Source organism: Roseovarius nubinhibens ISM, assembly GCF_000152625.1.
Lineage (GTDB): Bacteria > Pseudomonadota > Alphaproteobacteria > Rhodobacterales > Rhodobacteraceae > Roseovarius > Roseovarius nubinhibens.
Genome location: NZ_CH724156.1, coordinates 8966 through 121052 on the forward strand (window position 1 = coordinate 8966; position 112087 = coordinate 121052).

112 protein-coding genes and 1 tRNA gene (1 of these 113 only partly in view) are annotated in these 112087 nt (G+C 65.0%); 44 read left to right on the forward strand and 69 right to left on the reverse strand.

All coding sequences use genetic code 11. The features are described 5' to 3' along the window. Window positions 1-33: 33 nt before the first annotated feature. From ISM_RS00060 to ISM_RS00075, 4 genes are all read right to left on the reverse strand, one after another. A complete protein-coding gene (locus ISM_RS00060; RefSeq protein ID WP_009812042.1) occupies window positions 34-303 on the reverse strand; it encodes a DksA/TraR family C4-type zinc finger protein in 270 nt (89 codons plus the stop codon). A gap of 57 nt (window positions 304-360) precedes the next feature. Further along, window positions 361-1383, reverse strand: a complete 1023-nt coding sequence (locus tag ISM_RS00065) for an alpha/beta hydrolase (RefSeq protein WP_009812043.1) — start codon at window positions 1381-1383, stop codon at window positions 361-363. 108 nt (window positions 1384-1491) lie between these two features. Beyond that, on the reverse strand, window positions 1492-2388 hold the full coding sequence (gene rpoH / locus ISM_RS00070; RefSeq protein ID WP_009812044.1) for an RNA polymerase sigma factor RpoH: 897 nt from the start codon (window positions 2386-2388) through the stop codon (window positions 1492-1494). A 177-nt stretch (window positions 2389-2565) separates the two neighbouring features. Then, complete coding sequence (locus tag ISM_RS00075; protein WP_009812045.1) at window positions 2566-3591, reverse strand: pseudouridine synthase; 1026 nt, start codon at window positions 3589-3591, stop codon at window positions 2566-2568. On the opposite strand from ISM_RS00075, the gene ISM_RS00080 reads away from it, so the two are divergent. After that, window positions 3590-3916, forward strand: coding sequence for a DUF6476 family protein (locus ISM_RS00080; protein WP_009812046.1), 327 nt, complete (start codon window positions 3590-3592; stop codon window positions 3914-3916). The two genes, ISM_RS00075 and ISM_RS00080, sit on opposite strands and share 2 nt — an antisense overlap. A gap of 45 nt (window positions 3917-3961) precedes the next feature. Here the strand turns inward: ISM_RS00080 and ISM_RS00085 are convergent. Beyond that, window positions 3962-4038 (reverse strand) — tRNA-His (locus ISM_RS00085). A gap of 191 nt (window positions 4039-4229) precedes the next feature. On the opposite strand from ISM_RS00085, the gene ISM_RS00090 reads away from it, so the two are divergent. After that, window positions 4230-4415, forward strand: a complete 186-nt coding sequence (locus ISM_RS00090; RefSeq protein WP_009812047.1) for a DUF6324 family protein — start codon at window positions 4230-4232, stop codon at window positions 4413-4415. A gap of 6 nt (window positions 4416-4421) precedes the next feature. Here ISM_RS00090 and ISM_RS00095 read toward each other — a convergent pair whose 3' ends face one another. Further along, entirely contained in the window at window positions 4422-4880 is a 459-nt protein-coding gene (locus tag ISM_RS00095; RefSeq protein ID WP_009812048.1) for an MmcB family DNA repair protein, read from the reverse strand. A gap of 173 nt (window positions 4881-5053) precedes the next feature. On the opposite strand from ISM_RS00095, the gene ISM_RS00100 reads away from it, so the two are divergent. Both ISM_RS00100 and ISM_RS00105 read left to right on the forward strand, forming a co-directional pair. Beyond that, complete coding sequence (locus ISM_RS00100; RefSeq protein ID WP_009812049.1) at window positions 5054-6379, forward strand: hypothetical protein; 1326 nt, start codon at window positions 5054-5056, stop codon at window positions 6377-6379. Continuing rightward, window positions 6376-7164: a COG3904 family protein gene (locus ISM_RS00105; protein WP_009812050.1), complete on the forward strand. Its 789-nt coding sequence runs from the start codon at window positions 6376-6378 to the stop codon at window positions 7162-7164. The genes ISM_RS00100 and ISM_RS00105 overlap by 4 nt, the downstream gene beginning before the upstream one ends. A gap of 273 nt (window positions 7165-7437) precedes the next feature. Here ISM_RS00105 and ISM_RS00110 read toward each other — a convergent pair whose 3' ends face one another. From ISM_RS00110 to ISM_RS00190, 17 genes are all read right to left on the reverse strand, one after another. After that, the gene (locus tag ISM_RS00110; protein ID WP_040618194.1) at window positions 7438-7764 is read right to left on the reverse strand and encodes a hypothetical protein; all 327 of its coding nucleotides are present in this window, start codon (window positions 7762-7764) and stop codon (window positions 7438-7440) included. Window positions 7765-7969: 205 nt separating this feature from the next. After that, on the reverse strand, window positions 7970-8452 hold the full coding sequence (gene nusB, locus ISM_RS00115) for a transcription antitermination factor NusB (protein ID WP_009812052.1): 483 nt from the start codon (window positions 8450-8452) through the stop codon (window positions 7970-7972). Beyond that, complete coding sequence (locus ISM_RS00120) at window positions 8449-8994, reverse strand: 6,7-dimethyl-8-ribityllumazine synthase (protein WP_009812053.1); 546 nt, start codon at window positions 8992-8994, stop codon at window positions 8449-8451. The genes nusB and ISM_RS00120 overlap by 4 nt, the downstream gene beginning before the upstream one ends. Then, a complete protein-coding gene (ribB, locus tag ISM_RS00125) occupies window positions 8994-10160 on the reverse strand; it encodes a 3,4-dihydroxy-2-butanone-4-phosphate synthase (RefSeq protein ID WP_009812054.1) in 1167 nt (388 codons plus the stop codon). The genes ISM_RS00120 and ribB overlap by 1 nt, the downstream gene beginning before the upstream one ends. 118 nt (window positions 10161-10278) lie before the next feature. Then, window positions 10279-11679: a UDP-N-acetylmuramoyl-L-alanine--D-glutamate ligase gene (murD, locus tag ISM_RS00130; protein WP_009812055.1), complete on the reverse strand. Its 1401-nt coding sequence runs from the start codon at window positions 11677-11679 to the stop codon at window positions 10279-10281. Window positions 11680-11866: 187 nt separating this feature from the next. Beyond that, window positions 11867-12949 carry a phospho-N-acetylmuramoyl-pentapeptide-transferase gene (mraY, locus tag ISM_RS00135; RefSeq protein ID WP_009812056.1) on the reverse strand — a complete coding sequence of 361 codons (1083 nt, stop codon included), beginning with the start codon at window positions 12947-12949 and terminating at the stop codon, window positions 11867-11869. Between the two features lie 3 nt (window positions 12950-12952). Continuing rightward, window positions 12953-14398, reverse strand: coding sequence for a UDP-N-acetylmuramoyl-tripeptide--D-alanyl-D-alanine ligase (locus ISM_RS00140; RefSeq protein ID WP_009812057.1), 1446 nt, complete (start codon window positions 14396-14398; stop codon window positions 12953-12955). Then, the gene (locus ISM_RS00145) at window positions 14395-15870 is read right to left on the reverse strand and encodes a UDP-N-acetylmuramoyl-L-alanyl-D-glutamate--2,6-diaminopimelate ligase (RefSeq protein WP_040617719.1); all 1476 of its coding nucleotides are present in this window, start codon (window positions 15868-15870) and stop codon (window positions 14395-14397) included. Before ISM_RS00145 ends, ISM_RS00140 begins: the two co-directional genes overlap by 4 nt. A gap of 25 nt (window positions 15871-15895) precedes the next feature. Then, complete coding sequence (locus ISM_RS00150; protein ID WP_009812059.1) at window positions 15896-17677, reverse strand: peptidoglycan D,D-transpeptidase FtsI family protein; 1782 nt, start codon at window positions 17675-17677, stop codon at window positions 15896-15898. Then, complete coding sequence (ftsL, locus tag ISM_RS00155; protein WP_009812060.1) at window positions 17674-18036, reverse strand: cell division protein FtsL; 363 nt, start codon at window positions 18034-18036, stop codon at window positions 17674-17676. Before ftsL ends, ISM_RS00150 begins: the two co-directional genes overlap by 4 nt. Next, the gene (gene rsmH / locus ISM_RS00160; RefSeq protein WP_040617721.1) at window positions 18036-19031 is read right to left on the reverse strand and encodes a 16S rRNA (cytosine(1402)-N(4))-methyltransferase RsmH; all 996 of its coding nucleotides are present in this window, start codon (window positions 19029-19031) and stop codon (window positions 18036-18038) included. The genes ftsL and rsmH overlap by 1 nt, the downstream gene beginning before the upstream one ends. Before the next feature lie 3 nt (window positions 19032-19034). Continuing rightward, complete coding sequence (gene mraZ / locus ISM_RS00165) at window positions 19035-19538, reverse strand: division/cell wall cluster transcriptional repressor MraZ (protein ID WP_050754085.1); 504 nt, start codon at window positions 19536-19538, stop codon at window positions 19035-19037. 846 nt (window positions 19539-20384) lie between these two features. Then, window positions 20385-21374 (reverse strand): acryloyl-CoA reductase, encoded by a 990-nt coding sequence (gene acuI / locus ISM_RS00170; protein ID WP_009812063.1) that lies wholly within the window; start codon window positions 21372-21374, stop codon window positions 20385-20387. A 78-nt stretch (window positions 21375-21452) separates the two neighbouring features. Then, window positions 21453-22562, reverse strand: a complete 1110-nt coding sequence (locus ISM_RS00175) for a dimethylsulfoniopropionate demethylase (protein WP_040617722.1) — start codon at window positions 22560-22562, stop codon at window positions 21453-21455. Then, complete coding sequence (locus ISM_RS00180; RefSeq protein ID WP_040617723.1) at window positions 22559-23074, reverse strand: DinB family protein; 516 nt, start codon at window positions 23072-23074, stop codon at window positions 22559-22561. The genes ISM_RS00175 and ISM_RS00180 overlap by 4 nt, the downstream gene beginning before the upstream one ends. Before the next feature lie 30 nt (window positions 23075-23104). Then, window positions 23105-23740: a DUF1326 domain-containing protein gene (locus ISM_RS00185; RefSeq protein WP_009812066.1), complete on the reverse strand. Its 636-nt coding sequence runs from the start codon at window positions 23738-23740 to the stop codon at window positions 23105-23107. A gap of 3 nt (window positions 23741-23743) precedes the next feature. Beyond that, window positions 23744-24544 carry a DUF2182 domain-containing protein gene (locus ISM_RS00190; RefSeq protein ID WP_009812067.1) on the reverse strand — a complete coding sequence of 267 codons (801 nt, stop codon included), beginning with the start codon at window positions 24542-24544 and terminating at the stop codon, window positions 23744-23746. Window positions 24545-24603: 59 nt separating this feature from the next. On the opposite strand from ISM_RS00190, the gene ISM_RS00195 reads away from it, so the two are divergent. Beyond that, a complete protein-coding gene (locus ISM_RS00195; RefSeq protein ID WP_009812068.1) occupies window positions 24604-25332 on the forward strand; it encodes a FadR/GntR family transcriptional regulator in 729 nt (242 codons plus the stop codon). 37 nt (window positions 25333-25369) lie between these two features. On the opposite strand, the gene ISM_RS00200 is transcribed toward ISM_RS00195, so the two are convergent. Genes ISM_RS00200 through ISM_RS00210 form a run of 3 tightly spaced genes read right to left on the reverse strand, consistent with a single transcriptional unit; the run spans window position 25370 to window position 27618 of the window. Continuing rightward, entirely contained in the window at window positions 25370-26026 is a 657-nt protein-coding gene (locus ISM_RS00200) for a 5-formyltetrahydrofolate cyclo-ligase (RefSeq protein WP_009812069.1), read from the reverse strand. Window positions 26027-26066: 40 nt separating this feature from the next. Beyond that, entirely contained in the window at window positions 26067-26318 is a 252-nt protein-coding gene (locus ISM_RS00205) for a DUF2842 domain-containing protein (RefSeq protein ID WP_009812070.1), read from the reverse strand. A gap of 4 nt (window positions 26319-26322) precedes the next feature. Next, the gene (locus ISM_RS00210) at window positions 26323-27618 is read right to left on the reverse strand and encodes an adenylosuccinate synthase (protein ID WP_009812071.1); all 1296 of its coding nucleotides are present in this window, start codon (window positions 27616-27618) and stop codon (window positions 26323-26325) included. Between the two features lie 224 nt (window positions 27619-27842). Here ISM_RS00210 and ISM_RS00215 point away from each other — a divergent pair, with 224 nt between their 5' ends. Both ISM_RS00215 and ISM_RS17605 read left to right on the forward strand, forming a co-directional pair. Beyond that, a complete protein-coding gene (locus ISM_RS00215; protein ID WP_009812072.1) occupies window positions 27843-28241 on the forward strand; it encodes a DUF6524 family protein in 399 nt (132 codons plus the stop codon). A gap of 166 nt (window positions 28242-28407) precedes the next feature. Then, window positions 28408-29283 (forward strand): GGDEF domain-containing protein, encoded by an 876-nt coding sequence (locus tag ISM_RS17605; protein ID WP_050754086.1) that lies wholly within the window; start codon window positions 28408-28410, stop codon window positions 29281-29283. A 15-nt stretch (window positions 29284-29298) separates the two neighbouring features. Here ISM_RS17605 and ISM_RS00225 read toward each other — a convergent pair whose 3' ends face one another. Then, window positions 29299-30474 carry a M20 aminoacylase family protein gene (locus ISM_RS00225; protein WP_009812074.1) on the reverse strand — a complete coding sequence of 392 codons (1176 nt, stop codon included), beginning with the start codon at window positions 30472-30474 and terminating at the stop codon, window positions 29299-29301. Window positions 30475-30552: 78 nt separating this feature from the next. After that, window positions 30553-32103: an ABC transporter ATP-binding protein gene (locus ISM_RS00230; RefSeq protein ID WP_009812075.1), complete on the reverse strand. Its 1551-nt coding sequence runs from the start codon at window positions 32101-32103 to the stop codon at window positions 30553-30555. Window positions 32104-32293: 190 nt separating this feature from the next. Here ISM_RS00230 and ISM_RS00235 point away from each other — a divergent pair, with 190 nt between their 5' ends. From ISM_RS00235 to ISM_RS00245, 3 genes are read left to right on the forward strand one after another with little or no spacing between them, the layout of a single operon-like run. Then, window positions 32294-34054: a peptide ABC transporter substrate-binding protein gene (locus tag ISM_RS00235; protein WP_254655622.1), complete on the forward strand. Its 1761-nt coding sequence runs from the start codon at window positions 32294-32296 to the stop codon at window positions 34052-34054. Window positions 34055-34099: 45 nt separating this feature from the next. Beyond that, entirely contained in the window at window positions 34100-35107 is a 1008-nt protein-coding gene (locus tag ISM_RS00240; RefSeq protein WP_009812077.1) for an ABC transporter permease, read from the forward strand. After that, on the forward strand, window positions 35100-35966 hold the full coding sequence (locus ISM_RS00245) for an ABC transporter permease (protein ID WP_009812078.1): 867 nt from the start codon (window positions 35100-35102) through the stop codon (window positions 35964-35966). Before ISM_RS00240 ends, ISM_RS00245 begins: the two co-directional genes overlap by 8 nt. Here ISM_RS00245 and ISM_RS00250 read toward each other — a convergent pair. Both ISM_RS00250 and ISM_RS00255 read right to left on the reverse strand, forming a co-directional pair. Then, entirely contained in the window at window positions 35963-37243 is a 1281-nt protein-coding gene (locus tag ISM_RS00250) for a DUF3422 family protein (RefSeq protein ID WP_009812079.1), read from the reverse strand. The two genes, ISM_RS00245 and ISM_RS00250, sit on opposite strands and share 4 nt — an antisense overlap. A gap of 126 nt (window positions 37244-37369) precedes the next feature. Further along, window positions 37370-37768, reverse strand: a complete 399-nt coding sequence (locus tag ISM_RS00255) for a winged helix-turn-helix transcriptional regulator (RefSeq protein WP_009812080.1) — start codon at window positions 37766-37768, stop codon at window positions 37370-37372. A gap of 115 nt (window positions 37769-37883) precedes the next feature. Between ISM_RS00255 and ISM_RS00260 the strand changes: the two genes are divergently transcribed. Continuing rightward, window positions 37884-38447: a flavodoxin family protein gene (locus tag ISM_RS00260; protein WP_040618198.1), complete on the forward strand. Its 564-nt coding sequence runs from the start codon at window positions 37884-37886 to the stop codon at window positions 38445-38447. A gap of 34 nt (window positions 38448-38481) precedes the next feature. Here ISM_RS00260 and ISM_RS00265 read toward each other — a convergent pair whose 3' ends face one another. Further along, window positions 38482-38973, reverse strand: a complete 492-nt coding sequence (locus tag ISM_RS00265; protein WP_009812082.1) for a MarR family winged helix-turn-helix transcriptional regulator — start codon at window positions 38971-38973, stop codon at window positions 38482-38484. Between the two features lie 93 nt (window positions 38974-39066). Between ISM_RS00265 and ISM_RS00270 the strand changes: the two genes are divergently transcribed. After that, the gene (locus ISM_RS00270) at window positions 39067-39948 is read left to right on the forward strand and encodes an EamA family transporter (protein ID WP_009812083.1); all 882 of its coding nucleotides are present in this window, start codon (window positions 39067-39069) and stop codon (window positions 39946-39948) included. Window positions 39949-40014: 66 nt separating this feature from the next. Here ISM_RS00270 and ISM_RS00275 read toward each other — a convergent pair whose 3' ends face one another. From ISM_RS00275 to ISM_RS17610, 3 genes are all read right to left on the reverse strand, one after another. Next, window positions 40015-41445: an NAD(P)(+) transhydrogenase (Re/Si-specific) subunit beta gene (locus ISM_RS00275; protein ID WP_009812084.1), complete on the reverse strand. Its 1431-nt coding sequence runs from the start codon at window positions 41443-41445 to the stop codon at window positions 40015-40017. 13 nt (window positions 41446-41458) lie between these two features. Further along, window positions 41459-43033: a Re/Si-specific NAD(P)(+) transhydrogenase subunit alpha gene (locus ISM_RS00280; RefSeq protein WP_040618199.1), complete on the reverse strand. Its 1575-nt coding sequence runs from the start codon at window positions 43031-43033 to the stop codon at window positions 41459-41461. Between the two features lie 411 nt (window positions 43034-43444). Further along, entirely contained in the window at window positions 43445-44848 is a 1404-nt protein-coding gene (locus ISM_RS17610) for a PAS domain S-box protein (protein ID WP_009812086.1), read from the reverse strand. Window positions 44849-45020: 172 nt separating this feature from the next. Between ISM_RS17610 and ISM_RS00290 the strand changes: the two genes are divergently transcribed. Beyond that, complete coding sequence (locus tag ISM_RS00290; protein WP_009812087.1) at window positions 45021-45386, forward strand: MmcQ/YjbR family DNA-binding protein; 366 nt, start codon at window positions 45021-45023, stop codon at window positions 45384-45386. On the opposite strand, the gene ISM_RS00295 is transcribed toward ISM_RS00290, so the two are convergent. After that, window positions 45383-46153: a gamma-glutamyl-gamma-aminobutyrate hydrolase family protein gene (locus ISM_RS00295; RefSeq protein ID WP_009812088.1), complete on the reverse strand. Its 771-nt coding sequence runs from the start codon at window positions 46151-46153 to the stop codon at window positions 45383-45385. The two genes, ISM_RS00290 and ISM_RS00295, sit on opposite strands and share 4 nt — an antisense overlap. A 161-nt stretch (window positions 46154-46314) precedes the next feature. After that, complete coding sequence (locus ISM_RS00300) at window positions 46315-46620, reverse strand: hypothetical protein (protein ID WP_040617724.1); 306 nt, start codon at window positions 46618-46620, stop codon at window positions 46315-46317. A gap of 106 nt (window positions 46621-46726) precedes the next feature. On the opposite strand from ISM_RS00300, the gene pepN reads away from it, so the two are divergent. Beyond that, window positions 46727-49279: an aminopeptidase N gene (gene pepN / locus ISM_RS00305; RefSeq protein ID WP_009812090.1), complete on the forward strand. Its 2553-nt coding sequence runs from the start codon at window positions 46727-46729 to the stop codon at window positions 49277-49279. A gap of 28 nt (window positions 49280-49307) precedes the next feature. On the opposite strand, the gene ISM_RS00310 is transcribed toward pepN, so the two are convergent. Next, a complete protein-coding gene (locus ISM_RS00310) occupies window positions 49308-50195 on the reverse strand; it encodes a transglycosylase SLT domain-containing protein (protein ID WP_009812091.1) in 888 nt (295 codons plus the stop codon). Window positions 50196-50383: 188 nt separating this feature from the next. Between ISM_RS00310 and ISM_RS00315 the strand changes: the two genes are divergently transcribed. The 3 genes from ISM_RS00315 (at window position 50384) to ISM_RS00325 (ending at window position 54947) form a co-directional block, all read left to right on the forward strand. Continuing rightward, window positions 50384-51691 carry a hypothetical protein gene (locus ISM_RS00315; protein ID WP_009812092.1) on the forward strand — a complete coding sequence of 436 codons (1308 nt, stop codon included), beginning with the start codon at window positions 50384-50386 and terminating at the stop codon, window positions 51689-51691. A 71-nt stretch (window positions 51692-51762) separates the two neighbouring features. Further along, window positions 51763-53274 carry an Asp-tRNA(Asn)/Glu-tRNA(Gln) amidotransferase subunit GatB gene (gene gatB, locus ISM_RS00320; protein WP_009812093.1) on the forward strand — a complete coding sequence of 504 codons (1512 nt, stop codon included), beginning with the start codon at window positions 51763-51765 and terminating at the stop codon, window positions 53272-53274. A 209-nt stretch (window positions 53275-53483) separates the two neighbouring features. Next, window positions 53484-54947: a S1C family serine protease gene (locus ISM_RS00325; protein ID WP_009812094.1), complete on the forward strand. Its 1464-nt coding sequence runs from the start codon at window positions 53484-53486 to the stop codon at window positions 54945-54947. A 13-nt stretch (window positions 54948-54960) separates the two neighbouring features. On the opposite strand, the gene ISM_RS00330 is transcribed toward ISM_RS00325, so the two are convergent. Continuing rightward, window positions 54961-56181, reverse strand: a complete 1221-nt coding sequence (locus tag ISM_RS00330) for a GTP-binding protein (protein ID WP_009812095.1) — start codon at window positions 56179-56181, stop codon at window positions 54961-54963. A gap of 333 nt (window positions 56182-56514) precedes the next feature. Between ISM_RS00330 and ISM_RS00335 the strand changes: the two genes are divergently transcribed. Further along, entirely contained in the window at window positions 56515-57000 is a 486-nt protein-coding gene (locus ISM_RS00335; RefSeq protein WP_009812096.1) for a thioesterase family protein, read from the forward strand. Between the two features lie 32 nt (window positions 57001-57032). Next, the gene (locus ISM_RS00340) at window positions 57033-57476 is read left to right on the forward strand and encodes a DUF4177 domain-containing protein (protein ID WP_009812097.1); all 444 of its coding nucleotides are present in this window, start codon (window positions 57033-57035) and stop codon (window positions 57474-57476) included. Here ISM_RS00340 and ISM_RS00345 read toward each other — a convergent pair. Continuing rightward, window positions 57473-57730, reverse strand: a complete 258-nt coding sequence (locus ISM_RS00345; protein WP_040617725.1) for a BolA family protein — start codon at window positions 57728-57730, stop codon at window positions 57473-57475. The two genes, ISM_RS00340 and ISM_RS00345, sit on opposite strands and share 4 nt — an antisense overlap. Before the next feature lie 74 nt (window positions 57731-57804). Here ISM_RS00345 and ISM_RS00350 point away from each other — a divergent pair, with 74 nt between their 5' ends. Further along, a complete protein-coding gene (locus ISM_RS00350; RefSeq protein ID WP_040618203.1) occupies window positions 57805-58428 on the forward strand; it encodes a DnaJ domain-containing protein in 624 nt (207 codons plus the stop codon). A gap of 82 nt (window positions 58429-58510) precedes the next feature. On the opposite strand, the gene msrB is transcribed toward ISM_RS00350, so the two are convergent. From msrB to ISM_RS00375, 4 genes are all read right to left on the reverse strand, one after another. Further along, window positions 58511-58990 (reverse strand): peptide-methionine (R)-S-oxide reductase MsrB, encoded by a 480-nt coding sequence (msrB, locus tag ISM_RS00355; RefSeq protein WP_040617726.1) that lies wholly within the window; start codon window positions 58988-58990, stop codon window positions 58511-58513. A 94-nt stretch (window positions 58991-59084) separates the two neighbouring features. After that, entirely contained in the window at window positions 59085-59636 is a 552-nt protein-coding gene (locus ISM_RS00360; protein WP_009812101.1) for a fasciclin domain-containing protein, read from the reverse strand. 175 nt (window positions 59637-59811) lie between these two features. Further along, complete coding sequence (locus ISM_RS00370) at window positions 59812-60495, reverse strand: anti-sigma factor (protein WP_009812102.1); 684 nt, start codon at window positions 60493-60495, stop codon at window positions 59812-59814. Further along, window positions 60492-61040, reverse strand: a complete 549-nt coding sequence (locus ISM_RS00375; protein WP_009812103.1) for a sigma-70 family RNA polymerase sigma factor — start codon at window positions 61038-61040, stop codon at window positions 60492-60494. Before ISM_RS00375 ends, ISM_RS00370 begins: the two co-directional genes overlap by 4 nt. Before the next feature lie 132 nt (window positions 61041-61172). Here ISM_RS00375 and cobS point away from each other — a divergent pair, with 132 nt between their 5' ends. The 3 genes from cobS to cobT all read left to right on the forward strand — a co-directional run bounded on the left by cobS (window position 61173) and on the right by cobT (window position 64541). Further along, window positions 61173-62159 carry a cobaltochelatase subunit CobS gene (gene cobS / locus ISM_RS00380; protein ID WP_009812104.1) on the forward strand — a complete coding sequence of 329 codons (987 nt, stop codon included), beginning with the start codon at window positions 61173-61175 and terminating at the stop codon, window positions 62157-62159. Beyond that, window positions 62156-62599: a hypothetical protein gene (locus ISM_RS00385; protein WP_009812105.1), complete on the forward strand. Its 444-nt coding sequence runs from the start codon at window positions 62156-62158 to the stop codon at window positions 62597-62599. The genes cobS and ISM_RS00385 overlap by 4 nt, the downstream gene beginning before the upstream one ends. 67 nt (window positions 62600-62666) lie before the next feature. Then, entirely contained in the window at window positions 62667-64541 is a 1875-nt protein-coding gene (gene cobT, locus ISM_RS00390) for a cobaltochelatase subunit CobT (RefSeq protein WP_009812106.1), read from the forward strand. A gap of 24 nt (window positions 64542-64565) precedes the next feature. On the opposite strand, the gene ISM_RS00395 is transcribed toward cobT, so the two are convergent. Then, a complete protein-coding gene (locus ISM_RS00395) occupies window positions 64566-65108 on the reverse strand; it encodes a DUF1036 domain-containing protein (protein ID WP_156783280.1) in 543 nt (180 codons plus the stop codon). A 225-nt stretch (window positions 65109-65333) separates the two neighbouring features. On the opposite strand from ISM_RS00395, the gene ISM_RS00400 reads away from it, so the two are divergent. Together ISM_RS00400 and ISM_RS00405 are read left to right on the forward strand one after the other, a co-directional pair. Further along, entirely contained in the window at window positions 65334-67136 is a 1803-nt protein-coding gene (locus tag ISM_RS00400) for an aminopeptidase P family protein (RefSeq protein ID WP_009812108.1), read from the forward strand. 71 nt (window positions 67137-67207) lie between these two features. Then, entirely contained in the window at window positions 67208-67549 is a 342-nt protein-coding gene (locus ISM_RS00405) for a DUF427 domain-containing protein (RefSeq protein WP_009812109.1), read from the forward strand. 87 nt (window positions 67550-67636) lie between these two features. Here ISM_RS00405 and ISM_RS00410 read toward each other — a convergent pair whose 3' ends face one another. Further along, window positions 67637-69328 (reverse strand): chloride channel protein, encoded by a 1692-nt coding sequence (locus ISM_RS00410; protein ID WP_009812110.1) that lies wholly within the window; start codon window positions 69326-69328, stop codon window positions 67637-67639. 77 nt (window positions 69329-69405) lie between these two features. On the opposite strand from ISM_RS00410, the gene ISM_RS00415 reads away from it, so the two are divergent. Beyond that, window positions 69406-70785, forward strand: coding sequence for an FAD-binding oxidoreductase (locus ISM_RS00415; protein ID WP_009812111.1), 1380 nt, complete (start codon window positions 69406-69408; stop codon window positions 70783-70785). 12 nt (window positions 70786-70797) lie between these two features. Here the strand turns inward: ISM_RS00415 and ISM_RS17615 are convergent, their stop codons facing one another. Beyond that, window positions 70798-71610 (reverse strand): hypothetical protein, encoded by an 813-nt coding sequence (locus ISM_RS17615; RefSeq protein WP_009812112.1) that lies wholly within the window; start codon window positions 71608-71610, stop codon window positions 70798-70800. 238 nt (window positions 71611-71848) lie between these two features. Between ISM_RS17615 and ISM_RS00425 the strand changes: the two genes are divergently transcribed. The 11 genes from ISM_RS00425 (at window position 71849) to ISM_RS00475 (ending at window position 81829) form a co-directional block, all read left to right on the forward strand. Next, the gene (locus tag ISM_RS00425) at window positions 71849-72283 is read left to right on the forward strand and encodes a tellurite resistance TerB family protein (protein WP_009812113.1); all 435 of its coding nucleotides are present in this window, start codon (window positions 71849-71851) and stop codon (window positions 72281-72283) included. Between the two features lie 3 nt (window positions 72284-72286). Continuing rightward, window positions 72287-72727: a tellurite resistance TerB family protein gene (locus ISM_RS00430; protein WP_009812114.1), complete on the forward strand. Its 441-nt coding sequence runs from the start codon at window positions 72287-72289 to the stop codon at window positions 72725-72727. After that, window positions 72724-73482 carry a phosphate/phosphite/phosphonate ABC transporter substrate-binding protein gene (locus ISM_RS00435; protein WP_009812115.1) on the forward strand — a complete coding sequence of 253 codons (759 nt, stop codon included), beginning with the start codon at window positions 72724-72726 and terminating at the stop codon, window positions 73480-73482. The genes ISM_RS00430 and ISM_RS00435 overlap by 4 nt, the downstream gene beginning before the upstream one ends. A gap of 114 nt (window positions 73483-73596) precedes the next feature. Further along, window positions 73597-74373: an ABC transporter ATP-binding protein gene (locus ISM_RS00440; RefSeq protein WP_009812116.1), complete on the forward strand. Its 777-nt coding sequence runs from the start codon at window positions 73597-73599 to the stop codon at window positions 74371-74373. A 43-nt stretch (window positions 74374-74416) separates the two neighbouring features. After that, window positions 74417-75133, forward strand: coding sequence for a transporter substrate-binding domain-containing protein (locus tag ISM_RS00445; protein WP_009812117.1), 717 nt, complete (start codon window positions 74417-74419; stop codon window positions 75131-75133). 53 nt (window positions 75134-75186) lie between these two features. Beyond that, window positions 75187-76071, forward strand: coding sequence for an ABC transporter permease (locus ISM_RS00450; protein ID WP_009812118.1), 885 nt, complete (start codon window positions 75187-75189; stop codon window positions 76069-76071). After that, window positions 76068-76874: an ABC transporter permease gene (locus ISM_RS00455; protein ID WP_009812119.1), complete on the forward strand. Its 807-nt coding sequence runs from the start codon at window positions 76068-76070 to the stop codon at window positions 76872-76874. The genes ISM_RS00450 and ISM_RS00455 overlap by 4 nt, the downstream gene beginning before the upstream one ends. 215 nt (window positions 76875-77089) lie before the next feature. Next, a complete protein-coding gene (locus ISM_RS00460) occupies window positions 77090-78403 on the forward strand; it encodes a glutamine synthetase family protein (protein WP_040617731.1) in 1314 nt (437 codons plus the stop codon). Window positions 78404-78480: 77 nt separating this feature from the next. Continuing rightward, window positions 78481-79158 (forward strand): type 1 glutamine amidotransferase, encoded by a 678-nt coding sequence (locus ISM_RS00465; protein ID WP_009812121.1) that lies wholly within the window; start codon window positions 78481-78483, stop codon window positions 79156-79158. Beyond that, window positions 79158-80516: a glutamine synthetase family protein gene (locus tag ISM_RS00470; RefSeq protein ID WP_009812122.1), complete on the forward strand. Its 1359-nt coding sequence runs from the start codon at window positions 79158-79160 to the stop codon at window positions 80514-80516. The genes ISM_RS00465 and ISM_RS00470 overlap by 1 nt, the downstream gene beginning before the upstream one ends. Before the next feature lie 8 nt (window positions 80517-80524). Then, window positions 80525-81829 carry an NAD(P)/FAD-dependent oxidoreductase gene (locus ISM_RS00475; protein ID WP_009812123.1) on the forward strand — a complete coding sequence of 435 codons (1305 nt, stop codon included), beginning with the start codon at window positions 80525-80527 and terminating at the stop codon, window positions 81827-81829. Here ISM_RS00475 and ISM_RS00480 read toward each other — a convergent pair. Continuing rightward, complete coding sequence (locus tag ISM_RS00480) at window positions 81826-82152, reverse strand: antibiotic biosynthesis monooxygenase family protein (RefSeq protein ID WP_009812124.1); 327 nt, start codon at window positions 82150-82152, stop codon at window positions 81826-81828. The genes ISM_RS00475 and ISM_RS00480 overlap by 4 nt on opposite strands. A 113-nt stretch (window positions 82153-82265) precedes the next feature. Here ISM_RS00480 and ISM_RS00485 point away from each other — a divergent pair, with 113 nt between their 5' ends. Next, the gene (locus ISM_RS00485; RefSeq protein ID WP_009812125.1) at window positions 82266-82922 is read left to right on the forward strand and encodes a hypothetical protein; all 657 of its coding nucleotides are present in this window, start codon (window positions 82266-82268) and stop codon (window positions 82920-82922) included. A gap of 18 nt (window positions 82923-82940) precedes the next feature. Here the strand turns inward: ISM_RS00485 and ISM_RS00490 are convergent, their stop codons facing one another. Next, the gene (locus ISM_RS00490) at window positions 82941-85232 is read right to left on the reverse strand and encodes a glycosyl hydrolase family 28-related protein (protein ID WP_009812126.1); all 2292 of its coding nucleotides are present in this window, start codon (window positions 85230-85232) and stop codon (window positions 82941-82943) included. A 231-nt stretch (window positions 85233-85463) separates the two neighbouring features. Between ISM_RS00490 and ISM_RS00495 the strand changes: the two genes are divergently transcribed. After that, entirely contained in the window at window positions 85464-85910 is a 447-nt protein-coding gene (locus ISM_RS00495) for a DMT family transporter (protein WP_009812127.1), read from the forward strand. A gap of 173 nt (window positions 85911-86083) precedes the next feature. Here ISM_RS00495 and ISM_RS00500 read toward each other — a convergent pair whose 3' ends face one another. The 5 genes from ISM_RS00500 to proS form a co-directional block, all read right to left on the reverse strand. Then, window positions 86084-87061 (reverse strand): Ldh family oxidoreductase, encoded by a 978-nt coding sequence (locus ISM_RS00500; RefSeq protein WP_009812128.1) that lies wholly within the window; start codon window positions 87059-87061, stop codon window positions 86084-86086. 32 nt (window positions 87062-87093) lie between these two features. Next, window positions 87094-87777 carry an ABC transporter ATP-binding protein gene (locus ISM_RS00505; protein ID WP_009812129.1) on the reverse strand — a complete coding sequence of 228 codons (684 nt, stop codon included), beginning with the start codon at window positions 87775-87777 and terminating at the stop codon, window positions 87094-87096. Continuing rightward, complete coding sequence (locus ISM_RS00510) at window positions 87770-89059, reverse strand: lipoprotein-releasing ABC transporter permease subunit (protein WP_040617732.1); 1290 nt, start codon at window positions 89057-89059, stop codon at window positions 87770-87772. Before ISM_RS00510 ends, ISM_RS00505 begins: the two co-directional genes overlap by 8 nt. 54 nt (window positions 89060-89113) lie before the next feature. Beyond that, complete coding sequence (locus ISM_RS00515; RefSeq protein WP_254655623.1) at window positions 89114-89632, reverse strand: DUF2937 family protein; 519 nt, start codon at window positions 89630-89632, stop codon at window positions 89114-89116. A gap of 102 nt (window positions 89633-89734) precedes the next feature. Beyond that, complete coding sequence (gene proS / locus ISM_RS00520) at window positions 89735-91093, reverse strand: proline--tRNA ligase (RefSeq protein WP_009812132.1); 1359 nt, start codon at window positions 91091-91093, stop codon at window positions 89735-89737. Between the two features lie 157 nt (window positions 91094-91250). Between proS and ISM_RS00525 the strand changes: the two genes are divergently transcribed. Genes ISM_RS00525 through ISM_RS00540 form a run of 4 tightly spaced genes read left to right on the forward strand, consistent with a single transcriptional unit; the run spans window position 91251 to window position 96794 of the window. After that, entirely contained in the window at window positions 91251-92318 is a 1068-nt protein-coding gene (locus ISM_RS00525; protein ID WP_040617733.1) for an AI-2E family transporter, read from the forward strand. Beyond that, window positions 92318-92992 (forward strand): P-loop NTPase family protein, encoded by a 675-nt coding sequence (locus ISM_RS00530; RefSeq protein WP_009812134.1) that lies wholly within the window; start codon window positions 92318-92320, stop codon window positions 92990-92992. The genes ISM_RS00525 and ISM_RS00530 overlap by 1 nt, the downstream gene beginning before the upstream one ends. Window positions 92993-93042: 50 nt before the next feature. Next, window positions 93043-95217: an RNA degradosome polyphosphate kinase gene (locus ISM_RS00535; RefSeq protein WP_040618206.1), complete on the forward strand. Its 2175-nt coding sequence runs from the start codon at window positions 93043-93045 to the stop codon at window positions 95215-95217. A 50-nt stretch (window positions 95218-95267) separates the two neighbouring features. Further along, complete coding sequence (locus tag ISM_RS00540; protein WP_009812136.1) at window positions 95268-96794, forward strand: Ppx/GppA family phosphatase; 1527 nt, start codon at window positions 95268-95270, stop codon at window positions 96792-96794. A 6-nt stretch (window positions 96795-96800) separates the two neighbouring features. On the opposite strand, the gene ISM_RS00545 is transcribed toward ISM_RS00540, so the two are convergent. The 5 genes from ISM_RS00545 to ISM_RS00565 all read right to left on the reverse strand — a co-directional run bounded on the left by ISM_RS00545 (window position 96801) and on the right by ISM_RS00565 (window position 100174). Further along, on the reverse strand, window positions 96801-97196 hold the full coding sequence (locus ISM_RS00545; protein WP_040617734.1) for a hypothetical protein: 396 nt from the start codon (window positions 97194-97196) through the stop codon (window positions 96801-96803). 88 nt (window positions 97197-97284) lie between these two features. Next, window positions 97285-98307, reverse strand: coding sequence for an endonuclease/exonuclease/phosphatase family protein (locus tag ISM_RS00550; protein WP_009812138.1), 1023 nt, complete (start codon window positions 98305-98307; stop codon window positions 97285-97287). Beyond that, the gene (locus tag ISM_RS00555; protein ID WP_009812139.1) at window positions 98288-98986 is read right to left on the reverse strand and encodes a molecular chaperone DjiA; all 699 of its coding nucleotides are present in this window, start codon (window positions 98984-98986) and stop codon (window positions 98288-98290) included. The genes ISM_RS00550 and ISM_RS00555 overlap by 20 nt, the downstream gene beginning before the upstream one ends. 94 nt (window positions 98987-99080) lie before the next feature. Then, complete coding sequence (locus ISM_RS00560) at window positions 99081-99566, reverse strand: GNAT family N-acetyltransferase (protein ID WP_009812140.1); 486 nt, start codon at window positions 99564-99566, stop codon at window positions 99081-99083. Next, window positions 99563-100174 (reverse strand): VOC family protein, encoded by a 612-nt coding sequence (locus ISM_RS00565; RefSeq protein ID WP_009812141.1) that lies wholly within the window; start codon window positions 100172-100174, stop codon window positions 99563-99565. The genes ISM_RS00560 and ISM_RS00565 overlap by 4 nt, the downstream gene beginning before the upstream one ends. A gap of 120 nt (window positions 100175-100294) precedes the next feature. Here ISM_RS00565 and nhaA point away from each other — a divergent pair, with 120 nt between their 5' ends. After that, window positions 100295-101491, forward strand: a complete 1197-nt coding sequence (nhaA, locus tag ISM_RS00570; protein WP_009812142.1) for a Na+/H+ antiporter NhaA — start codon at window positions 100295-100297, stop codon at window positions 101489-101491. Here the strand turns inward: nhaA and recN are convergent. The 11 genes from recN to murC all read right to left on the reverse strand — a co-directional run. Next, window positions 101488-103140, reverse strand: coding sequence for a DNA repair protein RecN (gene recN / locus ISM_RS00575; protein ID WP_009812143.1), 1653 nt, complete (start codon window positions 103138-103140; stop codon window positions 101488-101490). The genes nhaA and recN overlap by 4 nt on opposite strands. Before the next feature lie 54 nt (window positions 103141-103194). Continuing rightward, window positions 103195-104046 (reverse strand): outer membrane protein assembly factor BamD, encoded by an 852-nt coding sequence (locus ISM_RS00580; protein ID WP_009812144.1) that lies wholly within the window; start codon window positions 104044-104046, stop codon window positions 103195-103197. Window positions 104047-104239: 193 nt separating this feature from the next. Further along, the gene (gene lpxC, locus ISM_RS00585) at window positions 104240-105160 is read right to left on the reverse strand and encodes a UDP-3-O-acyl-N-acetylglucosamine deacetylase (RefSeq protein ID WP_009812145.1); all 921 of its coding nucleotides are present in this window, start codon (window positions 105158-105160) and stop codon (window positions 104240-104242) included. A gap of 243 nt (window positions 105161-105403) precedes the next feature. Beyond that, window positions 105404-107050, reverse strand: coding sequence for a cell division protein FtsZ (gene ftsZ / locus ISM_RS00590; protein ID WP_009812146.1), 1647 nt, complete (start codon window positions 107048-107050; stop codon window positions 105404-105406). Window positions 107051-107222: 172 nt separating this feature from the next. Continuing rightward, window positions 107223-108554, reverse strand: a complete 1332-nt coding sequence (gene ftsA, locus ISM_RS00595) for a cell division protein FtsA (RefSeq protein ID WP_009812147.1) — start codon at window positions 108552-108554, stop codon at window positions 107223-107225. Further along, complete coding sequence (locus ISM_RS00600; protein ID WP_040617735.1) at window positions 108551-109441, reverse strand: cell division protein FtsQ/DivIB; 891 nt, start codon at window positions 109439-109441, stop codon at window positions 108551-108553. The genes ftsA and ISM_RS00600 overlap by 4 nt, the downstream gene beginning before the upstream one ends. After that, entirely contained in the window at window positions 109429-110319 is an 891-nt protein-coding gene (locus tag ISM_RS00605; RefSeq protein WP_083780948.1) for a D-alanine--D-alanine ligase, read from the reverse strand. Before ISM_RS00605 ends, ISM_RS00600 begins: the two co-directional genes overlap by 13 nt. 70 nt (window positions 110320-110389) lie before the next feature. After that, window positions 110390-111337: a UDP-N-acetylmuramate dehydrogenase gene (murB, locus tag ISM_RS00610; RefSeq protein ID WP_040617736.1), complete on the reverse strand. Its 948-nt coding sequence runs from the start codon at window positions 111335-111337 to the stop codon at window positions 110390-110392. A gap of 125 nt (window positions 111338-111462) precedes the next feature. Continuing rightward, window positions 111463-111747 (reverse strand): hypothetical protein, encoded by a 285-nt coding sequence (locus ISM_RS00615; RefSeq protein WP_009812151.1) that lies wholly within the window; start codon window positions 111745-111747, stop codon window positions 111463-111465. Window positions 111748-111765: 18 nt separating this feature from the next. Next, complete coding sequence (locus ISM_RS00620; RefSeq protein WP_009812152.1) at window positions 111766-112023, reverse strand: DUF2484 family protein; 258 nt, start codon at window positions 112021-112023, stop codon at window positions 111766-111768. Further along, window positions 112020-112087, reverse strand: the 3' end of a protein-coding gene (gene murC / locus ISM_RS00625) for a UDP-N-acetylmuramate--L-alanine ligase (RefSeq protein WP_009812153.1). 1345 nt of this gene lie beyond the right edge of the window; only the last 68 of its 1413 coding nucleotides appear in the window; its start codon lies beyond the right edge, outside the window; the stop codon is at window positions 112020-112022. The genes ISM_RS00620 and murC overlap by 4 nt, the downstream gene beginning before the upstream one ends.

Below are 112087 nucleotides of genomic sequence, written 5' to 3' on the forward strand. Positions count from 1 at the left end.
TCACCCGACCTCAGATCACGTCAACCAGACAGGTTACTTGAGCTGGCTGTCTTTCGAGCCGCGCCGGTTGATGCCGCCGCGCGGGGTGGCCTGAGCCTGCCGGTCGCTGGCGCAATCGATGCAGAGCTTGACGCCCGGAATGGCCTCACGGCGGGCCAGAGGGATCTCTTCTTCGCATTCGGCGCAATGGGTCAGGCTCTCGCCCTGCGGCTGTTTGCGCGCCTTGAGCCGGGCGAGCTCATCTGAAATGGAGGCTTCGATCTGTTCGCTGACCGCGCCATCGCGGGACCATACACCGGCCATCGCTCATCTCCTGATCATCACGGGTCTCACCGGCGACCGCCACGGGGATTTAAACCCTTAGGGCGTTGCCTTGAGCACCATATAATCCCCGAACCGTCCGCCGCCAGCCCCGGCCTGTTCGATCATGCCGCGCACGACGCCCACCGCCAGTGGCGAGGTGACCGCCACCGAATGCTTGAGAGGATCGCTGCCCTCGCCGCCAAGCTCGGTGAAATCCAGAAGCGAGACATTGAGCCCCTTGACCTGTTCGGCACTGTCGAGCCGCCCCAGACGCGCCTTGCGCCCGGTGATAAAGCTGATCAGGCCCAGCGCACGGTCCTCGCGCGAGGTGAAGATCACGAAGGGCTGCGGCAGCGTGCCGATCGCCTCGGCCTGTTTGCGGAAAAGATCGGGGTCGATGTCGGGCGACATGAGGGCGACGCCGCTGATCCGCGACAAGAGCCGCTTGTCGCCGCGCAGTGCCGCCTGTCGCAGAACTTCCATCGTCAGATGCGCGCCCATGGAATGCGCAAGGATGAAAACCTTGTCATTGCCCTGGCTCAACAGGCGCAGGGTTTCCTCCATGTCGTCGCGGGCAAAGAGCACGGAATCGCGGTCATAGGCATAGCCGCGCGGATCGCCCGCCGAGGGCCAGGAATAGAGCGCCGCGGGCGCGGTGACGCCGAAATCATTCTTGATCTGGGCAAAGCGGTAGAGCGCATCCGAGAGCGTGTTGTTATAGCCATGCACGAAGAGCACGGTTTCGCTTTCGCCCGGCTTGCGACGGCGCAGCAGGTCGTTGCGCATTGCCGCGCCGCTGGCGAAATGGCGGCTCTCGGTGATCACGAAATCGGTGTTGGCGTCGGGCGTGTCATCGGGCCATTCGATCTGGCCAATCTTATGGGTCGGCGGCACGCTCACCGTCATGCCGACGAAATTGAGCTTGGTCGGGCGTTTCTCGCCAAAGCTGTTGCCCGGCTCGCGCAGATTGCGCTGTGTCGCGACATAGATCTGCTGCTGTTGCGCCGCCGGGCTCGGCGGGGCGACCCGCGCGACCGGACGCTCGCCACAGCCAGCGAGGCCGATACTCAGACATGCCAAAACAAGTGTCAGACGCACCCGGTAATCCCCCAAGAAAAATCCCGTCCCCCGGGCTGGGGGACGGGACTATAGTCTTGGCGTAGTCTGCCGATCCGGTCAAGGCGACGATCAGGCCGGGGTTAACATCCCCCGCTCCTGCGCGAGGCTGCGCATGCGTTTTTGCAGCTTCTCGAAGGCGCGGACCTCGATCTGACGGATGCGTTCGCGGCTCACCCCATATTCGGTGCTGAGATCCTCGAGCGTCACCGTCTCGTCATTGAGGCGGCGTTGCGACAGGATGTCCTTTTCGCGGTCGTTGAGCACATCCATCGCCTCGGTCAGCAGTTCGAGACGGGTTTCCATCTCGTTGCGCTTCTCATAATCGCCCGCCTGATCGGCATCCTCATCCTCGAGCCAATCCTGCCATTGCATCGTGCCCTCGCCTTCCGAGCCGACGGTGGCATTGAGCGAGGCATCGCCGCCCGACATGCGCCGGTTCATCGAGATCACCTCATCCTCGGTCACGCCGAGATCGGTGGCGATCCGCTTGACGTTGTCGGGATGCATGTCGCCCTCTTCGAGCGCGCCGATGCGGGCCTTGGCCTTGCGCAGGTTGAAGAAAAGCTTCTTCTGGGCGCTGGTGGTGCCGAGTTTGACCATCGACCAGCTGCGCAGGATGTATTCCTGAATGCTGGCGCGGATCCACCACATCGCATAGGTGGCGAGGCGGAAGCCTTTTTCCGGGTCAAAGCGTTTCACCGCCTGCATCAGGCCGACATTGGCCTCGGAAATGACTTCGGCCTGCGGCAGGCCGTAGCCGCGATAGCCCATGGCGATCTTGGCCGCGAGCCGCAGGTGGCTTGTGACCATCCGATGCGCCGCCTCGGTGTCCTGTTTTTCGACCCAGGCCTTGGCCAGCATATATTCTTCTTCCGGCTCAAGGAGCGGGAATTTGCGGATTTCCTGCAGATAGCGGTTGAGCCCGCCTTCCGGCGTCGGTGCCGGCAGATTTGCATAATTGCTCATGTTTCTGTCCCCTCTTTGCCCCTTAAGTTAAGGGAGTTAACATTCAGATAGGGTCGCCCTTGGGCCGGTTCAAGCCACTTAAGCGCGAAAGCTGAAGACAATATGAACCGCGCCCCGCCGTTTGGCGAGCTTTGCCGTCTTGCCTCACGCAGACGTGCGAATGATGTCAATCCGGGCTCAGCCCCGCAGCGCGGCCAAGAGCCCCGCCATATCCTCAGGCAAACGCGCGTCAAAGCGCAGAGGTTCCCCGCTGGCCGGGTGGATCACCCCGAGATGGCCCGCGTGAAGCGCCTGACGGTTGAACGTGGCCAGCGTCTCGGCCGCCTCGGCGGAAAACCCGCGTTTCGGCAATCCGCGCCGCCCGCCATAGACCGGATCGCCCAAGAGGCCATGCCCGGCATAGGCGAGATGGACGCGGATCTGATGGGTGCGCCCGGTTTCGAGACGGCATTCAATGAGCGCGACCGAGGCCGGATCGCCCAGCCGTTCGGTCACCTGGGCCCGCGTCACCGCATGTTTGCCGCCGTCAAACAGCACCGCCTGTTTTTGGCGATCGGTGCGGTGGCGGGCGAGCTGTGTGGTGATGCGCAGCACATTGCCCGGCTCGAACCCGACGCCGCGCAACCCGCCGAGACGCGGATCGGCCGCATCGGGCACGCCATAGACGATGGCCTGATAGACCCGCTCGGCACTATGGGCCTCGAACTGCGCGGCAAGCCCGTGATGCGCCTGATCGCTCTTGGCCACCACCAAAAGCCCGCTTGTGTCCTTGTCGATCCGGTGCACGATGCCGGGGCGACGCACGCCCCCCACCCCCGACAGATCGCCGCCGCAATGGTGCAGGAGCGCATTGACCAGCGTGCCGCGCGGCGTGCCCGGCGCGGGATGGACGACCATGCCCGCGGGCTTGTTCACCACCAGCAGATCCGCGTCCTCATAGACGATGTCGAGCGGGATGTTCTCGGGCAGGATGTCGCTTTCTTCGGCCACGGGCACGGTGATCACCACCTCGTCGCCCTCGGCCACCCGCGATTTCACATCGCGCGCCTCGGCCCCGTTGACCGAGACCGCCCCCTCTTCCACCAGACGTGCAAGCCGGGTGCGCGACAGATGGGCCTCCTCTGGCACATCGCGCGAAAGCGCCTTATCAAGGCGCGGCGGCGGATTGGCCGCGATTGTAAAGACAACTTGCGTGGATGCCATGGACGACACTCCTCAGCCGGTCGATCCGGCGACTTTGAAATATCTGCGCCTGTTGGTGACAGTGCTGACGGTTGTGACGATAGTGGGCCTTCTAGTGATCATCGCCCTGTTTGTCATCAGGTTCTCGTCCCTTGGCGAGGACCGCGCCGCGCCCAGCCCCGGATTTCCCACCGAGCTTGCCCTGCCCGCGGGCGAAACCGCCTCGGCCATCACGCGCGGCGACGGCTGGATCGCCGTTGTAACACAGGCGGGGCACATCCTGATCCTCGATGAAACAGGCCAAGACATCCTGCAGGAGATCGACGTCCCCGCCACGCGCGAGTGAGGCCCAGAAGGGCATCATATCAGGGCTGATCGACAGGGGGAGAAGTGGTACCGCCTCCCCGGCTTGAACGGGGGACCTCTAGATCCACAATCTAGCGCTCTAACCAACTGAGCTAAGGCGGCACTGGGGGGCGATTTAGCTGGCCCGTTGCGCGAATGCAAGAGGTCTTGCGCGGGAAATTCTCATCTTCTGTCGGGAAATTTCCGCAGGCCCGGTCTGGCCCTCGCCCCGGCCGCATCGGACAAACTGCGCTTGCCGCTTGTCAAACCTTGGGCAAAAGTTTACCTCACGCGGCACAAGTGCGGAGAGACCCATGGGCATCAATACAGAACGCGACATCGAAGCCAACCTGCAGATCGGCCCGACCGACGCCGGCATGGTCCGCCTGTTCATCGCGGCGGATGACATTGAGATCCCGATGGATTTCTCGCCCGAAGAGGCCGAAGAAATCGCCGGTGAGATCCTCGCCGCCGCCAAGGCCGCCGCTGCCGCGGGCTAAACCCGATCAGATCCTCGGATCGCGCAACGCCTGAAGCCGCTGGGCGGCATGGCGGGCGAATTTGCGTGTGAGCGCGCTGCGCCGCGCGCCGGGCAGTTTATGCTCGGGCGCCATGCGCAGGATCTCGGCATTATAGGCGTCCGCAATGATAAGCCCGGTGCCCTCGGGCAGCAGATCGGTGGGAAAAGCCTCGTCCACCGCCCAGAAATAGCGGTCGCACCATTCGAGATAGCCATCCCATTTCCGGTCGGTCTGAAAATCGACGCGGCTTGATTTGCACTCGATCACCCATATCTCGCCCTTTGGGCCGAGCGCCATGACATCGACGCGCTTGCCCCGCTCGGGCACGAATTCTTCGACCGAGGCGAAGCCATGGCCGCGCAGATGGCGGCAGACCCCCCGGGCCAGGGCCTGACCGGGTTGCAGCACGGGAACAGAGGCAAGGATGGCATCGCGATCAGACATGACCCCAATATGAACGAAGCGGGAACATTTTCAACCCCTGCCCCTGCGTCGCGCCGCTTTGACAGGTCCGAAATCCTGCCTATGGTGGTTGGGGCCGCTGCGAAATCCTTAACGCCATGCGGATCCGACCATTTATCACCGCGTTTCATTGCCATGAGAAAGGCCCTTTCCCGATGACCAGACCCACCCCCGATCCCGACAGAAGCGGCGGGCGCGATCTGCGCATGGCGCGCGAGCTTGAGGGCCATGTCACCTGGCTCGGCACGTTTTCCGGCACGGCGCTCGGCGTGCTCTCCGTGGCCTCCGGCATCTATACCTATCTCGGGGTGTCGTCGCTTCTCGATGACAATGGCGCGATGTCGGTTTTCGCCGCCATCGCCTATTCCGTGGCGGTTTCGGTCGGTATTTTCGTCTTTTGGTCCTATCTTCTGCGGCTCTTCCCGGCGGTGCGCACAGCGCAAGCGCGGGTGGCGTTGCTCGGGGCGATGGGGCTTGGCTCGGTGGCGATCATTGCCATGTCGAGCTGGCTCAACGCGGCGGCGCTGGCGGGATCGGCGGCGGTGGAACAGCATCTGGCCAAGACCGTGCAGGATTATCAAACCAGCCTTGAGCGGGCCCATGAGGTTGCCCTGACCGGTCAGGCGCTGGAACGCGATGTGGCGCGGGTGCGCCAGAGTTTCGAGGATCTGAGCGAACAGGAGGCCACCGGCGATCTGTCGGGGCTGGCCGGGCGTGGCGCGGTGTTCCGGGTGCTCCGGCAAAAAGCCGCCGAGCTGTCGGCGCTCGAGGCGCAGATTGCCAGCCAGACCCCGCGCGTCAATGACGCCTTTTCCGAGGGCAACGCGATCCTGAGCCGGATGCGCGCGCTCACCGTCGAGCAAGGCCCGGTCGAGGCCCGGTCGGTCGAGTTTTCCGAGGCCGCCGTGCGGCTGCAGGGGCTGATCACCCAGATGCGGCAACTGACGGTCGCGCCGCTGGTCGAACGCGCGGCGCAGGATCTCGCGGCCTCGGTGGTGCTGCCCGAGCTCGACAGCCGCAGCGCCGAGGGCCGCAATGATCAGGCCGCGACGATCAAATCGGTGCTCGAGGTTCTGGGCCAGCGGGCCGCCACGCTTGAACGTGCGGCGCAGGAGGTGAGCGCCCTGCCCGCCGCGCCCGAGGTGACCTATACGCCGGTGTCCTCCGCCGATGCGGTGATCCTCTATGCGCGCAATTTCATCCCCTCCTGGGCCGGGGCCATCGCCATCGACCTGCTGCCGGCGGTGCTCGTCTTTATTCTCGCGATCACGCAATCGGCGATCCGGCAGGGCCGCGACGGGGCCTCGGTCGAGGACACGATGACCCTGTCGGAGCTGCGTGCCGCCTTGCGGGCCGCGCGGGATGTGGATCTCGCCTTTGATGCCGAGCACCTGCCCGAGACGCGCAAGCCGCCCGAGGCCGAGAGCGCCAAAGAGACCCCGAGCGCCGAGGTCAAACCGTTTTCGGGATCGACGGGATGAGTGCACCGCCCGATCTAGAGACAGAGGCCACGCAAGAGCCCGAGGTGACGAGCCCACCGCTGGTGGCGCGGATCCTGACTGGGGTTCTGGTCTTGCAGCTGGGGCTGGGCGGGCTGCTGGTGCTGGGCGATGTGCAGATCGGTGCCTTTCCGGGATTTGGCCCGGAGGCGCCGCCGCTCAGCGATCCGGTGCGCCCCGGCGATCAACGCCGGGTCTTTCGCCCTGACCGCGACCGCCCGGGGACCCAGCCGGCGCGCCCGCCCGGCGATATTCCAGCGCGACTGACGCTAGACCAGATCGAGGGGACGACCTATCGGCTCGAGGGCGAGATTGCCCCGGGCGACGCGGCGCGGATGATCGAGCGGCTGGCGTCGCTCACACCGGCGGCAGAGCGCCTTGTGCTGCAATCCCCCGGCGGGGTGGTGCAGGAGGCGCTGGCGCTTGGGCGGCATATCCGAGAGGCGGGCCTCACCACGCAGATGCTCGCCGGTGAGTTCTGCTATTCCGCCTGCCCTTACGTGCTTGCCGCGGGCGCCACCCGCGACATTGACGACACGGCCCAAGTGGGTGTGCATCAACATTATTTCGGCGAGAGCACCATCCTGCCCGCGGCCTTTGCCGTCGAGGATATTCAGACCGGTCAGGGCGAGGTCGTGGGTTATCTCGTCGAGATGGGGATCGATCTGCGGGTCATGCAGCATGCGCTCACCACGCCGCCGGACGAAATCTATGTGCTCTTGCCCGAAGAGCTGCGCGACTACGGATTTATCGCCGACACAAATTAGCACCCTTGTCGTGGCCCCTCGAGCACCCTAAGTAGGGCTGTGGCGGGTGCTGCCCTTCTCGTGAACGGTTGCATTCCGGTGGCCTTAAGCAATTCCGAGGGAGCTGGCTCTGTCCGAGCCCTGGTTCGGTTACCCGGCGCCCACCTGTATATACAGGTCCTCGGGAATGAGATAACCAAACGGTCGCGTGCGGGCCCGCCACATTACCGCAAACATGAAGAGACCCCCTCGCGGGGGTCTTTTGCGTTTCAGCCTCTGGTGAAAGCGGTGGGATTAGCGGCGCAGGCCGGGCTTGCGGGACTGATCAGCGCGCACGCGGATGGCGATCATCTCTTGGTCCATCCGGGGGTGGCGATGGCCGCCACGCGGCTCGTCATCATCGTCATCGGTGCCGCCCGCGCTGATCGCGGCTTGCAGTCCCGAGAACACCGCGCCATTGCCGAGCCACAGCGGCACAAGCGCCAGCCAGCCAATGTCGGACTGCTGGATCGCGCCCCGGAGACCGGCCACATCGAACCACAGCGCCATGGCCAAAAACACCCCCGCAGCGGCAAAGCCGATCAGGATCGTGGTTTTGTAGGCGCGCAGCGGTTCTGGCATGAACGATTCCCCCCATTTCAGATAAAAACTATAGCGCATCGTTTCCGGGTCTCAAGCCGGATGAGCCATTTTCCGCAGGTCTTTCCCCTGTCTTGCGCAATTAATGCAAAGCCGGGTCGCGCGGCCCCTGACAACTGCCCAAAAAAAAAGCGCGCAGGTCAAACCTTGCGCGCTTTTTCTATGTCATCAGAGGGGGTAACCCGGCTCAGAACGCCTCGGGCCTCGCCTCGCGCGCCATGAAATCGAGCACGGCATTGACGAATTTCGGCTCGCGCCCCTCGGGGAAGAAGCTCTTGGCGATGTCGACATATTCGACGATCACCACCTTGGGCGGTGTGCCCTCTTGCATCAGCTCGGCGCCCGCCGCCCGGAACAGCGCCCGCAGCGTCGGGTCGATCCGGTCGATCGGCCATTTCGCCACCAGCGCCCGGTCGGTCATCTGGTCGATCTTGGCCTGCCACTGCACCGCGCCTTCGATGACATCGGCAAAATGCTCGGCATCGCCTTCCTGCATGTCGATCCCGTCATCGAATTCGGCGCCGAAGCGGAATTCTAGGAATTCGCGGCGGACCTCGTCGACGGAGAGCGAGGAATGTTCCATTTGGAAAAGTGCCTGCACCGCATAGAGACGCGCGGCCGAGCGCATTTTGCGCTGTTGGTTGCCGGAGATATTGGGTCTGTCGCTCATGCTGTCGGGGTGTCCTTGGGGTCGCCTGCGAGTTTGTATTCCTCTGCCGCCGGGGCAAAGCCCACGCCCTTGCGCGGAGCGCCCCATTTGCGCGTCAACGCCACGAGATGCAAGGCCGCAGCGGCGGCCCCTGCCCCTTTATTCATCTTTTCCGGATTGGCGCGGGCTTCGGCCTGGGCCATATTCTCGACCGTGAGGATGCCATTGCCGATGCAGAGCCCCTGCAGGCCGAGCAAGGTGATCGCCCGCGAGCTGTCATTGCAGACCGTGTCGTAATGGGTCGTCTCGCCGCGGATCACACAGCCCAGCGCCACGTAACCGTCGAAATTCGACAGCCGTTCGGCAATACCGATGGCGGTGGGAATTTCGAGCGCGCCGGGCACTTCGGCAATCTCATAGCTGCCGCCCGAGGCTTCGATCTCGGCCGTCGCCCCGGCGATCATCTGATCGGCGATGTCGCGGTAGAACGGCGCCACCACGATGAGCAGTTTCACCGGCTTGTCAAATTCGGCACGGGGCAAGGAATATTCGCTGGCAGCCATTAGTTCGTCTCCGCTTTGGCACCGCTGATCGGGCGGGTGCCGACAATGGAAATCCCGTAGGCATCGAGCCCGAGATAGCGCGTGTCGGGGCTGTCGGTGAGCAGGATCAGCTCATGCAGGCCCATATAGGACATGATCTGTGCGCCGAGCCCGGTGTGTTTGATGGTGCGCGGCGTGTCGTCATCCTCCATCTCGGAGGCGAGACGCGGCCGGGGCTGGCGGAAGAGGAACACGGCACCGCGCCCCTCGGCGGCGATGATCTCCATCGCGCGGGGCAGTTTGCCGGTGGGGCCGCTGCCCGTCGCCTCGAGCCCGATACCCAGCACATCCTCGAGCGCGTCGAGCGCATGGGTCCGGGCCAGCACCGGTGCGCCATCGGTGATGTCGCCCTTGCTCAGCACCACATGTTCGGTGCCGGTGATCTGATCGGCATAGATCGCCATGTCCCAGGCGCCGCCATGCGACGAGGTCACCTTTTCGCGGCGCACCTCATGGATCAGGTTGTCATGTTTGTGACGGTAGGCGATGAGATCGGAGATCGTGCCGATCTTCATCTCGTGTTTCTGCGCGAATTCCACCAGATCGGGCAGACGGGCCATGGTGCCATCGTCCTTCATGATCTCGCAGATCACCCCCGAGGGATGCAGCCCCGCCAGACGCGAAATATCGACCGCCGCCTCGGTGTGACCGGCGCGGACCAGCACCCCGCCCTTGCGCGCGCGCAGCGGAAAGACATGGCCCGGCGTGGCGATATCGGCGGCGGATTTCTGTTCATTGATCGCGGTGGCGATGGTGAGGGCGCGGTCAGCGGCGGAAATGCCGGTGCTCACCCCTTCGCGGGCCTCGATGGAGACGGTGAAGGCGGTCTCGTGGCGCGAGGAATTGTTCACCGCCATCATCGGCAGGCCCAGCGTTTCAACGCGTTCGGCGGTCATCGGCAGGCAGATCAGCCCGCGGCCATGGGTCGCCATGAAATTGATCGCGGCGGCGTCGGCATGTTCGGCGGGGATCACCAGATCGCCTTCGTTCTCGCGGTCCTCGTGATCGACGAGAATATACATCCGGCCGGCACGGGCCTCTTCGATGATCTCTTCGGTCGTGGCGATGGCGTCGCGAAGCCCTGCCTCGACGGGGCCGGGTTTCTCGAAGGGGACGGTATCGGACATGGGGCAGCCTCTGGTGGTGTCGGGCCCTCCGATACAAGAGCCGCGCCCCAGATGCCAGTGCAGAGTTGCACAGCCCCTCTGCGGGGCTGGTACTGGGCTGCTGCAAGGTTGAGGGGTATCAGCCGAGGTTGGCGCGCACCCGGGCGGTGAAATCATCGCCGCGCTGCTCGAAATTGTCGTATTGGTCAAAGCTCGCCGCCGCTGGGGCCAGCAGCACGCAATCGCCCGGTTCCGCCTCTTCCATGGCGCGGGCCACGGCGCGCTCCATCGTGGTGCAGATCTCGGTCTCGGTCTCGCCCAGATCGAGCGCGAACGCCGCCGCCTCGCGGCCAATCACATAGGCCTTGACCACATTGGCCAGCCCCGGCGCGAGGCCCGCAAGACCGCCCTCTTTTTGCAAGCCGCCGCAGATCCAGCGAATGCGGCCATAGGCCATGAGGGCGCGCGCGGCGCTGTCGACATTGGTGGCCTTGCTGTCATTGACAAAGCTCACGCCATTCTGTTCGGCGATGAGCTGGCTGCGATGCGGCAAGCCGCCAAAGCTCGCAAATCCGGCCTCGATCACCCGGGGCGCGAGGCCGAGAGCGCGGCAGGCGGCATAGGCGGCGCAAGCGTTTTGATGGTTATGGGCACCGGGCAAGCCCTTGATCTCGCGCAGGTCTATAGATCCGGCCTGTCGTCCCTTCCGGTATTCGCTCAGGAACCCCTTGCGGGCAAAGACCTGCCAGCCGGGACCGGTGAGCTTGGTGCCGGACGAGATGCGGATCACCCGGTCGTCGCTCGGCCCGACAGAGAGCTGGTTGGCGAGAAACCGGCCCTCGGCCTCGTCGACGCCGATCACCGCGCGATCGGGGCCGCCCTCGGAAAAGAGCCGCCGCTTGGCCGCGAAATAGCCGCCCATCCCGCCATGCCGGTCGAGATGATCGGGGCTCAGATTGGTGAAGACCGCCACATCGGGGGTGAGCGCGCGGGCGAGTTCGGTCTGGTAGCTCGACAGTTCCAGCACCACCACGCCGCCATCCTCGGGCGGGTCGATATCGAGCACGCCGCGCCCGATATTGCCCGCAAGCTGTGAGGCGCGCCCGGCTTCGCTCAGCACATGGTGGATGAGCGCCGAAGTGGTCGATTTGCCGTTCGAGCCGGTGACCGCCACCACGCGCGGCGGCGTGTCGAACTCATCAAATCCCTGCGCCGCGAAGGAGCGGAAGAAGAGCCCGATGTCATTGTCCACCGGCACGCCCGCCGCGAGGGCGGCGGCGATGACGCGGTTGGGTTCGGGATAGAGATGCGGGATGCCGGGGCTGGTGACCAAGAGCGCGATGTCGTCAAAGGCGCCTTGGCGGGACAGGTCGCTCACTTTGAACCCTTCGCCTGCGGCGATGTCGCGGGCCGCCTCATTGTCGTCCCAGCAGATCGGATGAGCGCCGCCCTCGCGCAGGGCGCGGGCCGCCGAGAGGCCTGAACGGCCCAGCCCGAGGACTGCGATCCGCTGCTCTTCCACCCCGATGACTGGTATCATTGGCCACCTCTATTCCTTGATGATCTATCGCTACAGCGGGCGGGGCGGAAGGTCCAGTATGGACAAATCCGGGCCGAAATCGCCCTGTCGGTAACCTGTCGGTATTGCGTCGGTAAGACGGCGGTGGGCGATGTCGCCCACGCGCCTGATTGAATCGCGCCCTTGGACGCCGATCTGGGCGGGCGGATTACCGGACCTTGAGCGTCGCCAGACCGATCAGCGCGAGGATCAGCGCCACGATCCAGAAGCGGATCACGATCTGCGGCTCGGACCAGCCTTTTTTCTCGTAATGGTGATGGATCGGGGCCATGAGAAACACCCGCTTGCCGGTGCGTTTGAAATAGAGCACCTGAATGATCACCGAGAGCGCCTCGACCACGAAGAGGCCGCCGATGATGGCGAGCACGATCTCGTGCTTGGTCACCACCGCGATGGCACCGAGCGCGCCACCGAGCGCAAGGCTGCCGGTGTCGCCCATAAAGACCGCGGCGGGCGGGGCGTTATACCACAAAAAGCCCAAGCCGCCGCCCACGAGCCCCGCGACAAAGATCAGGATTTCGCCAGTGCCCGGCACGTAATGCACATCGAGATATTCGGTAAAGTCGACCCGCCCCACCGCATAGGCGATGACGCCGAGCGATACCGAGGCGATCATCACCGGCATGATGGCCAGCCCGTCGAGCCCATCGGTGAGGTTCACCGCATTGGCCGAGCCGACGATCACGATCATCGCAAAGGGGATGAAGAACCAGCCGAGATTGAGCAGCACATCCTTGAACACCGGCAGCGCCAGCTGATGCTGCAGCGCCTCGGGGTGAAAGAGCGTCGCCACATAGGCGGCAACGGCCGAGATAAAGAAGCCGATGGCGAGGCGCACCTTGCCCGGCACGCCCTTGTGGTTGCCCTTGGAGACCTTGGCGTAGTCGTCGGCAAAGCCGATGAGACCAAAGCCCAGCGTGACCATCATCACCACCCAGACATAGGGGTTGTCGAGCCGCGCCCAGAGCAGCGTCGCGGTTAGCATCGCGCCGACGATCAACAGCCCGCCCATGGTCGGTGTGCCGGCCTTGGCGAAATGGGTCTCGGGGCCGTCTTCGCGGATCGGCTGGCCCTTGCCCTGACGGCGGCGCAGCACGTTGATCAGCGGCGGGCCGAAGAGGAAGCCGAAGAACAGCGCCGTGAGAAAGGCCCCACCGGCCCGGAATGTGATGTAGCGAAACAGGTTAAAGAGATCGCCACCGTCAGACAGGGCAGTCAGCCAATAGAGCATTGTTCAATCGTCCTCGTTATTATTGGGACGTCGACGACGCCCGATATTGCGCAGGCTCTCGGCCACAAGGCTCACTCGGCTGCCCTTGGAACCCTTGACCAGAACCACGTCGCCCGCATCCACCAGATCGGGGAGTTCTGCAACCATTTCCTCGGCCATATCGGCCCAGGTGCCCCGCTGTGCGCGGGGAAGCGCCTGCCAGAGGTGGCGCATCCGGGGGCCGACGCAATGCACCGTGTCGAGCTGGGCAATCAGCGGCCAGGTGGCGATGTCGGTATGCACCGCGATCTCATTGGGGCCAAGTTCGAGCATGTCGCCCAGAATGGCGATGCGCCGCCCGCGGGCGATGCGCCCGACATTGTCGCGCGGCGTGGCGGCAGCGAGCACTTCGAGCGCCGCCTCGAGCGAGGTCGGGTTGGCGTTGAACGCATCATCAATGAGATCGAGCACCCAGCCCTGCCGGGCCTCGTCCATCATCACATCTTCGCGGGTGCCGCGCCCGGCGGGCGGCTGCCAGAGCGCCAGATCGGGGGCGGCGCGGCCCGCGTCGCCGCCGAGCGCCGCCACGGCGGCCAGCGCCCCGAGCCCGTTCATCGCGAAATGCCGGCCCGCGCAGTCAAGTTTGAACAGCGCCGTCTCGCCCTGGATCTCGGCGCGGATCACCGTGCGATCGCCGGTGATCTGCACCGTATCGAGATGATAGTCGCGCGCCTTGGTGCCAAAGCGGCGGATGCTGGCCCCGGCGCGGGTCGCGGCCTCTTCGAGAATGGGGGTGGTGTCGAGATCGGCATTGACCACGGCGATGCCGCCCGGCTCCAGCCCCTCGAAAATCGCGGCCTTTTCGCGGGCGATGCCCTCGATATTCTCGAAGGCTTCGAGATGGGCGGCGGCGACGGTGGTGACCATCGCCACATGCGGCCGCGCCAGACGCGCCAAGGGCGCAATCTCGCCGGGGTGGTTCATGCCGATTTCGATCACCGCAAACTGGGTGTCGCGCGGCATCCGGGCCAGTGTCAGCGGCACGCCCCAATGGTTGTTATAGCTTGCCTCGGCGGCATGGGTGCGGCCCTGACGCGCCAGCACCGTGCGCAGCATTTCCTTGGTCGAGGTCTTGCCGACCGAGCCGGTGACGGCGACGACGCGCGCCTCGCTGCGGGCGCGGGCGGCGCGGCCCAAGGCCTCGAGTGCGGCCAGCACATCCTCGACGATCAACAGCGGCGCATCGGCGGCGACGCCCTCGGGGATATGGCTCACCAGCGCGGCCCCTGCCCCTTTGCCCAAGGCTTGCGCCACGAAATCATGGCCATCGCGGGCGGCCTTGAGCGCCACGAAGAGATCGCCTTCGGCCAAAGTCCGGGTGTCGATGGAGACGCCGGAGACCTGCCAGTCGCCTTGCGCTGTGCCGCCGGTGGCCTCGGCCGCCTCGCGGGCGGTCCAAAGCGCGCTCATGCGAGCCTCCCGTCAAGGGCGGCCACGGCGACGCTCGCCTGTTCGCAATCGTCGAAAGGCAGCACATCGTCGCCGACGGTCTGCCCGGTCTCATGGCCCTTGCCGAGGATCAGCAGCGCATCCCCCGGCCCCAGCATGTCGACGCCGCGCAGAATCGCCTCGGCCCGGTCGCCCATTTCGAGCGCCTCGGGACAGCCTTCGAGCACGGCGGCGCGGATCAGCGCCGGATCTTCGCTGCGCGGGTTGTCATCGGTGACGATGACCTGATCGGCATGTTCGCCCGCCGCGCGGCCCATCAGCGGGCGTTTGCCCGCGTCGCGGTCGCCACCGGCGCCGACGATGGCGATGAGACGGCCCATCACATGCGGGCGCAGGGCGCGGATCGCGGTGCCGACCGCATCGGGGGTATGGGCGTAATCGACAAAGACCGCCGCGCCGTTTTCGCGGGTCGCGGCCAGTTCCATCCGGCCCCGCACCGTGCGCATCTGCGGCAAGGTGTCAAAGACGCGCGACGGATCGGCCCCGGTGGCAATGGCGAGACCGGCGGCAAGCAGCAGGTTCTCGCCCTGAAACCCGCCGATGAGCGGCACGGTGGTCTGATAGGGGCGGCCTTCCCAGTCAAAGCGCATGGTCTGACCGGTGGTCTCGAACCGCTGGGCGCGCAGGATGAGATCGGCCTCGTCCTTGCGTCCGACGCAGAGGATGCCCTGCCCCCGGTGGCGGGCGATCTCGGCCATCTCGGCACCGCGCGGATCGTCGATATTGATCACCGCCGTGCCATCCTCGGGCAGGACGCGGGCAAAGAGCCCGGCCTTGGCGTCGAAATATTCGTCAAAGCTCGCGTGGTAATCGAGGTGATCCTGGGTGAAATTGGTAAAGCCCGCCGCGGCGAGCTGTACCCCGTCGAGACGGCGCTGGGCGAGCCCGTGGCTCGACGCTTCCATCGCGGCATGGGTAACACCAGCCGCCTGACATTCGGCCAGGACGCGGTGCAGGGTGATCGGTTCGGGCGTGGTATGGGCGAGCGGCACCTGATAGGCGCCCTCGACCCCGGTGGTGCCGAGATTGACCGCCTCAAAGCCCAGCTCGGCCCAGATCTGCCGGGTAAAGCTCGCCACCGAGGTTTTGCCATTGGTGCCGGTGACGGCGATCATGCATTCGGGCTGGCCGCCATACCAGAGCGCAGCGGCATAAGAGAGCGTCTGGCGCGGGTCTTCCGCCACCACCAGCGCCACCGCCGCCCCGTCGAGCAGATCGCGGGCCAGCGCCGCGCCCTCGGCATCGGTGAGCACGGCCGCCGCGCCGCGCTCGAGCGCGGTGGCGATAAAGCGCGCACCATGCACATTGGTGCCCGGCAAAGCGGCAAAGAGATGGCCCTCGCGGGTCTGTCGGCTGTCCACCGACAGGCCGGTGACAAGGGCCTGGGCACCGCCTTGGGCGGTCAGCCCCAACTCGGTCAAAGATTTACGCATGGCGTTCCCGCCCTCCACTGGCCGCTCAGTTCGATGTGAGCGTTATATCAGCCAATGGGGCGGGTTCAATCTCGGGTCTGAGGCCCAGAAGCGGCGCCACGCGGCCGATGATTTCGGCGGCGACCGGCACGGCGGTCCAGCCAGCAGTGCGGCGCGGTTCCTTGCCGGAGGTTTCCACCGGCTCGTCCAGCGTCACCACCAGCACATATTTCGGGTCATGCGCCGGGAAGATCGTGGCGAAGGTCGCGATCACCTTGTCGTCGTAATAGCCGCCGGTGGGCTTGGGTTTATCGGCGGTGCCGGTCTTGCCGCCCACCGCGTAGCCCGGCACTTCGCCCATGCTGGCGGTGCCTTCGCTGACCACTTTGCGCAGCATGTCACGCGCGGCGCGGGCGGATTTTTCGGACATGACCCGGTGGCCCGGCTCGACACGCGGTTTGTGCAGGAGCGTGGGTTTCACATAGGTGCCGCCATTGGCAATCGCCGCATAGCCTGCGGCGAGGTGCAGCGGGCTCGACGAGAGGCCGTGCCCATAGGAGATGGTCATGGTCGACAGCTCGTTCCAGCGGGCGGGCAGCAGCGGTTTGCCGCCCGCCGCCTCGATGATCTCGAACGGCGTCGGCTCGAAGAAGCCGAGCGATTTGAGGAACTCCTGCTGACGCGAGGCGCCGATCATCTGGGCGATGCGGGCGGTGCCGATGTTGGAGGATTTGACGATCACCGTCGTGGCGCTCAGCGAAGAGCCGTAATTGCGAAAATCGCGGATGCTGAACCCGTCCTGGCGCAGCGGGCCCTTGGTGTCGATCATCGTCTCGGGGTTGATGAGCCCGAGGTCCATGGCCTGTGCCACGGTGAAGATCTTGAAGGTCGAGCCGAGCTCGTAGACGCCCTGCACCGCGCGGTTGAACAGCGGGCTGTCGCTGGCATCGCCAGAGACCGCCGGGCGCGGCCGGTCGTTCGGGTCGAAATCGGGCAGCGAGGCGATGGAGATCACTTCGCCGGTGTGGACATCCATCAGCACCGCCGCCGCGCCCTTGGCGTTCATCAGGCGCATGCCGCCGTGGAGCACCTGTTCGATGGCGGATTGGATGGTGAGATCGATGGAGAGCTTGAGCGGCTCATGCCCCTGCGCCGGATCGCGCAGACGGTCGTCGTAGAAACGCTCGATCCCCGCCACGCCAATCACCTCGGCGGCATGGACGCCCTCGCGGCCAAAGCTCGCACCGCCGAGCACATGGGCGGCCAGCTTGCCATTGGGGTAGAGGCGCATTTCGCGCGGTCCAAAGAGCAGGCCCGGCTCGCCAATGTCATGCACGGCCTGGCGCTGTTCGGGGCTGATTTTCTTCTTGATCCACAGGAACTTGCGCTTGCCAGTGAAGTCGCGCATCAGCCGGTCCTGATCGAGATCGGGGAAGATCTTGACCAGCTCGCGCACGGCGCGTTCCGGTTCGATCATCTGCTGCGGCTGGGCATAGAGGCTGTGGGTATCGAAATTGGTCGCAAGGATGCGGCCCTTGCGGTCGACGATATCGGCGCGCTGGGCGAGGATCGAGGCACCCGCGGCGCTGGCACGCGGCTCGGCCGGTTCGGACTGGGCCAGAACCGCCATCCGCCCGCCGATCACGATGAAGGCGCAAAAGAACATGGCCCCCATGACCAAAAGCCGCCCCTCGGCGCGGCGGCGGTCGCGGTCGCGCATCTCTTCGTGGCGCAGGCGGATGTTCTCGCGTTCGATGGCGTCGGGGTTTTCGCCCTGATGGCGGGCCTTGAGGATACGGGCCAGAGGCCGAAGCGGGGTGCGGATCATTCTACGCTCTCCTGTGCGGACACATCCACGGAATTGCTCAGATCAATCGGCAGGCCTTCGAGCGCGCCTGCGACCGGCGGGTAGGCCACCTGATCGACGCGGCCGAACTGATGCGGCTGCAGCGGCAAGAGGCCAAGACGTTCGTAATTCAGCTCGGCCAGATCGCGGAGCCGGTCGGGACGGTTGAGATAGGCCCATTCCGCCTTGAGCACGCGCAGCCGCTGGCGGGTGCCGGCAATCTGCGTTTCGAGCCGTTCGGCCCGGTCCTGCGCGGCCTGGGTCTCGTAATTCTCGCGATAGGCCCAGAAGGCCAACCCGACGACGATCAAGGCGCTGAGGATATAGAAGAAGCTGCGCATCAGCGGCGCCCTCCGAGCTGTGGCATCCCGATGGCGCGGCGGTCGAGCGGCGCGGGCGGCGCATCGGTGCGCGTGGCGACCCGGAGCCGCGCCGAGCGGGCGCGCGGATTGCGGTCGATCTCGGCTTCGCTGGCCGAGGTGGCCTTGCGGCTCACTTGGGTGAATTGCGGGGCGACCTCAATGGTCTCGGGGGCGTGGCGGCTGCCCCGCCCGGCGCCGCCGAGCCGCGACTGGATAAACCGTTTGACCATGCGGTCCTCGATGGAGTGAAAGGTCACCACGGCGAGCTTGCCACCGGGTTTGAGCGCGCGTTCCGCCGCCGCCAGACCCTCGGCCAATTCGCCATATTCATCATTCACCGCGATGCGCAGCGCCTGAAACGAGCGGGTCGCGGGATGGGCCTGACCGGGCTTGGGGCGCGGCAGGCATTTTTCAACGATTTCAGAGAGTTGCAACGTGGTCACGATGGCCGCCTCTTCGCGGGCGCGGACGATGGCGCGGGCGATGCGGCGACTGGCGCGTTCCTCGCCATAGAGAAAGAGGATATCGGCCAGATCGCCCTCGTCGGCGCTGTTGACGATATGGGCGGCGGTCTCGCCCTCCTGGCTCATCCGCATGTCCAGCGGGCCGTCCTTCTGGAAGGAAAAGCCGCGCATCGGCTGATCGAGCTGCATCGACGACACACCGAGATCGAGCACCACCCCGTCGAGATCGGTGGCGTAATCGTCCATCTTGGAGAACACGCCGCGCACCAGCTCGAGCCGGTCGCCATACTCTGCGCCCCATTGGGCGGCGAGATCATGGGCCAGCGGATCGCGGTCGACACCGATGACCTTGTCGGCCCCGGCGGCGAGAAGATAGCGGGTATAACCGCCCGCCCCGAGCGTCCCGTCGAGCCAGGTGCCAGTGACCGGGGCCACCTCGGCAATCAGCGGTTCGATCAAAACGGGAATATGGGGGTCGCGGTCAGAGGGGGGTGTGGCAGCAGGTGACATCCCTCACTCCTTTGCAGCGTTGTCCAGGAAAATCAGCGGATCGAAGTCATCGGGCAGCTCGTCGAGCCATTCCTCGGTCCGGGCCAGCTCTTCCGCCTCGTAGGTTTCGGGCTTCCAGATCTGGAACGTGTCACCGGCGGCGATAAAGAAGGCCTCGTTGTCGAGATCGATCTTTTGCCGCAGCTTGGCAGGCAGCACAAGACGACCGGTTTCATCGACCGTGGTGGGAAAGCTCTGACCGTGAAAGAGGCGTTGGAGCATCTTGCGCTCCATCGAGCCACGCGGCAGGGCGTCGATCTTGGCATCCACCTCTTCGATGGCTTCGATCGTATAGCATTCGAGGTAATTGCGGCGGTGATCGCCATAGACGATGACCAGCTCGGGCGTGTCGCCATCGCGCCAGTTCGGATCGGACGCTTCCAGCACACGGCGAAACGAGGCCGGGATCGAGACCCTGCCCTTCGTATCTACCTTGTGATGGCTTTCGCCTCTGAACCTGCGGGCCACTTTGTCCTGTCCCTTGCGTGTTGCCTCCCGGAAACGAAACGACGGATAGAGCTGCTGCCACTGCCCTACCCGTCGCCCTCGTCCCGCTTAGCGGGGTGTCCAGCTGCGCGCGCCACCTGGGGGGATGTCTGCTCGCCCGCGCGCCGGATCTCTTCGTTTCTGATGAAGCGGGCGCCTGTATGAAACCTGACTTGGGAGTTTTGGTTGGGGTCTTGCTGCCCCTTGATCCCGTCCTCATCGTGTCTATAGGGATGCCATGGGAATTCATGGAGATCAACAAGTTTTTACGGGAAATCACCACAGGATGTTGTTCTGGAGGCCCTTAAAAAACAAGATGATGTGGCCGTTTTGGGAGATTTCGCACACAACCTAGCGGAAAGTGACTTGACCACACACAAGATATAGACAAGTCGCAGCGCCCAATTTTTTTCCCATATATTCCCGGGATTTCGGAGAATCTCAGTGAATCAAGGCCGCAGAGCCCGCTCTAGCAGCCCTGTCAGCCCGAGAAAACCCGGCAAATCACCCGGGGAACCCGCGATTTCCTGCCAAATCGCCCCAAGTGATTCGCAAATTGCCGCTCATCGGCCCATGAATTCCCGTGCCGCCCATGATTTCCCTGCTGATCTGCGCCGATCCGTGCCCTGTGCCCTGCTCTGGCGCTCTCTGCCCTGCTCTGGCCTGACCCACGCCGTCCCATGGCGTCCCAGCTGTCCCATGAGATCCCAGACCTCCCATGCCGTCCCATCCACCGCATGCGAAAGGGGCGCGCCCGCTGGCACGCCCCTCCCCTGTCTCTGTCGAACCTTGCGGCCCGCTGTGGGCCCGCTGTGGCCCCTGCCCCGATCAGGCGTTGACGTCGACCACCACGCGGCCCTTGACCTGACCCTTGAGGATGTCGCGGCCAAGCCCCGGCAGATCCGAGAGCGTCGCGGGCTGCACCATCGCCTCGAGCTTGTCCATCGGCAGATCGCGGGCGATGCGCTCCCAGGCGCGCACGCGGTTGTCATAGGGCTGCATCACGCTGTCGATGCCGAGAAGGTTCACGCCGCGCAGGATGAAGGGCGTGATGAGCGCGCCTTCGATCGCCGCGCCCCCCGCGAGACCGATGGCCGCGACCGAGCTGCCATATTCCATCTGCTTGAGCACCCGGCCCAGCATGGCGCCCGCCACCGCATCGACGCAGCCGCCCCAGCGTTCGCCTTCGAGCGGCTTGCGCGTCACCTCTTCGAACTCTTCACGACCGAGGATGTCGCTGGCCCCGAGATCGCGCAGGTAATCGGCCTGTTCGGCGCGGCCGGTGACCGCCGCCACCTTATGCCCGAGATTGGCGAGGATCGCGGTCGCCACGGACCCGACGCCGCCCGCAGCACCGGTGACCAGCACCGGCCCGGATTTGAGCCCCTGATCCTCGAGCGCCTGCACCGCGAGCATCGCGGTGAGACCGGCGGTGCCCACCGCCATCGCTTGCCGCGCATCGAGCCCCTCGGGCAGCGGCACCAGCCAATCGGCGCGCACCCGCGCCTTTTGCGCATAGCCGCCCCAATGCGCCTCGCCCACACGCCAGCCGGTGAGCACCACCTTGTCGCCGGGCTTGTACCGGTCGTCCGAGCTCTCCTCGACGGTGCCCGAGAAATCGATCCCCGGCACATGCGGGTAGTTGCGCACCAGCCCGCCGCCCGGCCCGATGCAGAGCCCGTCCTTGTAGTTCACGGTGGAATATTCCACCGCCACAGTCACCTCGCCCTGCGGCAGCTGCGCCAGATCGATCTCTTCCACCGAAGCGGATGTCTTGCCGCTCTCTTCGTCCTTGTTGACGACCAATGCCTTGAACATGTCTCTCTCCTCCATCTTATGTGAATGCCCTGACTGTGTGTCTTGGAGCCGCGGGGGCCGCGCCCCCGACCGCCCCTGTCAGAGCCAGAATTTTTCCTGCACCACAGCGGCGCGCTCTTCGCCCTTGATATCGACCCGCAGCTCGGTGCCCGCGTCCCAATGGGTCATCCGCACCATGCCGATGGCCACGTTGGTGTTGAAATCGGGCGACCAGGCGGCCGAGGTCACCTGACCGACCCGCTTGTCCCCGGCATAGAGCGGCCAGACCCGGTCACAGCCCGGCACCGGATCGCCGGCGATAGCGATGGGGCGGATCTGCTGCACCGGGCCTTCCTTGGCCACCCGCAACAGCGCATCCCGGCCGATACAGCCGATGGCGGTATGGGTGTTGCAGAACTTGCCCAGCCCGCATTCATGGGGCGTGTTGTCATCGGTCATGTCATTGCCATAGCTGAGCAGACCGCCCTCAATCCGCTCGATCCCGTTGGGACAGCCAGCGCGGACCTGCAGATCCTCGCCCGCCTTGAACAGCGCGTCCCAGAGCGGCATGCCGATGTCACCGCCCTCGACATAGATCTCGAACCCGCCCTGTTTGGAATAGCCCGAACGCGCGATGACCATGTCGCGGCCTTCGAAATCAAAGACCCCATAGCGGAAGAAGCGGATGTCGCGCACCGCATCGCCAAAGACCCGCGCCATCAACTCGTCCGATTTCGGCCCCTGTATGCCCAAGGGCGACACGTCTGGCTCATCCACCAGCACATCGAGCCGATAGCCATTGGCCACGCCCTTGACCCAGAGCAGCAGATCGCTGTCGGCGATGGAGATCCACCACCGATCCTCGGACAGCTTGACCGCCACCGGATCGTTGAGCATGCCGCCCGTCTCATCGACGATCGGCACGTAGTAGCATTGGCCAACGCCCATGCCGCGCAGATCGCGCGGGGTCAGCATCTGCATCAGCCGCGAGGCATCGGGGCCGCGCAGCTCGACCTGACGTTCGCAGGCCACGTCCCAGACCTGCACATGTTTCTTGAGATGGTGGTAATCCGCCTCGACGCTCTCGAACACGGTCGGCAGCAGCATCCGGTTGTAGACGGTATAGGCGCTGACGCCTTGCGCCTCGACCCCATCGGAAAAGGGCGTGCGGCGCAGGCGGCGGGTCTGGGAAATCATGGCTGGGCTCATCGGCCAACATCCTCTGGCATGACAAAGAGATCGGTATCCCCGGGGCGCGCCCCCGCCGCCGTCAGCATGGCGTGGATTTGCCCCCGGTGATGGGTTTGGTGGTTGAAGAAATGCGCGACGCATAGGCCCAGAGCCCGTGTCACATCGCGCCCCAGAGTGCCGGAATACCAAGCGAGATCGCTGGCAAGTTCCGCCACCCCAAGCGCATGCGCCCAAGCCAGAATGCGCGCATCCGTCTCGGCGCGCTGGGCTTTGAACGCCTCCCAATCGGCAAAGAGCGCGGCACTGCCGGTGACGCCGCAGGCCGGGGCCTCGCCCGCCTCAAAGCGCGACATCCAGGCCAGATCGGCCCAGAGCAGATGCGAAAACGTCCCCGCGATCGAGCCAAAGAACGCGCCGCGCTCTTCGGCCCGGGCTGCGGGCGACAGCGCCTCGGCCGCCGCCACAAGGTTCTGGTTTTGCCAGAGGTTGTAGCGCGCCATCAGCTGGCAAAACTCCGGAGAGACGGTCATTGGGGCAACGCTCCTGCCAAGACCCCGGCCCTAGCGGGCGGTGGGGCCGGACCAGTCGATGGGGCAGATTTCCGCGGATTTGCCGCCGAAATCCCAGACGCGGCCATAATCGCGCACCCGGCTCTTCTTGCCCTTGGCGGCGATGATGTCGGGGCCCATCCAATATTGCGAATTGGTGATGGTCACCGGCTGATCGGGGCTGGCGCCGTCGATCATCTCGATCTCGCCCTGGATCTTGCGGCCGATCTGGATGGCGCGGGTCTTGCCCTCGCGCTGGATCGCCACCGGCAGCCGTTCGACGCCGATGATTTCCGACACGAGCATGGTAAAGAGCCCGGTGGTGCCGCCCGCCTTGCCCGAGAAGATGGCGCAGATCGCGTCGAACGCCGCGTCGCTGGCGCGTTCGTCGACATAGAGCGCGACCTTCCAATTGCCCTCGCCCATGCGGCCCGGGATATCGGCGAGAATGCCGACATTGAGGTTCGACAGGTCTTCGCCGTCAAAGCTGCCTTCGTCGATGGCAATGGCCATCCAGGCGTGGCAATGGCCCTCGGTGGGCGGGTGCTGGCCAAGGCTCACCACGCAGGGGCAGAAGACTTCGCAGCTACAATTGAGGAACAACTCACCCTTGATCGCCCATTCCGGTGCGGTTTTCGTCTCACTCATCCTTTATCCTCCCAGGACATGCGGCGCGACCAGCCAGACCAGCCCGCCAAGTATCAGCAACACCCCAAATGGCCGCGCCACCGCGTGACCGATCTGAGGCAGTTTCTCCAAAATCATGTAGATCGTGGCGAGCCCCATCCAGGCGAGGTTCATCACCCCACCGGCAAAGCCCAGCACCATCAGGGGCCAGCAGCAGCCCACGCAATAGGCACCAAGCCCGAGCCCCATGCGCAGCCCGCCGAGCCCGCCGGCGCGCCAATGGCCGAGGAAATACATCATCGGGCTGTGGCAAACGCCGTGGCAGATTTCCTTGAGCCGGGTGAATTGGTAGAGCCCCGCCCCGATCAGCAAGAGCGCGCCAATCCAGGGCGCCCGCGCGATGCCCAGCATGTCGATCACCCCACCATAGAGAAGCGCCAGCTGCGCCCCGGTGATCAGCCCGGCAAAGCCCACCCAGATGAGGAAATACCCCGCCAAGACGCCGAGAAACCCGGCGCGGCTGCCATTGGCCGAGGCGATCAGATCCTCATAGCTGCGCAAGGTCGGCACCAAGGTCGGCAGCATCATCGCCGCCATCATGATCGCCCACATGGCAAAGAGCGGGCCGAAGTTCGCCATCGGCATATACATCGGCATGCGCGGGTCCATCTGGCGCATCCGTTCGCCCATCGCGCCGGGGCGGCCCAGCAGGTCGAGATCCATCTGCATCGCCATCGCATACATCGCATACCACGCCGCGAGGATCGCCGCGAAAAAGCCCAGCCAAGCCAGGTTGCGCAGGGGTATGGTCAGAATTCCGTGCATCGCGTATGTCCTAGACTCACCTCGGCACTCAAAATGTCAGACAATTGCGGACGGCACAAATGAAAATTGATCCGGACAAGAAAATCGACCTCTCGGCTCAGATCGCCAATGCCATTCGCGATGCCATCGTATCGGGGGATATGATCGTCGACGAACGGCTGCCCTCAGAGGCCGAGCTCTCGGATCAGTTTCAGGTGTCGCGGCCGACGGTGCGCGAGGCGCTCAAACGGCTGGCGGCGCAATCGCTCATTCGGACCCAGCGCGGCGCCACCGGCGGCGCCTTCGTCAACCGGCTGCGCTATGAAGAGGCCTATGGTCAGCAGGTCACCACCTCGACGCTGCTGCTGTCGATGAATGAGGTGAGTTTCGATGTGGCCTGCGAGGCGCGCTATGCGCTGGAGCGGGCCTGTGCGCCGCTCTCGGCCGAACGGCGCAGCCCCGATCACCTCGCCACGATGCGCGCCGAAATCCACCGCCAGGCCCAGCCCGGCCTCTCGGATGAAAGCTTCTGCGCCTCGGATGTGACCTTTCACCGGGCGCTGGTCGATGGCGCGGGCAACCCGGTGCTGAGCTATCAGCTCGCCGGGGCGGTCGAGGCGATGCAGCCCTTGATGAACATGATCACCTTCACCGCCCGGTCGCGCGAGGCCATTGTCGGGCTACACACGCGGATTGCCGATGCGCTCGAGGCGCATGATGCGGGCGGGGCGGATCAGGCGCTGGTCGAGCTCGAGGCCTATACGCTCACCCTTGGCCGCGATGTCATGGCGGCGCGCGCCAAAGGCTGACGCCGTTTCCCTCAAAGGGAAACGGGACGAAATCCTTTCAGGATTTCGGAAACTCGAGCCGCTCGCCCGAGCCGAGCATTGCCCGCTGCATCGGAATGTCCCAAGGCTGCGGAAAGATCGTCTTGATCCGGCAATCGGAAAACCCCACGCCGACCACGTCGGCCGCGAGCCCGGCCAAGGTCCGGTCGTAATAGCCGCCGCCATTGCCGAGCCGATAGCCCGCCCCGTCGAGCCCCAGCAGCGGTGCTATGACGAGATCGGGCGTGATCGGCGCGCCTGTCTCGGGCACCGGGATGTTCCACTGACCGCGCGTCATGGCCACACCGGGCCGCCAGCGGCGAAAGATCAGGGCGGCGTCTTTTTCCACCACCACGGGCAAGAGCATCTCGGCCCCGGCCCGGTCGGCCTCGGCCATCCAGTCGCGCAGATCGGGCTCGGCCCGGATCGGCCAGAAGACCGCGATGCGCCGCCCGGCAAGCGGGCCGAGCATCTCACCAAGCCCCGCCATGATCCGCGCCGATTGCGTCCGTAGCCCCGCGACCCCCAGCGCCGTGCGCGCCGCATAGAGCCGCGTGCGTTCGGCCCGGCGAAACCGGGCGACATCGCGCCATGTCTCTGGGTCGACCGGGTGACCGCCGATCAGCTCATGCTGAAAACAGGGCGGTGCACCGGGTCGGTCATCATCCTCTGCCATGGGCGACAGCGAAGCACAGCCCGCCTGCCCCGGCAAGCGATCAGTCTTCGGGGCCCGCATCGGGGTCGGCCTGACCGACCCCTTTGAAGATGAATTTGAACGGCAGCGCCCAGACAATGCCGAGCGCCACAAAGACCACCAGCTCGGTCAGCGCCGGCAACACCGGGTAGCGCCCGCGCAGCCAGTCGGTGAGCGTCACCGCCAGCACGATATAGAGCGGCAGCCCGATCAGCAGGATGACCAAGGCCCAGCGCCGCCGCGCCTTGTAACTCAGACCGGGTGCCTTCCCCATCGGATCAATCCGCGAAGGGATCGGTGACGAGGATCGTGTCCTCGCGCTCGGGGCTGGTCGACAGAAGCGCCACCGGACATTCGATGAGCTCTTCGACGCGGCGCACATATTTGATCGCATTGGCGGGCAGATCGGCCCAGCTGCGCGCGCCTTCGGTCGATTCGCTCCAGCCCGGCATTTCCTCATAGATCGGCTGGCAGCGCGCCTGCTCTTCGGCGGCGGTCGGCAGATAGTCGAGCCGCTTGCCGTCGAGATCATAGCCGACGCAGATCTTGAGCGTCTCGAACCCGTCGAGCACGTCGAGCTTGGTCAGCGAGATGCCGGTGACACCCGAGGTGGCGCAGGTCTGACGCACCAGGGCCGCATCGAACCAGCCACAGCGGCGCTTGCGCCCGGTGACGGTGCCGAACTCGTGGCCACGGGTGCCGAGACGGTTGCCATCCTCATCGTCGAGCTCGGTCGGGAACGGGCCTTCGCCCACGCGGGTGGTATAGGCCTTGACGATGCCGAGCACGTAATCGATCGAGCCGGGGCCGACGCCGACGCCTGTGGCGGCCTGACCGGCGATCACATTGGACGAGGTGACAAAGGGATAGGTGCCGAAATCAATGTCGAGCAGCGCGCCCTGCGCCCCTTCAAAGAGGATACGCTCGCCCTTTTTCTTGCGCTCGTTGAGCACTTTCCACACCGGTGCGGCATAGGGCAGGATCTCTTTGGCGATCTCCTTGAGCTGCGCGATAAGCCCGTCGCGGTCCACCGGCTCGATGCCGAGGCCGCGGCGCAGCGGGTCATGGTGCTGCAGCGCGCGGTCGACCCGCGCCTCGAGCGTGGCGTCATCGGCGAGATCGGCGACGCGCACCGCACGACGGCCGACCTTGTCCTCATAGGCCGGGCCGATGCCGCGACCGGTGGTGCCGATCTTGGTGCCCTTGCTGGCCGCTTCTTCACGGGCGCGGTCAAGCTCGCCATGGATCGGCAGGATGAGCGGCGTGTTCTCGGCGATCATCAGCGTCTCGGGCGTGATCTCGACGCCCTGCTCGCGGATCTTGGCGATCTCGGCCACGAGATGCCACGGGTCGAGCACCACGCCATTGCCAATGACCGACAGCTTGCCGCCGCGCACCACACCCGAGGGCAGCGCGTTGAGCTTGTAGACCTTGCCGTCGATGACAAGCGTATGGCCGGCGTTATGCCCGCCCTGAAACCGGGCGATCACATCGGCCCGCTCGCTGAGCCAATCGACGATCTTGCCTTTTCCCTCGTCACCCCATTGGGCGCCCACGACGACAACATTTGCCATGGTGATCCTTTCCGGACATCCATTTAGTAAAACCGGCTCCCCTATACCGGGCCAAGGGGGCCAGTGGAACCGCTAATTCAGAGAAAGCCGTGGCAAACTGTCCAAGCACGGGCGCCGCCACGCCAGAAGGGCCATCTGCGCGCCGGGCAAAAGGCTGGACATGATCTGCCGCCTGTCCCACTCTCAACTCCGATTCAGCCCGACCCAAGACGGAGAGCTCTCGCATGGCAGGCTTTTTTCTACGCTGGTTTCTGGCCTTTGCGCTTCTGGCGGCGACGTTCAATCCAACGGGCTATAGCTATGTCGGCTGGGCGCGCGACAATCTGAACGCGGAACTGCCGATGGTGGTGCTGGGCGGGCTGCTGCTTCTGGTGGGCTACATCATCTATCTGCGCGCCACGCTGCGCTCGATCGGAGCTTTCGGCATGCTCCTGGTGCTGGCGATTGCCGGGGCGCTGGTCTGGGTGCTCTATGATCTCGGGCTGTTGCGGCTCGAGGAAGGCGCGGCGCGGATCTGGCTCGGGCTCGGCATCCTGTCCTTGGTGCTCGGCATTGGCCTCAGCTGGAGCCACGTGCGCCGCCGGATCAGCGGTCAATCCGACATGGATGATGTGAGTGCTTGACCGATGCCCTGTCTTTGGGTGTTAATCCATATGTGTACATACGGAGATTTATGAAGGGTTAGGCGATAATCCGCACGTTTTGAAAGGGGACTTACGGAACTCCGCCACATTTAATCATTTGTTAATGTGTTCCTCCGAATTTGCCGGCTCTAGCCTGAGGAAACCCATGCCAAAGACCTTTGACGAAACCCTGTCTCGACCGCCTTCGGGTGGCATCGCCCAAGTGGCGCCCGACGGGCGTTTCCAATCGGTGTCGGCGCAGCTGGCGCATTTTCTCGGCTATAGTGTCGAGGCGCTCATCGGCAAGGGCATCGATGAGATCACCCACACGACCGACCATCTGCGCGAATGCGCCCAGCTCGAGTTGCTGCAGGCGCGCGGCGCGGGCAAGTTCAGCCTGCTCAAACGGTTTCGACATCCTGAACGCGGGCTGGTCTGGGCCGAACAGCTCGTGCTGCTCATGCCGCAGGTGGAGGGACGCCCGCCGGTGTTCGAGGTCCATGTCCGCGAACCGATGGTCAGCGACCAGACCCTGAACGAGCTGCACCGCCGCGCCTTTCGCGATCCGCTCACCGGGCTCTTGAACCGGGCGTCGATCTCGGAACAGATCGACAGCGCGATCATGGCCGGAAACCGGCTCGGGCGGAGCTTTGCGCTCTTGCTGCTCGACATCGACGGGTTCAAGCAGGTCAATGACACCCATGGCCATCTCGCCGGGGATGCGGTGATGCAACAGCTCGGGCGGCGGCTCAATGCGACGATGATCGAACGCGATCTCACCGGGCGGCTTGGCGGTGACGAATTCGTCATCCTGCTGCGCAGCGCCACCGATGATTTCGCGCTCAAGCGTGGGCAAAGGCAGGTGCTGCGCTGCTTTGATGCGCCTTTCACCCTGCCCAAGGGCGGCCAAGCCGACAAGATCGCGCTGGGCGCGAGCCTTGGCATGGCGGCCTTTCCGCGGGATGGCTGTACGGTGACCGGGCTGCTCACCCGCGCCGATCACCGCATGTATGAAGAAAAGCGCAGCCGCCTCAGCGCCTGAGGCGACCGCCCGGGATCAGCCCTGCCGCGGCAGCCGCTGCTCCACCAGCTCCGCCCACCAGCTACAGCCGGCGGGAATCACCGCATCGTTGAAATCATATTCCGCGTTATGAACCATGGCCGTGTCGCCATTGCCGACGAGGATATAGGCGCCGGGCCGCTCTTCGAGCATGAAGGCGAAATCCTCGCCGCCCATCACCAGAGGCGCGGTGTCGCATTGGCCGCTGATCGCCCGCGCGGCGCCTGCCGCATGATCGGTCTCGGCGGGATGGTTGACCATCACCGGATAGTTCCGCTCATAGCGCACCCGCGCCTCGGCCCCGAACCCCTGCGCCGTGGATTGTGCCAGCGCGGTGATCCGGCTCTCGGCGAGGTCGCGCAATGCGGGCGACATGGTGCGCACCGTGCCGCGCAGGGTCACGCTGTCGGGGATCACGTTGAACGCGTTGGAAGAGGTGGCGACCGAAGTGACCGAGACCACGAGCTGTTCGGTCGGATCGGCATTGCGCGCGGCCACCGTCTGCAGCGCCATGATGAGCTGGCTCGAGATCACCACCGGGTCGATCGTGTCATGCGGTTTCGCCGCATGGCCACCACGGCCCAGGATCTCGATCTCGATGAGGTCGGTGGCGGCAAAGAAATTGCCGGGCCGGATGGCGAATGTCCCCTCGGGCACGCCGGGCCAATTGTGCATGCCATAGACCTCTTCGATGCCGAACCGCTCCATCAGCCCGTCTTCGCACATCTCGCGCCCGCCGCCGCCGCCCTCTTCGGCGGGCTGAAAGATCACCACGCAAGTGCCGGAGAAATCGCGCGTTTCGCAGAGGTATTTCGCAGCCCCCAGCAGCATCGCCGTATGCCCGTCATGGCCACAGGCATGCATGACGCCGGGGGTCTTGCTCGCATAGGGCACGCCGGTCGCCTCGGGGATCGGCAGCGCATCCATATCGGCGCGCAGCCCGATGGTGCGCGCGTCATTGCCGGGCTGAGCGCCCTGCCCCCGGATCACGCCGACAACGCCGGTGCGCCCGATGCCTTCGACCACCTCGTCACAGCCGAACTCGCGCAGCTTTTCCGCCACCAGAGCCGCAGTGCGATGGGTGTCGAAGAGAAGCTCGGGATGGGCGTGAATGTCGCGTCGCCAGTCGGTGATTTCGGCGTGATGCGCGGTGAAGAAGGGTTTGACGGGCATGGGAGGTCCTTGGGCCAAGGGGGGGGATTCGTCGCGCAGCTTAGCCCCGATTGCCCCCGGCTGAACAGCCGTGCCCTCTCAGGCGTCTGCCATGCCTCCCGCCTCGGCCAGAAGCGCCCGGGTCACCGCATGGCGCGGCGCGCGCAGCACCTCTGCCGCGGGGCCCTCTTCGACGATCTCGCCGCCGGCCACCACGGCCACGCGATGGGCCAGTTCCGCCACCAGCGCCATATCATGACTGATGAGCAGCAGCGCCATGCCCCGCGCCGCCTGTTCGGCCTGCAAGAGCGCCACCATCTCGGCCCGCAGCACCGGGTCGAGCGCGCTCAGCGCCTCGTCGGCGATGAGCAGATCGGGCGCGAGGATGAGGGCGCGGGCCATGGCCGCCCGCTGCCGCTGCCCGCCCGAAACTGCGCCGGGCCGCCGCGTCAGCAGAGCGGCATCGAGCCCCAGCCGCGCAGATAGAGCCGTCGCCCTTTCCTCGGCCTCTGGCCGCGTCACGCCGAAATTGCACAGGCTGTCAGCGATCTGCGCGCCAAGGCTGCGGCGCGCGTCAAAGCTTTGCAGCGGGTCCTGAAAGATCATCTGAAACCGCGCCCGGTCGGCCCGCGACAGGCTCTGCCCCGCCCCCACCAGCATCCGGTCCTCCACCTGCACTTGGCCCCCCGAGAGCCTCTCGATCCCCAAAAGCGCCCGCGCGAGGCTCGTCTTGCCCGCCCCCGACGGGCCGATCAGCGCCAGACATTCGCCACGCCGCAGATCGAGCGCGACATCGCGCAGCGCCGCCTTTCGGCCGCCGCCCCGCGCGGGATAGTCGAGGCAGAGCCCCTCCGCCCGCAGCCACGGCGCCGTCTCAGGCGCGCGCCCTGCCTGAGGCCGCACAGGCGCGGACCCGAGCTTCTCCGCCACCGGCCCCTCACCCACGATCCGCCCCGCCTCGATCCGTGCCACCCGGTCGGCCAAGCGCCGCGCCACGCCCGCGTCATGGGTGATGAGCAGCACCGCCAGCCCCTCTTCGCGGCGCAACCGGTCAATGAGATCGAGAATGCCCGCCTGCGTCACCGGATCGAGCGCGGTCGTCGCCTCATCCGCGATCAAGAGCTTAGGCCCCCGCGCCAGCGCCAGCGCCAGCATCACCCGCTGCGCCATGCCACCCGAGAGCTCATGCGGATAAGCCTGCATCACCTCCGGGCCAAGCTCGACCCGGCGCAGCCACTCATGGGCCTGCGCCCGTGCCTCGCCCCGCCGCATCCCCGGCTGCAAACGCAGGCTCTCGATGAGCTGTGCGCCGATGCGCCGCCCCGGGGTCAGCGCCGCCGCCGCATCCTGAAACACCATGCCCGCCAGCCCGCCACGCAACTGCCGAAGCTCTGCCGGAGGGAGAGCCGTGAGATCGCGCCCATCGAGCCACACGCGCCCCGCAGTGATCCGATTGCCATCGAGCAGATCGAGCCGCAGCACCACCCGGCCCAGCACCGATTTCCCTGCGCCTGATGGCCCCAGCAGGCAGAGCACCTCGCCCGCCCCAATGGTCAGATCGATGCCTTTCAGAATCTCCGTCCCATCCGGGGCAGAGACGCCGAGGCCGCAGAGCGCCAGACGGGCCGGGACGGATGAGTTCTGCGGCACGGGGCGTCCTTCTTTCGGGGCTGCGACATCAACTTGCAGTTTAGCGGTTGATTTCCAGAAGAAAATATCAAAGCTTGTTCCCCGGGGGCCCGAGCGCCCCACGCCACGGGGCTTTTCCGTGGCCCAGACATTCAACCCCACTCGTCATGTCGCCCGGCGACGGCCCGGACAGAACGGCGCGGAGACGCATATGAACCTTTCCATCCCCCCCGCAAGCGCCCCCTCGGCGCGCCGGCGTCTCGCATCCGTGGCCCTGACGCTTGGCTGTCTCACCACGCCGCTCATGGCCCAATCGCAAGACACGGGCGAACGCGGCCGCGATGGCCGGCTCGAGATGATCTATTGGCAGGCCCCCTCGACGCTCAACCCCTATCTCTCGAGCGGCGCCAAGGACACCGAGGCGGCGAGCATCGTGCTCGAACCGCTGGCGCGTCATGATGCGACGGGCGCGATGGTGCCCTGGCTCGCCACCGAGATCCCGACGCTCGACAATGGCGGGGTGAGCGAGGATCTCACCCGCATCACCTGGACCCTGCGCGAGGGTATCACCTGGTCCGATGGCAGTGCCTTCACCGCCGAGGATGTGGCCTTTACCTGGCGCTATTGCACCGCCCCCGGCACCGGCTGTGCCCAGGCCGATATGTTCGACGATGTGGCCGAGGTGACCGCCCCCGATGCGCGCAGGGTCGAGATCCGCTTTTCCACCCCCAAACCCTATCCCTATCAGCCCTTTGTCGGCGCCCAGGCCCCGATCCTGCAGGCCGCGCAATTCGCCGAGTGTCTCGGCCCCGAAGCGGCGGGCTGTAGCGCGCAGAACTTTGCCCCGATCGGCACCGGGCCCTATCGCGTCGCCGAATTCCGCAGCAATGACACCGTGCTCTTCGAGGCCAACCCCGCCTATCGCGACCCCGCAAAACCGGCCTTTGCCGAGATTTCGCTCAAGGGCGGCGGCACCCCGACCGAGGCCGCCCGCGCGGTGCTCGAGGCGGGGGCGTTCGACTATGCCTGGAACCTGCAACTGCCGCCCGATCTGCTGAGCGCCATGGCGGCGGCGGGGCACGGCACGCCGGTGGTGGCCTTTGGCGCGGTGGTCGAACGGCTGGTGGTAAATTTCTCCGACCCCGACCCGGCGCTGGGCGAGGCGCGGGCAACCTTTCTTCAGCAACACCCGATCCTGTCGGACCGCCTCGTGCGCGAGGCGCTGAGCCTTGCCATCGACCGCGCCGCGCTGGTCGATCTGGGCTATGGCGACACCGGACGGGTGACCTGCAACATCCTGCCGCCGACGATGCTGGCGACCGAAGAGCCGCTCGCGCCCTGCCCGGCGCAGGATCTCGACGCGGCGCGCGCCCGGCTTGACGAGGCGGGCTGGACGGACAGCGATGGCGACGGCATCCGCGACAAGGACGGCACGCCGCTGCGCCTGTTGTTCCAGACCACCACCAACGCCGTGCGGCAGGATTTCCAGATGGCGCTCAAACATTGGTGGGGCGAGATCGGCATCGACACCGAGCTGCGCCATATCGATGCCTCGGTGTTCTTTGGCGGCGACACCGGCAGCCCCGACACGATGCAGAAATTCTTTGCCGATATTCAGATGTACGCGGCGAGCTTTACCGGCACCGACCCCGAGGCCTATCTCGCTGGCTGGACCTGTAGCTCTATCCCGCGCCCCGAAAACCAATGGCAAGGCAGCAACACCGGCCGCTGGTGTCATGCCGAGTTCGACGCGCTTCTGGCAACGCTGGCCCAGACCGCCGGGCTCGCGGCGCGCGCCGCGCTCATCCGGCAGCTCAACGATCTCTTGGTGCAGGATTACGCGGTCATTCCGCTGGTCGACCGGGGCCGGGTCTCGGCCCATCTGCATGATCTCAAGGGCGTGGTGATGAACAGCTGGGACAGCGAGTTCTGGAACATCGCCGACTGGCACAAGAGCCCGGTTTCGCGCTAGGCTGCACGGCGTGCGAGACCACAGAGGGACCAGCCAGGTGCCAGTTTGTTGACCTTCACCCTCCGCCGGCTCGGCTGGGCGATCCCGACGCTGCTCGTCATCGCGCTCGCGCTCTTTGCCCTGATCGATCTGGCCCCGGGCGATCCCTTGGCCCAGCTGCCCTTGGGCGTCTCGCCCGAGGTCGAGGCCGAGATGCGCGCGGCCCTCGGCATCGACCGCCCCGCGCCCGACCGCTTTGGCCTCTGGCTGCAACAGATGTTCTGGATCGAACCGGCGCAGGCGGTGAACGCGCTCTTTGGCACCGGCTGGGCCGAGGACATGCCGCGCCTGATCAGCTGGCAAAACCGCGCCCCGGTGATGCAGATCATCGGCGAACGCCTGCCCCAGACGCTCTGGGTGGTGGGCGCGGCCTATGTCGTGGGGCTGCTCCTTGCGGTGCCGCTGGGGATCATCGCGGCGCTGCGGCAGTATGCGCTCTTTGATCACCTGACGGGGGGCATTTCGGTGCTGGGCTATGCGCTGCCGCCGTTTTTCACCGGGGCGGTGCTGATCCTGCTTTTCACCACCACGCTGGGCTGGCTGCCGCTCTCCTATGACGGGTTGCACCGGGTCGAGGATTGGCCGAGCCTGCGCTATCAGCTCTGGCAGATGACCCTGCCGGTCATGGTGCTCAGCCTGCAGACCACGGCACTTTTGAGCCGCTACATGCGGGCCGCGATGCGTGACGAGCTGCGCGCGCCCTATGTGCTCTCGGCCCGCGCACGGGGCCTGTCAGAGCCACGGGTGATCTTGCTCCACGCCCTGCCCCGCGCTCTCGGCCCGGTGGTGAGCGTGGCGGCGCTTGGCCTGCCACAGGTCTTTGGCGGCGCGATCATCACCGAGCAAATTTTCCGGGTGAATGGCGTCGGTCACCTGCTCATCACCGCCCTGAAGGCGAGCGATTGGCCCGTGGTGCTCACCATCACCTTCCTGCTGGCGGTGCTGATCGTGCTCTGCAACCTTCTGGCCGATCTGCTCAACGCCTGGCTCGACCCAAAGCTGCGCCATGGATAGACGCCGCAGCCCCCGCCCGCGCCGTGCCCCGGCCCGCGCCGCCCGCGCCACGCTCGGGCTCATCCTGCTGCTGGTGCTGCTCGGGCCGCTGCTCTGGCCCCATGCCGCCGACGCGGTGGATTTCGGCCAGCGCAACGCCGCCCCTTCGCTCGCCCATCCCCTCGGCACCGATCAGCTTGGCCGTGACCTGCTGGCGCGGCTCTTCGAGGGCGGGCGGCTGACGCTGGCGGTGGGCGGCGCGGCCATGGCGCTATCGCTCCTCTTGGGCTGCGCCATTGGCCTCGCGGCAGGGCTCTTCCCGCGTCTCGACGGGCTCTTGATGCGGCTCACCGATCTCTTTCTGTCGCTGCCCTTGCTGCCGATCCTCTTGGTGGCGGTGATGCTCTTCCGCGACCGGCTGAGCGGCGCGTTTGGCCATGATGTCGGCCTCTTCCTGCTGGTGGTGCTGGGCATCGGGTTCACCTCCTGGATGATGACGGCGCGGGTGGTGCGCGGGCTGACCCAGACGCTGATGCGGCGCGACTTCATCATCGCCGCCCGTGTCGCAGGCGCCAGCACCGGCGCGCTCGTCACCCGGCATATCCTGCCCCATTGCGCCTCGGCGATCCTCGTCTCGGCCACCTTGGGCATCGCCAATGCCATTCTGCTGGAAAGCGCGCTGAGCTATCTCGGCCTCGGATTTCCCGCCGATATGCCGAGCTGGGGCCGCATGTTCACCGAAGGCCTGCCCTATCTGAGCGACCGGCCCGGCCGCGCCCTCTGGCCCGGCGCGATGATCTCACTCACCGTGCTCGCGGTGAGCTATCTGGGCGACGGGCTGCGCGACCGCATCGCCGACGAGATCCGCCTGCCCCGCTAATGCACCGCGCCGCGAATGCGCCGGATGATGAGCCAGACCGCCAGAATGATCGGCAAGGTCACCAGCGCCGTCAGCACCCCTTTGCTCATCCCCAGCCCCGCCGCCAGCGGATAGAGAAGATAGCCCGCCAGCGACACCGCGTAATAGCTGATCGCCACAACGCTGAGCCCCTCAACGGTCTTCTGCAGCTTGAGCTGCATATCGGCGCGCTGATCCATGCTCTCGAGCAGCGATTGGTTCTGCGCGCTGCGCTCGACCTCGACCCGTGTCCGCAAAAGCTCGCCCGCGCGCCGCGCCCGATCCGCCATCGCCGCGAGCCGCGCCTGCGTCGATTCCACCGTGCGCATCGCCGGCTGATAGCGCCGCATCATGAACTCGGTAAAGGTCTGCCGCCCCTCGAACCGCTCTTCGCGCAACACGTTGATCCGTTGCGTCACGATCCGCTCATAGGCCGCCGTCGCGCCAAAGCGGAACGAAGCCCGCGCCACCATCGCCTCGAGCTCGGCGGAAATGTCGAGAAGCACCCGCAACGTCTCTTCCGAGCTCGAGCCGCCGCCGGTCATCTCTTCGATCATCCGGCTGAGCCGTGCGTCAATTTCGCCCATCCGCGGCTCGAGCGACCGCACCCGCGAAAAGCCGAGCATCGACATCGACTTATAGGTCTCGATCTCGCAGAGCCTGGTGACGATGCGGCCCACCCGATTGGGCCCGATCGAGGGCGCGGCAATCACCAGAATGCGCTGATGCCCGGCCTCGTCTATGCGAAAATCCGACGCGATCACCGCCGCATTATCAAGCACCCGCGCCACCGCCACGCTCTCGGCCACGAAGTGATCGGCGATGGCCGCACGGGCGTTTTCCTTGTCCTTCCAAGGCACCACCCGGATCAGCGCCGAGGTGATCCGCACCCCGGGCGCCTCGGCCAGCCAATCCTCCGGCAGGACCGAGGCCTCGGCCGGATCGAACGGCCGCTGGCCCGCGCCTTCGGCAAAGACCGTGTAGGTCACAAACTCGGTATGGCTTTCCCAGCGCAGCGTATGGCGGCCGATCTTGCCGGAATAATGCGTGGCCCCGGGCTGTGGATGCGGTGCGCCATGGCGATCGAGAAGCGCCACCAGATGCGCCAGATCCTGATCCCGGTCGCGGGCCGCTGCCCCCTCTTCGCGCTTGATCGCCAGAAAGAGCCCCGTGGCCGGCACCGACATGGCCGGAAAGGGCCGCGCGTGAAGCTCGTTGGCAAGGCTATAGCGCAGCGGATGGTCGGCGATGGGCGGCATGTCTGGGATCCCCGTTGGTTCGCCACACACTAGGGATGATTCGCCCCGATGAAAAGGAATTCCTGTGACATCGCAAGGGCTTGGCCGCATACCATTGTATGCCGCAGTGCAGCGATCAGGCGCGGGTCACTCGGTAGCGCCCGCCTCCAGCGTCCAGCCCTCGCCCTGCCATTTCTCCGCCACCTGATGCAACCCGTCGAGCGCCCGGTGCAGCTCGGCCCCTCGGCAGCTCATCGCATAGGTCACCTGAGGCGGGATCGTCGGCACCACCTCGCGGGTGATCAGCCCCGCCGCCTCGAGACCGCGCAGCCGCTCGGTGAGCATCTTGGCCGAAATCCCCGGGATCTGCGTCTTGAGCGCGCCAAACCGCTGCGGCCCCTCGCTGCGCAAGAGCCACAGGATATAGAGCGTCCAGCGCCCGCTCACCGCCCGCAAAAGCGGGTCCATCGGGCATTGGCCGGGGGTATGCGCCAAATTTTTCGACGCCGCGCGGCCCTTAATTTCTTGATCCATCATGTCGTTCATGACATTTTTTCCTTAGTTACCAAAAGGTACCCACTTACGTTTTGTAAGTAAAGCCCTTACCTCCCCTCTCACACAAGGAACACACGCCCCGCGGGGCATCAGAATGGAGGCCAACATGGCAAATATCGAAATCGTCTACTTCTCTGGATATGGACATACCGACCGGCTCGCACAAGCGGTGGCCGATGGCGCGGGCAATTCCGCCCGGCTCTGGAAACTCTCCGAAAACGGCACCCTGCCCGACGACGCCTGGGAGGCGCTCGATCAGGCCGATGCCATCCTCTATGGCAGCCCCACCTACATGGGCGGCCCGGCCTGGCAGTTCAAACGCTTCGCCGATGACAGCTCGAAACGCTGGTTCGCCCGCGACTGGCAGGACAAGCTCGCCGGTGGCTTTACCAACTCGGCCAGCACCAATGGCGACAAGGGCTCGACCCTGGCCTATTTCAACACGCTCGCCTCGCAGCATGGCCAGATCTGGGTGAGCCTCGGTCAGGCGCCCTCCAACACGCTGGCCAGCACGCCTTCGGACATCAACTGGGGCGGCGGCTCGGTCGGTGTCACCGCCATCTCGCCCAGCGATTCCAGCCCGGACCAAGGCCCGCGCAACGGCGATCTCGACAGCGCCCGCGCCTTTGGCGCCCGCGTCGCCAGCCTCGCCGAGCGCTTCGCCGCCTGACACCCTGCCCCGAAAAACACCCTCCCGGCGTGCGTTACGCCGGGGGGCTCTGCGCCGCTTGCATCTGCCGCAACAGCCCGTCGAGCTGCGCCCGCTCCGCCGCATCGAGCCCCGCCAAGAGCCGCGCCTGCGTCGCCACATGCGCCTCGAGCATGCCCTCGATCCGCGCCAGCCCCTCTGCCGTCAGCCCAACCAGAACCGACCGCCGATCGCCCTCCTGCGCGATCCGCTCGACCAGCCCCGCCTTGACCAGCTGATCGATCCGGTTGGTCATCGTCCCCGAGGTCACCATGCTGCTCGCAATGAGATCGCCGGGTGACAACCGATAGGGCGCCCCGGCCCGCCGCAACGTCGCCAAGAGATCGAACCCCGCCGCATTGAGCCCATGCGCGCGAAAGGTCTTTTGCATCTCTGCACTCATCTCGAGCACCAGCCGCGACATCCGGCCGATGATCGCCATCGGCCCGGTGTCGAGATCGGGCCGCTCCCGCGCCCATTGCGCGATGATCTTGTCCACGTGATCCATGCACATACCCTGTGCGCGGGTTATCTTGACGTCAAGAGATTATCACATATCTTGACGTCAAGATTTCTTCTCTCCCCCGCGTCAGGACATCTCATGACCCGTCAAACCGATCTCGCCCTCACCGCGCTCGCCCCCGCCATCTGGGGCAGCACCTATATCGTCACCACCGAACTTCTGCCGCCGGGCCATCCGCTCGGCATGGCGATGCTGCGCGCCCTGCCCGCCGGGCTGCTGCTCATCTTGCTGCTGCGGCAAATGCCGCCGCGCCGCTGGCTCGGGCGGATCTTCCTGTTGGGCGCCCTGAACTTCACCCTCTTCTGGGGATTTCTCTTCCTTGCGGCCTATCGCCTGCCCGGCGGGGTGGCGGCGACGCTCGGCGCGGTGCAGCCGCTCTTTGTGCTCTTCCTGTCACGCGCGCTGCTGGGCAGCGCCACGCCGCCCGTCGCGATCCTCGCCGCCCTCGCCGGGATCGGCGGCGTCGGCCTGCTGGTGCTGTCGCCCGAGGCACAGCTCGATCCGGTGGGGATTGCCGCCGGGCTCGGCGGTGCGGCCAGCATGGCGCTCGGCATGGTGCTGAGCCGCCGCTGGACGCCGCCGGTCTCAGCCCTCACCTTCACCGCCTGGCAGCTCGCCGCCGGCGGGCTCCTGCTGCTGCCGCTGGCGCTCTGGCTGGAGCCGCCGCTGCCCGCGCTCGACCGCGGCGCTCTTCTTGGCCTGCTGTGGCTCGGGCTGGCGGGCGCGGTGCTGACCTATGCGATCTGGTTTCGCGGGCTGGCCCGGCTCGGCCCGGCGTCGCTCTCGGTGCTGGGCTTTGTCTCGCCGCTCTCGGCGGTGCTGCTCGGCTGGGCCATCGCGGGCCAGACCCTCAGCCCGCAACAGACCATCGGCGCCGCCACCGTGCTCGGCTCGGTCTGGCTCGGCCAATGGGCGCTGCGCCCGGCCCCCGCAAGGCCCGCGCCGCTGCGCGCCGCCTGACAGCCCCCGAAAACGCAAAACGCCCCGGCAGACACCGGGGCGTTTTCTTTTGTCTCACAGTCCCGATCAGAGACGGGTCAGCAGGCTCGACACGCTGTCCTTGGCATCGCCATAGAACATGCGGGTGTTCTCCTTGTAGAAGAGCGGGTTTTCGATACCGGAATACCCAGTACCCTGACCGCGTTTCGACACGAACACCTGCTTCGCCTTCCACACTTCGAGAACCGGCATCCCCGCGATGGGGCTGTTCGGGTCTTCCTGTGCGGCCGGGTTCACGATGTCGTTCGAGCCGATCACGATGACCACATCCGTCTCCGGAAAGTCCTCGTTGATCTCATCCATCTCGAGCACGATGTCATAGGGCACCTTGGCCTCGGCCAGCAGCACGTTCATATGCCCCGGCAGACGGCCCGCGACCGGGTGGATCGCAAAGCGCACCGATTTGCCCGCCGCCCGCAGCTTGCTGGTGAGCTCGCTCACCGCCTGCTGCGCCTGCGCCACCGCCATGCCATAGCCCGGCACGATGATCACGCTGTCGGCGTCCTTGAGTGCCGTGGCCACGCCATCGGCATCAATCGCCACCTGCTCGCCCTCGACCTCCATCGCCGGGCCGGTGGTGCCACCGAAACCGCCGAGGATGACGCTGACAAAGGAGCGGTTCATCGCCTTGCACATGATGTAGCTTAGGATCGCACCGGACGAACCGACGAGCGCACCGACCACGATCAACAGATCATTGCCGAGGCTAAAGCCGATCGCCGCCGCCGCCCAGCCCGAGTAGCTGTTGAGCATCGACACCACCACCGGCATATCGGCGCCGCCGATGCCCATGATCAGGTGATAACCGATGAAGAACGCCAAGAGCGTCATCACCAGCAGCGGCCAGAACGCGCCCGTGTTGAGATAGACGATCAGCAGGATGAAGGACGCAATCGCCGCCCCGGCGTTGAGCAGATGCCCACCCGGAAGCTTGGTCGCCGCCGAGCTGAGCTTGCCCGCCAGCTTGCCAAAGGCCACAACCGAACCGGTGAAGGTCACCGCGCCGATAAAGACGCCGAGAAATACTTCGACCCGCAGGATGTTGATCTCGACCGCATCTTTCTTGGCCAGAAGTGCGGCAAAGCCGGTGAGGTCCTTCTTTTCTGCGGCTTCCATCGCCAGAACCCGGCCCAGTTCGATATCGGCGTTAAAGCCGACAAAGACCGCCGCCAGACCGACGAGACTGTGCATCGCCGCCACAAGCTGCGGCATCTCGGTCATCTGGACGCGCTGCGCGACCATATAGCCGATGATCCCGCCGCCCGCGATGAGCAGCACCGACAACAGCCACAGGCCAGAGCCCGGCCCGATCAGCGTCGCAAAGATCGCGAGCCCCATGCCGACGATCCCGTACCAGACCGCGCGCTTGGCGCTTTCCTGGCCAGACAAGCCGCCCAGCGACAGGATGAAGAGGACAGCGGCAACAACATAGGCCGCAGTGGTAAATCCGAAATCCATTATCCCCTACTCCTTACGATTTCTGGAACATGGCGAGCATGCGCCGGGTCACGAGGAAGCCCCCGAAAATGTTGATCCCCGCCATGAAGACGCTGAGCGCCGCCAAGAGGATCACCAGGAAACTGCCCGATCCGATCTGCATCAACGCGCCGAGGATGATGATCGACGAGATCGCATTCGTCACCGCCATGAGCGGCGTGTGCAGGCTGTGGCTGACGTTCCAGATCACCTGGAAGCCGACAAAGACCGACAGAACGAAAACGATGAAATGTTGCATGAAACTCGCCGGGGCAACGGTGCCCACCAACAGCAGCAAGCCGCCGCTGACCGCCAGCAATGTCACCTGCTGCTTGGTCTGCGCCTTGAAGGCCGCCACTTCCTTGGCCCGTTTTTCTTCCGGGGTGAGTTCCTTGGGCGCGTCCTTCTTGGGCTGCGCCGCAATCGCCTGGATCTTCGGCGGCGGCGGCGGGAAGGTCACGTCACCCGCATGGGTCACGGTGGCGCCGCGGATCACGTCATCCTCCATGTCATGCACGATCACACCGTCCTTTTCAGGGGTCAGATCGGTGAGCATGTGGCGGATGTTCGTGGCATAGAGCGTCGAGGATTGCGACGCCATGCGGCTCGGGAAATCGGTATAGCCGATGATGGTCACGCCATTGTCGGTGACGATCTTCTCATCCATGACGGTGAGCTTGCAATTGCCGCCCTTTTCCGCCGCCAGATCGACGATCACGCTGCCCGGCTTCATCGCCTTGACCATATCCTCGGTCCACAGCTCCGGCGCTTCGCGGTTCGGGATGAGCGCGGTGGTGATGACGATGTCCATCTCCGGCGCCAGCTCGCGGAACTTGGCCAGCTGGGCCTCGCGGAACTCGGGGCTCGACACCGAGGCATAGCCGCCCGAGGACGACCCGTCGGCCTGCTCTTCTTCGAAATCGAGATAGACGAACTCGGCGCCCATCGATTCCACCTGCTCCGCCACTTCGGGCCGCACGTCGAACGCATAGGTCACAGCACCGAGCGAGGTCGAGGTCCCGATCGCCGCGAGACCCGCGACACCGGCCCCCACCACCAGAACTTTCGCCGGCGGCACCTTGCCCGCTGCGGTGATCTGCCCGGTGAAGAAACGGCCGTAATTGTTGCCCGCCTCGATCACCGCGCGATAGCCCGCGATATTGGCCATGGACGACAGCGCGTCCATCTTCTGCGCCCGGCTGATGCGCGGCACCATCTCCATGGCGACGACCGTCGCGCCCTTCTTGGCGGCGGCCTGCATCTGTTCTTCATTGCCACCGGGGTTGAAGAAGGAGATCAGCGTCTGCCCCTTGCGCAGCCGCTTGAGCTCGGCCTCGGTGGGCACCCGCACCTTGGCCACCACGTCGCAGGATTTCCACAGCGCGGCGGCCGTGTTGATCACCTCGACCCCGGCCGCCTTGTAATCCGCATCCGCAAACCCGGCCTTCTCGCCGGCCCCGGCCTCAATGGCACATTCATGGCCCAGTTTCTGCAGCTGCAGCGCCGAGTCCGGCGTCATCGCCACTCGGTTCTCACCGTCCAAAACTTCCTTGGGCGTTCCGATCTTCAAGACATGATCCCCCTTTTTTTCATCCCTACCCGGCGCCTGACGGACCAGTTCCGCCGATATGATTGTTGCGCTCTCCACCGGGTGTTCGCGCAATATTATTGCGCGCCCGACAAAATCGCCAGCGCATTTTTCTGCACTGCGACAATTCCGCCGCGCCCGATGGCCGACCTGCCCCTCCCAAAGCGGACGGTTTCGGCCTGACAAGCGTCGTTATTTCACATTTTCGGCATGGATACGATAACCTGATTTCCCTAAATCATGTGGGTCATCGCGGAATTTGCCCCAGATGCGGCGGTGCAGCGGTCAAAACGTCCCCTCAGACGCGCCTCCGGCCCAGCGATCCGGCCATGCCGCACCGCGCCGCGTTGCAGCATTCCCGCCACAGCCCGCCGCCGCAGAATCAGGCCCCTCTCAATCGAGCGTGTAGAACTCCGGCGCAATCGCCAGCTGCCAGCTCACCCGATCCGCCCCCAGCGCATAGACCGGTTCCGCCCCCAGCATCGAGGCCGCCAGCTTGGTCAGCACATCGGTGCCAAACCCGTGCGATGTCGGCGGCGCGGGGATCTCGATCCCGGTCTCGGCCCAGTTGACCTGCAAGAGCGTCCCGCCCTCCTCGGCCACCAGCTCCCAGCTCAGGGTGATCTCGCCCGCAGGCTGCGCCAGCCCGCCATATTTCGACGCGTTCGTCGCCAGCTCATGCAGCGCCATGCCGAGAACCTGCGCCGCCGTCACATCGACGGACACCTCCGGCCCCAGCAGATGCACCCGGCTCAGGTCGCTCACGAAAGGCCGCAGCTGCGACACCGCGAGACTGCGCAAGGACGCCGCCTGCCAGCGCCCCTGCACCAGCACATCGGTCGAGGTCACCAGCGATTGCAGCCGCGCCCCGAAAATATCGGCAAACTCCGCCAGGCTCGCCGCCTTGCGGGCGGTCTGGCGATGGATCGCATTGACCACGGTGAGCATGTTCTTGGCGCGGTGGATCACCTCGCGCGCCTCCGCCTCGCGGGCCTCTTCCTCGGCCCGCATCTCGGTCACATCGCGCAGGATGTTGGAGATCGCCACCACATCGCCATCCTGCCCCCGGATCGGCGAGGCCGTGACCCAAAGATCGAGCCGCCGCCCGTCGCGCCCGCGCATCTCCGCCTCGAAATCAGTGAGCTCACCGCTCAGAACATCGTCGCGATAGCGCCCCATGCTCTGCTCCCATTCCTCCGGATAGAGCATCCGCACCGACTGGCCGAGCACCTCTTCGGCCGCCAGCCCAAACAGCTCTTCCGCCGCATGGTTCCAGGTCAGGATCGCCCCGCTGAGATCATGGCTGAGGATCGCATCGCGCGACGACGCCACCAGCGCCGAGAGGATTTCCGCATCCCTTATCGCCTCGCGCGCGTCGCTCTGGCTGACATAGCGGGTGGTGATGTCGCGATGCTGGATCACCGCATAGGGCTGCCCGCCCTCGCCCATCAGGCGAAAACTGTAGAGCTCGAACCAGCGTTTCTTGCCCGGCGCGTGACAGGGGTATTCCGACCGGTAGGGCGTGCCGCTCTTGAGCGTTTCGCGCACCCCGCGCGCCACCGCCCCCGCCGCCGCATCCGACGCGGTGATGCCGCTTTGACAGATCTCGAAATAATTGGTGCCGATATACTGGCTCTCGGTGTCGCCGCCATTCTCTGCACAAAACCGCCGCCAGGCCGCGTTCACATGCTGCACCCGCCCCGCCGCGTCGATCACCACAACCACGTCAATCATCGCGTCAAGAAAGGCCGGTAGCCCCACCGGCAGAGCGATTTCATCCTGGCTCAGCAAAGTCATAAACGCGTCAAGATCTCTTCAGGGCTGTGAAATGCGGCAAAAACACAAGGAGCCCGCGGGCGCACAATAGCAAACCCGGCCAACCTATCGGGTTCGCCCTTTTGGCACAACGCCTTCCTGCCCTGCCATATCCGCCCTTGCGGCCTGCAACGCGCGGCGGCACCATGGCGCCATGACCCGAGACGAGTTCAACGCCTTCTGCGCCGCCCTGCCCGCCACCTCGCATGTGGTGCAATGGGGCAATGCCGATGTCTGGAAGGTCGGCGGCAAGGTCTTTGCCATCTGCGGCTGGAACGAGGGGCGCGACGCCTTCACCTTCAAAACCGGCGACATCGCCTATGAGGTGCTCCGCGATCAGCCCGGCCTGCGCCCGGCCCCCTACCTCGCCTCGCGCGGCATGAAATGGATACAGCAGTTCGACCGCCCCGGTCTCTCGGATGCCGAACTGCGCGACCATATCGAGGCGAGCTATCGCATGGCGATCGACCGGATGACCCGCAAGGCCCGCCGCGAATTGGGGCTGGAAACCTCGGCTTAGGCCGCGCTCCGCGCCCGTTCGCCCTGCGCCCAGGCCCGCGCCGCATCGCCAAAGGCGCTGAACAAGGGCCGCGACACCGGATCGGTGCAGGCGTTATACTCCGGATGCCACTGCACCCCCAGCGCAAAGCCCTTGGCCCCCTCGACATAGATCGCCTCGGGCGTGCCATCGGGCGCATGCCCGTCGATCACCACGCCCTTGCCCGGGCGCACGATGCCTTGGCCATGCAGCGTATTGGTCATCACCTCCACCGCGCCGAGCAGCCCGTGAAACGGCCCGCCCTCGCTGAACCGCACCACATGGCGCAGCGCGAATTTCTCTTCGAGCGTGCCATCGGGCGGCATCCGGTGGTTTTCCCGCCCCGGAAGCTCGCGGATCTCGGGATGCAGGCTGCCCCCCAGCGCCACGTTCATCTCCTGAAAGCCCCGGCAAATGCCGAGAACCGGCTGCCCGCGCTCGACACAGGCCCGCACCAGCGGCAGGGTGATCGCATCCCGCGCTCGATCAAACGCGCCATGCGCCGGGGTTTCATCCTCGCCATATTCGCTGGGATGGACATTGGGCCGCCCGCCGGTGAGCAAGAACCCGTCACAGACATCGAGCAATTCCTCGACCGTGACGAACCGTGGATCGGCGGCAATCGCCAGCGGCATACAGCCCGCCACCTCGGCCACGGCAGTGGTGTTCATCACCCCCACCGCATGCACGGGATAGCGATCCTCAAGTTCCTGAAAATTCCCGATGATCCCAATGACCGGACGCGCCATGATTGTCGATTCTCCTGACCTTCACAGGCATCCATACTACGGCGCAAGCGTCAAGAAAACGTCGCCAAGAGGCAAGACGCCTGTGCAGCGCCGCACATCCTGCCGCAAAATCAGGCCGGAGACACCGGCCTGATCAAGGCTTGGGCATTGCCGAGGCGATGTTACTCACCCGCGGGCACGGTCTGCGTCTCGGCGCCCTCGGTGGCGCCCGGCGTGGCCTCTGGCACGACGCCCGGCTCGGCCGGCGCCACTTCCGGCGCGCGGGTCTCATCGGCCTCTTGCTGCTGGACCACCCCGGCCGGGGCCTCCTCGCCCGAGGCGTCACGCGGCTCATTGCCATTGGCGACAAGCCAGATCCCGAGAATGCCGATCATCAGCACGCCAAAGAGAAAGGCCAGCGCCATCCCGCTCAGCGGCCCTTTGTGACGGCGTTCCTGTTCGTGAATATTGGTTTGCGGTGCGGACATCTGCTCCCTCCAATCGGTCAAAGGCGGCAGGCGGCCCATTGCACACCTGCCCTCGGGCACATAACGTCCCGCCGAAACAGAAGTTCCCAAGCCCAAGGACAGCAGGATGAAAGACGCAAGCCCCGCGCCGGTCTATCTCAAGGATTACACCCCCTTTTCCCATCTCGTGGACGAGGTGCATCTGACCTTTCAGCTCGAGCCCGCAAAAACCCGCGTCATCAGCCGCATCCGCTTTCGCCCCAACCCCGACGCCACCGCCGCGCCGCTGCGTCTCGATGGCGAAGGGCTGGTGCTGCTTTGGGCCAAGATCGACGGCAATCCCGTCACCCCCGAGGTGGACGAGGCCGGGCTCACCTGCACCGTGCCCGACGCGCCCTTCACCTGGGAGGCCGAGGTCGAGATCAACCCCGAGGCCAACACCGCGCTCGAAGGGCTCTACCGCTCTTCCGGCATGTATTGCACCCAATGCGAGGCGCAGGGCTTTCGCAAGATCACCTATTACCCCGACCGCCCCGATGTGATGAGCATCTTCACCGTCCGCATCGAAGGCGAGGAAAGCGTGCTGCTCTCCAATGGCAACCCGGTGGCCTCGGGCGATGGCTGGGCCGAATGGCACGATCCCTGGCCCAAACCCGCCTATCTCTTCGCGCTGGTGGCGGGAAATCTCGTCAACCACCCCGACCGTTTCACCACCGCCTCGGGCCGCGAGGTAGAATTGAATATCTGGGTGCGCCCCGGCGATGAAGGCAAATGCGCCTTCGGCATGGAGGCGCTGAAACGCTCCATGGCCTGGGATGAAGAGGTCTATGGCCGCGAATACGACTTGGACATCTTCAACATTGTCGCCGTGGATGACTTCAACATGGGCGCGATGGAAAACAAAGGCTTGAACATTTTCAACTCAAGCTGCGTTCTGGCCAGTCCCGAAACCTCGACGGACGCAAACTTTGAACGCATCGAAGCGATCATCGCGCATGAGTATTTCCACAACTGGACCGGCAACCGGATCACCTGCCGCGACTGGTTTCAGCTCTGCCTCAAAGAGGGTCTCACCGTCTACCGCGACGCCCAGTTCACCTCCGACATGCGCTCGGCCCCGGTGAAACGGATCGAGGACGTGATCGCGCTCCGCGCCCGGCAGTTCCGCGAGGACAACGGCCCGCTCGCCCACCCGGTGCGCCCCGCCTCCTTTGTCGAGATCAACAATTTCTACACCGCCACCGTCTATGAAAAAGGCGCCGAGCTCATCGGCATGCTGAAAACCCTCGTCGGCGACGAGGCTTATGCGCGCGCGCTCGATCTCTATTTCAGCCGCCACGATGGCGACGCCGCCACGATCGAGGATTGGCTCAAGGTGTTCGAAGATGTGACCGGCCGCGACCTGAGCCAGTTCAAACGCTGGTACGAACATGCCGGCACCCCGCGCCTGCATGTCACCGAGGATTATGAGGGCGACCGCTACACGCTCACCTTCCGGCAGGAAACGCCCCCCACCCCCGGCCAGCCCGAGAAACCGCCGCGCGTCATCCCCATCGCCCTTGGCCTGCTTGGCCCCAATGGCGACGAAATCCTGCCCACCCAAGTGCTCGAGATGACCGAGGCGGAGCAGAGCTTTACCTTCGACGGCATCCCGTCCCGCCCGACGCCCTCGATCCTGCGCGGCTTTTCCGCCCCGGTGATCCTGACCCGCCCGAGCAGCAACAGCGAACGCGCCTTCCTGCTCGCCCATGACACCGACCCGTTCAACAAATGGGAGGCCGGACGCGCCCTGGCCCGCGACGGGCTTCTGTCGATGATCACCAAGGGCGCCGCCCCCGATGATCTCTACCTCGACGCGGTGCTCACCATGGCCCGCGACGACAGTCTCGATCCCGCCTTCCGCGCCCTCGCCCTCGCCCTGCCGAGCCAGGACGACCTCGCCCAGTCGCTGCACGAAGCCGGGCACTCCCCCGACCCGCAGGCGATCTGGGACGCGCTCGAGACCCTGCGCCAGGCCCGCGCCCACAAGCTGCAGGACCTCGCGCCGCGCCTTTACGCGCAATATCAGGTCGAGGCCCCCTACGCCCCCGATGCCGAACAATCCGGCGCCCGCGCTCTCGCCAATGCGGCGCTCGGCCTGATCACCCGGCTCGATGGCGGTGCCCAGGCCCAGGCCCAGTTCGACCGCGCCGACAACATGACCCAGCAGCTCGCCGCGCTGGCCAACCTGCTGCAGGCCGGCCGGGGCGAGACCGCGCTCGCCGCCTTCTATGATCAATGGAAGGACGACCGTCTGGTGATCGACAAATGGTTCTCGCTGCAGGTGCTCCACGCCGCGCCCGACCGCGCCGCCGACATCACCCGGGCGCTCACCGAACATCCCGATTTCACCCCGCGCAACCCGAACCGCTTCCGCGCCACCCTGGGCGCGCTGGCGCAGAACCACGCAGGCTTTCACCATGCGAGCGGCGCGGGCTATGCGCTCTTGGCTCAGTGGCTCAAGACGCTCGATCCGATCAACCCGCAGACCACCGCCCGCATGTGCACCGCCTTTGAAACCTGGACGCGCTACGACGCCGCCCGTCAGGACAAGGCCCGCGATGCGTTGGAGGATCTGCTGGATCTCGACGGGCTGAGCCGCGACACGACCGAAATGGTCACCCGCATTCTCGAAGCCTAAGAGGGGTAGAGGCCGGGGACGGCAGGGATCAGTTGCGCCCTGCCGCTTCCTTTTCGGGGATGGTGGCGATCTCATCCTCGGAGGCGCCCGTGACCGACGCGACTTTCACAACCGCGGCAAGATCCTCAGGCCGTGGATTGGGCCGCGCATTGGGCCGCGTGCTCGCAGCCTCCTCCGCCGCCGCCGCCGCAATCTGCGCGCCGAAATGCGCAGGCCGCGCCTTGGGCCGCTGGGTCAGACCGACGCAATAGGGCTGCTTGCGCATCCAGCGCTTCATATCCTCGCGCTTGGCCCGGCTGTGGAACGGCCCCCAATCGGCGGCCACGCCCCGCATCCCCGCCGACACAACGCCATCGCGCGGCACTGTCACCGCCATGATCCGCGTCGCACAGGCAAGGTTGAGCGCCCCGTTCTTGAGCGCCCCGCCGCTGCGCGCCTGACAGCCATAACCGCGCGCCGTGGCGGGCAGAATCTGCAACAGCCCGTACCATTTGCCGCCACCGCCCACCGCATCGGGACGATAGGTGCTCTCATGCTTGGCCAGGGTCGACATCAGCCCGACCCAGAACGCCCGCCGGTCGGCGGCGCTCGCCATCGGATAGGCCGGGCACCAATTGGCAATGTCACGCGGCACCGTGTTGACCAGCGGCTTGCCATGGGTCTTGAGCGCCCCAAGCGCCGCGCGCGTCCACATGTCCGAGCCGCGCCGCCCCTGCCAGCGGGTCTGCGGCAAGGTCTCGAGCCGCGCCTGAGGCCGCGACATCGCCCATTCGGGGCGCGGCATGGCGGGCAGTTCATCAGGCGTTGTGATCATGCCAGAGGCCGCTGACGCCACCGAGGTCGGCATCAAGACCGCCCCTGACGACAGGCCCTCGCCCGCCACGACGGGGGTCGCCACACCAAAACCGGCGCCCAAACCGCTGCACAGAATCGCAAGGCAAATATGTCGTAATCTGGCTTTCATCGCCGCAAGACTTCCCCAAAGCCGCCGGAAAATCAATCTGACCCCCGAAAGCTCCACGCGATGACCTTTGACGGGTCATTATTATGCCCAGAATCGCCGTCACTTTCGGGCCAAGCCAACGATAATAAACGGATGCCAGAATGCCTGTGACACGCCTCATCAAACGCGCCCTCGCCACCCAGACCGCCCAGTTCCTGCGGCGGCCCTCCGGCGCGGATTGGGACGGCCAAACCCAACTGTCACAACAAGAAATTGACCATATGGCACAGCGCATCCTGCTCCCGTCGCTGCCCGTCTCGGACGAGGAAATGGCCCGTGCCCAGTTTCAGGACCGGGGTCAGAAAATGGCCCGTCAGGAAAACTGGCCGGCGCTTTCGGCGGCAATCCGCGCAGCAGACGAGACCCGGCTCGCCACACCGGGCGGTGAGATGGCCACAATGCTGCTCGCTTACGGCGCACGCGGCGATGTGACCGCCGCCGCCGAGGACGCGCTCTATGATGGGGTGGTGCCGCCGAGCCATGGCATCGACGCGCTCGAAGAGGCCGCCCAAGAGCTGCCCGGCGACTATCCCACCGCCCTCGTCACGGCGCTCGCGCATATGGACATCGGGCTCGCCTGGCGCAACTTGCCAAAGGCCATCACCCAGATCGACATCACCGACCGCGCCGCCCGCACCCATCACCATTTCGCCCGCGCCGCCCAGCTTCTCGCCCCCCATTGCGGCCTCACCCATGACGCGCCGTCGCTGGCCGCCGCGCAATGCGCCCTGCTCGCCGGGCAAACCCCGTCGCAGCGTCAGGTGGCCGATGATTACGAGGCGCTGATCCGGCTCGATCCCAACAGCCCGAAACATCTCCGCGCCATGGGCCGGGCGCTGCTGCCCGAATGCGGCGGCTCGCTGGCACAGCTCGAACTCGAGGCCCGCCGCGCCGCCACCCTCACCCAGTCGATCTGGGGCGCCGGCGGCTACACTTGGGTCCATCTCGACGCGCTGGCGCTTGACCCCGACGCGCTGATCCGGCTCGACGCCGAGTTTTTCGCCGATGGCATGCGCGACATCCTCGCCCGCCGCAAGAACCAGCATATCGCCAATCTCCTCGCCGCCTATTGCGCCGCCGCGCTCAAGGGCGCGCCCGGTGCCCCCGGTGCCACGCCAGACAGCGCCGCCACCAACGCCGCCAAGGTAGACCCCGCCACGGGCACCGCCCTGCGCGCGCTCTTCGAATGGGTGCTCTCCACCCATCTGCAGGAATTGCACCCGCTGATCTGGACCGAGGCGCTGCACCGTCCGGGCCTCGCCACAGCACTGCCCTCGCGCCGCTCGCTGGTGCGCGCGGGCCGTCACGCGGCGCTTGGCATGATCGCCACGGTCTTCGCCGACAAGCTCGCCAATGGCCGCTCGATCGCCTTTTCCACCGCCGGCATGTATCAGCTCGACCCGATGTAAGCCCATTCTGCCTTGCCCCCTCGCCCGCCCTGTCCTAGAACGCCCACGTTCTGAACAGCCATGGTGCGACGATGCTTGACCTCACATATGACACGCCAAAGCCCAAGGTGATCGCCGGGGCCAAACAGGATTGGGAACTGGTGATCGGGATGGAAGTCCACGCCCAGGTCGCCAGCCGGGCCAAGCTTTTCTCGGGCGCCTCCACCCAATTCGGCGCCGAGCCGAACTCGAACGTGGCCTTCGTCGACGCCGCCATGCCCGGCATGCTGCCGGTGATCAACGAATTCTGCGTCGAACAGACCGTGCGCACCGGGCTCGGGCTCAAGGCGGACATCAACCTGAAATCCGCCTTCGACCGCAAGAACTACTTCTACCCCGACCTGCCGCAAGGCTATCAGATCAGCCAGCTCTACCATCCGATTGTCGGCGAAGGCGAAATCCTCGTCGATCTCGAGCCTGGCATCGCGCGCCTCGTGCGCATCGAACGCATCCATATGGAACAGGACGCGGGCAAATCGATCCACGACATGGACCCCAACATGTCCTTCGTCGATCTCAACCGGACCGGCGTCTGCCTGATGGAGATCGTCTCGCGCCCCGACATCCGCGGCCCCGAAGAGGCCGCCGCCTATGTCGGCAAGCTGCGCCAGATCCTGCGCTACCTCGGCACTTGCGACGGCAACATGCAAAACGGCAACCTGCGCGCCGATGTGAACGTCTCCATCTGCCAGCCCGGCGCCTACGAGAGGTTCCGCGAAACCGGTGATTTCTCGCATCTCGGCACCCGCTGCGAAATCAAGAACATGAACTCGATGCGCTTTATCCAGGCCGCGATCGAGGTCGAAGCCCGCCGTCAGATCGCCATCGTCGAAGCAGGCGGCGCGGTGGTGCAGGAAACCCGGCTCTACGACCCGGACCGCAACGAAACCCGCTCGATGCGCTCCAAGGAAGAGGCCCATGACTACCGCTACTTCCCCGATCCCGACCTGCTGCCGCTCGAAATCGAACAGGCTTGGGTCGACGAGATCAAGGCCTCCCTGCCCGAGCTCCCCGACGAGAAAAAAGCACGTTTCGTGACCGCCTTCGGGCTGAGCGAATATGACGCCAGCGTGCTCACCGCCGATGTCGCCAACGCCGCCTATTTCGAAGAGGCCGCCCAGGACCGCGACGGCAAGCTGGTGGCAAACTGGGTCATCAACGAGCTTTTCGGCCGCCTCAAGAAGGACGACCGCGACATCACCGACTGCCCGGTGACCCCGGCCCAGCTCGGCGGCATCGTCGATCTCATCGCCTCCGACGCCATCTCCGGCAAGATCGCCAAGGATCTCTTCGAGATCGTCTACACCGAAGGCGGCGACCCGGCCCAGATCGTCGAAGAACGCGGCATGAAACAGGTGACCGACACCGGCGCCATCGAGACCGCCGTCGATCAGATCATCGCCGACAACCCGGCCCAGGTCGAAAAGGCCAAACAGAACCCCAAGCTCGCCGGCTGGTTCGTCGGTCAGGTGATGAAAGCCACGGGCGGCAAGGCCAACCCCAAAGCCGTCAACGAAATCGTCGCCGCCAAGCTCGGCCTCTAAAGCCAAGGTAACGACAAACAGACATAACACGGGCCGGGATCACCCCCGGCCCGTTTTCTTTCTGCCCCCCAAGCCACGCCTCACCGTGCCGGGGCACGCCCTACCTGCGCCCGGCCAATTCTTTCGATGGCGTCCTCCGGCACGGGGCTTGACCCACCCCAGCCCTCCGCTCATTCTGTCACAATAGCTAGCACACGACAGGATTTCCCGTGGCCCGCATATTCAAGATAGTCATATTCGCAGTATTCTCACTCACCTCCGCTGCAGGCGCACAGCCCTACGCCCAGCTCCTTGAAGAGTTTCACGCCCGCCCCTTCGTCTATGAAGACAAGCGGTTTCTTCAGGCCGCCCTCGCCTTTGAAGGCAGCTACCTCGGCCTCTGGGATGGCGATTGGGGAAAGAACAGCCAATCGGCCATGCGAAAATGGACCTACCGGGAATTCAATGAAAGCCCCAGCAACTACCACGCAGCCCTGCTCGCCTTCTCTCTGGCACAACGCATGGATAGCGACGGCTGGGACATGCGTTACCTGCCTGAGAACAGACAATCCTTGATCTGGCCCTACACGACGATCACCATCGATCCCCCGTCAGACCATTTCCTGAATTTCCGGCACAGCCGCAGCAGCCTCTCTATGTCTTACGGGAGGCTCCCCCAGAAGACGGCGTCGAGCATCCATGACTACACCGGGGATCAGCATCAATCCTCGAGCGATCTATACACCGTCCGCAAGACCAATTTTGCCGTGACCAGCGCGCGCAAGGCCGATGGCTCGACCCTCTATACCCGCTCCGATTTCGTCGACGGGGCATGGTCGACGATCATGCTCTATGCAGGTCCAAAGGATGCCAACATCCTCAACGCCGTCGCGGGCAGCATTACCTTGGGCAGAACCGGTCCTCTGACGATGGCTGACAATGGACGGCTCGAAGGCTCGCTCCTGGCGCTGGCAAGGCTTCTGGACGAGGAGAGCGACGACACCGGCGACGCTGTCGCCTCCGCCTCAAGCCCATCGGCACCTCCCGCCGCGCCCCCCGCAGGCGGCGACAGCACTGCCAGCAACGCATCCTCTGGCAGCGGCTTTGTCGTCTCCGCCGCCGGTCATATCCTCACCAATGCCCATGTCGTCGAAGGCTGCCGCCGCTTCACGGTAGATGGCAGCCCTGCCATGCTCTTGGCCAGTTCCGAGCAATATGACCTCGCCCTGTTGCAATCTCCCGAAGCCGCGTCTCGACCGGTGGCCACGTTTTCCGCCGCCTCGGCCAAGCTCAACTCGGATGTGACCGCGGTGGGCTTCCCCTATGCGGGGCTTCTCGGCGGGCTAAACGTGACCCGTGGGACGGTCTCCTCTCTCAAGGGCATGGGCGGCGATCTGGTCACCATGCAAATCTCCGCCCCTGTGCAAAGCGGCAATTCCGGCGGTCCCTTGCTCGCCGCCGATGGTGAGGTGGTCGGCGTGGTGGTGGCCAAGCTCGACGCAGTCAAAGTCGCTGACCTGATGGGCGACCTGCCGCAGAATGTGAATTTTGCCATTCGCGGGGAAATCGCCACGCTGTTCTTGTCCCAGAACGGCGTCGAGCCCAAGCTGAGCCTCGACGACAGCCCACTCAGCCCCGAAATGCTGGCCCGGCAGGCTCAGGGGTTCACCACTTTCATTGAATGCGGCCCCTGAGCCAACCGCCCCCCTATTCCGCCGCCTCGACCCGACGCCAGCCGGGAAACGGGTCCGCCATCCCGGCGAGCGCGGCCAGCGCCTCGGGGCCGCGCGCCGCTTCCTCGGGCACTAGGGCCGCATCGAGCCGCGCCCGCAGCGCGGGCCAGTCGATGCCGCTGCCGATGAACACGATCTCCTGCCGCCGGTCGCCCCAGGGCTCCTGCCAATGCGCCTGCATATAGGCCCGCGCGCTGTCGTGATCGGGGCGGCGCGCCTCGGGCACGCTGGCCCACCACTGGCCCAAGGGCGCCACCGACGACAGCGCTCCCGCCAGCGAAAACTCGGCCACCCATTCGGGCCGCGTCGCGATCCAGAAATGCCCCTTGGCCCGGATCACCCCCGGCAAATCACCGTTCAACACCCCGTGGATCGCCGCTGGCACAAAGGGCCGCCGCGCCCGGTACACATAGCTCGTGACGCCGTATTCCTCGGTCTCCGGCACATGGTCGGCAAAGCCATAGAGCTCCTTGGCCCAGAGCGGATGCTCATGCGCCCGATCAAAGTCAAAAAGCCCGGTGTCGAGCACCAGAGCCGGCGCCACCTCCGACCGGTCGGTCTCGATGATCTTGGCATCGGCATTGAGGCTGCGAATGATCTTGCGCGCCGCATCGACCCGCTCGGGCCCGGCATCGCTCACCTTGTTGAGCACGATCACATCGGCAAACTCGATCTGATCGGTGAGCAGATGCACCAGCGTCCGCTCATCGCCTTCGCCCATGACCTCGCCCCGGTCGTGCAGGAAATCATGGCTGGCGTAATCGCGCAAAAGGTTCACCGCATCCACCACCGTCACCATCGTGTCGAGCCGCGCCACATCCGACAGGCAGTCCCCCGCCTCGTCGCGAAACTCAAACGTCGCCGCCACCGGCAGCGGCTCGGAAATCCCCGTCGACTCGATGAGCAGGTAATCAAACCGCCCCTCTGCCGCGAGCCGGCGCACCTCGACCAAGAGATCGTCGCGCAGCGTGCAGCAGATGCAACCGTTCGACATCTCGACCAGCGTCTCATCGGTGCGCGACAGCTCGGTATCGGCGCGCACCAGATCGGCGTCGATATTGACCTCCGACATGTCATTGACGATGACCGCCACCCGGCGCCCCTCGCGGTTGTTGAGCACCCGGTTGAGCAGGGTTGTCTTCCCCGCCCCGAGAAATCCGGACAAAACGGTCACGGGCAGTCGGTTGTCACGCATTGGTAAAACTCCTGTTTGGGCGGCCGGCGCGGCCTGGGTCACGTCGCGAATCTGTTATAGTATAACATCACAACTCGCAACCCAGTCCGCCCCCCGGACCGCACCCCGCCTGACCTGCCACCAAAGGGTTAACGCCCAAGCCCCCTGGCCGCCGCCCGGCCCAAACCCGCACTGTCGTGATACCGACGCAATACCGACGTGCTGCCGACGCCGCATTTCGCGGCCCGGACACAGGTTAACGACGATCCACAGCGCCAGCGGCCTTTCTCTTTGCAATCCGCCCCCCCACGCCCTATTTCCTGAGGGGAGCAGAGCAAATGACAGCGGAATTCCATGCCCGAGCCCAAGCCCTTCATGTCCACCTGGCACGAGATTGAACCGGGCTGGATCGACTATAACAACCACCTCAACATGGGCTATTACACGGTGCTCTTCGACCGCGCCGCCGATGAGGTGTTCGAGCAATTCGGCTTCGGTCCCGACTATCTCAACCGGACCAATCACACGACGTTTTCGGGCGAATTTCACCTGCGCTACCTGCGCGAGGTCAAGCTCGGGGACAAGCTGAGGTCTTCCTTCTATCTCATTGATTATGATGAGAAACGCTTTCACACCTTCCAGGAGCTTTACCACGAGGACGGCTGGATTTCCGCCACTGGCGAAGGCCTGACCCTGCATGTCGATCTGACCGGCCCCAAGGTGGCGCCGATGCCCTCCGACATCCTCGACCGCGTCTCTGCCATGCAGCGCGCCCATGCCGATCTGCCCCGCCCCGACGGCGTCGGCCGCCGCATCGGCATCCCCCGCAAATCCGCGTGATCCCACGCCGCCCAATTCAAAGGACGACGCCCATGCACCGCTATGAATACAAGGTCATCCCGGCCCCCGGCAAAGGCCTCAAGGCCAAGGGCCTCAAATCCCCCGAGGCCCGCTTCGCCTATGCGCTCGAAACCGCCATGAACGAGCTTGGCGCCGAAGGCTGGACCTACCTCCGCGCCGACATCCTGCCCAGCGAAGAACGCCAGGGCCTGACCTCTTCGCACACCGTCTACCGCCCGCTGCTGGTCTTCCAACGGCCGCTCGATCCCGGCGCCTCCGCGCCCGCGCCGCTGCCCATGGAAGAGGCGGACGCGCCCGCAGATGAGGCACAAGAAGAGACCAAGAAAGCCCCTGAAACCAGCGAGATACCCACCAAAGCTGACTCAGAACCTGAAGCAAAAAAACCCGACACCGCCGAGCCTCCCGCCGCGCCAGACACATCCGACCCGACGGAGACCCCGCGCAAATCCGACTAGGTATCGAGTTCCAGCGCCAGCGCGTGAATGCGCCCAAGAAGGTCCTTGCCCAGCGCCCCATGCACCGCCCGATGCCGGGCAATGCGGCTCAGCCCGTCGAAATCCGGGCTGCGCAGCCGCACTCGGAAATGGCTCTCGCCGCCCTCTTGATATCCGGCATGCCCCCGGTGACTTTCGCTCTCGTCGATGACCTCCAAATCGGTTATCTCAAAGCCCGATTCCAACGCTCGGCGGATCTCTTCCGTTCTCGTCATTTTTTCGCTCTGCCCTCTTCTCTTTACCGTCATTTAGCCTAAACTCTCCGCTCCGAGTCGAAAAGGGAATGCCCATGGCCAAATCCGATCCTTTCGGTTTCGACATGTCCGTGTCGTCCGCCAAGAAGAAAAACCCCCGCGGCCGCCGTGGCATGTCCGGCGCCTCCGAAACCTCCGTGCGCATCTGCGATCACGAAGGCTGCAACGAGCCCGGCAAGTTCCGCGCCCCCAAGGCCCCTGATGTGCTGGATGATTTCTTCTGGTTCTGCAAGGACCATGTCCGCGAATACAATCTCAAATGGAACTTCTTCAACGGCACCACCGAGGCCGAGATGAACGCCCAGATGTCCAAGGACAAGGTCTGGGAACGCGAGACCCGCACCTTCACCGACCCCGAGGCCAAGGCCTGGGCGCGTCTGGGCATCGAAGACCCGCATCAGGTGCTCGGCGCCAATGCCACCCGCAACCCCGGCAAATCCGGCGGGGCACAGCGCCGTCTGCCGCCCACCGAACGCCGCGCCGTGGAAATTCTCGAGGCCGAGGACAGCTGGACCAAGGCCGACATCCGCAAGAGCTACAAAAAGCTCATCAAGGTGCTGCACCCGGATATGAACGGCGGTGACCGCAGCCAGGAAGAACAGCTGCAAGAGGTGGTCTGGGCCTGGGACCAGATCAAGCAAAGCCGGAACTTCAAGTGAAGTCCCGGCCCCAAGCCCTTCTTTTGGCTTAAAATATCCCGGGGAGTGTGAGGGGCTGGCCCCTCACGTCCCGCCTCTCCCATCACGCGGCGCGAAAGACGAGGCTCACCCCGTTGAGACAATGGCGCGCGCCCGTGGGCTTTGGCCCGTCATCGAAAATATGGCCCAGATGGCTGCCGCAGCGGCGGCAATGGCATTCGGTGCGCAGCATGAAAAGCTTGCGGTCGCTCTTGGTGCCAATCGCCTCCGGCAGCGCCTGCCAGAAACTCGGCCAGCCGGTGCCGCTGTCATATTTATGGGCGCTGGAATAGAGCGGCAGATCGCAGCCCCGGCAATGATACACCCCATCGTCATAGAGCTTGTCGAGCGGCGAGGAGCCGGCCCGTTCGGTGCCCTCCTCGCGCATCACCGCATATTCCAGATCGCTGAGCATGGCGCGCCATTCGGCCTCGCTACGGGTGATCTCAAACCCGCCCTCGGCCCCCGTCGTCGCGGCCCGCGCCGCCCGCAGCGGCACCAAGGCCATCAGCCCCGCACCCAGCATCATTTCACGTCGTCGCATCACCTGACCTCCCGATCCTCTTGCCCCCAATATGGGGTTTGCCGGGCCGTGGCGCAAACCACGACCCGGCCCGAAGCAGCTCAACCCTGGCCGATTACATCTTCGGCAGGATCACGCTATCGACCACATGGATCACGCCATTCGACTGATCGACATCGGCGATGGTGACATTGATCACCCGGCCGTTCTCGTCTTCGAGCATGATCTTGTCGCCATCATAGGTGGCGTTGAGCTCACAGCCGCCCAGCGTCGGCACCACATGCGAACCGCCATCATCGTCGATCATGCCTTTGATCGCCATCGACATGGCATCGGCCCCGACCACATGGCAGGTCAGCACCTTGGTCAGCTGATCTTTCGCCTCGGGCTTGAGCAGCCCCTCGACCGTGCCTTCGGGCAGCGCCGCAAAGGCGTCATTGGTCGGCGCAAAGACGGTGAACGGGCCTTCGCCCTGCAGCGTCTCGACAAGGCCCGCGGCCTTGACGGCGGCGACGAGAGTGGTGTGATCGGCCGAGTTCACGGCGTTTTCGACGATGTTCTTGTCGGCATACATGGCGGCACCGCCGACCATCGGGTTTTCACCGGCAAAAGCGGTGCTGGCGGCAAGGCTGGCGCAAAGGGCGGCAAGGCTCAGGGTGGATTTCATCATAGTGTCTCTCCTGTTCGATTGACCCGCCGGGACATCGCCCGTTCGGGAGCCGGGGCATCTTCTGCCCGGTCTGACCCAAGCCACGCAAAAGGCGCGGTGAGAGTTTCACCGCGCCCGACATTTTTTTGAACTTTTCTCGAAAGCCCTTTCGGGTCAGAGGCTTGCGCCAGACTTAAACTTCCGACACCTGCCCGATGGCCAGCACCGATCCGGTCGCCACACCACCCGGCGCACCGCCCGGCGGCTCATCCGTGATGGCAAATGTCGCGCCGCGCAGCTTCTCGGCCAACTCGCCCGCGAGCGTGAACTCGGCCCGCCCGCCCCCGTCCATCACGCCAAGCGACACCGGCGCATTCTCACCCTCGATGAGCCACAGCTCCATCACCCGACCCTCAGGCACCTCGCCCGACCGGTGATCGAGGGTGAGCGCGCCGCGCCCTGCGTCATAGGACGCCGTGACCACAAAGGCCCCCTCGCCGCCGACCATCTCGGCCACATAGGCCGGATCCCCCGGCCCCTGCGGGCCACGGTCCGCCCCGGCGAAATAGACAAGTGCGGCCAGCCCCGCCACAGCCACCCCGCCCCAGAGCCAGCGCAGCCCCGGACGCGCGCGCCGCTCCGCCCCAAAGAGCTCGGCCCGCAACGCCGTCTCGACCCGCGCCGGCGGCGCCACCGGCTCGAGCTCGTCACTGAGCTGCGCGAAATCCTCGGCCCAGCTCGCATAGAGCGCCCGCAACCCGGGCTCGCCCTGCAGGCGCGCCTCGAACGCCGCCGCCGCCTCGGACGACAACAATCCCAGCGCATATTCTGCGGCCAGGACCCGGTCGTCTTCCTCGTCTTGCGGCAGATCGCTCATCGCGACAGGCACTCCTTCAGTTTCAACAGGCTGCGCCGCAGCCAGGTCCGCATCGTGTTGAGCGGCACGTCAAACCGCCCGGCCAGATCATCATAGCTCTCGCCATCGAGATAGGCCCGGCGCACCGCTTCGGCCCGGCTCGGCTCCAACTCGCCGAAACAGGCCATGATCACCCCCGTCTCCGACCCGGCAATCACCCGCGCTTCGGGCCCCGGCGTCGGATCGGCAAACACAATCCGCGTCACGTCGACGCTTTGCTCGGGCCTGCTCTGACGCCGCCGCAGCCGGTCGATGGCCGCATTCCGCGCCACCGTGATCAGCCAGGTCATCGGGCTGAGCCCGTTGCTCTGATAGCGGCCCGCGCCGCGCCAGATCTTGACGAAACTCTCCTGAAGCACCTCTTCCGCCTCGCCCCGATCTTTCAACACACGCAGGCACACGGCAAAAAGTTTCGCCGAGGTCAGCCGATAGAGCTCGCCAAAGGCCGTCCGGTCGGCCAATGCCACCCGGCCAAGCAATCCCTCTATATGTGTATGATCGGTCATCGCCCATCCTCGCTTCCCGGCACAAGCTAAACCACTGCGGGCAAAAGACCAGAAATTCTTCCCCTTGCCCTTGCCCGCTTTATATTGCACCAAATGGCCGAAAATGACGCCGCGTGATTGAAGGACGATGCAATGGCTGACGGAACCATCGACATGAATGCCAAGCCCACCGAGGAGATTTCGGTCCGCGAGGTCTTTGGCATCGATACAAACATGGTGGTCAAAGGCTTTGCCGAACGCACCAACCGCGTGCCCGATCTCGACAGCACCTATAAATTCGATCCCGACACGACGCTGGCCATTCTCGCAGGCTTCTCGCACAACCGCCGGGTGATGGTGCAGGGCTATCACGGCACCGGCAAATCGACCCATATCGAACAGGTCGCGGCCCGTCTCAACTGGCCCGCCGTGCGCGTCAACCTCGACAGCCACATCTCGCGGATCGACCTCATCGGCAAGGACGCGATCAAGCTGCGCGATGGCAAGCAGGTCACCGAATTCCACGAAGGCATCCTGCCCTGGGCGCTGCGCAACCCGGTCGCCATCGTCTTTGACGAATATGACGCCGGCCGCGCCGATGTGATGTTCGTGATCCAGCGCGTTCTCGAACATGATGGCAAGCTGACGCTGCTCGACCAGAACGAGATCATCACGCCGAACCCGAATTTCCGCCTCTTCGCCACCGCCAACACCGTCGGCCTCGGCGACACCACGGGCCTCTACCACGGCACCCAGCAGATCAACCAGGCGCAGATGGACCGGTGGAGCCTCGTGGCGACGCTCAACTACCTGAGCCATGATGCCGAGACCGCCATCGTGTTGGCCAAGAACCCGCTCTTCAACACCGCCGACGGCCGCCAGAAGGTGAGCCAGATGGTCACCGTCGCCGATCTCACCCGCACCGCCTTCATGAATGGCGAGCTGAGCACGGTGATGAGCCCCCGGACGGTGATCTCCTGGGCACAGAACACCCATATCTTCCGCGATGTGGGCTATGCGTTCCGCCTCACCTTCCTCAACAAATGCGACGAGCTCGAACGTCAGACCGTGGCCGAGTTCTATCAGCGCTGCTTTGACGAGGAACTGCCCGAAAGCGCCGCAAGCACGAGCCTCGCATGAGGGCGCTCCGCGTGATCCGTCGGGAGGCGCCCATCGTGGCGCCGCTCATGGCTGCGGTCTTTGCGCTGACGGCGGCCCTGCCCGCACAGGCGGAAAACCCGTTCATGCCCGGCGATTTCGCGGTGCCCTTTCGCAGCCTGACCGGCGGCGAGATCGTCCATGACGAAACTGGCGGTGGCCGGATCACCGCGCGCGAAGGCGCCGAGGTGACCGATACCGTGCCCGAGGGCTATGAGGACACCTGCTGGATCGTCCACAGCTCGGACGCGCATTCGGTCACCATGACGCTGCTCACCGGCACCTTCCGCCCCGCCTGGGAAGGCGGCAAGGCCTATGAGGAATGGACCGACACCTGGCGTGTCGATGCGCTGGCCCCGTTTCCGACGGATATGGACGCCAAGGAATTCTCGCTGTTCCGGCAGGTTAAATCCTGCCTGTGAGCACAGCCAGGGCGGCGCGGCCGCGCAGGGCTGAGACGACGGCACGACTTCGGGGGAAATTGACGAGATGAAAAAACCGAACGACAACCCCGCCGATCCCTTTAAAAAGGCGCTGGCCGAGGCGACCAAGGTCATGGCCGATGACAGCGACCTGACGGTGACCTATTCGGTCGATCCGGCGGGCGTCTCGGGCGATGCCATGCGCCTGCCCCAGGTCAGCCGCCGGATGACCCGCGACGAGGTGCTGATGGCGCGCGGCACCGCCGATGCGCTGGCCCTGCGGCACAAGTATCACGACGCCAAGACCCACGCCAAATACGCCCCTCCGGGCCAGATGGCGCGCGAGCTCTATGAGGCGATGGAAACCGCCCGCTGCGAGGCCGTCGGCGCCCGCGCCATGCCCGGCACCGCCTCCAATATCGACGTCAAGATCGAGGCCGAGGCCCGCCGTCAGGGCTTTGACCAGATCACCGAGGCCTCCGAGGCGCCGCTGCCCACCGCTGCGGGCTATCTCATCCGCCATCTGGCCACCGGGCGCGATCTGCCCCCCGGCGCCCAGAACGTGATGGAGCTGTGGCGCGGTTTCATCGAGGCCGAAGCCGGTGGCACGCTCGAAAACCTGCAAGACATGCTCGCCGATCAATCCGCCTTTGCCCGGTTTGCCCGCCAGATCATCGACGATCTCGGCTATGGCGATCAGCTCGGCGACGATCCCGACAGCGAGGATGAGGATCAGCAGGACGAGGCCGAGGAAAGCGCCGACGAAGAGCAAGATCCCGAGAGCCAGGGCGACGACGACAGCAGCCCCGAGGATGCCGACGCCGATCCCGAACAGCAGCAGGACGACACCCAGGACCAGTCGCAGGCGCAGGTCTCGATGGATGAAATGGCCGAGGACGAGGCCGGCGAAGAGACCGAGATGCCCGAGGGCGAAGCCCCGCTCGACCCGCCGCCGCCCCCCGCCAGCGAGGCCGACCCCGACTATACCGTCTACACCACCCGCTTTGACGAAGAGGTCCATGCCGAGGATCTCGCCGAACCGGCAGAACTCGAACGGCTGCGCGCCTATCTCGATCAACAGCTCGAACCGCTCAAAGGCGCGGTGAGCCGGCTCGCCAACAAGCTGCAACGCCGCCTGCAGGCGCAGCAGAGCCGCTCGTGGGAGTTCGACCGCGAAGAGGGTATTCTCGACGCGGGCCGCCTCGCCCGCGTGGTGGCGAACCCGACGACGCCGCTGAGCTTCAAGGTCGAGAAAGACACCGAATTCCGCGACACGGTGGTGACGCTGCTTCTTGATAACTCCGGCTCGATGCGTGGCCGGCCGATCTCTATCGCGGCGATCTGCGCCGATGTTCTGGCCCGCACCCTCGAACGTTGCGCGGTCAAGGTCGAGATCCTCGGCTTTACCACCCGCGCCTGGAAAGGCGGCCAGAACCGCGAGGCATGGCTCAACGAGGGCCGCCCGCAGCTGCCCGGCCGTCTCAACGACCTGCGCCACATCGTCTACAAATCCGCCGACGCGCCGATGCGGCGCACCCGGCAGAACCTTGGCCTGATGATGAAAGAGGGCCTGCTCAAGGAAAACATCGACGGCGAGGCGCTCGAATGGGCGCACAAGCGCATGGTCAACCGCCGCGAGGCCCGCAAGATCCTCATGGTGATCTCTGACGGCGCCCCGGTCGATGACAGCACCCTGTCGGTCAACCCCGCGAACTATCTGGAAAAACACCTGCGCGACGTGATCGAGATGGTCGAGAAACGCAAACAGGTGGAACTTCTGGCGATCGGCATCGGCCATGACGTGACGCGCTACTATGACCGCGCCGTGACCATCACCGATGTGGATCAGCTCGCCGGCGCAATGACCGAACAGCTCGCCGCGCTCTTCGACAGCGACCCGCGCGCCCGCGCCCGGGTGATGGGCATGCGGCGGGTGAGCTGAGCCACCCCCGCCACGCCGCCCGCGCTACTGCACCGCCTCCGGCATCTCCAGCACGCCGATCTCGCTCACCCCTTCGCCATCGGGGTGCAGAACATCCGCATCCGGGTGCAGCGCGTGCTCAAAGGTGAATTTGCCCTCGCCATAGCTGTAGATCGGAAAGAGCTGCAGGCGCTGCCCCTCGGGACATTCGGTGAGCTCGGATTGCGACGCGATCCGGTAGAAGGGCTCGGTGAGGCTGGTGCAAAAGGCAAATTGCGAGACGTGGAACTGTTTCATCAGCCCGCCAACCCCGTTGAACCGCCCCGGCCCCCAGCGCCCCTCCTCATCCTTGTAAAGATAGGCAAAATAGAACTCGGTCGACCAATCCTCGCCACGGGTGACACATTCGCCCACCCCACGCGGCAACCAGCCTTCGGCCTGCCACAGCCCCTCTTGGGTCTTGGCCACCACCGCCACCGCCATTTCGGTATCTCCGGCATTGCAAATTCTGGCGACAAAGGCCTGTGCGGGCATCGGGGCGAGCAGACCCGACAAGAGCAAAAGTCGCTCGGACAATCGTAAGAACATCTCTATGACCCTCCTTGGGGAGGCTTTACGACCTAGCGCAATTCATCTCCCCGACACGTGCCCCAGCCGCAATTGACGTAACGTAACATAGCTGCGCGTCCCCGCCAATTAGACAAATTACGGCCTCGAAATCCCCCCATCTCCCGCCACGCCTCTGGACATTCGGGGCGGCGCTGGGCCAATTTCCCGCAAGCCCCCCGGCACGCCCACCAAGAGGAACGCCCGATGTATCAATCCTTCACCGAGACCGCCCGCCCCGAGCAAGGCCCGCCGCGTCTGGCCGCCCTGCGCCACGCGCTGCAAGAGGCGCGGCTCTCGGGCTTTCTCGTGCCCCGCGCCGACGCGCATCAGGGCGAATACGTGGCCCCCGGCGATGAACGTCTCGCCTGGCTCACCGGCTTTACCGGCTCGGCCGGGTTCTGCATCGCGCTGCGCGATCGCGCCGGGGTCTTCATCGATGGCCGCTACCGGGTGCAGGTCAAGGCGCAGGTGGCGCTCGACCATTTCACCCCGGTGCACTGGCCCGAGACCAAGCCCGCCACATGGCTCCGCGAGGCGCTGCCCGAAGGCGGCCGCATAGGCTTTGATCCCTGGCTCTACACCCCCGACCAGATCGACGAGATCACCAAGGGCCTCACCGGCAGCGGGATCGACCTTGTCCCCCATGACAATCTCATCGACCAGATCTGGGAGGACCGCCCGGCGCCGCCGCTGGGTGCGATCCGCGCCTACCCGGACGCGCTCGCCGGTCTCACCCATGGCCAGAAACGCGCCACCCTCGGCGCCGAACTCAGCTCAGCCGGCCAAGAGGCCGCCGTCATCACCCTGCCCGATTCCATCGCCTGGCTGTTGAACATCCGCGGCAGCGACATCCCCCGCAACCCGATCCCCCACGGCTTTGCCATCCTCCACGCCACCGGCCATGTGACCTTTTTCGTCGAGGCGGCCAAGCTCGACGATACGCTGCGCGCCCATCTCGGCGACGAGGTGGTGATCCGCCCGCCGAGCGCCTTCGGCCCGGCGCTGCGCTCGCTCACCGGCACGGTGCGGGTCGATGCGAAATCCGCGCCCCTGCAGGTGCTGCGCGAATTGGAACAGGCGGGCGTGCCGGTGCAGATGGGCGACGATCCCTGCATCCTGCCCAAGGCCTGCAAGACCCCGGCGGAAATCGACGCAACCCGCGAGGCGCATCTGCGCGACGGCGCGGCGCTTTGCGAGTTCCTGACCTGGTTCGAGGCCCAGGCCCCCGGCACCATCACCGAAATCGACGTGGTGCGCGAATTGGAAAACCGCCGCCGCGCCACCGGCGCGCTGCTCGACATCAGCTTTGAGACCATCGCAGGTTCCGGCCCGCATGGCGCACTCGCCCATTACCGGGTGAGCGAGAGCAGCAACCGCACCCTTGTGGCGGGCGATCTGCTGGTGCTCGACGGCGGCGGGCAATATCTCGACGGCACCACCGACATCACCCGCACCCTGCCGGTGGGCGAGGTGGGCGAGGACGAACGCGCCGCCTTCACCCGCGTGCTGCAAGGCATGATCGCCATGAGCCGGGTGCGCTGGCCCGCCGGTCTCGCCGGGCGCGATCTCGATGTGCTGGCGCGCTATCCGCTGTGGCTCGCCGATCAGGACTATGCCCATGGCACCGGCCATGGCGTCGGCGTGCATCTGTGCGTCCATGAAGGGCCGCAACGGCTCTCGCGGGTCTCCGAGGTGCCGCTGCGCCCCGGCATGATCCTGTCGAACGAGCCGGGCTATTACCGCGAGGGCGCCTTTGGCATCCGCATCGAGAACCTGCTGGTGGTCCATGAGGCGACGCCGCTGCCCGGTGGCGACCAGACCGGCAAACTGGCCTTCGAGACGCTGAATTTCGTGCCGATCGACACGAGGCTCATCGAGACCGGAATGCTGAGCGAGCCCGAGCGCGACTGGCTCAATGACTACCACGCCGCCTGCCGCGACAAAATTAGCCCTCGGCTTGGCGAAGCCGCCCGGCTATGGTTGGCGCAACGCACGCAACCGGTCTGACACAAAGACCGGCTAGACGGAATTGACGCGGGCCCTCGTGGCCCGCTCTGCTATGAAAGGGACGGGATGATATGACCAAGATCACGATACGCAATGCCGCAGGCACATGGACGGTGCGCGCCGGGGGTGCGGTGCTCGCCGAGAGCACCAATGCGCTGGAACTGACCGAGGGCGAATACCCGCCGGTGATCTATTTCCCGCGCGGCGACATCGCCATGGCCTTTCTCGACGCCACCGATCACAAGACCACCTGCCCGCACAAGGGCGAGGCGAGCTATTTCTCCATCGTGACCAAGAGCCAGACGCTCGACAACGCGGCCTGGAGCTATGAGGCACCGACAGAGGCCGCCGCCCGGATCAAGGATCATCTGGCCTTTGCCCCCGGCGATTACCTGACGGTGGAAGAAATCTAAGCCCCCGCCTTTGGCCTGCCTCTTGCAGGGGTATTTACCACCAGAAAGAGCCATAGGCGCGCCCCTGTCCGAGGGGCGCGTTTTTTGTCAGCTGTGCTCTTCTTCCGAGATCGCCGCCAGCGCCCGGTTATAGGCCTTGAGCGCATCCACCTGGAACAGCGCGCCGCGCAGCTCGACCGCCGCGCCCTCGCCGCCCAGCGACACCACCGGGATGAAATAGACCCCGGCCCTCTCGTAGATCGGCATCGCCGTCTCGAGCGTTGAGGCCGCGTCGATATAGACCCCGTCTTCGATCAGCTTCCAGCATTCGTCCTCTGGGGCACTGCGCGGGTGATCGGGGGCGCGCATCAGGCTCTCGACACTCTGGATGCTGAGCAGATAGGCATGTGGGCCGGCCGCCAGATGCACGCCGCGCCGTTCGAGCTGGGTCAGGAAGAAGGAGCGTTTGACCATGCGCGAGGCCAGCGCCGTCGAGGTTGAGACCGCCACCATCACCGCCAGACCCGTCTGCCAGTCGCCGGTGAGCTCAAAGACGATGAGCGTGGTCGAGATCGGCGCGCCGAGCACCGCCGCCGCCACCGCGCCCATCCCCGCCAGCGCATAGAGCGTATGGGCGCCCGAGACCTCGGGAAAGACCGCCGTGGCGATGAGCCCAAAGGCCAGCCCGGTCAGCGCCCCGAGCATGAGCGACGGCGAGAACACCCCGCCGCCCATCCGCCCGCCCAGCGTGATCGCCACAGCCGCCACCTTGAGGATGGCAAAGACCACCGCCTCATGCAGCAAGAGCTTGCCGGTGAGCGCCGCCGAGGTCGTCTCATAGCCCACGCCGATGATATGCGGAAAGGCAATGGCGATGACGCCAAGGATCGCCCCCGCCGCCGTCGGTCGCAGCCAGCGCGGCAGCCCGCTCCGCGTCTGGGCGTATTCCGCCAAAGTGTCGGTGAAGAAGATCGCCTTCATCATCACCGTCGCCACCAGCCCGCAGACCAGCCCGAGCAGCAGGAAGGCCGGCAGCTCGACATAGAATTCGAGCGCCGTCGCGGTGGGCAGGACAAATTCCGTCACATCGCCAAACTCGAGCCGGTTGATCACCGTCCCCGCCACCGAGGCGATGACGATGGGCGCGAAAGCATGCAGCGCGAAATGGCGCAAGATCACTTCGAGCGCGAAAAGCGCCCCGGCAATCGGCGCGTTGAACGAGGCCGAGACCGCCGCCGCCACCGCACAGCCCAAGAGATCGCGCCCGGTGATCCCATCGGCATTGATCCGGTGGCTGACCCAGCTCGCGATGAGCCCCGCCAGATGCACCACCGGCCCCTCGCGCCCGGACGAGCCGCCCGTGCCCAGCGTGATCATCGACGAGATCGCCGAGGCCAGCCCGGCCCGCCGTTCGACCCGTCCATTGCGCAGCGCCGCGCCTTCGATCACATCGGCCACCGACCGCGCCCGCGCGTCCGGCGTGAACCGGTGCAGGATCAGCCCGACCACCAGCCCGCCCAGCGTCGGCACCGCGATCACCCAATACCAATCGAGGCTCGAGACAAAGGAATGCAGCCGCGCCGTGTCCTCGGTGCCATAGGCAAGGCGTTCAAGCGCCTCGATCCCCTTGCGAAAGAGCAGCGCCGCAAACCCCGCCGCGATCCCGATCAACAGCGCGATGAACCAGAATTGCAGCTTGCTCGGCCCCCTGGTGCGCAGCACCAGCCAGCCCCGCCGGATTTCCCCCATAAGGGTGCGCAGCGCGGTGACAACCGGATGATCTTGCGGCATTTCACTCATCTCGGGGCCCCTTCCTGCACTTTCCCACCGCCACGGTTTGGCCTAACGTGGAACGAAACGGCTGTGAAGGGTCCAGTATGCACAATCAAGCGGCTATCGATGAGTTGATCACAACTCTAGGCCAACGTGTCTCGCAGTCCAAGTCCGATCTGGAATTGCATGGGCGCAGCGAGACCCATTTCCCCGACGCCCCGCCCGAGGCGGTGATCTACCCCGAAAGCACCGAAGAGGTGGCGCAGATCCTGCGGACCTGTCACGCCCATCGCTGCCCGGTGGTGGGCTGGGGCACCGGCACCTCGCTCGAAGGTCACGCGCTGGCGCTCAAGGGTGGCGTCACCGTCGATTTCAGCCGCATGAACAAGGTGCTCGACATCCGCGCCGACGATATGGATGTGCGGGTCCAGCCCGGCGTCACCCGCGAGGCGCTCAATCACGAGCTACGCGCCACGGGGCTCTTCTTTCCGGTCGACCCCGGTGCCAATGCCTCGCTCGGCGGCATGGCCTCGACCCGCGCCAGCGGCACCACCTCGGTGCGCTACGGCACGATGCGCGACCATGTGCTGGCGCTGGAAGTGGTCACCGCCTCTGGCCAGATCATGCGCACCGGCAGCCGCGCCCGGAAAACGAGCGCCGGCTATGATCTCACCGGGCTTTTCGTGGGTTCCGAGGGCACGCTCGGCCTGATCACCGAACTCACCCTCCGCCTGCATGGCCAGCCCGAGGCGATCTCGGCGGCGATCTGCGGCTTCGACACGGTCGAGGCGGCGGTCGGCACCACCATGGATGCGATCCAGATGGGGCTTGCCATGGCCCGGATCGAGCTTCTGGACGAGGCCTCGGTGCGCGCCGTCAACGCCTATGCCGGCAGCAATATCCCCGTCAAACCGCATCTGCTGCTCGAATTTCACGGCTCTGACACGATGGTGCGCGAAACCTCGGAACTCTTTGGCGAACTGGCCGAGGCGCGCGGCGGCTCGGGCTTTGACTGGGCCTCGAAACCCGAAGACCGAAGCGCCCTCTGGGCCATGCGCCACAACGCCTTCTATGCCATCCTGGGCCTCATGCCCGGCGCCACCTCCATGGTGACGGATGTTTGCGTGCCGATCTCGCGGCTTGCCGAAACCATCGAGGAAACCCAGCGCGACTTTGCCGCCCATGATGTCACCGGCCCGATCCTCGGCCATGTCGGCGACGGCAATTTCCACGCCATCCTGCTCATGCATCCCGACGACAGCGCCGCCCGCGCCCGCGCCCATGACGCGGCGCATCGGCTGGTGGAACGGGCGCTCGACAAGGGCGGCACCGCCACCGGCGAACATGGCATCGGCATGGGCAAGCTGCGCTATATGGAGCGCGAGCACGGCCATGGCTGGGCCGTGATGGGCCAGATCAAACAGGCGCTCGACCCGCTGGGAATCATGAACCCCGGCAAGATGGTCCCGCCCAGCAATCTTTGACGCTGTAGCTGTTCAGCCGCGCCCGCCGCGGATCTTCTGACGCAACCCGTGGATCTTGCAGGCCAGCGGATGCAGCACCCGCGCCACCCCCGCCAGCACAGCCCCCAACCGCGCCGCCTTTGCCCCCGTGACGTCCCCCGTGGCGTCCTTTGTGACGTGCTCTGTGACCGGCGCGCCCTGCGCCGCCGCATGCGGCACCGCACATCGCGCTGGCGGCAGCAGCTCTGGCAGACGTGCCTGCCCCCGTGTGGCAGGCCGCGCCCGATCCCGGCGCGCAGACTGTTGTGCGGATTGCTGTGCAGAGGATGGCGCGACCACCGCCCGCGGCGTCAAGGGCCGCCGCCCGAGCGGCACCGCCGCCTCCGGATCGAGAACCGCCGCCATCATCGCCTCATCCAGCACCCAGCGCCCGAGACTGCCCTCGCGGCGATCCTCGCGCTGCGCCTTGAGCCAATTGCGCAACCGCGCGGCCAGCATATCGTCGAGCCGCGTCACCTCTGCCGCGGGTTCGGCCTCGCCCATCAGGTAGAACCCGCTGTTGATCCGCAGACAGATATTGTCGAGCACCCGGCAGGCGCCGCGAAATTTCTCGGGCACATCGCGCTTGTGGAGATAGTTGAACCGCTCGGGCGCGCCGTTGAAAAACGTCGCCAGCGCCGATTGCATGTCCACCGATTGCTGCGCCATGACCCAGCCGAGCACCGGCTCGGGATATTGGTCCCAATCATATGCGCGCGCCATCGCGCCCAACGCCGGGCGCTCGGATTGGCGCACCAGTTGCAGATGTCGGTCAACATCCCCGTCGGACCAAGTCGTGGCAGCCATGCGAATCCCTTCCAGCAGCAGTATTTTGTTGCGCCGAAACTGACCTTGGAAATGGCGATTTCTTTGGTGCAAATGTGACGCTCTCGCGGCGGTTGCCCCTTTCGCGTCAAACACCCCGAGAACCGCCCGTGGCGCGGCCGCCTCACACCCCGCAAAACCCGCTGCAAATCGGCCTCTTTAAGGCGAATTCACAGGCGCGGCTCTTGTGTGAATCAGGCCACAGGCATAGACTTAGCCCATGTTGTCAAAACTCTTTTCCTTCCACGCGCCCAGCGCCAAGGAACCCGCCCCCAAGCCGGATGAACGCACCGCTTTGGGCGCTTTGATGGTGCGCGTCGCGAAATCCGACCGCAACTATAAATTCGAGGAAATCAGCGCCATCGACCGCCTCTTGGGCCGGTTCTTCGGGCTCAAGCCGATCGAGGCGGCCAAGCTCCGGGCGCTGTGCGAAAAGATCGAGGCCAACGCCCCCGCCACCGAGGAATTCGCCCAGATCATCCGCGATCACGTCGATTTCCAGCACCGGATCGAGGCCCATGAGGCGCTCTGCGAAGTGATGCTCGCCGATGGCTCGGCCACGGTGGAAGAGCTCGAAATCATCGACCGCTCGCGCGTGGCCCTCGGGCTGAGCGAGGCCGATTGCGCCGCCGCCCGCGACCGGGTCTCGGCCTGACCGATGTTTGCTGAGTTTCTCAACCGCCTGACCGCGCCCGCCCCCGCGCCCCTCGGGGCCGAAGACGCCCGGCTGGCGCTCGCCGCCCTGCTGGTCCGCGTCGCCCGCACCGATGGGCAATATGATCCCGAGGAGCGCCGTCGCATCGACCGCATTCTCGTCACCCGCTACGGGCTCACCGCCCCCGCCGCCGAGGATCTGCGCGCCCGCGCCGAAACGCTCGAGGCCGAGGCCCCCGACACCGTTCGCTTCACCCGCGCCATCAAGGACAGCGTCGCCTATGAGGACCGCGCCGCGGTGATCGAGGCGCTGTGGTCCGTGGTGCTCGCAGATGGGGTGCGCGACGACGAGGAAAACGCGCTCCTGCGCCTTGTGGCGAGCCTTCTGGGCATCAGCGACATGGACAGCAATCTCGCCCGGCAACGCGCCGAAGCGGCGCGATGATCGCCAGCCTGCCGATGTATGACCGTCCCGAGCTGCGGGACGCCCATGACGCCTATTGGCAGCTGATCTCGCAAAATCTCGGCGCGGGTGCCCCCGCCACGCTCACCCGCGACGGCGATCTCTGGGAGATCTGGCAATCCCCCGATCTGGTGCTGGCCCAGACCTGCGGCTTTCCCTATCGCGCCAGGCTCCATGACAAGGTGACGCTGGTCGGCACGCCGGATTATGGCCTGCCCGGCTGTCCCCCGGGCCATTACAACAGCGTGCTCATCGCCCGCGCCGAGGATCGCCGCGATCTGGCGGCGCTGGGCGAGGCGCGGTTCGCCTATAACGAAGCCATGTCGCAAAGCGGCTGGGCCGCCGCCGCGAGCCATTTTGCCGAGGCGGGCCTGCCCCTCAACCCGGTGCTGCAAACCGGCGGTCACGCCCTCTCGGCCCATGCCGTGGCCTCTGGCGAGGCCGATCTCGCCGCCATCGACGCGCTGAGCTGGGCGCTCTTTCTGCGCCATGAACCCGAGGTCGCCTCTGGCTTGCGCGAAGTGACCCGCACCGCGCCCACCCCCGCCCTGCCCTATATCGCCCGCGCCGGTGCCGACGGCCCCGCCATATTCGACGCGATCCGCCGCGCCATCGACGCGCTCAGCCCCGATCACCGCGCAGCGCTGCACCTGCGCGGCATCTGCGTCATCTCGCCCGCCGCCTATCGCGCGGTGCCGACACCGCCGCCGCCGGGGCTCGCTGCCGTTTCGGGGTGACCCGGCGTCACTTTGGCCGCCAACGCCCCAAATCGCCCCTTTTGCAAGTTGCATTGCGCCAAATTTTCATTCCTATTGTCTGTCACACTCACGCCACAAGGAAATGGAACGGTTTTGACAGAAACGCCTCCGGTCATCGAAATCCGCAACCTGCACAAGGCCTATGGCACGCTCGAAGTGATCAAGGGCGTGGACATCATGGCCCGCAAGGGCGACGTCATTTCCCTGATCGGCTCGTCCGGGTCCGGCAAATCCACCATCCTGCGCTGCGCCAACCTGCTCGAAGAGAGCCAGCAAGGCGAGATCCTGTTCAAGGGCGAACCCGTCCGCTGGAAAGGCACCGGTCTCAACCGCCACCCCGCCGATCCGAAACAGGTGCTGCGCATCCGCACCAATTTCTCCATGGTGTTCCAGCAGTTCAACCTCTGGGCCCATATGACCATCCTGCAAAACGTGATGGAGGCCCCGGTGACCGTGCTCGGCCGCGACCGCGCCGAGGTCGAGAAAAGCGCCCGCGCCTATCTCGACAAGGTGGGCATCGGCGACAAATGCGACGTCTACCCGGCCCAGCTCTCGGGCGGCCAGCAACAGCGCGCCGCCATCGCCCGCGCCCTCGCCATGGAACCCGAAGCGCTGCTCTTTGACGAACCCACCTCGGCCCTCGACCCCGAGCTCGAACAAGAGGTGGTCAAGGTGATCCGCGACCTCGCCGCCGAGGGCCGCACCATGATGATCGTGACCCATGACATGAAGATGGCCGCCGATGTGAGCAGCCATGTCGTCTTCCTTCATGAAGGTCTGATCGAAGAACAAGGGCCGCCCGAAACCCTTTTCGGCGCGCCCACTTCCGAACGGCTCCGGCAGTTCCTCAGCTCGACGATGGCTGCCTGACCCGCCCACCCCAAGTAAAAAAGTAATCTAGGGAGACTACCACATGAAAACCATCCTGCTTTCCACCGCCGCTCTGGCGCTGACCGCGGGCTTTGCGCTGGCGGACACCGTGCGCATGGGCACCGAAGGTGCCTACCCTCCGTATAACTTCATCAACGACGCCGGCGAAGTCGACGGGTTCGAGCGCGAGCTGGGCGACGAGCTGTGCAAACGCGCCGAGCTGACCTGCGAATGGGTCACCAACGAATGGGACAGCATCATCCCCAACCTGGTGTCCGGCAACTACGACACGATCATCGCGGGCATGTCGATCACCGACGAACGTGACGAAGTCATCGACTTCACCCAGAACTACATCCCGCCAGAGGAATCGCTCTATGTCGCCCTCACCGATGATGTCGACATCATGGGCGTGATCGCCTCGCAAACGAGCACGATCCAATCCTCCTACGTCGCCGAAAGCGGTGCCACCCTGCTCGAATTTGCCACCCCCGACGAAATGGTCGCGGCCGTGCGCAATGGTGAAGCAGACGCCGCCTTCTTCCAGGGCGCCTATCTCAAGCCGATCGTCGAAGAGAGCAGCGACCTGACCTTCGTCGGCGATCCGATCGCGCTCGGCGGCGGTGTCGGCATGGGCCTGCGCGAAAGCGATGGCGAGCTGCGCGAGAAATTCGATGCGGCCATCACCTCGATGAAAGAAGACGGCACGCTGAACACGCTGCTGACCAAATGGTTCGGCGAAAAGCAGAAAACCTTCTGATCTAACCTTCGGGCGCGGCGGATCCCTGCCGCGCCCCTCTCCTGCGTGGTCCCATGTTTTCCTATTGCACCGATCCCGAGACCCTCTCCGGCCTGAGCTGGCTGTCGTGCTACCTGACCACGGGCAAGCATATGTCGCTCTATTATGCCGTGCCGACGGTGCTGCTGCTTTTGGCCCTCACCGCGCCGCTGGCGCTGGGCGTGGGCTTTCTCGGGGCGATGGCGGCCCGCGCCCGCTTTGCGCCGCTCTCCTGGGTCGGTAAATCCTATATCGCCATCGTGCGCGGCGTGCCCGATGTGGCCTTTTTCCTCTTCTTCGTCATCGCGCTGGATCAGGCGCTGGAATGGCTCCTGCACAAGGCGCGCTGCCCCGACTGGCCCGAACCGGTCCGACAGGGCAATGATTTCGTCGTCTGTTCCGCGGCCAAGATCCCGCCCGGCACCGCGCCGCAATGGATCCACGAATCCTACGGGTTCATGCTCGCCGTGGTCACTTTTGCCATCGTCTTTGGCGCTTTCGTGGCCAATGTGCTCTTTGGCGCGATGCGCGCCGTGCCCCGGGCCCAGCTCGAAACCGCCGCCGCCTATGGCATGAACACCCGCCAGACCTTCTGGCGCATCCTCGTGCCCCAGATGTGGGTCTATGCCCTGCCCGGGCTCGGCAACCTCTGGATGGTGCTGATCAAGGCAACACCGCTGCTCTTCCTGCTCGGGGTCGAGGACATCGTCTATTGGGCCCGCGAACTGGGCGGCGCGAAAACCGCGCGCTTCTCCGACTATCCGCACCCCGACTGGCGCATGTGGTATTTCCTCGGGCTGCTGGTCTTCTACCTGATCTTCACCCGGATCTCGGAAATCTTCCTGGAACGGCTGATGCAACGGCTGAGCCATGGTCAGGCCACGACCGGGGGCGAAGCTCTCAGAAAGGCCGACGCATGAGCTGCTGGCAAACCATCCAGGATTACGGCCTGCGCTCCATCGGCATCGGCGAACGGCTCTTGCCGCGCGACGGGTTTACCCTGTGCGAACAGATCACCCTGATCGGGTCGGGCATGCTGTGGAACATCTATTTCGGCACGCTGGCGCTGGTCGCGGGGTTCTTCCTCGCCAACCTGCTCGCCGTGGCCAAGGCGGCACCCAGCCGCTGGGCCCGCAAACCGGCGGAATGGTTCATCTTCGTCTTCCGGGGCTCGCCGCTCTTCGTGCAGTTCTTCTTCGCCTATTTCCTCTTCCTCTCGCTGAAGCAGAGCTTTCCGATCTTCACCCCCTTCGCCTCGGCCTGGCTCGGGGCGCTGGTGGTGCTCTTCTTCAACACCGCCGCCTATTCCGCCGAGATTTTCTATGGCGCGCTGCGCTCGATCCCCAAGGGCGATGTCGAGGCGGCCGACGCCTATGGCTTTTCCGGCTGGCCGCGTTTTCGCCGCATCATCTGGCCGACCATGCTGCGGCTGGGCTGGCCCGCCTATACCAATGAGGCGATCTTTCTCTTTCACGCCACGGTGCTGGTCTTCTTCTCGGGCTTCCCAAGCCGCCAGCAACGCGGCGATGCGCTCTATTACGCGAATTACTTCGCCGACAAGACCTTCAACCCCTTCGTGGCCTACCCGATCCTCGCCGGCTATTTCATCCTGCTGACGCTGGTGGTGATCGCGATCTTTGGCCTGATCAACCGCCGCCTCAACCGGCACCTGCCGCAAGAGGCCCGGCGCAAGCTGCGGATCAGACCCAACCTCATCCGCTAAACGCCCCCGGAACCCGATGTTCATCGCCCCGACCACCGCGCGTGATCGGGGCTTTCGGGCGTCTCCCCAGAGCTGCCATTCACGCAAAATCCAGACTGTCGCGATACCGTCGTAATACCGACGTGTTACCGCAACCGAAATAATTTGATCAAATTCTGTTGCCTTGCGTCAAATCCCCGCTTAGGGTCGCGCCAAGACCAACAGGAAAATTTCAGATGTCCCAAGATCCGCATACGATCCGCGTCGCATTTTGCGACCTTAACGGGGTGATGCGTGGCAAACGCCTCCCCGGCGAATATGAGAGCAAGCTTGCAAAGGGCGCGGTCAAACTGCCCCTCTCGGCGGTCAATGTCGACGTCACCGGCGCCGATATCGAAGACAGCCCTCTCGTGTTCGAAACAGGCGATGCCGATGGCGTGCTGCTGCCCACCGGGCGCGGCCCGATGCCCCTGCCCTGGCTGGGCAGCGATCAACCGCTCTACCCGATGGAGCTGCGCCGCTCGCGCGAGGACGCCTTCGGCGCCGACCCCCGCGCCGCGCTGCGCCGGGTGCTGACCCGCTATGAGGCGCGCGGCTGGTCCGTGCAGGCTGCGACCGAGCTCGAGTTTACCCTCGTGGACGACACCGGGGACGAGCTCGCCTGCGTCCGCAACCCGCAAAACGGCCAGCCCATCGAGATGCCCGAAGTCCTCGCGCTGAGCCATATGGACGCCTTTGATGCCTTCCTCACCGACCTCTATGAAGGGGCCGAGGAAATGGGCATCCCGGCCCAGACCGTGACCTCCGAGGCGGGCGTCGGCCAGTTCGAAATCACCCTCGATCATCAGGACGCTTTGCGCGCCGCCGATGACGCTTGGCTCTTCAAGGCGCTGATCCGTGGTTTGGCCCGAAAACATGGGCTTGCAGCCACGTTCATGGCGAAACCCTTTGGCGATGACGCGGGCAATGGCATGCATGTGCATTTCTCGATCTGGGGCGCCGGCGGTCAGAACATGATGGATGAAACCCATCCCGGCGGCGAAGAACGGCTCCATGCCGCGCTGGCCGGCTGCCTCGCCGCGATGGCGGGCTCGACGCTGATCTTCGCGCCGCACGCCAATTCCTACGCAAGGCTGGTGCCCGGCGCCCATGCCCCCACCGCGATCTGCTGGGGTCAGGACAACCGCACCGCGGCGCTGCGCATCCCGATGGGCGGCCCCGGCAGCCGCCGCATCGAGAACCGCGTCGCGGGCGGCGACACCAACCCCTATCTGGTGCTCGCCGCCATCCTTGGCGCGGCGATCCACGGCATCGAAAACGGGCTGACCCCGCCGCCGCCCATCGAGGGCAACGCCTATGAGCAGGACCTGCCGCAGCTCGCCGCGAGCTGGACCGAGGCCATCGACCGCTTCGAGGCCGATCCGATCATGGCCGAGATCTTCGGCCCGCTCCTGCGCGACTGCCTCGTGCGCTGCAAACGCCAGGAGGTCGACATTCTCGCCGACGTGCCGCTCGAAGATCATTGGAAGACCTATCTCGACACGGCCTGACGAAGAGCGCTACGATGCGCGGCACGGGCCCTCCCGGCCCGCCGCCAGATGGAATTTGATCAAATTAAGGTGACCCAGTGAAAATCGGCATCCTCCAAACCGGCCACGGCACCCCCGAAATGATTTCGGCGCAGGGTGATATCGACCGGATGTTCATGAAACTGCTCGGCGCGCGGGGCTTTGACTTTGAAACCTTCGCCGTGGTCGACGGGATCTTTCCCGACACGGTCGAGGACGCCGATGGCTGGCTGATCACCGGCTCCAAACATGGCGCCTATGAGGATCACGACTGGATCCCGCCGCTCGAAGAGTTCATCCGCGCCGTCCATGCCGATGGCCGCCCGATGATCGGCGTTTGCTTTGGTCACCAGATCATCGCGCAGGCCATGGGCGGCAAGGTCGAGAAATTCTCCGGCGGCTGGTCCGTCGGCCACAAGAGCTATGAGATCGAGGGCGAAACCCACCATCTCAACGCCTGGCATCAGGATCAGGTGACCGAAGTGCCCGAAGGGGCCCGCGTCATCGGCCATAATGATTTCTGCGCCAATGCAGCGCTGATCTACGATGACCGTATCCTGACGATCCAGCCCCACCCCGAGTTCAACGCCGAGGTGATCGACCTGCTGATCCGCACCCGCGGTCCCGGCGTCGTCCCCGAAGAGCTGCTGCAATCCGCCACCGCACAGCTCGACAAAAAGACCGACAGCGACCGCTTCGCTGATCGGATGGAACAGTTTTTCAAACGAGGTGCCTGATGGCCCAATGGACCGACTCCCTGCCCGAAGCCGCGAATGCCTATCTCGAAGGCCGCCGGCTTGACGAAGTCGAATGTATCGTCTCCGACCTGCCCGGCATTGCCCGCGGCAAGGCGGTGCCCGCATCGAAATTCGCCCGTCAGGATTACTTTCACCTGCCGGATTCGATCTTTTACCAAACCATCACCGGGGGCTGGGCCGAGGCCGCCGGCGACGAAGGCTTTATCGAGCGCGACATGCTCTTGCGCCCGGATATGAGCACCGCCACCGCCGCGCCCTGGACGGCGGACTGGACGCTGCAAGTGATCCATGACGCCTTTGACAAGACCGGCGCACCGATCCCCTATTCGCCGCGCAACGTGCTCAAACGGGTGGTGCAGCTCTATCGCGATCAGGGTCTCGAACCCGTTGTCGCCCCGGAGATGGAATTTTTCATCGTCGCGCGCAACATCGACCCGGCACAGGAAATTCAGCCGATGATGGGCCGCTCCGGCCGTCCCGCCGCCGCGCGCCAATCCTATTCGATGACCGCCGTCGACGAATTCGGCCCCGTCATCGACGACATCTATGATTTCGCCGAGGCGCAAGGCTTTGAAATCGACGGCATCACCCAAGAGGGCGGCGCAGGCCAGCTCGAGATCAATCTCAACCACGGCGATCCCGTGGCGCTGGCCGATGAGGTCTTTTACTTCAAGCGGCTGATCCGCGAGGCGGCGCTGCGCCACGGCAGTTTCGCGACCTTCATGGCCAAACCCATCGCCGACGAGCCGGGCAGCGCCATGCATATCCACCAATCCGTCCTCGATCTGAAAACCGGCGAGAACATCTTTTCCACCCCCGAGGGCGAAGAAACCGATGCCTTCCGCCATTTCCTCGGCGGCATGCAGAAACACCTGCCCGCGGCCATCGCGGTGCTCGCCCCTTACGTCAATTCCTACCGCCGCTACGTCAAGGATCACGCCGCCCCGATCAACCTCGCCTGGGCGCGCGACAACCGCACCACGGGGCTGCGCATCCCGATCTCGGGCCCCAAGGCACGGCGCATCGAAAACCGCCTCGCCGGGATGGATTGCAACCCCTATCTCGGCATCGCGGCCAGCCTCGCCTGCGGCCTTCTCGGCATGATGAACAAGGTCGAGCCCGCCGCCGAATTCCATGGCGACGCCTATGAGGGCGACGAGGACATCCCGCGCGTGCAAGGCGAGGCGCTCGATCTCTTCGAGGAGGCCACCGATCTGCACGAGGTGCTGGGCCGCGAGTTTGCCCGCGTCTATGCCATCGTGAAACGCGCCGAATATGACGAGTTCCTGCAGGTCATCTCGCCTTGGGAACGGGAACATCTGCTGCTCAACGTCTAGGTGCTGTGATGAACCTGCTGCACGCCAATGACCGGCCGGGCGAATACCCGCAGAGCTGGTACGCCGCCACCGCCGAGACCCTGCCGCCCTTCGCGCCTCTCAAGGGCGAACAGCGCGCCGATGTCTGTGTCGTGGGCGGCGGCTTTACCGGCCTGTCGGCGGCGCTGCATCTGGCCGAGGCCGGGCTCGACGTGGTGCTGCTCGAGGCCCAGCGTCTGGGCTTTGGCGCCTCGGGCCGCAACGGCGGTCAGCTCGGCTCGGGCCAGCGGCAGGATCAGCACACGCTCGAAAAGATGCTGGGCGACGCCGATGCCGCCCGCTGCTGGGAGCTGGCCGAAGACGCCAAGGACCTCGTCAAATCGCTGATTTCAAGGCACAATATCGACTGCTACCTGAAACCGGGCGTGGCACATGCCTGTTTCACCCGGGCCGAGATGGCTGACGAGCATGATTATGCCAGCCATCTGCGCGACCGCTACGGCTATGACCAGATCGAGACGCTCGACCGCGAGGCCTTTCACGCGCTCTGCCCCTCGCCCGCCTATCACGGCGGCATTCTCGACATGGGCGCGGCGCATCTGCACCCGCTGCGCTATGCGCTGGGCCTTGCCCGCGCGGCCCGTGACGCGGGCGTGCGCATCCATGAACGCGCCGAGGTGCATCACATCGCCGAAGGCCAGCCCGCCACCGTGCAGACCGCCCAGGGCCGGGTCACCGCCGATCATGTGATCCTCGCTTGCAACGGCTATCTCGGCGGGCTCAACCGGCAGGTGGCGGCCCGCGTCATGCCGATCAACAATTTCATCCTCGCCACCGAGCCGCTCGGCGACGAGGCCGCCCGCGTGCTCACCCGCGACGTGGCGGTGGCCGATACGAAATTCGTGGTGAATTACTTCCGGCTCAGCCATGACAAACGGCTCTTGTTCGGCGGCGGCGAAAGCTATGGCTACCGCTTTCCGCGCGACATCCGCGCCACGGTGATGAAGCCGATGCTGGAAATCTATCCCCATCTGCGCGATGTGCGCGTCGATTACACCTGGGGCGGCACGCTGGCGATCACTATGAAACGCCTGCCCTATCTGGCGCGGATCGGGCCCAATATGCTCACCGCCTCGGGCTATTCCGGCCATGGCGTCGGCAGCGCCACCCATTGCGGGCGGCTCATGGCCGAGGCGGTGCGCGGCGAGGCTTCGGGCTTTGACACGATGGCGCGCCTGCCCACCCCGCGCTTTCCGGGCGGCGGTGCGCTACGCTCGCCGCTGCTCGTCCTCGCGATGAGCTGGTACGCGATGCGCGACCGTCTCGGGCTCTAATCCGCGCCGAAGGTCGCCGAGACCTCGTACATCACCGGCTCGAACCCTTTGCACAGGGTGTTGAACCCGCGATTGCGCCGCCGCATCTCGTCGCTGCGCAGCATCGCCTGGAAATCCTCCCGCGTGCTCCATTGCGAGTAATTGGCGATCCGGGTCTGGGCGTCATTGACATGCAGCCCCGCCGCGATGAACCCCGGCTGTTTCGAGATAAAGGCGTCATAGGCCTCGGTCAGCGCCTCCAGCAAATCCTGGCAGGACCCCGGCGAGGTCTCGAATGTGGTGATGACGGTCTGGTGGCCACCACCTTGGCTAATCCTGGGCATGGCATCCTCCTTTTTGAGATTAGCCTAACACCCTCTCGTCATTTGACAAAGACAGACAATTTAACCTGCCGTTTACCATTCTAGGCAAGGCTGGGCCGACGCGGAGGAACCCGATGGCCCGCCTGATCCTCATTCTGATCTGCCTGAGCGGCATGGCCCATGCCGGGCCGTGGCCACGCCCGCCGGGCACCGGGCATCTCTCCTTTTCCACCACCTATTTCGACGCCAAGACCTATGCCGACCCGCTGAGCTTCAACACGCTCTATCTCGACTATGGGCTGACCGAACGGATCACCCTCGGGCTCGATCTGGGGCAAAATGATCTCGGCGAATACAAGGCCATCGCCTTTGCCAAAACCCCGCTCATGGCGGGGCTTCTGGGCGATCGGCTGCGGATCTCGGCCGAGCTGGGCGCGGGCATGGTGATCAACCGCGAGGCCCTGCGCGCCGGGCTTCATCTGGGCCGGGGCGGCCGGGTCTGGCGCGAGAAAACCGGCTGGATCGCCTGGGAGAACCGCGCCATCTTCACCACCGGCCACCGCCCCCGCATCACCAGCGATCTCACCTTGGGCCTCACCGCCAGCCCCCGCACCAAGCTCATCGTGCAATTGCAAAGCGGCGTCACCCCGGGCGAGCCCGCCTATGCCCGCCTCGCCCCGAGCCTCATCTGGCAGCGCAAGCCCGGCCACCATCTCGAATTCGGAGTGGGTGCCGGGCTGCATGATGCGGAACGCTACAATATCAAACTGGGCATCTGGCGCGACTTCTGAGCCGCGCCAGACACTTACCTAATGCACGTCATCCATCCGCGCCCGCAAGATCACCGTGCCCTGCACCGGCTCGGGCCAGCGCAGCCGGATCTCGTTTTGCGCCGCGCCTTGCTTGGCATGGACATAAGGCGCGGCAAACACCTCCTGCCCGGCGCCATTGGTCAAGGGCCCCATCGCCACCACCGATTCCACCGCCTGCGCCCAGCCCTCGAAGGGCAGATGATCCGCCAGACTGATCGACCAGTCATTTGACACCCCCGCCCGGCTGAACTCATAGCTGAACGGGCTCTCGCTGCGCTTTTCGATGTTGTTGTAGGTGTTGGAGGTGAAATTCACCCCCTTCATCCGGTTATAGTCGAAATCGGCAAAGCTGGTGTCGACATGTTCGACCTGTGCGATGCTGCCGCCAATGATGCGGAAGGAATTGTTGTTGATGTTCAACCCGTTGAGGTAATGCCCCGCGCCATGCGGCTTGATCACCAAAAAGGTGAACCAGGGCGCCACATTGCCCGCCAGAAACACATTGTCCGACAGGTTGAGCGCGCTGAAGGAAAACTCGCTGTCATAATCCGGCGCGCTGTCATGCTCGTTCACCCATTCGACAAAACAATTGTCGATATAGTTCGAGGTCACCGTCGACCGCGAATTGGTCCGGGTGAGGATAAGCCCCGCCGTCCGCCCGCCGTCATTCGACGTATCGCCCTGAAACCAATGGTTGCTGGTGACGATATTGCTCGACCCGGCCAAGAGCGCGAAATGCCGGAAATAGGACGCCCGATTGTCGCGCAGCTTGACGTCATTGGCATTGGCATTGAGCCCGATCGACACCCGGTTGAGCGCCGGAATATCGCTCTCATCCGACAGGAACTGACAGCGGTCGATGATCATCCCCTGATCGCCCTTGGAATAGCTGGTGATGCCGCGATCCTTGGGCCGCGTGATGAAACAATCGCGGAAATGAAACCCGGTCCCCGATCCGGGCAGCATCACGCCGCTGCACACGCCGGAACATTGGAACTCGATATTCGACAGGGAAAACTTGCTGAGCTTCACAAAGCCCGAGAAATCGAGCAGGTATTTGAACCGCCGAAAGGTAAAGACCTGCGTGCCCTCCGCATCATAGAGCTGCTGGCTGAGCGTGACCTCCTGCTGCGCCACATCGACCTCGGCGACATAGACCTCGCGCCCGACGCCAGTGCCCTCGATCACCGCGCCCAGCGGGATATTGGCCACATTCGTCACATTGGTGAGCTTGAGCGAGTCGCTGAGACTATAGCTCGCCTGCGAGGTCACCACCTCGGTCGCCCAGCTGCCATTGCCATGGGCCGAAAACTGGCCGTTCTTGATATAGCGGCGCTGCGAATAATTGTCCTTGTCGACCACCGCCGCCTGCATATCCACCGGCTCGGTGAGCGTGATCAACCGCCCGCACAGATCGAGCGATTCATGCCCCGAATTGTTCAAAAGCGCCTGAAACGCCTTGCGAAAACCCAGCTCCTCATCGCCGAACGCATCAATATAGCTCGGCAGATCGTAACTCCCGTTGAGCGACAGGATCTTGTCGGCGGCCATGGTCACAATGCCTTGAAACCGCACCCGCGATTGCAGCGTCACACTATCGCCGAGCCGATACACCCCGTCCGGCACCAGCACATCGCGCCCCTGCGCCGCCGCATCCGCCGCCTCAAAGGCCGCGTGATTGTCCGTGGTCCCATCGCCCACCGCGCCATAATCGCGCACATCCACCCAATCGGTGGACTGGCCGCGAAACGCCGCCGTGATGTCCTCGATCTCGATATCGTCGATCCGCACCACACCGCCATTCGGCCCGGTCATATCCAGCCCGAAATGCCCGTAGATTGCCCCCGGCCCCCAGGCCATATCGACGCCGCTGCGCTGGCCGACACCGACGATGGCGCTGATCTCCACCACCTCGCCATAGGAACTTAGGGTCACTTCCGGCCCGGTCTCGGTCACGCCGGTCACATGCTGATTGCCCGCACCCCCGGCCCAGGCCGCAATCCGCAGCGTCGGGAAATTGCCCGACACGGCTTTGACCCGCGCCCGCACCTGCAGATAACAGCCCGGAAGGATCGGCGTTTCGCCAAAATGGCGCAGCTTCTGCGTGGTCTGGCTCTTCGTGAGCTCGAGCGCCCCGCCGAAATCCTGATCCGCCGCCACCAGCGCGGCATTGCCCGCCCCCTGATAGCTGTCCGACCCCGGCGTGCCATCGCCGCTCGACCATTGATCCAGACCCATTGCAAAGGCCGGGGGCATAAAGACCACGCCGTCGGTGATTGCCTTGTTCATCCGTTTCCCTTTCCGCCTGTCCCGCGCCTCGCGGCTGTGGGACCCGTTGATATCGCCAGCCGGGACTGGCCCGGTCAGGGCAATGGTCTAGGAAAGATTGGTTAACGCCTTGCGGCCCCACCGTGACGGTGCCCCCCTCGGGCCCTCGCGTCGCGAGCGCTACGGGTTTCTACGCTCTGGCGCAGGCCGGACCCCCATGCCACTCTGGCCCGACAGTCGAAAGGACAGCCCATGCAGCCCACCAGCCTCTACGCCCTCACCATGCTCATCGCCGGGATCGGCATCCCGCTGCTGGCCGGGCTCAACGCGGCGCTGGGCACCCGGCTCGGTTCGCCCGCCGCCGCCGCGACCGTGCTCTTCGTGGTGGCCTTTCTGGTGGCGCTCGTCACCTGCCTCGCGGTGTCGAGCCCCCGCGCCCTCGCCGGACTCGCCGCCGCGCCCCGGCATCTCCTGCTGGGCGGTGTGCTGGTCGCCTTCTACGTGCTCTCGATCACCTATGTCGCGCCGCATTTCGGCGTCGGCAACGCGGTCTTCTTCGTGCTGCTGGGCCAGCTGATCAGCGCCGCCGCCATCGACCATTTCGGCCTCTTCGGCGCGCGCATCTCGCCGCTGACGCTCAACCGCGCGGCAGGCATCGCGCTGATGGCCACCGGCGTCTTTCTCACCCAACGCGCCTGAGCCGACACCGCCCCCCGCCGCACGGCGCGTTAACCCCGCGCCGCAACACCGCGTCGAAGGCGATTTGCGATACCGACGTCCTGCCGCCGGAATACCGACGTGATACCGACAAACGGAAAACCCGGCCAAAATGACCGGGTTAACCTCAACATATCAAGGGCTTAGAGCGGATTTCAGCCCGCAAGCTGGTTGAGCTGGTTCCACACATGCTCTTCGATCTCCACAGGGTCCATTTTCCGCTTCCCCTGCCCCGGCATCCGCGCGCCCTCATCCTGCGCCACGGCCCGCGCCACCTGTTCGAGACGCGCGCCGAAATCATCCGACGTACCGGGATCGATGATCAGGTAAAACTGCCCCAGATCATGCGGCGGTCCTTCAGGTGCCTTGAGAGGTTTGACATCCTGGCTCGCGACACCGCCGGTCATCCCCGCCGCCAGCAGTTCCACCATAAGGCCAAGCCCCCAGCCCTTATAGCCGCCGGTCGACACCAGCGACCCGGCCAGCGCCGCCTCGGGATCGGTGGTCGGCCGCCCCTCGGCATCCACCGCCCAGCCCTCTGGAATGCTCTCGCCCGCCGCTTTCGCCATGGTGATCTTGCCCAGCGCCACGGTGGTCGTCGACTGATCGAACTGCATCGCCACACCCCCGGCCCCATCCGGCACCGAAAATGCAAACGGGTTGGTCCCGATCACCCGGCGCTTGCCGCCCGGCGGCGCCACGATGGGCGAGGCATTGGTCATCCCCATGCCGATCATCCCCTCGCGGGCGATCTGCTCGGTGAAATAGCCCAGCGAGGTGCAGGTATGCGCGTGACCCACCGCCAGCATCGCCACGCCGTTCTCCTGCGCCGCCGAGATCGCCAGCGGCAGCCCCTTGGCAAAGGCCGGCTGGGCAAAGCCAAACTGCGCATCGACCCGCACCGTGCCGGGACGCGGCCGGCTCACCTCAGGCTCGGCATGGCCCTTGACCCGGCCACTCTTCAACTGGGTGCAATAGCTTTCAAGGTAATACAGCCCGCAGATCTTGTTGCCGACGGATTCCGCCTTGGCAATGGCATCCGCCACATGCGCCGCAACCCAGGGTGCCGCGCCGTGATTGATCAGCGCATGGGCCGACAGACGTTCGATTTCGGCCAATGAAACTTTGGGCATTCTACTCTTCCTTGTTTAGTCTTTGCAGCGGGTTACCCCGCCACAACCGTACCATTATCAAGCCGCAGCACCCGGTCCATCCGCGCCGCCAGCTCGAGGTTATGGGTCGCGATCAGCGCCGACAGCCCGGTCTCGCGCACCAGCGTCACCAGCCGCTCGAACACCCGGTCCGAGGTGGCGGGATCGAGGTTGCCGGTGGGCTCGTCCGCCAGCAAGATGCGCGGCCCATTGGCCAGCGCCCGGCAAAAGGCGACGCGCTGCTGCTCGCCGCCCGACATGGCCGAGGGCCGATGCCCGGCCCGCTCGCCGACGCCCACCTGATCCAAAAGCTCCTGCGCCCGCGCCTCCGCCGCCCGCCGCGCCACGCCATTGGCCAGCTGCGGCAGCACCACGTTTTCCAACGCGCTGAACTCGGGCAGCAGATGGTGGAACTGATAGACAAACCCGACCTCGCGCCGCCGCGCCACGGTGCGCCGCCGATCGCCCAGCCCGGTCATATCGACGCCGCCGATCTCGACCCGCCCGGCATCCGGCGTGTCGAGCAGCCCCGCCATATGCAAGAGCGTCGACTTGCCCGCCCCCGAGGGCGCGACCAGCGCCACGATCTCGCCCGCCTGCAGGCTGAGCTCGGCCTCGCGCAGCACCGTCACCTCGTTCTCGCGGCCCTTGTTGTAGGTTTTCGAAATGCCTGTCAGGCGCAGCACGGGATCACTCATAGCGCAGGGCCTCCACCGGGTTCATCCGGGCCGCACGGCGCGCCGGAAAGATCGTGACGATAAAGCTGAGCCCAAGCGACAGCGCCACCGCCGACAGCACATCCCAAAGCTCGAGCTTGGCCGGCAGGTAATAAATCCCCCGGATCGCCGGGTCCCAGGCCTCGCCCCCGGTCGCGCCGTTAACCAAAGCGAAAATCGGATCGATGTAGATTGCGAAAAGACAGCCAAGGATCACGCCAAAAAGCGTCCCGATCAAACCGGTGAACGCGCCACAAATGAAAAACACGCGCAGCACAGAGCCTTCGGTAAGACCCATGGTGCGCAAAATGCCAATATCGCGCCCCTTGTTCTTGACCAGCATGATCAAGCCGCTGGTGATGTTCATCGCGGCAATCAGCACGAGGATCGACAGGATGACGAACATCACCCGATCCTCGATATCGAGCGCGTCGAGAAAGCTCTTCGAGGCATCGCGCCAGGTCCACAGCAGCGCCCGCTCTCCCGCCGCCGCGATCAGCGCCTCGGTCATCGCGTCAACATGGTCCGGCTCGGCCACCATCACCTCGAGCTCATCCGCCACGCCTTCGCGGTTGAAAAACTCCTGCGCCTCGGCAAAGGGCAGATAGACGCGGGTGCGGTCGATGTCATAACGTCCCGCTGAGAACACATAAGTCACGTCATAGGCCTTGACCCGCGGGCTCGACCCAAAGGCCGTCTTGACGCCGCCGGGCAGGATGATCTTGACCTTGTCGCCCACCGTCACGCCCAATTCACGCGCCACGCCCGACCCGATGGCGATGCCCTGATCGAATGCCTCGATCTCGCCAAGGCTCGTCTCTGGGTTCGCAATACGCGGGATCGTTTTCAGGTTTTCTTTCGTAATACCAAAGACTTCGACCCCGGCATTGCGGTTCTGCACATTGGCCAGCAACTGCCCCCGCACCAGCGGCGCAACCCGTGTCACACCCGGCACCTCGCGCACTCTTGCGGCCATCTCTTCATAGTCCTGCAAGGTCCGGTCGATACGGCCCGTCACCGCGTCCACCTCGCCCGCGCTATAGATGGTCACATGGGCGTTGCTGCCAAGTATCGTATCCACAAACTCGGCCCGAAACCCCGAGCGCACCGCCAGCGTCACGATCAGCGCGAACACGGCCAGCGTGATGCCGATGAGGCTGATCCAGGTCATGACGCTCACGCCGCCCTCGGCGCGTTTGGCGCGCAGATAGCGCCAGGCGATCATCCATTCAAACGGGGCAAAGGGGGCGGGTGTGCCTGGCATGTGTCGGGTTCCGGTCTTGGTTTCGGCGCAACCTGTGCCGCAGGGGGCCAAGGGTCAAGCCTTCTTCCCCCGCCTAGCCGCTTTCCGCCCGAAAAGCACGCCCCAAAAGAGCCTGAGCACCGCGCCAATCCCGCCGATGGCCAACAGACCGCCAAGGAACCCCGCCCCGCCGAACATGCCGCCCTCAAATGTCAGCGGCAGCGCCGGTCGGAAATCCGCCCAGGTGGCACGCGCGATCTCCCTGTCGCCAAGCCGCCCGGCCTCATAGGCGCGGGTGAACGGCCCCGCCTGACGCAACACCGACAGATCCTCGCTGAGCCGCGCATGCCGCGCCACGGTACGCCGCACGCTCTCGGCCCGCGCCGCGGCCATCCGCCCGCCCTGTTCGAGATCGGCCAGCGCCGCCTCGCGGTCCAGGTCGAACTTTGCCGCATCGGCATCGAAGGCGGCGATGAACCGCGACAGCTCATCCACCGCACCGCCGAGCCGCTGCACATATTGCTGTGAAAATTCCGGAAACTGCGACAGTCCCGCCGCCCCGGCCAGACCGCCCGCCACTGCTATCGCCCGCATGAACATGCGCCGCACCTCTTACCTGCCTCGCCCCAATCTCGCACGGGGCAAGGCAAGAGGACAAGCCAACGCGCGATCAGAGACCCTGATCGCCGTAGCCTATCACACACCCTTTCCCGGCAGGTTAATCGCCGAAAAATGCTCCTTGAGCTTGGCAATCGCGGCCTCCGGCGACAGCTCTTCGCTCTCGCCCGTGCGGCGGCTTGTGAGCTCGACCACACCGTTCTTGAGGCCGCGGGGACCGACCGTGATCCGCCACGGCAGACCGATGAGATCCATCGTCGCGAACTTGCCGCCCGCCCGCTCGTTGCGGTCGTCATAAAGCGGCTCGAGCCCAAGCGCCGCCACCTGCGCATAGAGCGCGTCACAGGCCGCATCCGCCTCGTCATCGCCCTGTTTGAGGTTGACGATCCCGACATGGAACGGCGCCACCGCCTCGGGCCAGATGATGCCCTTGTCGTCATGGCTCGCCTCGATGATCGCGCCCAGAAGGCGGCTCACCCCGATACCATGGCTGCCCATATGCACCGGCACCGGCTTGCCGTCGGGGCCTTGCACCGTGGCGCCCATCGGCTCGGAATATTTGGTGCCGAAATAGAAGATCTGTCCGACTTCAATGCCCCGCGCCACGCGGCGGCGCTCTTCGGGGATCTGGTTGAACAGCGCCTCGTCATGGGTCTCATCGGTGCGGGCATAGCGCGAGGTGAACTCTTCGAGCACCGCCTGACAGGCCTCATGGCTGTCATGGTCGATCTCGCGCTCGCCAAAGGTCAGATCGGTAATCTCGCTGTCATAGAACACTTCGCTCTCGCCGGTCTCGGCCAGCACGAGGAACTCATGGGTGTCATCGCCACCGATGGGACCGGAATCCGCCCGCATCGGGATCGCCTGCAGCCCCATCCGCTCATAGGTGCGCAGATAGCTCACCAGATGGCGGTTATAGGCATGCAGCGCGTCTTCCTTGGTGAGGTCGAAATTATAGCCGTCCTTCATCAGGAATTCGCGCCCGCGCATCACGCCAAAGCGCGGCCGGATCTCGTCGCGGAACTTCCACTGGATATGATAGAGCGTCAGCGGCAGGTCCTTATAACTCGACACATGGCTGCGGAAGATGTCGGTGATCATCTCCTCGTTGGTCGGCCCAAAGAGCATGTCGCGATCCTGCCGGTCACGGATGCGCAGCATCTCGGGACCATAGGCGTCGTAGCGCCCGCTCTCGCGCCAGAGATCGGCCGATTGCAGCGTCGGCATCAGCATCGGGATATGGCCGACGCGCTGCTGTTCCTCATGGACTATGGTCTCGATATTGCGCAGCACCTTATAGCCCAGCGGCAGCCAGGAATAGATCCCCGCGCTCGACTGTTTGATCATCCCGGCCCGCAACATCAGGCGGTGGCTGACGATCTGCGCCTCCGAGGGCGTTTCTTTCAAAACGGGCAGGAAATAGCGGCTGAGACGCATGGAGAGACCTTTCAGGGATCCGAAAACTTGGTGCCCGCGAGGTCTAGGGCAATCGCGGCTCACAGGCAAGCGGTGCTATCATCCCCTTCCCGCTTGCAACCCCCGGCCCGATGGGCGATTTTTGGGCAACTTCACAAGTGGTTCAAAGGGGAAGCCCGTGGCCTTGCCGGTGCGTACACAGATGAAATACTGGGGGGCCGTCACACTGGTCTTTCTGGTGGTGCTTTGGTTCCTGGGCGACGTGATCCTGCCCTTCGTGCTGGGCGGTGCCATCGCCTATTTCCTCGACCCGCTGGCCGACCGTCTGGAAAAGCTCGGGCTGACCCGCGCCATGGCGGTGGCGACGATCACGCTCTTTGCGCTTCTTCTCTTTGTCATCATGGCGCTTCTGGTGGTGCCGACCCTGATCAAGCAGGCCGTCGCGCTCTTTGACATCGCGCCACAGCTCGCCCGCGATCTCGAAGGGTTCATCAGCCGCAATTTCCCCCAGGTCGGTGACGGCGACAGCACCCTGCGCCAATCGCTTGCCGTCGTCGGCGACACGATCAAATCCAAGGGCGGTCAGCTGCTCGACAGCGCCATCGGCTCGGTCTCGTCGCTGATCAACGTGGTGCTGCTCTTCGTCATCGTGCCGGTGGTGGCCTTCTACCTGCTCTATGATTGGGACCGGATGGTCGCCGCGGTCGATGACCTGCTGCCCCGCGACCACGCCCCCACCGTGCGCCATCTCGCAAAGCAAATCGACCGCACGCTTGCCTCCTTTATCCGGGGCATGGGCACGGTCTGCCTGATCCTTGGCACCTATTACGCCGGGGCGCTGATGCTCGTCGGGCTGCAATTCGGTCTGGTGGTGGGGTTCGTCGCCGGTCTGATCACCTTCATCCCCTATGTGGGGGCGCTGGTCGGCGGCGCGCTGGCCATCGGGCTCGCGCTCTTTCAGTTCTGGGGCGATTGGGTCTCCATCGGTCTGGTCGCCGGCATCTTTGCCCTGGGTCAGGTGATCGAGGGCAATGTGCTCACCCCGAAACTGGTGGGCAGCTCGGTCGGGCTGCACCCGGTCTGGCTCATCTTTGCGCTGTCGGTCTTTGGCGCGCTCTTCGGCTTTGTCGGGATGCTCGTCGCGGTGCCCGTCGCCGCCGCCATCGGCGTACTGGCGCGGTTCGCGATCCAGCAATATCGCAGCAGCCTGCTCTATCGCGGTCTCTCGGATCGGGATCAGGCCTGATGTCGCAACAGCTGAGCTTTGACCTGCCCGCCGTGCCGGCGATGGGGCGTGACGATTTCTTCGTCTCCGCCTCGAACGCCGCCGCCGTGGCGATGATCGAAACCTGGCAGAGCTGGCCTGCCCGCAAGCTCATGCTGCGCGGCCCCTCGGGCGCGGGCAAGACCCATCTTGCCCATGTCTGGGCAAGCCTCTCAGGCGCCCGGATCATCGCCGCCAGCGATTTGGCCGAGGCCGACATCCCGACATTGGCGAGCGGCCCGGTGGCCGTCGAAGACCTGTGGCAGATCACCGGCGAAAGGGCGCAGGAACGGGCGCTTTTTCACCTGCACAACCTCGTGCTGGCCGAGGGCAATTCACTGCTGATCACCAGCAGCGACGACAGCGCCCTCAGCGACATCCACCTGCCCGACCTCGCCAGCCGCATGGAGGGCACCCCCGGCGTCCGGATCGAGCCCCCCGACGACGCGCTGCTTGCCGCGGTGCTGATGAAGCTCTTTGCCGACCGTCAGCTGCGCCCCACGCCTGAAACCCTGCCCTATATCGTGCCTCGCATGCCGCGCGCCTTTGCGGCTGCCCGAAATCTGGTCGAAACGCTGGATCAACTGGCGCTCGATACCGGCAAACCGATCAATCGGCGGCTGGCCGCGACTGCACTGGACAATCTGCAAATTTAGTCTGACACTCCGTCACTTTCCCGTTGCAATTCATGCGGTACAAGGCGGCCATGACCTACGCAGACTTTCTCAAATCCCCGTTTCCGCCCGCCCAGGAGCTTCCCGAGCTTGACCTCTCCGGACCCGGCCGTTTCTTCAATCGTGAACTGAGCTGGCTCGGCTTCAACTGGCGGGTCCTCGAAGAGGCGCGCAACCCCAAGGTGCCGCTTCTGGAACGGCTGCGCTTTCTGTCGATCTCGGCCACCAACCTGGACGAGTTCTACAACGTGCGCGTCGCGGGTCTGCGCGAACTGGCCCAGGCTGGCAACACCACCCCCGCCGCCGATGGGCTGACGCCCGCCGAACAGTTGGTGCTCATCGACGAAGACGCCCGCAACCTGATGAACGAACAGCATCAGACCTATGAGGCGCTGCAAAAGGAAATGGAAGCCGAGGACATCCATATCCTCAACAGCTCGATGCTCGACGCCGAGGACAAGGCCTATCTCGACGAGGTCTTTCTCAATCAGGTCTTCCCGGTGCTGTCGCCGCTGGCCATCGATCCGGCGCATCCCTTCCCCTTCATTCCCAACCTTGGCTTTTCGCTGGCCCTGCAATTGCGCCGCCGCGCCGACAAGAAAGAGCTCAAGGCGCTGCTGCCGATCCCGCAGCAGATCGACCGCTTTGTCGCCCTCGCGCCGCGCAATGGTGCGGTGCGCTTCCTGCCGCTCGAAGAGCTGGTGCTGGTCCATCTCGACAGCCTCTTCCCGGGCTATGCCTATAGCGGCCACTGCGCCTTTCAGGTGCTGCGCGACAGCGATCTCGAGGTCGAGGAAGAGGCCGAGGATCTGGTGCGCGAATTCGAAGTGGCGCTCAAACGCCGTCGCCGTGGCGAGGTGGTGCGGCTCAAGATTTCCACCGACGCCCCCGACGATCTGCGCAAGCTCGTGATGAACGAGCTGCACGTCAATGCCGATGAACTGGTCGCGGTGAACGGGCTTCTTGGCCTCGCCGATCTCAAGGAGCTGGTGCTCGACAACCGCCCCGACCTGCTCTGGCCGCCCTTCACCCCGCGCGTGCCGGAACGGGTGCAGGACCACGACGGCGACATGTTCGCCGCGATCCGCCAAAAGGACATGCTGCTCCACCACCCCTACGAGACCTTCGATATGGTGGTGCGCTTTCTCGCGCAGGCGGCGCGCGATCCGAACGTGGTCGCGATCAAACAGACGCTCTACCGCACCTCGAACGACAGCCCCATCGTGAGCGCGCTCTGCGAGGCCGCGGAAAACGGCAAATCCGTCACCGCCCTGGTCGAGCTCAAGGCGCGGTTCGACGAGGCCGCCAACATCCGTCAGTCGCGCCGTCTCGAACGTGCGGGCGCGCATGTGGTCTATGGGTTCCTCAACCTCAAGACCCACGCCAAGATCAGCACCGTGGTCCGCCGCGAGGGCGATCAGCTGGTGACCTATACCCATTACGGCACCGGCAATTACCACCCGATCACCGCCCGCATCTATACCGACCTGTCGTTTTTCACCTGCGACACGGTGCTGGGCCGCGACGCGACCAAGCTCTTCAACTACCTCTCGGGCTATGCCCAGCCCGAAAAGCTCGAGAACCTCGCCATCTCGCCGATCTCGCTCAAGCCCCGGCTGCTCGAGATGATCAAGGCCGAGATCGCCCATGCCGAGGCCGGGAAACCCGCCGAAATCTGGGCCAAGATGAACTCGCTGATCGAACCCGATGTGATCGACGCGCTCTATGAGGCGAGCCAGGCTGGCGTGAAAATCAGCCTCGTCGTGCGCGGCATCTGCGGGCTGCGCCCCGGCGTCACCGGCATGAGCGAGAACATCCGGGTGAAATCCATCGTCGGGCGTTTCCTCGAACACTCGCGCATCGTCTGTTTCGGCAATGGCCATGGCCTGCCGCACAAGAAATCGCGCGTCTATATCAGCTCGGCCGACTGGATGGGCCGCAACCTCAACCGGCGGGTGGAAACCCTCGTCGAGATCGAGAACCCCACCGTCAAGGCCCAGATCGTCAGCCAGGTGATGGCCGCCAATATGGCCGATGTGGCGCAGAGCTGGGTCATGGCCCCGGACGGAAGCTTTGCCCGCGCCGAAACCACCGAGGGCGAGTTCGCTTTCAACTGCCACCGTTTCTTCATGGAAAACCCGTCGCTCTCTGGTAGAGGGTCGGCTGGGGCGTCGGATGTGCCGAAACTGACCCACACAGAAGATTGACCCCCCGGCACCGCTGACGCATAAGGGGGCCGTTGCAAGCCGGGGAAGCAATGAACATCAGCTATGACGCCGCCGATGGCCCCTTCGGGCGCCCGCTGTTCGACAAGCCCTCTGCACGGGCGCTGCGCCGGGTCGGTGTGGTTGATGTCGGGTCCAACTCGGTGCGGCTCGTGGTGTTCGACGGCGCGGCCCGCTCACCGGCCTATTTCTTCAACGAAAAGATCATGTGTGCGCTCGGCGCGGGCATGTCGGAAACCGGGCGGCTCAACCCCACGGGACGCATCCGCGCGCTCAACGCGCTCAAACGGTTCAAGCTGCTCGCCGAGGGCATGGACACCGGCCCGCTGTCGATTGTCGCCACCGCCGCCGTGCGCGAGGCCGAGGACGGCCCCGATTTCTGCGACGAGGTGCTGCGCGAAACCGGGCTCAAGATCTGGGTGATCGACGGGCGCGAAGAAGCGCGGCTCTCGGCACAAGGCGTCTTGCTGGGCTGGCCCGGCTCCTATGGGCTGGTCTGTGACATCGGCGGCTCCTCCATGGAACTGGCCGAAATCCACGATGGCGAAGTGGGCCGGCGCGAAACCTCGCCCCTGGGTCCGCTGAAATTGCAGGACATCAAGGGCGGCCAACGCGCCCGGCGCAAATACATCAAGGAAAAGGTCGCGGCCCTGCACGAACAGATGGGCGAACAAAAAGACCGGCTCTTTCTCGTCGGCGGCTCGTGGCGTGCCATTGCCCGGATCGACATGGAGCGGCGCGGCTATCCGCTCCACGTGCTGCACGAATACCGGATGACCGCCAAATCGGTGCGCGAAACCGCGAAATATATCCAGAAATCGGATCTCGACGATCTGCGGATCAACTGTGGCATTTCATCGAGCCGGATCGGCCTTGTGCCCACCGCCATCGAGGTGCTGCTAGAAATCGTGCGCAGCTTTCGCCCGCGCGACATCGCCGTATCAAGCTATGGCATCCGCGAGGGCCTGCTCTATGAGCAGATGCCCGCCAAGCTCAAACAGCGCGACCCGCTGATCGAGGCCTGCCGCTATGCCGAACATAAAGACGCGCGCGTGCCGGGCTTTGGCAAGATCATCTATCATTTCATCGAGCCGCTCTTCCCAAGCGCCAAGCCCGAACGCAAACGCCTGATCAAGGCCGCGAGCCTTTTGCATGACGTGAGCTGGCGCGCCCACCCCGACTACCGGGCCGAGCTTTGTTTCGATAACGCGACCCGCGCCAATCTCGGCGGGCTCAAACATTCGGAACGGGTGTTTTTGGGGCTCGCGCTCATGTACCGCTATTCGAACAAGTTCGACGATGCCCATTTCGGCCCGCTACTCGCGCTCATCGACGAAAAGCGCCGGCACGAGGCCGAGGTTCTGGGCAAGGCCATGCGCTTTGCCGCGATGCTCTGGCTCAAGGAAGACGCGGACCCCGGGCAATTGCGCTGGTATCCCAAGAAAAAGCTGCTGGAGTTCAAGGTCGCGCCCGAGGCGGTAGACCTCTTTGGCGAGGTGGCGCAGGCCCGGCTTCAATCGCTGGCCAGCACGCTCAACGCCGAGCTGCGCCTGCTCTGACGCCGTTTAAATCTCGATGTCTTCGCCGGGTTTCATCGGCGGCAGGAGACCCTCGCCGGGCCCGTCCTCTGCGGGTGCTTTGCGGCGCATGATGATATCGCCATTGGGCAGCATTTCCGGCGCGTGATAGCGGGAAATATCATCCACCTTATCCAGAAGCTCCGACAGCGCCGGCCCCATCTGCGTGACGAACTCGCGCATCTGCGGCTGCCAGCTTTCGGCCAGCTCCGCGAGATCCTTCATCGCCGGGGCCATATCCTCGGCCAACCCTTCGAGAAACATCCGCGCGCCTTCCTCGATGAGCGACAGCCCCTCTTCGGGCGCGGGTTCTCCCTCCGCCTCCTGCGCGGACACAGGCGAGACGGCAAGACAGGCAATCGTGACGAGGGCTAGGCTACGCATGGGCTAGATATAAGCGCGATTGGCCGCAAGGGAAGAGGCCCCTGCCCGGCACTCGGCAAGCGCCCGCCCAAGACGCGGCGTCCACGCCTCAGATATCGAGATCGATGGTCACCGGATAATGATCCGAAGCGGTCAGCAGGGCGCGGCTCAGCTCTGGCAGGTTCCAGCAATCGGGATCATCGAACGGATGCCAGATGCGCCAGGCCGCCCCACGCTCGCGCAGACCCCGCGTCACCATGATGTAATCAAGCAGCGCCTGCATATAACGGCCGGTCTCAGGCTGATAGAACCGTGAGGTGCTATAGATCGCGCCGAGCTTGCGGGTCAGCGCCGCCCGCGCATGCGGATCATAGAGCGCTCCCTCCCCTTCGCCGAGCAGGATTTCCACCGACGACCGGCCAAAGAGATCCTCATATTCATCGAGCCCCGGCCCGTCATTCATATCGCCCATCACCATGAGCGTCTCACCCGCCGCCAGATGGCCGTCGATCCTTTGCCGCAACCACACCGCCTGTGCCAGCTGCTTGCGCCGGTTGGCAATGCCGATGCGCATCGCCGCCTCGCGGTTGGTCGCGCCATGCGGGGCCTTGGATTTGAGATGCACGCCGATCATCCGAAACGCCGTGCCCGTGGCCGTCTCGACGGCGAGCTCGATCGGCGGCTTGGAAAAGGTGACGATATCTTCCTTGGCGTCGATATCGAGGTCAATGCGAAACGCCCCATCGAACCGCGGCGCATCGGCCGAGCCGCGCTTGCCGGTCTCCTCGCCAATCGGGTCATGCCGCACGCTGAGCTTGTCGGGATCATAAAGCAGCGCAATTTCCTGCTGCGTCTCGTTTTCAAACCCGAGCACCGCCTTGCGCGCGCTGAGCCCCATCCGATAGGCAAATCCTTCGAGCGCCCGCACCGTCGACCGCTGCCGGTTCTGATCCGGCGCTTCAACGATCATGATCGCATCGGCCTTGAGGGCGGTGAGAACGATCCCCACCGCCTCGGTCTGCTGACTGCGGGTGATATTGTGCCGCGCCGACCAGCCGTCGTCGTCGATCAATTCCCCATCATCATCGAAAAGCGCATTGAACCACTCGATATTATACGTGGCTATGCGCATGGGCGCGATCCTCGCTGATCTCTTCCCAGGCGCGGTTGATATCGGCCATGCGTTTCTCGGCCAGCCGAATGGCCTCCTGAGGCACGCCCCGCGCCAGCATCCGGTCGGGATGGGTCTCGCGCACCAGTTTCCGCCAGACGCCGCGGATCTCGTCCATCGGGGCATCCGCTCTCACCCCCAGCACCGCATAGGGATCACAGGCCGCATCGCCCGCGAACCGTGACCGCATGGTGCGAAAGCCGCGCTCGTCGAGGCCGAAGATCTCGGCCACCCGTTCGAGAAAGCGGTCTTCATTCGGGTGATAGACCCCATCCGCCATAGCGATATGAAACAGCCCTTCGAGCAGCACCGACAGCGTCTCGCGATCGTCGCGAAACATCGCCTGAATGCGCGCGGCATATTCCTCGAACCCGGCCACGTCCTGCCGCGCGAGGTTGAACACCCGCGCCGCGCCGGGCTCATCCTGCGGTGCGATATGGAACACTTCGCGAAAGGCCGTGACCTCATCGGGTGTCACCAGCCCGTCCGCCTTGGCCATCTTGGCCGAGAGCGCGATCACCGCGATGGTAAAGGCGACGCTCCGCTCTGGCGGGGTGCGCAGGCGGTCAAAGACGGCGCTCAGGCTTTCGCCTGAGGCCAGTGCGGCAATCGCCTCGGATATGCGGCTCCACAAGGACATGGAAAGGATAATAGCCCGTTCGCGCGGGAATTGGCATGGCGAAATCGTCACAGCTTGGTGATGAAATCGCACAAAATTGACGCAGGCAGCGGGGTTAGAGGCGGTATTGCATCAACACAAGGTCGAGGTAGCGCCCGTATTTGAACCCCACCTCCGGCACCTGTGCCACCTCGGCAAAGCCCATCGCCTCGTGAAAGCGCAGCCCGCCGTCATTCTCGGCACAGACCCCGGCCATCATCACATGCACACCCGCATCCCGCGCGTGATCGAGCAGTGCCGCCATCAGGCCGCGCCCGACCCCGCGCCCCTGCGCCCGTGGATCGAGGATGATCGTATGTTCCATCGACTGCGCATAGCCGATGCCGCCGCGAAACTGCCCATAGCTCGCAAAGCCCAAGGTCGCGCCATCGATCTCAGTCACCAGAAACCCATGCCCCTGCCCCTGTTTCGCGGCGATGTCGCGGGCGATGTCCTCAGGGGTTTTCTCGATGGAATTGAAGGTCACAAGTGTGTCGCGGATCTGCGGGTTCCAGAACGCTGCGATCGCCTCGGCATCGGCGGCAGTGGCGGGGCGGATCATCGCAGCTCCCGGCGCCCATGAGGCGTGTCAAACGTGGCAATCAAGGACGGTTCTCCAATATCATAGCGCACCCGCGCATCTGCTAAATAAGGCGCCATACGCGCCGCCAGGGCATCCGCCTCGGGATGCCGCACCTCAAGCGCCACAAGACGCACGCCACTGGCGGGCAGTCGCTGCGCCGGATGCGCGTCGCCCTGCCATTCCATCAAGGCGGGCTGACAGTTGTTGAAGGGCAGCACACCGCTCGCCGGCACCGCCATCTGCCACCGCAGATCACCCCGGCTGAGCGCCACAGGCGCGCCTGACCCCGGCAGCGCCGCCGCATCGCCCGTCAAATCGCTCGACCGGCAGATCCAATTGCCAAGCCGTGGCGGCCCTGAAAACTGATCAAGATCGAACCAGCGCGGGCTCTGCTCTGGCGCGCCCTCGGGATCGATCGCGATCACTTCGAGGTAAAGCCCGTCTTCGAGCCCCAAGAGCATGTTATGCGTGCCAAACCGCGCATGCGCCCCCCCCGGCACCATGGCCACGCCGAGGGCCTCCTCAACCGCGCGTTGCCCGGCGGCCAGCGTTTCGCACGCGACCGCAATGTGATCCAATTCCAACATGGGCAACCTTTCCCTCACTTTTCTGCAGATTGCGGCATACGGGCGCATGTAAAATGCACCGCCGAAACCCATATTCAGAAACATTAACTCCAAAAATGACCAAAGGGACGAGGGAAAACAATGCTCCTGCGCGCAATTGACAGGTTCTTTTCACATGAGGCATCGGGCGGCATCCTGCTGATGCTGGCAACGGTTGCGGCGCTACTGGCGGCAAATTCCGGATTTCAACAGGGCTACGAGGCCTTTCTGAGCGCCAAACTGTCGGTGACGGTCAATGGCGAAGGCCTCAACAAACCGTTGATCCTGTGGATCAACGACGGGCTTATGGCGATCTTCTTCTTCCTGATCGGGCTCGAGCTCAAACGCGAGATGCTCGAGGGCAAGCTCAAGAACCCGCGCGACATCGTGCTGCCCGGCGTCGCGGCCCTCGGTGGCATGGCGCTTCCGGCGGTGATCTTTGCGGCGCTCAACTGGGGCGAGGCCACAGTGGCGGGCTGGGCCATCCCGGCGGCCACCGACATCGCCTTTGCCTTGGGCATTCTGGCGCTTGTGGGCCGTCGTGCGCCCGTGGCGCTCAAGGTCTTTCTGCTGACCCTCGCCATTCTCGACGACCTCGGGGCGATCATCATCATCGCGCTTTTCTACACGGCCGAGCTCAAGATCGATTACCTGCTCTTCGCGCTGGTGCCGCTGGCCGGGCTGATCTGGCTCAACATGAAGGGCGCGCACCGCGTTGCCCCCGCCCTGCTTCTGGGCGCGCTGATGTGGGTGCTGGTGCTCAAATCCGGGGTGCATGCGACGCTCGCCGGTGTGGTGACCGCGCTCTGCATTCCGCTCACCGATAAGTGGGGTAAATCGCCCCTGCACGCGCTGGAACACGGTCTCGCGCCCTATGTGCTCTATCTCATCGTGCCGGTCTTTGCCTTTGCCAATGCAGGCGTGGTCTTTGAAGGCATCACCGCGCAGATGATGCTCGCTCCGCTGCCGCTCGGCGTGGCGCTGGGCCTTGTCATCGGAAAACAGGCCGGCGTCTTCGGGCTGAGCTTTCTGGCGGTCAAGACCGGTCTCGCACGGCTGCCCCATGGTGTGCGCTGGATCCATGTCTATGGCGTGGCCTGCCTCGCCGGTGTGGGCTTTACCATGTCGCTCTTTATCGGCGCGCTGAGCTTTGCCGACCCGATCTTGATGAACCAGGTGCGGATCGGCGTGCTCACCGGCTCGGCCATCTCGGCCATCTTGGGCTTTACCGTGCTGATGCTGGCCCGTGGGGAAGAGCCGAAAGTGGCGGTCAAAGACTCCGCGCCCGACTTCCCCTAACGCGCCTCGACAAGCGACAGGGCGGCCGCCCGTGCCTCATCGGTGATGCGGTCGCCCGACAACATACGGGCGATCTCGTCGATCCGGGCGGCCTCGCCCAGGGGCACAACGCGCGACAGGGTTTCCTCGTCGCGCGTTTCCTTTTCCACCCGCCAGTGATGCCCGCCAAGCGCCGCCACCTGCGGCGAATGGGTCACCACGAGAACCTGTCCCGACTGCGCCAGCGACGCCAGACGACGGCCCACCGCATCGGCGGTCGCGCCGCCAACACCTCGGTCGATCTCGTCAAAAATCAGCGTCAGACCCGACGCCTCGCCCACCAGACAGACCTTGAGCGCCAGCAAAAACCGGCTCAGCTCGCCGCCCGAGGCAATCCGCGCCAGCGGCCCGGAGGGCGCGCCCGGGTTGGTCGCCACCTCGAACGTGACCTCGTCATGCCCGTCGGGCCCCGGCTCTGCAGCGGTGATCCGGGTGGTGAACACCGCCCGTTCCATCCGCAAGGGCGCGAGCTCTTCGCTCACCGCCGCATCAAGCCGCGCCGCCGCTGCCCGGCGCGCCGTGCTCAACGCCTCGGCCTTGGCGGTGTAATCGGCCAGCGCCGCATCGCGCGTCTTGCGCAGATCGGCCAGCTCGCCATCACCCCGGTCGAGCGCGGCAAGCCGCCCGCGCAGCTCTTCGGCAAACTGGTTCAACTCGTCGGGACCGACCCCATGCTTGCGCGCCAGCCCCCTAATCGCGAACAGCCGCTCTTCGCATTCCTCGAGATCGCGCGGATCAAAAGCCAGCGCATCGAGACAGGCCTCGACGCCGCGCGCCGCCTCGTCCAGTTCGACCAGAGCACGGCCCAGCGCCGACATCGGCTCATCGAGCCGGCCTTCGGCCTTGTCCGACACCCCTTCGAGCCAGCGCAGCGCGTCGCTCGCCGCGCCTTCGGCCCCCTCGCCGCCCAGCGCCGCCGCCGCACGGGAAATATCATCGCGGATCTTTTCGGCGCCCTGCATCAATCGGCGGCTGGTGTCGAGTATCTCATCCTCGCCCGGCTGCGGATCGAGCGCATCGAGCTCGCCCACCGCATGGCGCAGAAACTCCTCCTCGGCCCGCATCGCGGCCAGTGCCGCCTGGGCCTCGGTCACTGCCTTCTCGGCTGCGCTCCACGCCCGCCATGCCGCCCGCAGCTCGGCGAGCTTGGCCTCATGCCCGCCATAGGCATCAAGAAGCGCCCGGTGACCACGCGGATTGAGCAACCCCCGATCATCATGCTGCCCATGCAGCTCGACCAGCGTCTCCGACAATTGCCGCAACACCTCGCCCGAACAGCGCCGGTCATTGACCCAGGCAGTCTTGCGCCCGTCGCGGCTATTGACCCGCCGCAGGATGAGGCTCTCACCCCCCGGAAGCCCCGCCTCTTCGAGAACCTTATGCGCGCCATGCCCCTCGGGCAGATCGAACTCGGCCAGAACCTCGCCCTGCTCTGCCCCCTGCCGGACCAGCTCGGCCCGGCCACGCCAGCCCAGCACAAACCCGAGCGAGTCGAGCAGGATCGACTTGCCCGCGCCGGTTTCCCCGGTCAGCACATTGAGACCGGGCCGGAACTCGAGCTCCAGCCGGTCAATGATAAGCATGTCACGAATGTCGAGATGGCGCAGCATGTCGGATCACCTCGCGGACCGGGACGGCCCGCTTTCCACTCTCGAACCCATGGATCAGAGCCATTCGCCCTTGATCATCTGGCGATAGACCTGACGCAGCCAGTTGTCGCCCGCAGGCTCTGGCCGCAGCCCTCGCCGGGTCAGCAGCGCATAGCTGTCCTCATACCAATCGGTCGCCCGGAAGTTATGGCCAAGGATCGCCGCCGCCGTCTGCGCCTCGTTCACGAGACCGAGCGACAGGTAGGCTTCGACCAGACGGTGCAGCGCCTCGGGCGTGTGCGACGTGGTCTGGAAATCCTCGACAACCACCCGGAACCGGTTGATCGCCGCCGAGAAATGATCGCGCTTGAGGTAATAGCGCCCCACTTCCATCTCTTTCGACGCCAGATGGTCGAAGGCCAGATCGAACTTGAGGATCGCCGAACGCGCATATTCGCTGTCGGGATAGATCTCGATCACCTTGCGCAGCTCTTGCAGCGCCAAGAAGGTCAGCCCTTGATCGCGGCCCACTTCGTCGATCTGATCGTAATAGCTTAGCGCCAGAAGATATTGCGCATAGGCCGCGTCTTCATCCGTCGGATAGAAATCGATATAGCGCTGCGCGGCAGAGCGGCTGGCCTCGTAATCCTTGTCCAGATGATGGGAATAGGCCTGCATGATCACGGCACGCTTGGTCAGTTCCGAATAGGGATAAAGCCGCTCGATCTCGCCAAAGCTCTGCGCCGCGAGATCGTAGTTGCGCCGCGACAGATCGTATTCGCCACGCTCAAAGATATGCTGCGCCGTATAGTTCTCGTAATCGAGATCGCCACGTTCCACGCGGCCGCGGATACTGTTGCAGCCTGCCAGCAAAGAGGCCACCAGAACCGCGCCGATCAATGTCACCCGCTTTGTGCCGACCTTCATGCTGGACCTGTCCTCAATATGTTCTCACGGAGTCCTACCCCAATCTCCAACCCGGTGCTAGCACAGAAATTAACGGGGCAAAACGGCTTTGGGAAAAATTCCCACCGTTAAATCACCCACTGTGCTGTGACACGGGGACCAGATCGCGGCCAACTCGATTAGTGATAGAATTCAGCAAGATGTCAAAGCTGTCTCAGGCGACCTGAGGCACTTCGCCCCAATGCACCCCGGCCCCGGGAAGCTCGGCTTCCATCGCGGCGTCGCAGGTGACCCATTCCACCGCGCCCGGCGTGGCAAAGAGCACACGCAAAAGCTCGTTGGTGAGCGCATGGCCCGCGCGCGAGCCCTCGTAATGGCCCAGGATCGGCGCCCCCGCCAGCGCCAGATCGCCCAGCGCATCAAGCATCTTATGGCGCACCGCCTCGTCCTGATGGCGCAACCCGCCGGGGCTCAGAACCTTGTCGCCATCGACGACAACGGCATTGTCCATCGTGCCACCACGCGCCAGCCCATTGGCCAGCATCTCGTCGATATCCGCCTTACGGCAGAAGGTGCGGCTGTCGCTCAGCTCGCGCACGAAACTGCCATTCGCCATGTTGAGCCGCTTGCGCTGCACCCCGATGGCGGCATCGGCGAAATCAATGGCAAAGTCGATCAGCAGGGTCTTGTGCGGCGACAGACGCGCCACCGCCTCGCCCCGGCGCACTTCGACCGGCTTGAGAACCTTGAGCGCGCGCACCGGCGCATCGAGACGGGTGAACCCGGTTTTGAGGATCGCCCGCACGAAAGGAATGGAACTGCCATCGAGGATCGGCACTTCGGGCCCATCCACTTCGAGCACGGCATTCTGCACGCCACAGCCCATCAGCGCCGCCATCACATGTTCGACGGTCGACACCTCGGTGCCCGCGGCATTGACCAGCCGGGTGCAGAGCGGGGATTGGATCACATGATCCCAGAGGGCGGGGATATCCGTCGTCCCGGCGGCGCAATCGACGCGGCGGAACATCAGCCCGGCATCGACGCCTGCAGGACGGATCACCAACTTAGCAGGCGCGCCGGAATGAAGCCCAACGCCCTCGAAGGTGATGTCATGTTTGATCGTGGTTTGCAAAACGCCCTCAACAGCGGCCGAGGCCTCTGCGCCTCTTTGTATTATTGGATAGGATGTAGAACGTCGCCCTCCGATCCTCAATTCAATCTTTGCAACGAAGTGAAACATGTAACAGGGAAATGACGGCGGCTTTTCGCCGACTTGCCCAGGCCGAGACAACCACAGCCCGCGCCCAGATGCGAAAAAGGCCACCCAAAGGCGGCCTCTTCACTTTAATTTCCGAACTTAGCCCGTTGAAAAGGCTCAGTTTGCCTGACGACGCAGGAAGGCAGGGATTTCGATCTGCTCGTCCTGCTCCGGCTCGGGCTCAACCGCGGCGGGCTGGGCCTGACGGGCCTGAAGCGTGGGCTGTTGACGGGGCGCACGGGCCGGTTGTTCGGCCTCTGCACCATGTCCGGTCATCCGGTTGAGCAGCGAATTGATCCCGAAACGGGGGCGTTCGCCATGGCTTTCCTCGGCGGCGGGGGCCGCCTGAGCCGGGCGTTGAGCCGGCTGATGGGCTTGCGGCTGCGGCGCGGGCTGACGCGGTTCCGAACCGGGGGTCCGGCCAACGGCGGCGTGCAGACGGGCCAGTGCCTCGGGCGACGGCGTGCCCGGCGCGGGGGCCTTGGGCGCGACAAAGGCTTCGAGCTCGGCTTCGGCCTCTTCGACATATTCAGGCTCGGGCTGATAGGCCGGGGGCGGCACGGCATCGCTGGCCGCCTCGGTCTCGAAAATGTCTTCCATCTGGTCTTCGGCGGCGGCGCGCTCGGATTCGAACCCGGTAAAGAGCGACCGCTCCTCGCCTGCCTCTGCATGGCTGGCCGATGCCGCGATCGGCGCCTCTTCGACCGGCGCGGGCTCTTCGCGGGCTTCCAGCGACGTGGTCGTGGCCAGCGGCTCCGACAGCTTGCGGCGTGGCACGGGGATGTCGGTCTGCACGTCACGCGCATCGATCCCGGTGGCCACGACGCTCACGCGCATCGCGCCTTCCATCGAGGTGTCGAGGGTCGAGCCCACGATGATATTCGCATCGGCATCGACCTCTTCGCGAATGCGATTGGCCGCTTCGTCGAGTTCGAACAGGGTGAGGTCGTGACCGCCGGTGATGTTGATGAGAACGCCCTTGGCGCCCTTGAGGCTGATCTCGTCCAGAAGCGGGTTGGCAATCGCCTTTTCCGCCGCCTGGATCGCGCGATCTTCGCCGCTGTCCTCGCCGGTGCCCATCATCGCTTTGCCCATCTCGTCCATCACGGCGCGCACATCGGCAAAGTCGAGGTTGATCAGGCCGGGGCGCACCATCAGATCGGTCACGCCTTTCACGCCTTGATAGAGCACATCATCGGCGAGCGAGAAGGCCTCGGTGAAGGTGGTCTTTTCATTGGCCAGCCGGAACAGGTTCTGGTTGGGAATGATGATCAGCGTGTCGACGACCTTTTGCAGGCTCTCGACGCCATCTTCCGCCTGACGCATCCGTTTGGCGCCTTCGAACTGGAAGGGCTTGGTCACGACGCCGACGGTCAGAACCCCAAGCTCACGCGCGGCCTGCGCGATGATCGGCGCGGCGCCGGTGCCGGTGCCGCCGCCCATCCCGGCGGTGATAAAGCACATATGCGCGCCCGCCAGGTGGTCGACGATCTGTTCGATGCTCTCTTCGGCGGCGGCGGCCCCGATGGCCGCCTTGGCGCCCGCGCCCAGACCTTCGGTCACCTTGACCCCAAGCTGGATGCGGCTCTCCGCCCGCGCCTGGCTCAGCGCCTGCGCATCGGTGTTGGCGACGACGAAATCCACGCCATCGAGCTGTTTTTCGATCATGTTGTTGACGGCGTTGCCGCCAGCACCGCCGACACCGAATACGGTAATCCGGGGTTTCAGATCCTCATGACCGGGCACGGTAAGATTCAATGTCATCGCTCTGTCCGCCTGATGTTGCGCCCGCTGCCGGGCCGTTTTTCTGCCTAGTTACCCATAATATTAACGAGGCTCAGCCCTAGCGTCACCTAAAAAACGTTAAAAAACACAAAATGTGGCAGGTTTTTTTGTCAAACTCGCGGGATTTCGCCGATGACACGACATCTAGCGGTCACCAATTGTCTTTGAACCATTTCACCGCGCGTTTGAGAGACCGTGCCGGGTAGCGATCGACCGGCAGGTCAAAGTCCCACCATTCGTCCTGCGGATTGGCCGCAAAGAGGCACAATCCGACCGCGCTGGCAAAGCCCGCGCCCGTCGCCGCCTGTGGCAGCCCATGCACCCGCAGAGGCCGCCCAAGACGCACCTGCTGGCCCAAGATGCGGCTCGCCAACCCGTCGAGACCGGGGATCTGGCTGCCGCCCCCGGTGAGCACGATCTGCTGGCTCGGCAGATGTTCGAACCCGGCCGCATCGAGCCGTGCCCGCACCTCTTCGAGGATTTCCTCGACACGGGGCCGCATGATGCCGATGAGCTCGGCCCGGCTGACCCTGCGCCGGTCATGTTCGTAATCGCCGGTATCGCCGCCGATTTCAATCATCTCGCGATCATCCATGCCGGTGGCCACCACCCCGCCATAGAAGGTCTTGATCCGCTCGGCGGTGGCCGTCGGCACCGACAACCCTTTCGAGATGTCGCTCGTCACGTGATCGCCGCCCATGCGAACACTATCCGCATAGATCATATGTTTCTTAATGAAGATTGAAATTCCAGCCGTTCCGCCGCCCAAATCGATACAGGCCGCGCCAAGCTCCTGCTCATCCTCTACGAGTGACGACACCCCGGCCATATAGGCCGAAGAGGCCACCCCGGCCAATTCGAGATCACAGCGTTTCACGCAATGGGCGAGGTTCTGCACCGCCGCCGCATCCACCGTGAGCATATGCATATCCGTGGCCAGCGTCTGGCCAAGCTGCCCGCGCGGATCAATAAGACCCGAACGATGGTCGAGCGCAAAATTCACCGGCTGCGCATGCAGCACCTCGCGCCCATCGCCATAGTCCGGCACATCGCAGGCCGACAGCACGCGGCTGATATCCTGCTCCGTCACCACATTGCCTTCGAGATCGACCGACCCCGCCAGCCCGTAAGAACGGGGACCCGCGCCCGAGAAACAGGCGATGATATGATCGACCCGGATATTGGCCATCTTCTGCGCCGCCTGCACCGCCGTGCGAATGGCGCGCTCGGTTTCCTGCATGGCGGAAATCTCGCCGAAACGCACCCCGCGCGACCGTGTCGTGGCCGCTCCGATCACCCGGAACCCGGCCTGCCCTGCCATCGACCCGATCCCCTCGGCATCGAGGCGCGGACTGCCATCAAAGCGCAGCACAAGACAGGCGATCTTGGAGGTCCCGACATCCAGCACCGCCACGACACCGCGTTGCATGGCCGCCTTGCGCATGTTCCGCATCGCGCGTTGCGTCTCATATAGCTCGATCATTGGTCCTTCACCCCTGCAACGGAATTGCGCACCTGCCACCAGGCTTCGACGGCACGCTCCCTCATTCGAATGGCGGGCCGTTCGGCCAGCCGCATGTCCACGACCGCGATATCGCGTTCGAGCATGTCATTTGTCTCGTTGAGCACGATCACCCGCTCGAGCGCCCGCACCGGGGCCGCCTCGGGCAGCAAGATGCGCTGTTCGCCATCGAGCACCACGTCCCAACGCCGCGCGCCCATCCGGACGAGGCCAAGGATACGCGGCGCCAGCGGCCCGGCGGCGGCTTCGATCGCCTGCGCCTCGGCAACGCTGGCCTCGGCCCCTTCGCCGGTGAGCAGCGGCAGCTCGGGATAATCGCTGAGGCTCTGCGCCTGCGCGATGGTCACGCCTTCGACGTCAATCACGCTAAGCCCCGCCCGCGTCCGCAACAGCGCTGCCGGCTGACGCTCGGTGATGGCAAGCTCGAGCACCCCACCCTGACGCAGCCGCACGGCGGCGCTCGCCACGGCGGGCAGATCCTCGATGGTGATGCGCAGCTCGTCGAGATCGAAATCAAACGAGCTTGCCGGCAAGGCCACCGGGAAAATCTCGCGGATTTCGCTGGCGACCTCGTCGCTCGCGCCTTCCACGGCCAACAGGTTGACCATGAATTCCGGGCGCTCCTCGATGGTCTCGCGGATCTCGGCAATCCGCGTGATCAGACTGTCGCGCACTTCAGGCTGGTTGAGGTACAGGCTCGCCGCGCCAAAGCTCAGCGCAAAGGGCAACCCCACCCGCAGCAGCTTGCGAAAGATCGGCGTCAGCATCAGCCGCTGCATCCGGTAGGACCAGCGCGACGGCGCCGGATCATGGCGCAGCTTCTGCATACGTTGGCCTAGCGGTCGCATGACGCGTCCTCCACGATCCAGCGGCAGAGCTGGCCAAAGCTCATGCCGATCCCCGCCGCCTGTTCCGGGCTGAGCGAGGTCGGCGTCATCCCCGGCTGGGTGTTGGTCTCGAGCACGATAAGCCCGTCGACACCGCGCGCCTCGTCCCAGCGGAAATCCGTCCGGCTCAGCCCACGACAGCCAAGCGCCGCATGGGCGCGCTGCGCATAGTCGAGACAGGCCTCGGTGATCTCTTTGGGCAGATTGGCGGGGAACTCATGGCGCGACCCGCCGACCGAATATTTGGCGTGATAATCATACCAGCCCTCGGTGATGATATCCGTCACCCCAAGCGCCCGATCGCCGAGCACAGATGTGGTGAGCTCGCGCCCCGGCGCATAGGTTTCGACCATCACCGTCTCGGGCATGTCATCCGACAGCTGCGGCGGCGCGTTGGCGGCCTCATGCACGATATAGACCCCGACGGAAGAGCCTTCATTATTGGGTTTCACCACATAGGGCGGGGCCATCACATGGCGCGCCCGCACCTCGTCACGCGGGGCAAGAACGCTCTCCACCACCGGCAGCCCGGCGCGGCGATACACATCCTTGGATTTCTGCTTGTCCATGGCCAGCGCCGAGGCCAGCACGCCGGAATGGCTATAGGGAATGCGCAACCATTCGAGCAGCCCCTGCACACAGCCATCTTCGCCCCAACGGCCATGCAGCGCGTTAAAGACGACGTCGGGCTTGATCTCGGTTAAACGCGATACGAGATCGGGGCCTGCATCGACCTCGACAACCTCGAATCCTTCATCCCGCAATGCGACGGCGCATTCCTGTCCAGAGGACAACGACACTTCGCGCTCTGCCGAAGGGCCGCCCTTAATAACCGCCACTTTGGGGGTGCTGCTGCTCGCGTGACCCACCTTGGTGCCTCAATGTCCCGGGCCGTTTTCGACCCTGTTATTACTTATCTGCCAATTTGGCTTTCGCCGGGGCCGGTTCGCCGACCCTCATGATTTCCCACTCTAACTCTATTCCGCTGTTTTGGAAAACCCTTTTTCGCACCTCTTCGCCAAGTGATTCGAGATCATCGGCGCTGGCTTCGCCGGTGTTGACGAGAAAGTTGGAATGTTTCGGGCTCATCTGTGCGCCACCGCGCATCGCGCCGCGCATTCCGGCATCGTCGATGACCTTCCACGCCTTGAGATCATGGCTGTCATCGGCGCGCCCGGTGCTGCTGAACCCGGCCGGGTTGCGAAAGGTGCTGCCCGCCGTGCGGTCCTTGGTGGGTTGGGTTTCATCGCGCTTGGCAAGCTGCTCTTGCATCCGCGCATGAAGTTCTTCCGGGACGCCCTCCGAGGCCTCGAACGCGGCCCGGATCAGCACCGCGCCCTCGGGCCAGGCGGTCTGGCGATATTGGAACTGCAGATCCTCGGGGCCAAGCCGCATGATCTCGCCCGTTCGGGTCACCACTTCGGCCCAGATGAAATGGTCCGCCGTATAGGTGCCATAGCAGCCTGCGTTCATCCGGACGGCGCCGCCGATGGAGCCGGGGATGGTGCGGAGGAAGGTGAGGTCGAGGCCGGCGTCGGCGGCTTTCTTGGCGACATGCGCGTCGAGCGCGGCGGCGCCGGCGATTACCGTATTGCCGTCGATCTCGATGCCGTTGAAGCCCCGGCCGAGACGGATCACCACGGCCCGCAGACCGCCATCACGGACGATGAGATTGCTGCCCACCCCCATCGGGAAAACTGGCACAGAAGCCTCAAGTTTTCCAAGGAAATCAGCCAGATCCTCGGCATCCGCGGGCTGGTAGAACCAATCCGCCGGGCCGCCGACGCGGAGCCATGTCAGATCGGCCAGAACCCGGCCTTGGGTCAGCTTTCCTCTTGTCTCAGGCAATGTCATCATGGCGGCAGAAATCCTCTTGTCTCACCCCTCTCCCCTACCCCAGCCGGCCGGGAAATGGAATGGATCGGCCCATCGGTACCCTGTCGGTATTGCGTCGGCATCGCGACAGTGCGGATTTTCGCCGCTCAGCGCGACCGAAAGAGCCCGATCACGATGCCCAGAAGACCGCCCAGAAGCGCTGCGAAACTCAAGAACAGCACCGGCAGGATCGCCTCGCTCGGCAAGAAGCCGAGAAACACCGCCGCGCTGAACCCGGCCACCGCCGTCAACAGCAGCAGCCAGCGCCAGAACAAGCCGATGAAATCCTCATGCTCGGCCTCGGCGATGAAATACCAGACCGAGAGGCTGAACGCGGTCAGCGCCAGCCCTGCCCAGATCATCACATCCCCGAGCCAGATCGTTTCGCCCATGGAGTGTCTGCCCGTATCCTAGATGTGACTGCGGTCGAGCCGGTTGCGCAGCCACCGGCCCAGATAGATCACCGGCCAGCGCAGCATCGACATGCCCGCCGCCATCACGAAAAGCCCGACCCAGGGGCCGTTTTCATAGGTGACATAGCCGACCAGCGGAATGCCCAGCACGATGAGCGCATAGGCCCGCCGCCAATGGTTGTCCCGCGACGGCAGCATGGCGAGCACATTGGCCGCCAGCGCCCAGAGACAGGCGAGGATGAGCGACAGGCTCACTTGCCCGCCTCCCGAAGCCGGTCGGGCAGCGCATTGGCCCAGCCGCTGATCGTGCCGGCGCCGA

What these genes read in the sequence shown, in the direction of transcription:
- ISM_RS00615 (WP_009812151.1), bottom strand. Translation starts at nt 111,747, where the DNA reads ATGGGCGAAACGATCTGGCTCGGGGATGTGATGATCTGGGCAGGGCTG.
- ISM_RS00360 (WP_009812101.1), bottom strand. Translation starts at nt 59,636, where the DNA reads ATGAAATCCACCCTGAGCCTTGCCGCCCTTTGCGCCAGCCTTGCCGCC.
- ISM_RS00385 (WP_009812105.1), top strand. Translation starts at nt 62,156, where the DNA reads ATGAGGGCGCTCCGCGTGATCCGTCGGGAGGCGCCCATCGTGGCGCCG.
- ISM_RS00120 (WP_009812053.1), bottom strand. Translation starts at nt 8,994, where the DNA reads ATGGCTGCCAGCGAATATTCCTTGCCCCGTGCCGAATTTGACAAGCCG.
- ISM_RS00510 (WP_040617732.1), bottom strand. Translation starts at nt 89,059, where the DNA reads ATGCCAGGCACACCCGCCCCCTTTGCCCCGTTTGAATGGATGATCGCC.
- ISM_RS00580 (WP_009812144.1), bottom strand. Translation starts at nt 104,046, where the DNA reads ATGAAGGTCGGCACAAAGCGGGTGACATTGATCGGCGCGGTTCTGGTG.
- ISM_RS00600 (WP_040617735.1), bottom strand. Translation starts at nt 109,441, where the DNA reads ATGCGACCGCTAGGCCAACGTATGCAGAAGCTGCGCCATGATCCGGCG.
- ISM_RS00150 (WP_009812059.1), bottom strand. Translation starts at nt 17,677, where the DNA reads ATGATCCGCACCCCGCTTCGGCCTCTGGCCCGTATCCTCAAGGCCCGC.
- ISM_RS00560 (WP_009812140.1), bottom strand. Translation starts at nt 99,566, where the DNA reads ATGATCCGCCCCGCCACTGCCGCCGATGCCGAGGCGATCGCAGCGTTC.
- ISM_RS00235 (WP_254655622.1), top strand. Translation starts at nt 32,294, where the DNA reads ATGAACCTTTCCATCCCCCCCGCAAGCGCCCCCTCGGCGCGCCGGCGT.
- ISM_RS00215 (WP_009812072.1), top strand. Translation starts at nt 27,843, where the DNA reads ATGGCAGGCTTTTTTCTACGCTGGTTTCTGGCCTTTGCGCTTCTGGCG.
- acuI (WP_009812063.1), bottom strand. Translation starts at nt 21,374, where the DNA reads ATGTTCAAGGCATTGGTCGTCAACAAGGACGAAGAGAGCGGCAAGACA.
- ISM_RS00260 (WP_040618198.1), top strand. Translation starts at nt 37,884, where the DNA reads ATGGCAAATATCGAAATCGTCTACTTCTCTGGATATGGACATACCGAC.
- ISM_RS00515 (WP_254655623.1), bottom strand. Translation starts at nt 89,632, where the DNA reads ATGCGGGCGATAGCAGTGGCGGGCGGTCTGGCCGGGGCGGCGGGACTG.
- rsmH (WP_040617721.1), bottom strand. Translation starts at nt 19,031, where the DNA reads ATGTCACCTGCTGCCACACCCCCCTCTGACCGCGACCCCCATATTCCC.
- ISM_RS00290 (WP_009812087.1), top strand. Translation starts at nt 45,021, where the DNA reads ATGACCCGAGACGAGTTCAACGCCTTCTGCGCCGCCCTGCCCGCCACC.
- ISM_RS00435 (WP_009812115.1), top strand. Translation starts at nt 72,724, where the DNA reads ATGATCGCCAGCCTGCCGATGTATGACCGTCCCGAGCTGCGGGACGCC.
- ISM_RS17615 (WP_009812112.1), bottom strand. Translation starts at nt 71,610, where the DNA reads ATGGCTGCCACGACTTGGTCCGACGGGGATGTTGACCGACATCTGCAA.
- ISM_RS00495 (WP_009812127.1), top strand. Translation starts at nt 85,464, where the DNA reads ATGCAGCCCACCAGCCTCTACGCCCTCACCATGCTCATCGCCGGGATC.
- ISM_RS00530 (WP_009812134.1), top strand. Translation starts at nt 92,318, where the DNA reads ATGTCGCAACAGCTGAGCTTTGACCTGCCCGCCGTGCCGGCGATGGGG.
- ISM_RS00395 (WP_156783280.1), bottom strand. Translation starts at nt 65,108, where the DNA reads ATGTTCTTACGATTGTCCGAGCGACTTTTGCTCTTGTCGGGTCTGCTC.
- ISM_RS00270 (WP_009812083.1), top strand. Translation starts at nt 39,067, where the DNA reads ATGACCCGTCAAACCGATCTCGCCCTCACCGCGCTCGCCCCCGCCATC.
- ISM_RS00475 (WP_009812123.1), top strand. Translation starts at nt 80,525, where the DNA reads ATGAACCTGCTGCACGCCAATGACCGGCCGGGCGAATACCCGCAGAGC.
- nusB (WP_009812052.1), bottom strand. Translation starts at nt 8,452, where the DNA reads ATGAGCGACAGACCCAATATCTCCGGCAACCAACAGCGCAAAATGCGC.
- ISM_RS00185 (WP_009812066.1), bottom strand. Translation starts at nt 23,740, where the DNA reads ATGAGTGAGACGAAAACCGCACCGGAATGGGCGATCAAGGGTGAGTTG.
- ISM_RS00295 (WP_009812088.1), bottom strand. Translation starts at nt 46,153, where the DNA reads ATGGCGCGTCCGGTCATTGGGATCATCGGGAATTTTCAGGAACTTGAG.
- ISM_RS00470 (WP_009812122.1), top strand. Translation starts at nt 79,158, where the DNA reads ATGGCCCAATGGACCGACTCCCTGCCCGAAGCCGCGAATGCCTATCTC.
- ISM_RS00300 (WP_040617724.1), bottom strand. Translation starts at nt 46,620, where the DNA reads ATGTCCGCACCGCAAACCAATATTCACGAACAGGAACGCCGTCACAAA.
- ISM_RS00430 (WP_009812114.1), top strand. Translation starts at nt 72,287, where the DNA reads ATGTTTGCTGAGTTTCTCAACCGCCTGACCGCGCCCGCCCCCGCGCCC.
- ISM_RS00455 (WP_009812119.1), top strand. Translation starts at nt 76,068, where the DNA reads ATGAGCTGCTGGCAAACCATCCAGGATTACGGCCTGCGCTCCATCGGC.
- ISM_RS00425 (WP_009812113.1), top strand. Translation starts at nt 71,849, where the DNA reads ATGTTGTCAAAACTCTTTTCCTTCCACGCGCCCAGCGCCAAGGAACCC.
- ISM_RS00505 (WP_009812129.1), bottom strand. Translation starts at nt 87,777, where the DNA reads ATGAGTGATCCCGTGCTGCGCCTGACAGGCATTTCGAAAACCTACAAC.
- ISM_RS00335 (WP_009812096.1), top strand. Translation starts at nt 56,515, where the DNA reads ATGCCCGAGCCCAAGCCCTTCATGTCCACCTGGCACGAGATTGAACCG.
- ISM_RS00345 (WP_040617725.1), bottom strand. Translation starts at nt 57,730, where the DNA reads ATGACGAGAACGGAAGAGATCCGCCGAGCGTTGGAATCGGGCTTTGAG.
- ISM_RS00445 (WP_009812117.1), top strand. Translation starts at nt 74,417, where the DNA reads ATGAAAACCATCCTGCTTTCCACCGCCGCTCTGGCGCTGACCGCGGGC.
- ISM_RS00545 (WP_040617734.1), bottom strand. Translation starts at nt 97,196, where the DNA reads ATGCGTAGCCTAGCCCTCGTCACGATTGCCTGTCTTGCCGTCTCGCCT.
- ISM_RS00415 (WP_009812111.1), top strand. Translation starts at nt 69,406, where the DNA reads ATGCACAATCAAGCGGCTATCGATGAGTTGATCACAACTCTAGGCCAA.
- pepN (WP_009812090.1), top strand. Translation starts at nt 46,727, where the DNA reads ATGAAAGACGCAAGCCCCGCGCCGGTCTATCTCAAGGATTACACCCCC.
- ISM_RS00400 (WP_009812108.1), top strand. Translation starts at nt 65,334, where the DNA reads ATGTATCAATCCTTCACCGAGACCGCCCGCCCCGAGCAAGGCCCGCCG.
- ISM_RS00315 (WP_009812092.1), top strand. Translation starts at nt 50,384, where the DNA reads ATGCCTGTGACACGCCTCATCAAACGCGCCCTCGCCACCCAGACCGCC.
- msrB (WP_040617726.1), bottom strand. Translation starts at nt 58,990, where the DNA reads ATGCGACGACGTGAAATGATGCTGGGTGCGGGGCTGATGGCCTTGGTG.
- rpoH (WP_009812044.1), bottom strand. Translation starts at nt 2,388, where the DNA reads ATGAGCAATTATGCAAATCTGCCGGCACCGACGCCGGAAGGCGGGCTC.
- ISM_RS00190 (WP_009812067.1), bottom strand. Translation starts at nt 24,544, where the DNA reads ATGCACGGAATTCTGACCATACCCCTGCGCAACCTGGCTTGGCTGGGC.
- ftsL (WP_009812060.1), bottom strand. Translation starts at nt 18,036, where the DNA reads ATGCGCAGCTTCTTCTATATCCTCAGCGCCTTGATCGTCGTCGGGTTG.
- ISM_RS00075 (WP_009812045.1), bottom strand. Translation starts at nt 3,591, where the DNA reads ATGGCATCCACGCAAGTTGTCTTTACAATCGCGGCCAATCCGCCGCCG.
- ISM_RS00200 (WP_009812069.1), bottom strand. Translation starts at nt 26,026, where the DNA reads ATGGCAGAGGATGATGACCGACCCGGTGCACCGCCCTGTTTTCAGCAT.
- ISM_RS00370 (WP_009812102.1), bottom strand. Translation starts at nt 60,495, where the DNA reads ATGAGCGATCTGCCGCAAGACGAGGAAGACGACCGGGTCCTGGCCGCA.
- ISM_RS00490 (WP_009812126.1), bottom strand. Translation starts at nt 85,232, where the DNA reads ATGAACAAGGCAATCACCGACGGCGTGGTCTTTATGCCCCCGGCCTTT.
- ISM_RS00275 (WP_009812084.1), bottom strand. Translation starts at nt 41,445, where the DNA reads ATGGATTTCGGATTTACCACTGCGGCCTATGTTGTTGCCGCTGTCCTC.
- ftsA (WP_009812147.1), bottom strand. Translation starts at nt 108,554, where the DNA reads ATGATCGAGCTATATGAGACGCAACGCGCGATGCGGAACATGCGCAAG.
- ISM_RS00250 (WP_009812079.1), bottom strand. Translation starts at nt 37,243, where the DNA reads ATGCCGCCCATCGCCGACCATCCGCTGCGCTATAGCCTTGCCAACGAG.
- ISM_RS00095 (WP_009812048.1), bottom strand. Translation starts at nt 4,880, where the DNA reads ATGTCTGATCGCGATGCCATCCTTGCCTCTGTTCCCGTGCTGCAACCC.
- ftsZ (WP_009812146.1), bottom strand. Translation starts at nt 107,050, where the DNA reads ATGACATTGAATCTTACCGTGCCCGGTCATGAGGATCTGAAACCCCGG.
- ISM_RS00105 (WP_009812050.1), top strand. Translation starts at nt 6,376, where the DNA reads ATGAGTGCACCGCCCGATCTAGAGACAGAGGCCACGCAAGAGCCCGAG.
- ISM_RS00060 (WP_009812042.1), bottom strand. Translation starts at nt 303, where the DNA reads ATGGCCGGTGTATGGTCCCGCGATGGCGCGGTCAGCGAACAGATCGAA.
- cobS (WP_009812104.1), top strand. Translation starts at nt 61,173, where the DNA reads ATGGCTGACGGAACCATCGACATGAATGCCAAGCCCACCGAGGAGATT.
- ISM_RS00410 (WP_009812110.1), bottom strand. Translation starts at nt 69,328, where the DNA reads ATGAGTGAAATGCCGCAAGATCATCCGGTTGTCACCGCGCTGCGCACC.
- mraY (WP_009812056.1), bottom strand. Translation starts at nt 12,949, where the DNA reads ATGCTCTATTGGCTGACTGCCCTGTCTGACGGTGGCGATCTCTTTAAC.
- ISM_RS00460 (WP_040617731.1), top strand. Translation starts at nt 77,090, where the DNA reads ATGTCCCAAGATCCGCATACGATCCGCGTCGCATTTTGCGACCTTAAC.
- ISM_RS00225 (WP_009812074.1), bottom strand. Translation starts at nt 30,474, where the DNA reads ATGCCCGTCAAACCCTTCTTCACCGCGCATCACGCCGAAATCACCGAC.
- ISM_RS00540 (WP_009812136.1), top strand. Translation starts at nt 95,268, where the DNA reads ATGAACATCAGCTATGACGCCGCCGATGGCCCCTTCGGGCGCCCGCTG.
- ISM_RS00195 (WP_009812068.1), top strand. Translation starts at nt 24,604, where the DNA reads ATGAAAATTGATCCGGACAAGAAAATCGACCTCTCGGCTCAGATCGCC.
- ISM_RS00255 (WP_009812080.1), bottom strand. Translation starts at nt 37,768, where the DNA reads ATGAACGACATGATGGATCAAGAAATTAAGGGCCGCGCGGCGTCGAAA.
- ISM_RS00080 (WP_009812046.1), top strand. Translation starts at nt 3,590, where the DNA reads ATGGACGACACTCCTCAGCCGGTCGATCCGGCGACTTTGAAATATCTG.
- ISM_RS00090 (WP_009812047.1), top strand. Translation starts at nt 4,230, where the DNA reads ATGGGCATCAATACAGAACGCGACATCGAAGCCAACCTGCAGATCGGC.
- ISM_RS17605 (WP_050754086.1), top strand. Translation starts at nt 28,408, where the DNA reads ATGCCAAAGACCTTTGACGAAACCCTGTCTCGACCGCCTTCGGGTGGC.
- ISM_RS00555 (WP_009812139.1), bottom strand. Translation starts at nt 98,986, where the DNA reads ATGTCCTTGTGGAGCCGCATATCCGAGGCGATTGCCGCACTGGCCTCA.
- ISM_RS00485 (WP_009812125.1), top strand. Translation starts at nt 82,266, where the DNA reads ATGGCCCGCCTGATCCTCATTCTGATCTGCCTGAGCGGCATGGCCCAT.
- proS (WP_009812132.1), bottom strand. Translation starts at nt 91,093, where the DNA reads ATGCGTCTCAGCCGCTATTTCCTGCCCGTTTTGAAAGAAACGCCCTCG.
- murB (WP_040617736.1), bottom strand. Translation starts at nt 111,337, where the DNA reads ATGATGACATTGCCTGAGACAAGAGGAAAGCTGACCCAAGGCCGGGTT.
- recN (WP_009812143.1), bottom strand. Translation starts at nt 103,140, where the DNA reads ATGCTGCGCCATCTCGACATTCGTGACATGCTTATCATTGACCGGCTG.
- ISM_RS00535 (WP_040618206.1), top strand. Translation starts at nt 93,043, where the DNA reads ATGACCTACGCAGACTTTCTCAAATCCCCGTTTCCGCCCGCCCAGGAG.
- ISM_RS00140 (WP_009812057.1), bottom strand. Translation starts at nt 14,398, where the DNA reads ATGAGCGCGCTTTGGACCGCCCGCGAGGCGGCCGAGGCCACCGGCGGC.
- ISM_RS00100 (WP_009812049.1), top strand. Translation starts at nt 5,054, where the DNA reads ATGACCAGACCCACCCCCGATCCCGACAGAAGCGGCGGGCGCGATCTG.
- ISM_RS00480 (WP_009812124.1), bottom strand. Translation starts at nt 82,152, where the DNA reads ATGCCCAGGATTAGCCAAGGTGGTGGCCACCAGACCGTCATCACCACA.
- gatB (WP_009812093.1), top strand. Translation starts at nt 51,763, where the DNA reads ATGCTTGACCTCACATATGACACGCCAAAGCCCAAGGTGATCGCCGGG.
- ISM_RS00145 (WP_040617719.1), bottom strand. Translation starts at nt 15,870, where the DNA reads ATGCGTAAATCTTTGACCGAGTTGGGGCTGACCGCCCAAGGCGGTGCC.
- ISM_RS00350 (WP_040618203.1), top strand. Translation starts at nt 57,805, where the DNA reads ATGGCCAAATCCGATCCTTTCGGTTTCGACATGTCCGTGTCGTCCGCC.
- ISM_RS00110 (WP_040618194.1), bottom strand. Translation starts at nt 7,764, where the DNA reads ATGCCAGAACCGCTGCGCGCCTACAAAACCACGATCCTGATCGGCTTT.
- ISM_RS00175 (WP_040617722.1), bottom strand. Translation starts at nt 22,562, where the DNA reads ATGAGCCCAGCCATGATTTCCCAGACCCGCCGCCTGCGCCGCACGCCC.
- nhaA (WP_009812142.1), top strand. Translation starts at nt 100,295, where the DNA reads ATGCTCCTGCGCGCAATTGACAGGTTCTTTTCACATGAGGCATCGGGC.
- ISM_RS00500 (WP_009812128.1), bottom strand. Translation starts at nt 87,061, where the DNA reads ATGCCCAAAGTTTCATTGGCCGAAATCGAACGTCTGTCGGCCCATGCG.
- ISM_RS00450 (WP_009812118.1), top strand. Translation starts at nt 75,187, where the DNA reads ATGTTTTCCTATTGCACCGATCCCGAGACCCTCTCCGGCCTGAGCTGG.
- ISM_RS00565 (WP_009812141.1), bottom strand. Translation starts at nt 100,174, where the DNA reads ATGTTGGAATTGGATCACATTGCGGTCGCGTGCGAAACGCTGGCCGCC.
- ISM_RS00265 (WP_009812082.1), bottom strand. Translation starts at nt 38,973, where the DNA reads ATGGATCACGTGGACAAGATCATCGCGCAATGGGCGCGGGAGCGGCCC.
- ISM_RS00210 (WP_009812071.1), bottom strand. Translation starts at nt 27,618, where the DNA reads ATGGCAAATGTTGTCGTCGTGGGCGCCCAATGGGGTGACGAGGGAAAA.
- ISM_RS00405 (WP_009812109.1), top strand. Translation starts at nt 67,208, where the DNA reads ATGACCAAGATCACGATACGCAATGCCGCAGGCACATGGACGGTGCGC.
- ISM_RS00205 (WP_009812070.1), bottom strand. Translation starts at nt 26,318, where the DNA reads ATGGGGAAGGCACCCGGTCTGAGTTACAAGGCGCGGCGGCGCTGGGCC.
- ISM_RS00340 (WP_009812097.1), top strand. Translation starts at nt 57,033, where the DNA reads ATGCACCGCTATGAATACAAGGTCATCCCGGCCCCCGGCAAAGGCCTC.
- ribB (WP_009812054.1), bottom strand. Translation starts at nt 10,160, where the DNA reads ATGTCCGATACCGTCCCCTTCGAGAAACCCGGCCCCGTCGAGGCAGGG.
- ISM_RS00330 (WP_009812095.1), bottom strand. Translation starts at nt 56,181, where the DNA reads ATGCGTGACAACCGACTGCCCGTGACCGTTTTGTCCGGATTTCTCGGG.
- cobT (WP_009812106.1), top strand. Translation starts at nt 62,667, where the DNA reads ATGAAAAAACCGAACGACAACCCCGCCGATCCCTTTAAAAAGGCGCTG.
- ISM_RS00550 (WP_009812138.1), bottom strand. Translation starts at nt 98,307, where the DNA reads ATGCGCATAGCCACGTATAATATCGAGTGGTTCAATGCGCTTTTCGAT.
- ISM_RS00180 (WP_040617723.1), bottom strand. Translation starts at nt 23,074, where the DNA reads ATGACCGTCTCTCCGGAGTTTTGCCAGCTGATGGCGCGCTACAACCTC.
- ISM_RS00245 (WP_009812078.1), top strand. Translation starts at nt 35,100, where the DNA reads ATGGATAGACGCCGCAGCCCCCGCCCGCGCCGTGCCCCGGCCCGCGCC.
- ISM_RS00375 (WP_009812103.1), bottom strand. Translation starts at nt 61,040, where the DNA reads ATGACCGATCATACACATATAGAGGGATTGCTTGGCCGGGTGGCATTG.
- murD (WP_009812055.1), bottom strand. Translation starts at nt 11,679, where the DNA reads ATGATACCAGTCATCGGGGTGGAAGAGCAGCGGATCGCAGTCCTCGGG.
- ISM_RS17610 (WP_009812086.1), bottom strand. Translation starts at nt 44,848, where the DNA reads ATGACTTTGCTGAGCCAGGATGAAATCGCTCTGCCGGTGGGGCTACCG.